This window comes from Microbispora sp. H10885, from assembly GCF_014161415.1.
Lineage (GTDB): Bacteria > Actinomycetota > Actinomycetes > Streptosporangiales > Streptosporangiaceae > Microbispora > Microbispora triticiradicis.
The window spans coordinates 1-115343 of sequence record NZ_JABBWY010000006.1; the positions used below are offsets into that span (position 1 = coordinate 1).

The following is a 115343-nucleotide window of genomic DNA, read 5'->3' on the forward strand; positions in this document are numbered from 1 at the left end:
CTCCTACCGCACCCGCCAACGCCGCGAGCTGCTGGCCAAGGAGAACCGCGCCAACCGCGACTGAGCCAACCCCGGGGGGTTAAAGTTCCCGGAACCGCTGGGGGTCACTATCGGGAGTCCGTTGACAACGCAGGGCATCTGGAGCGTCACCGACTCGCTCCATGAGGGGCTCGACGGCATTCTTGGCGGTGCTTTCCTGGTCGACACGACGAAAGGCGCATTCGGAGGGCCGATCCTGAGCGAGGCGATCGTGTACGCCTCCGACTCCACCCTGCGCCACCTGTCCGCCGGTCCGCCTGCGGGATGCCACACCCTGCGACTCAGTGACGGACGAACCACATGGACCGCGCGATATCAGCGCACCGCGTTGTCCCATCCGCCGAGTGAACAGGCCGTGGCCTACCGCCTGGTGGACGAGTCAGGGTCCAATCCGACTACGTGGGTCGCCCTTGCTCGTCACAGTGCTTACCTCATCGAGGTCCGCCTCGTCGTGCTCCCACTGTCTGACGATCTGGCCAACCAGCAGGTTGTGCTTGAGCACGCCATTCGTCAGGCCCACGCTCTGGCCGTAAAGACACTTTGATGGGTACAGCAGGTGCGCCCAGGTCTGTCCAGTGCACGGGTTCTGTCCCGTGATGGCGCTAAGTGATCACCTGCCAGTCCAAGGCGTGCCGAAGATCAACTATCTGTGGATGTAATGTTTCCGGGCCGCGAGCGAAGGGCCCGGTCAGTGGTACGGCGGCGCCGACATGCGACAACCGCACGGTGATCCCAGCTCGAGCCCCGGGGCGCCGACGGACGAACGGGGTCGCCTACAACAGCTGCGCGACCATCTCGGCGAACTCCTCGGGGGAAGCGATCCGCACACCGAGGGACTCGGCCTTCGCCCGCTTGGACCCCGCGTTGTCTCCTGCGACGACCAGCGAGGTCTTCGCCGAGACGCTGGAGGACGCCCGGCCTCCAGCCCGCTCGACGAGCTCGTTCATCTGGTTGCGAGACAGCGCCGCCAGCTGTCCGCTCATCGCGCCCGTGACCACGACCGTCATCCCGGTCAGTGGCAGAGCGCCCGGCTCGTCCTCACCCGACGCCGGGGTGGTCATGCCGCCCTGGTCACCGGCGGGCGCCGCCGCATCGGGCTCGGCCATGTTCACCCCGGCCCGGACGAGCTTGTCGATGAGGTCGGACAGCTCGGCCAGGTCGGCGACGATCACGGACGCCTTCTCCGGGCCGATGCCGTCCACCTTCTGCAACCCCTCGGCGTCGGCCGCACGAACGGCCTCCATCGTGCCGAAGTGCCGGGCGATGCGACGGCTCATCGAGCGCCCCGTCCCCCGGACGCCGAGCGCGCAGAACACCCGGCTCAGCGGTCTGGTCCTGGCCCTGCCGATGGCGGCCAGGAGGTTGTCGGTGGACACCTCCCCCATCCGCTCCAGGCCCAGCAGCTGCTCACGGGTGAGGAAGAACAGGTCGCCGAAGTCGGCGATCAGCCCGGCGTCCAGCATCTGCTGGACGCGGTTGTCGGCCAGCCCTTCCACGTCCAGCTGGTCGCGGCCGACCGCGTACCGGATCGAGGCGATCGCGCGGCAGTTCCGGCCTCGCACGCACCTCCACCGCTCCTGGGAGGTGTCGATCTCACCGTCGCAGGTCGGGCACACCTCCGGGAACACGATGGGCCGCTCGTCGCCGGTGCGCAGGTGCACCACCGGTGACTCCACCCTCGGGATCACGTCGCCGGCCTTGTAGACGACGACGCTGTCCCCCAGCATCAGCCCGCGGCGCGTGATGTCGGAGGGATTGTGCAGCGTGGCGAACGTCACCACGGAGCCGTCCAGCTCGACCGGCTCCAGAACCGCCCGCGGGGCGATCACCCCGGTCCGGCCGGTGTTCCACTCCACCGTGAGCAGCTTCGTGATCTTCTGCACGGCGGGCAGCTTGTAGGCGATCGCCCACCGCGGTGCCCGGGAGCCGAATCCGGCCTGCGCCTGATCCGCCGCGTCATCCGCCTTGATCACGATGCCGTCGATCCCGAACGGCAGCTCCGGCCGCGCGGCCGCGATCTCCTCGACCCGCCGCTGCACCTGCTCCACAGTCGTCGCGACGATCCCGGCGACCGCAGTGCCGGCCGTGGTCTGCACACCCTGCCCGGCGACCCAGTCCATCACCTGGCTGTGCGGCCACTCCCGGAGCCGCGTGGCGAGCCCGGAGGTGTCGTCGGGCAGCGGCAGCGCGCCGTACCCGAAGAACGTCAGCTCGCACACGTACGGCCGGTCCTGCGCCCTCAGCGTGCCCGCGGCGGCGCTGCGCGGGTTCGCGAACGTGGTCCCGTCATGCGCCTGCCGTTTCGCACACGCCTCCTCGAACTGCCGGGCGGTCATCATCACCTCGCCACGCAGCTCCACGGTGACCGGGTCGGCGAGCCGCCCGGGGAGGCCGACGATCGTGCCGATCGCGTGTGAGACGTCCTCGCCCGCGCTCCCGTCGCCGCGGGTGACCAACTGGACGAGACGGCCGTGACGGTAGCGGGCGGCGACCGCCAGCCCGTCCAACTTCGGCTCCACGGACCACGCGGTCACCGGGCGGCCGAGCCGGCGCTCCAGCGAGGCGGCCCAGCCGGCCAGCTCCTCGGGCCCGAACACGTTGTCCAGGCTGAGCATGGGCACGGTGTGCGGGACATCACCCACGACTCCGGCGACCTTGCCCGTCGGCGAGTCCTCCAGCACCTGGCCGGGGTGGGCCTTCTCATAGGCGGCGATGCCCCGGACGAGCCGGTCGTAGGCGTCGTCGTCCAGCGGGGAGGTGCCGTCACCGTAGTAGGCCGCGGCCGCGTCGGCCGCCAGCTGGACCGCCTCGGCATAGGCGGTCTCGTCGGGGATCGCGTCGATCGGGGGTGCTTCAGTCATGCGGCCATCGTGCCGAAAGGGTCCGACAAGAACGTTAGACGCCGCCGCCTCGCATCCCACGACCCGTCCACGCGACGCCTGCTACGGCTCCCCCGCATTCGCCGCCTTGGAGGCCGACGAAGCCGCGCTGCACGACGTGCTGATATCTCGCCCAAACTGATATGACGAGGAAGCTGTTAGGACCTGTTTCGAAGTCCGCTATCTGGCGACGTGCCGTGCCCGGACAAGCAGTGAGGGCTCCGGTAGAGGGTTCATCGACCAAGAAGAACCTGGACACCGGAGACCTCGTTGGCCACCTTAGCGGTGACGAGGCGGTTTGACCTGACCGATGCGCAGTGGGCGCGGCTGCAGCCGCTGCTGCGTGCGCCGAGAAGACCAGGGCAGCCTCGAAGTGGACCAAGCGGCAACTGTAGGGCGTCTCCAGTACGAGGGGGCTGACGTCGTAGAAGCCGCCGTAGTACTGGTAGGAGTCAACGTCGACATCGGCCCGGTAATCGTCGGCGTCCATGAGGCACACCCGGGCAGTCGAGCCACACCAGTCCACCTCAAAGCAGGCACCGCCCACATAGGACCCGAGGTCGCAGCAGAGATCAACCAACATGTGCCTGTACCCCTCCACGACCAACGTCCCAACTGGTGTCTACGTTTCAGGCTGTAACGTCGCCAACGACTACAGCAAGCACTCGTCGATGTCCGCTGACCACCTTTCAGAGACCACTCGCACTGCTCCCCGGGCGGCCCGACGCGGACCCGCGCGGAGGGCCTCAAGGGGCTCGGGCCGTACGGCTCGGGCCCTTTCACATGCTCGCATCGACCTGATGGAGGGCCCCAAGACCGGCCGACGCCGATCCGTCCGAGGCCGACCTGTACGCCGCCGCGCTGCGTGATGCCGGGCCGGCCGACGCCACCCGGGCCTGCCGCCTGTCGGCCGCGTCCTCCTGGTAGGGCTCCCAATAGCAATGAAGAAATTTCCCACGAAGTAGCCTGTGACCTGTATTGATACGGATCTCATGGCCAGGGCTCGATTCGCTTACGGTGTTGACCATAAGCGACGACAAGCCGGAGTTCGGGTACGGCGCGGGCGGTCGCCCGTTGTGGACGGCGCGGGACCTGGACACCGAGGTCATCCGGACGGTGCTGCGCGAGGCGGGGCGTCGGGAGTTCAGCGAGCGCCACGGCGGATTCGTCGTTGAGGGCGGCGGTGATGGAGGGCCCTTCCAGGTCGCGTGCGCCGATGACACCGCGGCGTCCGCGCGGGAGGAGCTCGCCCGGCACTCCGACGACCTGCGCAAGGCCGGGTACCGGGTCGAGCCTGACGCTGACGATGATCAGGTGCTGCTGGTGCGGGAGTCCTCCTGATCTCGCTCGCTCCAGCGCGTGGGAAGGTCAGCGGGGACGGCGGCGCTGGGCGGGGTCGGCTTCGGCGGTGATGCGCGCGGAGGTCTCCTCGCCCAGGCGAACGTACCGGCCGAGGCTGGCCAGGTGCTGGTGGCGGCTCTTGGCCTGCAACTCCGGGGCGGTCCGCCCGGCCTGCGCGAAGATGCTGCAACGCGCTGTGCCGGAGCTGGTGCAACGTCCCGCCCAGTGCACGTACTCGATGGCGCCGCCCTTGGAGACGACCCGGGCACGGCGGAACTCCAGGTCGAGGTCCTCGACGTTGATTTCCTCGGCGCGGGCGGCCGTGTCGTACAGGAGCCGCCACAGCACCCGTTCGCGCAGGGCGTGCGCGGGGTCGGTGAACAGCTTGTTCAGCCGCGCGGCCGGGAGGGCGCGGTCACCGCGCCGGGCGCTCTTGCGCCGCTCCAGCCGCCGGGCCGGGTTGGTGGCCGGCAGGTCCTGGCGCTGGGCCCAGGTGGTGAAGGAGACCAGCGCGGACAGGTGCCGGCCCCAGGTGGCGGCGGCCGCGACGGATGCCGAGCTGGGCGAACGCTGCCCGATGGCAGTCCATGTGACGGATAATGCAAGTTTGTGTTACCTGCTTCCGGATGACCAGCGTCCATGCACCAAGAATGCTCCGCGAGCGTGCCGGAGACGGATAACCGTCACCGGAAGGGAGGTCACGGGTGAGGCGCACCATCACGGGTATCGTCTCGGCTGTCTGTGTGATCGTCCTGCTACCTGTGGCGACCAACTACGCGACCGCGGGCATCCCGGGTTTCCTCGCCGGCCGGCCCTGGCTGGCTTGGGTGGCGATCGCAGTGTTCGGGACGGTGGCCGTTTCGGCGGCGGTCAACGTGCCCGTGCGGCTGGCGGCGCGCCGGATCGCGTCACGCCCAGGCGATCGCGACCGGCTGGTCGCTGGGGTCAGGGCCCATGTCGATCGGCGGCTGGGGCAGTCGCTGGGGGTGATGGGCCGGGCCGAGCTGGAGCTCGACAGGCGCGGCACTGCCGTCGTTGCGCCGCTCGCGGCTTACGCGGGCGACCCGGACGGCTGGGACCTCGCACCGGGAGCGACCATCGTGGAGGCGTTCGCGCTGGCTGATGAGTCGCTGCTGATCCTCGGCGAACCCGGCGCGGGCAAGTCGACGCTCCTGCTCGACCTCGCCTCAGCCCTACTCGACGGCGATGGCCCTGTCCCGGTGATCATCGAGCTGAACTCTTGGCCGGAGCCCGCCCGTGACGCCGACACCGCGTTCACCCGCTGGATCACCGAGCGGATCGAGGTCGACTATCACTTCGGCCGCGACCTGGGTCGCGCCTGCCTCGAAGACGACCGCCTCGTACTGCTGTTCGACGGCCTCGACGAGTTGCCCACCGCCCGGCGCGCGGCCTGCGTCGCCCGCCTCAACGCCCTCCAAAAGCTCTACCCCCGTCTGCGGACGGCCGTCACCTGCCGCACCAAGGACTACGCCGCCCTCCCGCTCCTCCACCTACGCGGCGCCGTCGAGATCCGCCCGCTCACCGACGACCAGATCGATCGCTACCTCGCAGACCCCACCTCCGCCGCTTTACGCGTTGCCGTCACCGACGACCCGACGCTCCGTGAGTTGATGACCGCCCCGCTCTGGCTCAACCTCATGACGCTCGCCTTCCAGACCCGGGGCCGCGCGCTCGTCGGGACGACGACCCAGCGCCGTACGAGTCTTTTCGACCACTATGTCGCCCGGATGCTGGCGCGTCCTTTACGCGGCGGCCCCGCCCGCCACGACGACACGACGACCGTCCGGGTGCTCGCTGCCGTCGCCGCCGTCTCAAACCAGGCGGGTGTGCTCCCGTTGCGGCGCACCCCGCTGCGGGTCCGAGTGGACGTGGGCCAGGGCTGGAGCCACCTGTTCGGCTCGGTCGACCGCTTCTACTGCCAGAACACCGTCCAACCGTGGATCGGCGGAGCCGTCGGCGTGCTGTTTGCGACGGTGCTCGGCATCCGGTTGGGGATCTCGGGCCTGGCCATCGGCGGCGTCATCATGTCGCTGTCGCTCAGCAGCCGCAGCTCGAGCGTCCCCAGAGCCCCGCGCCCGCCCCTCGCCGTCCGGCTGCGCTGGTGGGCGGCGCACCTGCTCGCACTGCTGCTCGTAGCGGCGCTGTGCGGTGCCGTGCTCGTCATCTCCCGATCCCTGGACTCCCTGCCGGATGGGGTCTACCTCGCTGTCGCCGCAACCATCCTGGCAGGGGCGACCGCCTGGATCCTCCTGGCAGGGACCAGCGAGGGCGACGTCCCGTTCCTCCTGGGCGCGATCTGGTCCATCGCGGCAGTCTACGCGCTACTCCTGTGGTGGGCGTCACCGCCGCACGGCGCGGGCGTCACCGCCATCGTCCTCGGAGCCATGATCCAGCCGCTCTGCGTGATCGCCCTGCCCTTCGGCACCCGCCTCCACGCCACCCGCGGCGACACCGACCTCGTGCACTCCGCCCCGTGGATCCCCGCCCTCCTCACCCTCGCGATTGCCGGCCTGACCCTCGGCCTCACCGGGCACCTCGGCGCCTCAGCAGGCCCGCCCGAGCTGATCCTGCTGGTGGCCACGGCCGGTGTGACCTACTACATGCACATGATTGCCATCGGCCTGCAGGGCGAGAGCTCAGGCCGCCGCGACTTCACGGCCCTCGCCCTCTCCCACGTTCTACCCTGGCGGCTCCGCCGCCTCCTGGACGAGGCCACCCGCCGCGGCCTCCTCCTCAAGGACTCAGCCTCCTACCGCTTCCCCCATTCCCTCATCCGTGATCACTTCGCCCGCCTCGACCCAACGACCGCCGAACCCCCACGCCCCTGAGCAACCAACGACCACCCGCCAACACGCTCGAACACTCCAGGGGCCGGGTGCTTCAGTCGCCAGCTCGGTGCTGATCGCGGTGTGCTCGATCGTGGCGACCGCGTGGCTGGCGGCGCGCAGCACGTCCGGCGAGATCCGGCGCCCTGATCGCGGACTCGGCGACCGGCCGGCCGGCGCTGCCTGCGCGCGCCTCGGCCGTGGTCGACCCGCTCGCCGTCGACGTCTCGCTGGTGCCCGGGGCGGCCACCGACCGGATCGACGCGCGCGCGGTCGGGCCGTTCCTTCTGCCGGGGCCCGAACGGGCACGACTGCGCGCGGAGGTCGACGCGCAGGCGGCGTGCCTGCGCCACGAGGGCTGGCGCGCCACCGTCGCCATCGGGCCCGGCGGCCGTCCCTACCTCCGCCGCGAGGGCGGTCCTGCCACCTCGGCACCGGACACCGAACACCCGGGTCCGCCCGTCAGCGTGCCGTCCGCGGCGTTACAGCCGGGTTCGCCGTCGTGCTCGCCGAACGCGCCCGGACCGACCACCACCGAGAAGCGCGCGCTCATCCAGCTCGCCGCCCTGGTCCGCAAGTGCCACGGAAGCCGGGTCGAGGTGTGGCTGGACGAGACCGGCAAGCCGTCCGCCGCGGCATCGGCCGCCGAGTGCCTGGCCACCGCGCGTCGCGCCCAGTTGAGGCCGCACGTCGCACCGGCCGCGCTGATCTACATCGGCTCGCTGGAGGACCGTACGCTGCCCCTACGACATCGTGGGAGTCACCGCGGTGATCCTCGTCCTGGCGGTTGGGGTCAGCGTGCTCGTCGCCACCCGGCCGACGCGGCCGATGCGGGCGGTGACCGCCGCGGCCCGGCGGATGCGGGCGGGCGACGGCTCGGCGCGGGTCATGGTCCGCGCCAAGGGCGAGGTCGGCGAGCTGGGCGCCGCGTTCAACGAGATGTCCGAGCACCTGGACCGCATGGAGCAGCAGCGCAAGGCGATGGTCAGCGACGTCTCGCACGAGCTGCGCACGCCGCTGAGCAACATCCGCGGCTGGCTGGAGGCCACCCAGGACGGCGTGGCCAAGCTGGACCCGGCGCTCACCGCCTCGCTGGTCGAGGAGGCCATGGTGCTGCAACACATCGTCGACGACCTGCACAGCTCGCGCTAGCCGACGCAGGCAAGCTGCGGCTGCACCCCGAGCCAGTCGACGTGGCCGGCCTGCTCGAGCAGATCGCGACCGTCTACCGCGCCGCGGGCCGCCGGGCCGGTGCTGACCGTCGAGGTGACCGGCCGCCCCTACATGGACGCCGATCCGGTACGGCTGCGGCAGGCGGTCGGCAACCTGCTCACCAACGCGCTCCGCCACACGCCGGCCGGCGGGCGGGTGAGCCTGCGCGCGTACGCCGACGGCGACGGCGACATGCTGATCGAGGTGGCCGACACCGGGCCGGGCATCGCGCCCGAGCACCTGCCGTACGTCTTCGACCGGTTCTGGCGGGCCGAGAAATCGCGCGGCCGCCAGACCGGCGGCAGCGGACTGGGGCTGGCCCTCGTGCGGCAGCTCGCCAAGGCACACGGCGGGTCCGCGGCGGTGCGCAGCGAGCCTGACCGGGGCGCAGCGTTCGTCCTGCGTCTGCCCCGGAGTTCGCTGAGGACGTTCCCCGCTCGGCGCACCTCCAAATGCCTGATCCGAGCCCGCCGTGTGTCCGCGGTGACGAAGCGGATGTACTCCCCCATGCCGGCCGCGATCCGGTCGTCCAGCGTGCGGGGTCTCCTCGATGGCCTCGGTCATCGACGCGAGGGTCTCCTCGACACACCTTGTGTAGACCGTCCGCAGCAGTTCCTCCCGGCTAGAAAACATTAATTGATCGGAGTTGTCGTATCTGGACCGCGTCGTTCGTAGCCAGGGTGAACGGTCGTCCACGAGGGCGCTGTCACGATCAGCTGTCACGATCAGCTGTCACGACCAAAGGAGATGCCGACCGATGCAGCAGCACCCACAGGCCAAGATCCACCGCATGTTCGAGCTCGTCGAGCCGATCGCCACCTCCACCTTCTCCGAGGTGGCGAACGAGGCGTTCCTGGCCCTGGGCATGCGCAACTACTGGGACGGATACTTCGCGGGCCGGGCCGCACCGCTGGGGCCGGCACCGGCTGCGGTGGTACACGCGGTCTTCTACAACTTCGCCGAGGGCGAGGTGGCACGCCACATCCCCTGGGTGTGGGGAAAGATCACCCCGCAGGAGGCAATCACCGTGCGTGAACGGGGCAGCACCGCCGCCCTGCGGCAAATGATCGGAGAGCTCGCCGACTCGCCCAGTCTGGTGCGGGCCGCCGACCTCGCCGCCCGAGCAGCGGTCAGCGCGCCGACCGAGGGCCGACCACTGTACGCCGGGCTGCGGGCGCTCGACGTGCCCGAGGAGCCGGTGGCCAGGCTCTGGCACGCGGCGACGCTGCTGCGGGAGCACCGCGGGGACGGCCACAACGCCGCCCTTCTCGCCCACGGCATCGGCGGCACCGAGGCCCACGTCCTCATGGCTGTTTCCCTCGGAATGAGGGCGGAGGAGTTCGGCCGGATCCACCACCTGCCCAAGGCACGGCTGACCGCCGTGGTCGACGGGCTGCGCGGCCGCGGCCTCGTGGACGCCGCCGGCGGGTTCACCGACGCCGGCCGGGAGATCAGGCAGCGGATCGAGGCCCTCACCGACGAGCTGGCAGCCCCGGCGTACGACGTGCTCAGTGCGGACGAGCTCGACGAACTGGCCGCAGGGCTCGAGCCGATCGCCGCCGCGGTATGGGCCTTCGACAACTGAGCGGGCGCATCAAGTTGCTGTGACGGCCACGACCCCAGCCCGGCCACCGAGATGAGCAGGTCGTTGCGCGGGATCACCCGCCTGGCGTAACCGAAGGCGCCGCCACCAAGGGGCGCGAGACCGCCGACGCCTGGCTGCCCGGCAAGAAGAAGACCGGCCGGCTGCGGGCTGGCAGAGGGGGCAGACGGCAACACCCATGATCGCGTGCGCCAGGCCCACCGCGAGTACCCGTACTCCGCCTGAGGCTCCGCCTCTGGTCACCACCGACGATCCGGCCCATCCTTGGGGGCGGGAGGTGCCGGCATGCTCTACCGGATCCTGGCGGACACGATCACGAGCTGGGTGGACGCGGACATCCCCCGCGACGGCGGCGAACGGCCCTCGGGCACGCGGCTGCGCGGGGCGTGGGCGTCGGGCGGTCCGTGCTCCTCGCTGGACGGGCTGCGCCTGCCGCCGCTGAACAACCACCGGGTCCGGTTCTGGTACACCGAGGAGGGCTGGCGCGTGTACGGCCGGGCCCACTGGGCCGAGCTGCGCGAGGCGGGTCACACCGTACGGGTGATCCGCGTCAAGAACGCCCCCGACTCCCGGGTGGCCTACCGCGACCGCTACCAGGTCGCCCTTCTCCCTCCGTCGCCGGGAAGGCGCTGACGACCGCCGCCGGCCCCCGCCAGGCGATCCCGCACCCGGTTCGGGGGGCGAGACCCCCGCGGGACCAGGGGCGAAGACCCGCCCGAGCGCGCTGCCATGCGCGCGATTCGTGCGCACGTACGAGGCAATGCACCCGAGCGCAACTAACCGCAGCATTGCCGTGTCACGGCGTTTCACCGGTGCCAGCAGGTTTCACGGCCGAGGGCGATATGGTCTTATGTGATTTGCACCCCACTGAATATCTAGGCCCCGTCTGGGGCTGACGAGATCGGGGGTGTTCGCAGACTCGAGCGCGGTCTCCCTGTCGGTAGCTTGTGAGCAACGCGATCTTGTATGTGTACCGGACCGGGATCGCCTGGGAGTACCCGCCGCATAACTTCCCGCCGTACAAGACGGTCTATGACTTTCTTGATTCGACGAACTTTGAATTCCGATAATGTATCTTATCGGAAATCAGTTTCGAGGATCTTGAGGTAGTTGCGGACATGCGCGGCGATGTGGACCCAGACCCGGCGATCGAGGGACGTATCGTCCCGCGTCCGTTGGACCTCGCCGTTGTGGAGGAGGTCCTCAGCGACGAGGCAGCGGAACTGCTGCGGCAGGCTCGCGCGGAGAACACGCACCGGGCCTACGCCGGCGACTGGGCCAGGTTCTCCGACTGGTGTGCCGCCAATGGAGCGTCTCCGCTGCCGGCCACCACGGCGACGGTCGTCAACTACATCGCCTACCTGACCACTTTGGGCCGGGCTCCGGCCACGGTCGACCGGGCCGTCTCGGCGATCCTGTCCATTCACACCGACACCGGCGCCGAACGGCCGAACACCCGGCCGATCCGGGAGGCCTTGCGTTCTTACCGCAAGCTGCGGGCGAAGGCCGGATTCCGGCCGCGGCGCTCGCTGCCCATCACCATCGAGATCCTGCGGGCGATGATCGAGGCCCAGCCGGAGGATGGTCCTACGGGACAGCGCAATCGGGCCATCCTGACTGTCGGGTACGCGGCGATGACGCGCCGGATCGAGCTGCACCACCTGAACATCGAGGACCTGACCTTCCTGCGGGAAGGCCTGGAGCTCTTCATTCCGATGTCGAAGACCGACCGCGACGCCCGCGGCGTCAGCGTGCCGCTGCCGTATGGCTCCCATCCGGGAACCTGCCCGGTGCGGGTCGAGTCGGCGTGGCTGGAGATCCTCGCCGAGCACGGCATCACCAGCGGGCCGGTGTTCCGCGCCATCGACAAGAACGGCCGCATCGCGGGCGCGATCGGCGACGACGGCGTGCCCGTACGGCGGGCCGGGCGCGGGGATGGCATCCGCATGACCCCCGAGGCGATCAACCTAGTCGTCAAAAATGCCGCCCGAGCCGCCGCCCTCCCGCACGCCGACCGCTACTCCGCTCACGGCCTGCGCGCCGGCGGAGCCACAGACGCCGCCGACGCCGGCGCGACCATGTCCGGAATCTGCCAGCACGGCCGCTGGTCGGAAAAGTCCCCCGTGGTCATGCAGTACATCCGCCACCGAGACAAGTGGAAGAACAACCCGATGCTGCGCGTGGGCCTATGACCGGGGCGGCGTCGTGTCGAGTGACCGGCCGCGACGATCCGGTCCACGCTCTTCACCTCCCTCAGCACGACTAGTTGACTCGAGATGTCGCTGACCTGCCCAGGTTCGTTCATGCACACCGACATCCGGCGACAACCTGATGCGGCCGGTTGGCCTATGGCCGCCGCTGAACAATTCCGGGAACTAGTCTTCTGTGAAGTAATGCGATGGGCTGGGTAGCCAACCCTTCCGTGCGTATACAGCACGCACGCTACATGCCACTCGAGCAATCGATCACTAACGGCTACCCCGAGGCTTTAAGCACTGAAGGAAGAGGGACTAAGGAACCGCAACCATTCGTCTTCCTGTAGGTCCGCCGATGGTTGCATAATTAGGTAGTATTGAGCGGGGTCATTGCCGACGCCCCAAACAATCTCGTGAGTAAGTTCAGCATGTGCTAACCGCTCCAGCAGGCGCACCCCAGACTCTCGCCAGTCACCGTCAAAGGATAGGTCGGCGAGATATGGATCCAGGCTGTCGGTGGCCCATCCGACGCGCTCCTCCTGATCTATCACGGGATCGAAAGCCACTGCTAACCGACCTTGTTGCACGTGAGCGATCAGATTACGCCGATCACCCCAGCCGTAATGTATGCCCCGGCCGTGCCAACATACTGTTAATGTCAAGTATCCAGCTTTGGCGATTCTGGTGAGGATATGCGGCTGCGCACCTGCACTGCCGCTGTTTGATTCGGCGACGAGGACACCATCTCCCCACTCGTTGATCGTGGCGAGCCGAGGGTCTTCCGACCAGTCGCCGACAGTCAGACCATCCGATAGCGGCGCATACGTACTTTCGATCAGAGGTTGGGCGCTGAAGAGGCCAAGCACAGCAGATATGTTTGCGTTGTCGACATAGGTTAGGCATACCTGGTCGACGAACTCGACGTCCAGACGCATAAGATTCTTCCCTTCCAAAGCATGAGGGTGCCGGGGGATCCACTCCCCGGCACCCTCATGATACTACGCTTGCGGCTACCTATTCATCATTGAATGAGCACCCAGAACGGATCATCCGGCAGGACACGGTAGCGCCAGTAGAACCAATCCAGAGACGTACCTGCCGAACTATTGTCTGGCTGAGGTACCCGTCGTACCGAGTAGTTGTCGTTGAAGAGGCCAGTCTTCCACTGTCGACCGCCACCTTCGTAACTGGAGTTGAAGGGGAACTCGTCGCATTGCGAATTAGCTAGATTTGCCAACGTGCGGCAAACTCTATTCACCCGGGTAGTCGTTGCGTTGGTGATGGCGGTATCACGTGTGCGATGGATCGGCCTGTTCTGAATGCTGCCGAGGGTTGCAGACCAGTTGCCTGGAACCATCTTTCCTTGCAGCTTCGGATCCGTATTTGCTACGTTGTAGAACGCGTCCCAGATATGCCTCGCGACCGCTCCGTGGGATGCACTATTTCTGTTGTAACTCAGAACTCGATTGGCGTCTTTGAAAATACAGCCACCCAGGTGCTGACTGTTGTACCATGCGGTGTCGCAGCGAACCGAAGGCGTGATCTTGAATAGTTTGTATGTTACATCGTCAACTTGATTGTCTACGATTACGGTCGGCTCGATCTTACATGTGGCTTCGTAAAGGCCGACATTACTTCCGTAATTCGGATCAGCGAAGTATTCGTGGCTCCATTCTGGATAGAGGGCCCAGTCGTACACGCTTTTGGTCTTTTCCGTATCATTCTTTTTCTCGCACGCGTTGTCGGTCGGATAACCCTTCCGCCACGTTTTTAAGGTAATCGTCACCGCCTCGGGTACCGCATCGACGTAGCCAACTTGGGTGATGCGATATTTTACGTTTATTTCGCGACTATTCTGGGCCGTATCATCCCGGAATGGGATCGTACTGTTTCTGCTCCCCATGCGCGTATGTATGACGACCGATGCCCGAAAATGGACCGCACCATAGGGTGCCTTCGTCTTCTTATCGTAGATAATCGTTATGTACCTACGGGTATAGCACCAGTTATAGGTGCGGACGAAATGAGCGAGGCCTCGGCCTTGCGAGGAGCACTCTGTCGCCGTGGTTCTTTGGTAACTGAAGGGCTCACCAGGCACCTCGGTTGCCTGCACCTTCGGCACCGCCTGTGCGCTTCGCGTTACAGGCGAGGCACTGTTTATGTTTCCGCCGGTGGTCTTGATGTCCAGGTCATGCCATGCGGACCAGCTGCCGTAGACCGTGCCCTCGACTGGGCGGGCGCGCCATAGCAACTTTGACCGGTTTTTCAGCTTTTCTGCTGGGACCTGTGCAATTCTTTGCGAGCCGAGAATCTGATCAGTGTTCCCTGACCAGATCAGGTTGCGCCCCTTGGAGCCTTTACTGGGCTTCTGAATGATCTCGACTTCGGCGGTGGTCTTTTCGTCGCCAGATCCTGATATCCACACCGACAACTTAGGTGTCTCAATTTCAGAGTTCCTACCAGCATCGGCTATTTTGCCACTCGATGCTGTGAGCTTTGCGACGGCAGGAATGGTGCTCTCTGAGAGTAACCTCGATGCGGCTGCCGGCCCTGTAGAACCGAAGGCAGCCCCGATAGGTGTGTTCATGTCGGTCTGGATTTCAGCCGCGGTTTGGGCGCGGTTGTAGATGCGAACCTCGTCGATTATGCCTTGGAAGTATTCGCCCCATACGCTGTTGCCGCCGATGCGGAGCGGGCCACCATCGTCGTAGAGGTCGCCGGTCAGTGCGGCGGTGGCTGTCTGGCTGCCGTTGACGAACAGGCGGGCGGTCGTGCCGTCGTAGCTGACGGCGATGTGGCTCCATGCGTTGGTCGGCAGTGGTGTTGAGGCGCCGAACTCCTGCCAGTTGTCTTCCGAGACGAGGTATGCGGCTGGTCCCTGCCCATTGGATCCGTAGAGCGCGTAGGAGGCACCATCCAGTGAACTTAACTCCTTCATGATCACGCTGCGCCAGTTCGTCACAGTGCTGGGTTTCACCCAGGCCGACAGGGTCATGCCGGTGTACAGGCGAAGCGACGACGCGTTGTTGATCGTGACCCAACTCGAGGAGCCGTTGAACGACAGGGCCTTGCCGTACTTCCCCTGAGTGGCCCAGGTGGTGTCCCTGGCCGTGCCGGTGTTGTTCTTCCCGGAGGAGTCGGCGACCACCGTGCCTGCGCCCTGCTCCATGCCGTAGGCCGCCACCAGCCCCTGAACTGAAACCGGCGGAGTCGGCGAGGGCGTCGGGCTGGGGGTCGGACTGGGGGTCGGACTGGGATTCGGCCCTGATCTGGTGGAGTCGACGGCGGTGTTCATATCGGTCTGAATCTCAGCCGCGCTCTGGGCGCGGTTGTAGATGCGCACCTCGTCGATCAAGCCGCTGAAGAACTCGCCCCAGACATCGTTGCCACCGATCCGCAGCGGGCTGCCGTCATCGTAGAGGCTTCCGCTCGCAGCTTTCAGGGCGACCTGCTGGCCGTTGACGAACAACCGCAGGGCGGCTCCGTCGTAGGTCAGCGCCAGATGGCTCCAGGCGTTCACCGGCAACGGGGAACTCCCACTGAGCGTCGAGAAGTCTTCAGGGGCGGTTTGCACCCAGCCGGCTGGACCTGTGCCATTGGAGGCGTACAGGCTGTAGGAGACGCCCTCAGTGCTCAGTTCCTTGGCGAGCAGGCTTCTCCAGTTGGTCACCGTGGTCGGGTTGACCCAGGCAGAAAGCGTCATCCCGGTCGTAAAGCGCAGCGACGCGGCGTCCTGAACCGTGACCCAGCTCGAGGAGCCGTTGAACGACAGCGCCTTACCGTACTTGCCATTCGCCCAGCCGGTGTTACTCGCTGTGCCCGTGTTGTTGTGGCCAGAAGCGTCCCCAACCGTCGTTCCCGAGGACTCCTCCATGCCGTAGGCCGCGACCAACCCCTCAGCAGTTGCGGTTGGAGATGGAGTTGGGGAGGGAGACGGGGTTGGCGTGGAACTTGCATCGCCTGTAGTAAACGTCCATGTATACGTCCCTGTCATCGCGTTGCCAAAGGCATCTACTGCACCACTGACCTCGGCCGTGTAGGAGCTTGCCTGCATTAGGGGTGCAGTCGGAGTGACGACTATGGTCGTATTGTCCGCTGTCACCGTACCGGGTACAGGGTTTCCGTCCGAATCCTTCAGAACAAGCTGAGCATCGCTAACCGATTCGTTAAAGGATGCTTCTACCGCGGTGCCGAGTGGAACATCTGTTGCGTTCGCTGTGGGCGCAGTCCCTATAACAGCCGGAGGTGTGGTGTCAGGGTCTGGAGGGCTTTGCGGTAACTCATCGGCAATCGCAACGGTGGCATCATCCTGCTTGGCCTCCATGCCCTCCCGAAACTGGTCAGGCGTTATCGGGTCTGGTTCCTGTCCATCATAACGAGAACCGTCCGTAGCCTGCCGAGCGAGGGCTTCTTCATAGGTAGGTAGTTCCGTGGGATCTGGACCCTCAAACGAGTAACCAACGACCTCGTATTGCGGTTCGGCAGGTTCAAAGTCGACGAAGAGAAGGGGCTGGTGAGGGCGCTTCTCGCATGACGTGCCGTCGTAGCACATCTCGTACTCGGTCGTACGGTAGCGCCGCCAGTTAGTGGAGTCAGACTCGTCACCGGCAGTCAGCTGGAAGCCGTAATTTGGCTCGCCATCAGACCACTTTTGAACGATACCATTGACACGGTAAACGAGGTCCCATTGCTTGGCCGCCCACTGGTACGACGTGCAGTCTGGACTGTAGGCGCCGTATTCCGTATAGGCACCCGTGGGGGTGACTGACGGCTGATTGTTCCAGGTCATGCTGTAGGGTGACCAGTCGCTCGTGATCCGGCGCACAGTGATCCCCGATCCGACGGAATCCCCGCAGTCGTTTGACAGGTGATTCCACAACACCAGGTCGGCGTTCTGTACCTTCCCACCGCGCAGAGGGGAATCCTGGGGGATGTCTTCGAAGCGGAGGTAGCTTCGCCAGCGAACCGTGCCGGAGTTGGACTTACCCACCAAAATTCTGTCCAGGAACTGGTTGTCGATGCTAGTGGTATACGCGGCATTGTTCACGAAGGTGTCGACTGTGTAGTCCTCCTCCGGCTCCCACCAGTCCGACTCGGTCGCGGCCAGCGTAACCGGATAGACCACTGCAGGGTCGGCCAAAAACTTGGCGTCCGGCACGAGCACCAGTGCCGTACCACTGGCAGTGGTCTCAACTCTTGTCGTAGCCCTTCCTACATGGCCCGCATCGGGTGCGCTGTCAGCGTTCGCAGCCACCGCGTCCAGCATCAGCCTGGTCGAGATGTCGGCGATCTTCTTCTTGCCCTTGCCAGTGTCACGCAAGATGACAGTCTTACCAGCGCTGGTCGTAGCGATGGAGAACCCGGCGGGCGGGTCAAGAGGAATGCGAAACGTCGTTGGCGTGGCTGGCCGCTGTCGTATCACAATTCCCTGGCGGAAACCCGTTGCAGTCGCGGTCACGACCAAATCGGCGCCTGGGCCATAAGCGGAGGCGTATTCCGCTCGATCGCCTGATAACTTGGGGGTGGGTAATGCCTTGAGCGCCGAGACCCTTGCTTCGCTCGTCTTTTCGCCAGCCCTCGCCGGCCTCCGGGTGTCGGTCAGAAGTGCGGTGTTGCCGCCGTTGGACAGAACGAGGTTCGACTTCGTCGCGCGCGGCCTGACCTCACCATTTTCCACGGTCAAGCCGGTATCAATCGGCTGCCATGCCCCGTCGCGCTTGACGCGGATGGGGGCGCTGTGCATCTCCATTCGTAGCGTTCTGCCGTCAGGGTTGGCGTAGGTCGTTGAGGTCTCCGTACGCAATCGTCCGATCTCGACTCTCTTACCCTGCCGCTTGGCCTCCTGTTTTACGGCTGCCAGTGGATCATGGGTAGAGCCGCCGGAGGACGCCGGAGATGCGGTGGGCTGGAGGTCGGCTGATGCGGTACCGCCGGGAAGGGTGGATAGCAGGGATGTGGTCATCGTTAGAGCGGTCAGTACAGAGATCGCCCGTCTCCGTTGAGTTCGAGCGGATGTGGAGGAGGGGCTTGATCGCCTAGCCATGGGTACCCTTCTATTTGTAGCGATCTTTATTGGATCTTTATCCCGATCGCGCCTTGCGGCGAGATTGTCTCGGATTGGCATAGTTCACACCGGCACTGTGCGCGCTTGTAGCGTGACGGTCGGTGCCGAGTGCCTGAACGGATGCCTGATATGAAGATCGTGTTTGAGGATTAGTTACGGCTGCCTCTCGCCGCGCGACCGGAATGAAATGTGCACACAATCGGGCGCCCCGCGAACGCCGCTACCCAACAATGCCGAATGGGCGCTGATCCATCCGCTGTTTCTGCTCGATAATCGTTGTCGCATCGCGACCAATGGCTGCTCTGGCCACGCCTAGTGCTCCAGCCGTAGTTCCTGACGTGAACAGCTTGCTGCCGGTAATGGCTGGATTGGGCGCGGGCTCGGTAGCGTCGTCACCAGCGCGACCCAGCGGAACAGGTGGGTCATGCTGTGGACGGGCTGGATGAGTAGCCGGACGTGTAGGCGCCCGGATCTCGCCGAGCGTCAGTATCGCCAGTTCAGGTTCGGTTGGCTGGTCGGCTCGTCCGCGGGCGGTACCTGCCCCCAGGAAGGCGTGGACGAGCACGACCAGGGGGTCCACCGGTATGAGGACGTCCGCCGGCCAGACTTGATGCTCATCCAGGCCAGTCGCCCCCTTGCCGGCCTGGAAGGGCCCCTCGAACAACTCCGGAGACGAACAACGGGAGGACGACCGTCGCGCTCCAGAGCGTCTATGTAGGGCGACGCCGCGCCGGAAGCTGTGACGTTCCACGAACGCACGCGAAATCAGCACAGCGCACTCCTCTGCACGCAAAGGAAGGGCACGGCAGTACTGCCGACCGCCCCTATAAAAGCGAAATAAATAGGCCAAAGAGGATCATGCGTGCCCAACAACCGCAAGTCAATGCCTATCCCACATCTAGATAATCACTCACTGTTATCTAGACGACAACTCTCATAGTCACCCATAACGAGCTTCACCAGGCACGTTCCAATCCGGAGGGCGGACGGCAACGTAGGCCTCCTGCGATTTACATCACATCACTCAATAGCCCCTTGACGAGACGAGCGCACGTGATAAGAGCGGCCAGCACCAACGACGCGCCAGTGACTCAGCTCAGACTGCCCCATCCCTCCTGACATGAGAGCGAACACAGGGAGCCTTTTTCATCCTGCGTAACGCTACGCTTCGACCGCTTGCCGGGATCCGCTGGAACCAGCATGCAAGCGAACGGACATGAGTGTCTTGTCTTTCTCTGCACACTTCATGTCGTTTCGTGCACTGTGTCGGTGAGCTGGGGCGTGGTCGCGGGGCGAGAGCGGGGGTGGGGGCGGTTGACGTCCTTTTGCCCGCGCGACAGCCGCGGGCGGTGCCGGTGGCTTTTGAACGGGGTGCGGATCGTGCCTCCCGCGCCTTGGTAGCCCTTGTCGGCGAAGGTCATGACGCCGTTGGCGGTCAGGGCGTCGATCAGGCCCACCATGCGGCTGCGGTCAGGTGGTGCACTGCCCCGGGGAGAGCCGGAGAGGCCCACACCAGGCGGCCGGCGGGGTCGGCGAGGACCTGGACGTTCACTCCGTGGCGCTTGTCCTTGCCCGAGTAGTAGGGCTTCTGGTCGGCGACGCGGTCGATCGGGATGAGCGTGCCGTCGACGATGGCGTAGGCCAGCCGGGCGGCCCGGAGCGCGGCAGCCTGGACGTCGTCGGCCAGGGCGGCGAGCAGGTCGACCGCCTCGCGCACGTACCTCCAGGCGGTGGTGGTCCCGATGGCGAAGCCAGCCGCCAGGGGGCGTAGGTGTCCCCGTTCCGCAGGTCAGCCAGTACCAGCAACGCTTGCTGTCCTGGCTTGAGGCGCCCCCACCGGCGGCGGCGTTCGGCGCGGCGGGCGCGGATGAGTTCGGCCAGACGGGCAAGGGTGCGGTTCGACAGGGGAATCGCGGCAGGGTAAGACAGCATCGAGGCTTCCGGTTGAGGCATCGGATCTTGGTCGACTGCTGTCTTACCGGGAGCCTCGCCTCACCCCCAACTTGTTCGGACCCCCCGCCTCCTGCGCCCATCCTTAACAGCGTGATCAGGATGAAAATGGCTCAGGAAAGCGAAACTCGAAGGCGTGTTTTCCCTGCGACTCCTGCATGCTCCCGGGTCGAGGTGCGAGCAAGCCAACATCAACCTGGTCATCAACCGGCACCTGAGATGGCCCAGGGTGCCCTCAACCAACTCGACTGAGGGCCCCAACGGGCATGCTGCTGCCTGATACCAGCTCAGGCGGAGCGGCGGGCGGTGAGTCGACGGTAGAGGGCTGTGGTTTCGGGGTGGGGGTCGCCGTCGGCGCTGACTTCGGCGACGGCCTTGAGGCAGGCTTTCCATGCCTCGTGGACGTGGCTGATGTTCCCGGCTTCGTACTCGGCGCGCATCAGTGCGCGCCAGAGCTGTTCGGCGTACGGGTCGGAGGCGAGTCCCTGCCGTGCGGCGCGGGCGGAGCGGTCGGGGCGGCCGGCGTCGAGTTCGAGTTCGGCAAGCAAATCGGCGGCGTCGACGATCTCGGCGCGGATGTTTTCGATGAGCGGGGTTTCCAGCCACCAGTGGTAGCAGCCGTCCAACACCGGCCCCCGGACCAGGGCGAGCGCGTCCCACAGGTCCTCGGTGCGGTTGCGTTTGGCGCCGCGGTCGGCGAGTTCCTGGAAGCGGGTCCAGTCCAGGGTGACGGCGTGGGTGCGGTAGACGTAGGCGGAGTCGCAGTGGATGCGGGTCTGCCCATCGGGGGCCTTGCCGAGTTTGCCGCGGGTTCGGGTGATGAGCTGGCGGAGCTGGTCGGAGGGTTTGGGAGTGTCGGGGTCGGGGCCCATCATCGCGGCGAGCTGGACGTTGCGTAGCCCGGTCGGCCCGGCCAGGGTCAGGGCGAGTACGAGTTCGGCCATTTTCGGTTGGAGGTCGGCGGCGGTGCCGGTGATCTCCAGGGGGCCGAGGATGGAGACTTGCACGGTGTCCAGCGCCGTCTCGCGCCGGGTTTCCGGCTCTGCGTCTTCCTCCGCTCGCTGTCCGGGGTCGTCCCGGGCCTCCTCGTGCGGGCTGTTGCCCGGTTCCGCTGGTGCTGGCGCGCTGCTGGCCAGTGGCAGGAGGTTCTCACCGGCATGCGTGTCGTACGGCGGGGCATCGGCGGCGACGTCGCCAATGCCGGCGGCAACGCTGAACAGGTCGCCGAGCCGTTGGTAGGTCTCCATGGACATCAGGTGCGGCCGCACTGCGAGGCCGGGCGGGGTGACGTTCAGCAGCGGGCCCTGGTCGTCTTCCGACAGCTCGAACCGTGCGGGTGCGCCTGCCTCATCCCCGGGTACGAGGGCGGCCAGGCCGCCGGGCAGTGCGGTGACGGTGTCGGTCAGCCGGGTCAGCTGCTCGGGTGACGGGGTTTGCCTGCTGATCAGGACGGTGAGGGTCCAGTCGCCGTCGGGGTCGCGCAGGCGCCGGTCGGCGACGTCGGCTGGCCCGTCGGTGGTGGCCAACCGTCCGCGCAGGTCGCGGGCCCGGTCGGCGAGCAGGCCGAGTGCTTCGGTCAGGTCGGTGCAGGCGCGCACGCGGGATCCGGCCGCATGTAGTTCAGGGAAGCCCACGGCGAGTACGTCGAACCAGGGTCCGTCGCCGGTGAGGAGTTCGGCGGCCGCGGTGACGAGGAAACGGTCGACCAGGTCGGCGGGACCGGATGCGGTGGCGGCTTGCAGGCGTTCGAGGTTCACCAGGAGCGCGTGTCCGTCGTCGAGGTACCCGGTGGTGAGCAGCCCGGGCAGCACCTCCCGCAGCTTGTCCGCCTGCGCCGCGCCCTGGAGGTCGGTGCGCCAGGTCGCCTTGGTGCGGCCCTGGCTGAACGGGGCCGGTGGTGTGCCGGCGGGCTGGGCCAGCAGCAGCTCGACGGTGCCCTCGCTGACGCGGACGCCGAGCACGGGCGGCAGCTCGCGGCCGGCGGCGGCGATGACATCGCCAAGCTGGGTAAGGGCTCGGCGGGCGAGGGCGTCGAGTGCGGCCAGGCGGTGCAGTTCCTGCTCGGTACGCAGGGTGGCGGGGTCAGTGGGCAGCGGGATGCGGCGGCCGCGACGGCGGGCTTGGCGTTGGGCGTGGCGGAGGCGGGCGAGGGTGATCAGGGAGCCGACGGCCACTCCCCCGGCGAACGCCGCCACCGGAGCGCCAGGTCCTTTGTCCTGTGCGGTTCCGGCGTCGGTCAGCAGGATCGTGGTCGATTCCGGCGCCGATGCACGCGCCTGGCTGCGCGGCTCGGCGAGTGCGGGTGGAGCAGCGTCTGGTGCGGCTGCCGACCGATCCCCCTCCTTGGAGAACTCCTGGCTGGCCGGGGGCTGGGGTGAGGAGGGGGCGCCGTCGTGTGGGCGAGAGAAGTCTGGGGCGTCGCTCGGGTGGCCGGCGTGGCGATCCGAAATGGGTGGTTGTGACCGGTCGAGGTCGGTCGCGGCGGCGGGCATGCGCAGCACCCAGCCGGGGCGGATCACATCGGGGTGGGTGAAGTGTGCCCCGTCGGTCATGACGCGGCCGATGTTGAGGTCGGCGATTTCGGTGTAGCGGTCGCCGTCGCCGAGGTGGCGTTCGGCGATGGTCCACAGGCAGTCGCCGCGGCGCACCTGGTAGGTGGCGTGGGTGAGCCGTACCAGCCGGGATGGGATGTGGCCGGTCGCGGTGGGGGCGCCCCCGGCGGGAGAGTGCGCGGTGGCCGGGTGTGCGGCGGGGTGCGGGACTGTGCCGGTGAGCCGGGTGGCCTCGCGGGTGGTGTCCGCCGCGGCGGCCGGGGTGGTGTCGGCCAGTGCGGCGGAGGCGGTGGCGACCACGGCGGCGGGCGGGACCGCGGCCATGACGAACGCGGCCGGTGACCCGGCGGCGAGCGCGATCGAGGAGATGAGCTGGGCGGCAAGCCATTGGGCGGCGCCGAGTCCGGGCAGGTGCGGGGCGGCGCGGCCGCCGACCCGGGAGGTGAGTTCGACCAGGGTGCTCACCACGAAGCCGGCCCATGCCGCCCAGCTGAGGTCCTTGACCACGGTGAGGAAGAGGGTGCCGTCGTCGCGGTGGGTCAGCGTGTGGGCGAGTTTGCCCAGGTCGGGCAGGTGGGCGGGCAGGGGGGATCCGGCCAGCGCATGCAGCGCCAGGGGAACGCCGGCGATGAGCGCGGTGAGGACGGCGGCGGCCAGCAGCGCGCGCAGCCCGTCCAGGAGGCGGGACCTCGTCATCGCAGTTCTCCTTCCACGCCGGGGACGAGGCGGGCGGTGGCCGTCCCGGTCACGGTGATGGCGTCGATGCCGATCAGGGCCAGGAACAGGGTGGGTTTGACGACCCGTACGCGGACCTGGATGGACTGGGCACCGACGGGTGTGGCGCTGCCGGTGTGGCCGGTGGCGGTGAGGTAGGTGCGGGCGGCGCGCAGGGCGGCGGCCTGGTCGACGATGTAGCGGCCGCCGGTGTAGGCGGCGCGCCGGTCGACCTGTCCGGCGCCGGCGCGGGCCGCCTCCTCGGCCACGTTGTAGGCCTCCCGCCCGGCGCGGAGCTTGGCGGTGCCGTCCCACAGGAAGGCGGCGAGCAGCAGCATCAGCGGGAAGATAGCCGTGGCGGTGAACAGGGTGACCGACCCGCGGTCGCGTGCCCGGGTCATGCCACCGCCGCCAGCGCAATGCGGCCGTCGGGAACCGTCTGGTCAGCGTCAGCGCTGGTGGGCGAGGGCAAGGTCGCCGGGTCGGCGTCGGCGTCCACGCCGGGGCCCGGCGCGCCGCAGCCGATGACCGTTTCCGCCTCGTCGCAGCGGACGTGTTCCGGGTCGCTCGTGTCCGGCATCCTGGGGTCGTGACGCGCTGGTTTCGGGCCTATTGGGATGAGGAGGACACCTGGTTCTACGTCGAGGTCGGCGACGACGGCTGGGTGGTCCGGCAGATCGAACTGCGCGGCCCGGACGACACGCCCCTCACCGCGGCGTCGTGGCCGGAATGGCAGGAGGCCGAGATCGCTGGGCGTCTGTGGCAGTATGAGGCGGCCTTTGGGGCGACCGCCGAGATCCCCTTGCGGGAGTGGGACGGCTACGAGCCGCAGCCTCTGACCTCGGCCGAGTTCGAAAGCTCCTGGCGTCGGGCCCGCTACGTTCTCGGAGGCGGTGGCCGGCCTGTCGGCGGCCGGCTCCGCCCTCGTCCCGGTGCGCCACCGTGATGCCTCACCCACGGCGAGTACCCGCCCCGGCGCTCCGAGGCACCGTCGGCGAGGCTCCGGAGGTCATGAGCCCGAGGGTTCGTCCCCGGTAGGGGTCGATGGGCGAGACGAAGGACGCGCGGACCGTTGTGTGGCCGGGCAGTCCCGGCAGTAGGTCGCCGAGCCGGAGCGTGCAGGTCACGCGGGCGGTGACCTGCGCGGGGGCGCCGACTTGGCGGGAGAAGCCGGAGGTGTCCAGCGCGATGGACGGGCCGCAGCGCAGGTGCTCGTCGCGGAGCGTGGCGGTCGCGCTGGTGGTTGCGGCGTGCCTCGCTTGGGCGGGGTCGCGGGCGATGGAGGCCTGCCGGGCGGCGTCGCGGGCGGCTGATTCGACCGCGGCGTAGGCGGTGGCGATGCGCCCGGTCAAGACGACAAGGGAGATGAGCGCGAGCAGCGCGGGGGCGAGGACCACCAGTTCCAGCGTGGCACTCCCCCGCTCACGATCCCGCCGCGTACGTCGTCTCATGGGCGGCTCGCGGGGACGAAGCGTTCGACCGGTGCCCGGGCCGCCTCAGCGACAGTCCAGTCGCCCGCGGGCAGGAACGACGGCACCCGGCCGGTGACGACGACCTCGACGGTGGCGGCGTCGCCGCTGGCCCGGGCGGCGGGATGGGTGAGGAAGGCGCCGCCGACGCGGGTCGCGAAGCGCACCGCGGCGGCTGCTCCGGCGGAGCGGCTCGCGCCGTGGGCGCGGGCCGCCCGCACGCCTTCTTGGGCGGCCGCCTGGGCGGTGGAGCGGGCCTGGTAGACGAACAGGCCTGGACGGCGGCGGCCACGACCAGGAGCAGCAGCGGGAACAGGACGGCCGTCTCCAGGGTGGCCGCGCCCCGCTCCCGGGCCGCCCGGCGTGGCGGGTGGTCGGCGGCGGGTGCGGTCACGGGATCTTCGCGAGCCATTCGGTGACCTTGTCCTTCATCACCGCCGCAGCGGCGATGGCAACCGCGATGATCAACGTGGTGATGACGACCCATTCCAGGGTGCTGCTGCCGCGTTCCTCGCGCAGGCGCGGCAGGGCGAGCCGTGCCCGCACGAGCAGGCGGTCGATCGGCGGGGGTGGGAGCTTCACGGGGCGCATCGGTCTCCTCATCGGGGAGTCAGCCGGCGATGGCCAGCCGGTAGATCTGGGGGAAGGTCAGCATCAGCAGGAAGGCCGCGCCGAGCAGCGCGACGGGGATGACCATGGCGGTGGTGCGGCCGTTGGCCTCGGCTTTGGCGGCGGCCAGGGCCTGGCCGTGCATGGAGGCGGCCTTGCTGATGAGGGTGTCCAGGACGCGGGCGCCTTCCTGCCCGGCGAGCGCGGCGATGTCGGCCAGGTCGGTGAGTTCGGTGACGCCGACCTGTTCCCCGAGCCGGGCCAGGCCCTCCCAGGTGGGGCGCTGGTTGCGGCGGGCCTGCTGCAGGACGGCGGCGATGCGGGCGAAGGCCCATCCGTCGCTGACCGAGGCGGCCTTTTCCAGGGCGTCGGCGGGTCCGGCGCCGGCGCTGCGTTCCAGGGCCACCAGGTCGAGGTAGCCGGTGACGGCGTGCCGGAAGTCGGCCCGCCTGCGGGCGGCCTCGGACCGCACGGCCAGATCGGGGGCGAAGAACAGCACCACCCCGGCGAGCAGGGACGCCCCGGCGGGCAGCGCGATGCCGGGGTCGCCGCCGCCTGCCGCCAGCAGCACCGACAGCGCGGCGGGCAACAGCAGGCCGGGCACGGCCAGGCCGAGCTTGGCGGCGAGGAAACGCTCGACCGGCCGGCCGAGCAGCGCCAGGTCGCGGTGCGGGCACGGCAGCGACCCTAGATGGGTGGCCATGAGGCGGCCGATCCGCTGGGCCAGGTCGCCGGAGGTGTCGGGCGGGACGTAGCCGGCGCGCAGGCGGGCGACGGCCTCCTCCAGCCGGGGCGGCGACGGCCGCAGCTCACGCACCAGCAGGAACAGCCCGAACCCGGCCAGGGCGCCGGCGAACAGGAACAGGTTCATCGGCCGCCCCCGGTGAGGAAGCGGCCGGGTGGGCGGGCGGTGCCGAGCCGGTGCAGCCACCACAGGCCGGCGGCGTAGCAGGCGGCGACGACCGCGAGGGCGGCCTGCCCGGCGGTGGTGCCGAACGGGGCCACGTAGTCCCGGTTGAGGGCGGCGAAGCCGCTGTAGCCGAGGAGGAAGACCATGATCCAGCGGACGGTGGCGCGGTGGCGGGCGCGTTCGGCTTCGACCTCCCGCCGGGCGGCGACGTTGGCCGCGACCATGGCCGCGAGGTTGGTCAGGACGTTCCGCACGCCGGCGCCGCGCCGGGAGGCGGCGCGGATGAGCGCGGCGGCGATCAGGTCGGCCACGGGGTCGTCGAGCGCGTCGGCGAAGACGCGCAGCGCCTGCTCGGTGTCGGCACGCATCGCGAATTTGCGCCGAGGTCGCGTACTTCGGCGGCGATCGCCTCGGGCGGGTGCTCGACGCTGCGGGTGAGGGCGTCTTCCAGGCCGGAGGCGGCGCTGAGCAGGTCGGCAAGCCGCCGGGTCCACTGTTCCAGCCCTTCCAGGCGGGCGATGCGTGAGCGGGCGCCGCGCCCTGCGGCCAGGCGGGGCACGGCGAAGCACGCGCCGGAGGCGGCGATGCCGGCGACGGGCCAGCCGGTCAGCAGCAGCACCGCGGGGCCGAGCAGCACCGCCGCGCCGGCCTGACATCGCAGCGCCGGGTCCGCGGCCGCGCGCGCCAGCGTGGCCACCCGCCCGCCGGGGCGGGGCGGCGCCGGGGCCCGCCCCCGCACGGCCGGCACGAGGCAGGCGAGCCCGGCTGCGATGAGCCCGCCGGCCAGCGGCGCGAGCAGGGTGCCGGTCATGACGCCTTCCACAGCGCGGCGGGGTCGAACCCGGCGGCGACCAGGTCGTCGAGGCATTGGGGCGAGGTCGCCGGGACGGCGCGGCCGTCGGGGCCGGGCCGGTAGATGTGGTTGCGCGCCGGCATCGCGGTGTCGGCGGGCGGCAGCACCTCCAGCACCTCGCTGACGTACCGCCGATTGGTCCGCACGTCGCGCCGCAGGTGGACGACGAAGTCCACGGCCATGCCGACCAGCGCATAGACGTCTTCGGAGTCCAGCGCGAGCCCGCCGGAGCGGCACAGCATGAGCAGGCGGGGGAAGACCTCCTCGGCGGAGTTGGCGTGGATGGTGCACAGCGAGCCTTCCTGGCCCGAGTTCATCGCCTGCAGCATCGACCACGCCTCGTCGGCGCGGACCTCCCCGACGATAATCCGCACCGGGTTCAGGCGCAGCGAGTGCCGGATCTCCGCGTCCAGGGTGATCTCGCCGTGGCCCTCGCTGTTGGCCTGCCGCGACTCGATCGCGACCACGTCGCGGTGCCGGTGCGGCAGCGGGTCGAGGTAGAGCTCGTACTCGCTTTCCAGCGTGGCGATCCGCTCGTCGGGGTCGATCTCGGCGGCCAGGGCCCGCAGCATGGTGGTCTTGTCGGCGTTCACCCCTCCGGTGACCAGGACGTCCTTGCGTGCCCGCACGGCCGAGGCGAGGAACGCGGCGAGCCCTGCCTCCAGGGTGCCGAGCTCCACCAGGTCGGCGAGCGCGACGTCGACGTGCCGGTGACAGCGGATCGACACGTGCGGGTGCGGCGTGACCGCCATGACCGCCGACAGCCGCACCCGCTCCTTCAGCGCGGCGTTCAGCATTGGGGTGACGGTGGAGAACTCCCGGGCGGTTTGCCCGCCGTGCACGCCCCACATCCGGATCCGCTGAACGAGTTCTTCGTCGCTGCCGGCGACCGCCGGCCCGCGCACCTTGCGCCCGTCGGCGTAGGTGACCCAGACCTCGCGGCATCCGTTGACGTCGATGTTCTGCACGGACGGGTCGGCGATCAGCGGTTGCAGCGCGCCGAGGCCGTAGCGTTCGTCCTCCACGGCCCGCACCAGGCGAGCGTGCGTCCCCGGGGAGACGACGACGCCCTCGGCGAGCTGCTCGCGGGCCCAGGCGGCGGTCGCGGCATGGATGAGCCGGCCGGCCTCCTGCCGGGTGGCCGCGCCTTCCAGCGCGTCGGCCACCCGGGCGCTGATGTCGCCGACCGCCGCCCGGAACGCGACGTCGTCTATCCGGCTGTCGGCCGGAGCGGGAAAGACGGGAATCGGCGGTGTGTCTGCCGGCCCGTAGGGCGGGGCGGCAGGGCGGGAGTTGTCCTCGATCAGCCACAGCGGATGCTCACTCATGGACGTCCTCCGCCCGCGTCGGCGCCGGCCCCAAGGTCGGCGGCAAAGCCGTAACCGAGTTCGGGGCCGGGCTCGGGGCGCGGGCCGGGGCGGGCGCCGAAGGACGGCGGCGGCGAGACCCCGCCCGCGGCCGCGCCGGGGGCGGCCGGTCCGGGCAGGGGCGCGGCGGGGAGCCTGCCCAGCAGGTCGGCCGTGATGCTCCCCACGGCCCGCAGCAGGGAGGTCATCTGCAGCCGGCTGGTCCATCTCATGCCTACCGGCGCCCCGTCGGACAGGACCCGCGCGGCCTTCGGCAGCAGCGGCACCGTCCCCAGGACGGGGGTGCCGCCGAGCGCCCGGCTGACCTCCCTGGGCGGGTAGGGTCCCTCACCGACAAAGAGCAGGAAGCGGTGGGTTCCGGCCAGCGCGCCCCGGCTGAGCGCGTCGATCCGCGGCCCGGCCATCGACACGAACCGCACCGTGGGCCGCAGCACGAGCACCACGGCGTCGGCCGCGGCCAGGATCCCGTACGGCACGCTTTCCACGCCGAGCGCGCCCACGTCGGCGATGACGTCCCGCCCAGGCTCTGCAGATCAAGGGGTCCTGGCCGCAGATCGCCCAGGTGCTGACGACGACTGCTGACCTGGCTGGAGGACCTCGGGCCGGCGCTCGCCGGGGCCTTCGCCGAACGCCCCGCGGACGAGCACCCGTGGCGGTCGCTGCGCCGGGCGTTCGACGTGCTCACCCGGATCAACGCCGACGCGCCCGAGCACTCCCTGGCGTTCCTGCGGATGATCGAGGCCAACCCGACCATGGCGGCCCGCCACCGGGGAAAGCAGCAGGCCTGGGAGGAGTTGCTCGTCCCGCTGGTCGCCGCCCGCCTGCCGGGTGACCTGCCCGCCGCTCAGGACCCCGCGCCCCGGGCCCTCGTCGCCTCCGCCGTGGCCTGCCTGAACGCCGCCATGCGGGCATGGGCGGCAGGCGACGGCGTCGGCTCCCGGGACGCGTTGCTCAACCGTGCGATGAACGCCCCGCTCGGCTGACCGGCGTTACCGGACGAAACGGATCTCGGGATAGCGCGGGTCCGCGCCGCACATCAGCCGGCTGCGCCGGCCCCGCAGGTGCTGGTCGAAGAAGGCCCGGAGGTGGTCGCGCTGGATGGTGACGGAACGCTGCGGGCGGAGCGTGCCGACCAGTCCGGCGAGCTGCTCGGGGGTGAGGCCGATCTCCGGGGCGGCCTGCGGGTACAACACCTGGCCGTCGTTGAACGAGCCGTGGACCGAGCCGGTCAGGCTCAGCTCACGTTTCCAGCCCCGCTGGCTCCTCCAGAACGCGTCCCAGGTCGGGTCCTCCGGGTCGGTGCCGTGGTCGCTGCTCAGCAGCAGGAACGGCCGGTCGGAGCCCGCGACGGCGCCCGCGCCGACGAATGTGCCGTCCAGGTTGACCCCGGCCTTGATCCGCCGGTCGTGGTGCATCGTGGCGGCGGCGGTGCTGCCACCGAGTGAGTGGCCGAACATGCCGATCCGGTTCAGGTCGAATGCGCCCCGCAGTCCGATGGGCAGCCGGCGGTTCCCCGCGTCGGGGTTGCCACCGGCGTTGACGACGGCCAGCTGGTCGAGGACGAACCGGGTGTCGGCCTCACGAACCGCGACGGCCCGGGCGATGATCTGCTCGTCGATGTCGGGCGGGATGGCCGCCACCTCGACCCGCCCGTCCGGGAACTCGACCTCGCTGGCGTCGTGGGTGTGGTCGATGGTGACGACGATGTAGCCGTGGCTCACCAGTTCCTCGGCGAGGACGGTGCTGGTGCCGCGGTCGCCGCCCAGACCGGGCGAGTAGAGCACGACCGGATGGCCGCCGTGCACCGGTGCGCCGGCCCGGCCGTGCGTGGCCGTCGCACGGACTCTCTCGGCGGGCAGGCCGAACACCTCGGAGAAGTGGGGCACCGCGCCCGGCGACAGCCACGGCGCCGCCGGGTGGCCGTGGATGTGCCGGGCCGGGTACCAGATCTGGATCATGATTTCGCGAACCGGCAGGCCGGGTACCCAGGGATCGGTACGGGTGCGGTCGACGAGGTGGAGCGCGATGGTGCCGAGCTGCTCGGGACCGGTCGGCATGGGCAGCGTGTACCCCTCGGCGGCCGATCGTGGCCGGGCGGCGGCCGGCGCGCGTGTGATGACGCCGAGGCCGGCGGTCAGGACAGCGGCCGACAGCAGCGACCGGCGGGTGAGGGCCGGGGCGGGTCCGGGCATGGTGCGACTCCTCAGGAGACGGGGTGAACGGTGATCACCCTGCCGGGATCCGGGCGCGCTGTCGGTGGGGCGGGCAGCCGGTTCGGGGTGGGGTTACCCGCACCCCCGCGGGTGGGGTGGCACCATGGCCCGCGCCGGCGGGCCGGTCTAGGTTGATCCCGTGACCTCGGTGGAAAAGGCTGTACCCCGGCGCGGCGGTGCGCTCCCCACGGTGCTGAGTGCCCTCTGGCCGGCGCGCACCTGGCGTGCCACCCTCCACGCGCTGGCCGGGCTGCCGCTCGGCGTGGCCGCCTTCGCGCTGACGTGCGGGTTGCCGGTCGGCGTCGGCTACAGCGCGATCTGGAGCCTGCTGTACGCCTCCGGCGACGACCTCGCGCTGACCATCCTGTTCGTCGTGCTCACCGTCCCCGCCACGCTGTCGCTGCCACGGGTGGTGCGGGGCCTGTCCGCGGTGCAGCGCCGACGGTTCCGGGCGCTGCTCGACGTCGAGATCACACCGTCGCACGGGTGGTGGCGACAGTTCGGCTACCACGTGCTCAGCCTGTTCATCGGGGTGTCCGGCGCTGCCGCGGTGGCGGTCTGCTGGTCGGCGACTCTCCTGGCCTGGGCCGAGCCCGCCTACCTGGTCCTCGCGGCACCGGCGCTCGTCGCCGCACCGTGGGTGGCCCGCGTCGTGGCGCGCGCCGACACGGCGGCGGCCCGGGCGCTGCTCGGGCCGAGCCGCAACGAGGAGCTGTCCGAGCGGGTGGAGACGCTGTCGCGCAGCCGCGCCGAGGTCGTCGCAGCCACCGACGCCGAGCGCCGCCGGATCGAGCGCGACCTGCACGACGGCGCCCAGCAGCGGCTGGTCTCCCTGGCGATGAATCTCGGCATGGCCCGGGCCAACCTCACCGACCTGCCCGCACCGGCCCGGCAGGCCATCGTGGAGGCCCACGACGAGGCCACACAGGCCCTCGCCGAGTTGCGGGAGTTCGTCCGCGGCCTGCACCCGGCGGTGCTCGACGACCGTGGCCTCGACGCGGCGCTGTCCGGCATCGCAGCCCGCGCACCTGTCCCGGTGCGGGTGGCCGTCAGCGTGCCGGGTCGCTGCTCGCCGGTCGTCGAGGCGGTCGCCTACTTCGTCGTCTCGGAGGCTCTCACCAACATCGCCAGGCACGCCCACGCGAGCCGTGCCGAGGTCACCGTGGACCGCGTCGCCGACCGGCTCCGCGTCGTCGTCACCGACGACGGCCGAGGCGGCGCCACGCTCGGCGGCGGCACGGGGCTGCGCGGGCTCGCTCAGCGCGCCGCGTCGGTCGACGGGACGTTCGCGTTGCACAGCCCGGCCGGCGGGCCGACGACGGTCACCGTGGAGCTGCCGTGCGGATCGTGATCGCCGAGGACTCGGTGCTGCTCCGCGCGGGTCTGACCAAACTGCTCGCCGACGGCGGGTTCGAAGTCGTCGACGCGGTGGCGGATGCCGAGCAGTTGCTGCGCGCGGTCGCCGAACACCGTCCCGACCTGGCTCTGATCGACGTGCGGATGCCGCCCACCCACACCGACGAGGGCATCCGCGCCGCCCTCGTCATCCGGCACCAGTTTCCCGCGGTCGCCGTCCTCGTGCTGTCGCAGTACGTCGAGGAGCGTTACGCCACCGACCTGCTGTCCGTGCGAACCAGCGGCGTCGGATATCTGCTCAAGGACCGGGTCGCCCACGTGTCCGACTTCCTCGCGGCCCTGCGCCGGGTGGCCGCCGGTGGCACCGCCCTGGACCCCGAGGTGGTCGCGCAGCTGCTGGTCCGCCACCACCAGGACCCGATGGACCGGCTCACACCCCGCGAGCTGGAGGTGCTGCGGCTGATGGCGGAGGGCCGCTCCAACCACGGCATCGTCGACACCCTGAAGGTCAGTCACAGCGCCGTCGAGAAATACATCACCAGCATCCTCAGCAAGCTCGACCTGCCCCCGACCGACGCCGACCACCGCCGCGTCCTCGCCGTGTTGCGGTTCCTGCGCATCTGACCGCCGGGCCGGTTGCCCAACCCCCCGCGCTCGCCGCGGCGGCCGGCGGTCGGCGGTCGGCCGACCGGCTCCGTCGGCGGATCGGTGCTCGCTGCCGGTTCGTGCAGCTGCCGGCGATCGTGTTCATGACGGCCTGCGACGACGGTGCGGTGGACGCGTTCGACCTCCGAGTAGCTAGCGTCGGGTCCGTGATCGTATGGCTCAACGGAACCCACGGCGTCGGCAAGACCACGACCAGCGCACTCGTGCAGCAACTGATCCCGAACTCACGGGTGTTCGACGCCGAGAAGGTCGGCGAGACACTCATGGACATCACGCCGGGACTGCCCGAGACGGACAACTTCCAACACTGGCCGCCGTGGCGGCCGCTCGTTGTCGAGACCGCTCGCCGCGTACTCGACTACACCGGCGGCACTCTGGTAATGCCTATGACTGTCCTGGTCGAGCAGTATTGGCGCGAGATCAGCGCGGGCCTCGCCCACTACGCCATCCCGGTAAGGCACTTCGTCCTCCATGCCGACCAAGACACCCTCCGCCGGCGTATCCAAGGGCAACACGCCATCCCGTCCCCGTTTCGCCTCCAATACCTTCGGCCCTACGCCGAGGCGGCCCACACCTGGCTACACGCCGAGGCCGAGGTCGTCGACACCACGCACCTCACGCCTGCCCAGGCCGCCCTCCAGATCGCGGAGGCCCTCACCCAGAGCGCTACGCCCACATAACGGCCGTGGTCACCGCGAGGATGGTGCGAGCGACCAGCGGTGATCATGCTTGTCGCTATCACCGTCGGCCGCGACTGCCCTGCCCGTTAGCTGGCGTATCCGCTCCACAAAACCCGGCGCGGTTCAGGGCCCCTGCCGTGGGACGCGATCGCCTCCCTGCCTCTGGCCGGCGAAGACCGCACCGGATACAAGCGCAGCTCGTTCAAGCACTGGATCGACGCCGACCACGACGGATGCAGCACCCGGGCCGAAGTCCTCCTCGCCGAGGCCGTCACGCCTCCGCAGGTCGGGCCAGGCTGCACCCTCACCGGCGGGCAGCGGTACTCCTACTACGACGACACCACCGTCGATCAAGCCTCCGGCCTGGACGTCGACCACCTTGTGCCGCTCGCCGAAGCGTGGGACTCGGGCGCCTACGCCTGGACGCCGGCGCAGCGCGAGGCGTACGCCAGCGACCTCGCCCAGCCGTACCACCTGGATGCGGTGACCGCCCGCGCCAACCGATCCAAGGCCGACAAGGACCCGGCCGAGTGGCTGCCCCCGTCCGAGAGTGCCTGGTGCAGGTACATCGCGGAGTGGACCGCCGTCAAAATCAACTGGAACCTGACCATCGGCGCCGCGGAGAAGACCACCTTGACCACCACCGCACAGGAATGCCCCAACACTCCCCTGCCCGACCTGGCCGATCCGTCCTGATCGGCTCTCTCCCAGCCTGTGCCGCTGCCGACCCGCCGTGTCCAATCGTCTGCTAGCCGAGCAGCGACGAACTGCTCAAGGGGCGGCGGTTCCTGCGGGGGCGGCGGTCACAGGGTGCGCGGGACCTGGACAGCGGGTCGGAGGCGGGACATCAGCCCGGCCAGCTCGCTCACGGTCATGCCCGGCGCCTCCAGTTCCGCCCCGGACCACCGGTCGAAGAAAATACACACCGCCCCCGGCTTGTCGATGTAGGTCTTCGGCTCTATGAACCGGGTTGGGTAGCAGGCGGCCGCTCCACCGAGCGGGGTGGTCGGCATCGCCACGATTCCGTCGGGGCACTCGTCGACGACTTTGGTGCGGGACCTTGTCGTGACCGTCCTACTGCCGGACCGCCGCAGTTTCTCGTTGAGCGAGGCGCCCGGATCTGGGTGTTCTGCGTAGAGCGGCCACACCTGGACCCTTTTCCCGCCTGGCGTCTTGTAGACCGCGACAATGACGGGCTCCTTGCCCGGGTTGGGGGTGGCACGGCGCATCTCCGCCGCTGTACGCGGCAAATCGACGTAGGTGTAGGTGCGGGCGGCGGGCGGCGGCCAGGTGCCCTCGGGCGGCGACACACACGGCAGGGACGCCTTCACTGCGGCCACCAGGAGCATGCCCGCCACCAGGCAGACCGGCAGCAGGCCGGCCAGCAAAGCCAGCGCGATCTGCCGCCGGGTCTGTTTGCCGGGCTTGGCGTCGCTGGATCCTTCGGAGCCGTCGCGTCTGCTGTTCATGTCCGCAGGGTGAGTTCCGCCTCTTGGAGATCACTTGCGCTTGGACGCACTCCCTGATCGGCAGGCGCTCGACATCCAACACTTGTTGTGACCTAATGATTACACACAGTGTTGCCGTTGTTTCGGGAAGAGGATCCATGCGCCTGCGCTCTGCCGTGGCCGCCGCCAGCGGCGCCCTCATGCTGGTTCTGGCGGTTCCCGGCTCCGCATCGGCCGCCACAGGCCAGTTCCGTTACTCCTACAAGACCGCCGACGGGTACGAGGCCGTTGGCTTCTTCAACAACCCCGAGAGCGGGAGATGTATCGACATCCAGGGGGCCGGCTCTGACGGCACGTCGGCCGCCTACGCGCCGAAGAACCTGACCGACTCAACGGCCACGGTCTTCCTCGAGGCCGGCTGCATGGGAGATGTCTTCTACAGCCTGCGCCCCGGCGCAGGTGCTTCAGAGCGCCTGCTGGTGCGCTCCGTCGTCTTCTCCTGAAGCGCGGATTCGGGCGCCCTGGCGATTACGACCCCCGCGGAGCGGCTGGTGTGGCCGTTCCGGTCCGCACCGACAGGCGGTCAGCCCTCGACCGACGCCGCGGTGGCGTCGTGCTCGCGGAGCATGCGCAGACGGTGGCCGGGGACGGGTGCCGGCCCTTCTTCTTGCCCTTGGTGATGACAAGCCGGCTGGCGATGTCACGCAGGCTGAGGTTCTGCTCGCGCAGGTGAAGGGCCATGGAGAGCATGGCGTCGTCGGTGACGGCGGCGCCGCCGATGGTCTTGCCGCCGCTGCGCGCGGACTCGTGGCCCTCCAGGGTGCGGTCACGGATGTACTCGCGTTCCCCCGAACACCGAGGTCAGGCACACGTTTCCGTTCTTCCACACCCCGAAGGCCGGCTCAGAAGGCGTCTCCCACGCACCGTGAAAGGAACAGCAGTGAGCGCTACCGTCCCGCAGCATCCCCGCAGCGTTCCCGCCGTCCCCCGCCGCCCCCGCCACGTGCGCCGTGCCAGGCGTGCCGGTCGGGTTCTGGCAATCCTGGCGCTGACCGCCATGGCCCTGGCCGTTCCCGCACCCGCCCAGGCCCAGGCAGCCGAGCAGGTGGCGGTGTCCTTGGGGGACAGCTTCATCTCCGGCGAGGCAGGCCGGTGGTGGGGCAACAGTACGGTGTCCGCCGCTGCGGGCTGCACCCGCGGCGGAACCGACCGGGCCGCTTATCGCAAGCTGTTGATCTGTTACTACGACCCCCAGCGGGTGTATGACGGCACGGCCGTGCACGGAGAGGGCACCGGATGTCACCGCTCCGACGTGGCCGAGATCACCGGGCTGGGCCAGGCCGGGCTCACCCCGGTCAACCTGGCTTGTTCAGGGGCGGAGACCCGGCACGTCATCAACGAGGCGTTCAAGGAGAACACCGCCTCCCAAGCCGAACTGCTTGCGCAGGTTGCCGCCACCCAGCAGGTCAAGGTGGTCGTGCTGTCGATCGGCGGCAACGACCTGAACTTGTCCGGGATGCTGCGCCGCTGCGCCGCGATGTACATGGCGGGCGACAGGCGCTCCTGCGCCTCAACGGGCGAGGGCGATCGGTTTCTCGCTGCGCTACCGGCGGTGGAGCAGCAGGTGACCCTGGCGGTTCAGAAGATCCGCCGAGTGATGAGCCAGGCGTCGGCCCGTTCCGCCGGATACCGGCTGATCCTGCAGTCCTATCCCTCTCCGGTGCCCTCCTCGGCCCGGGTTCGCTACGGCGAGGGCGGCGGCGGCAAGGCCACCAAGCGTACGCTCGTGGGCGGCTGCCCGCTGTGGGACGCCGACTTCGACCTGATGCACGACACCCTGGCACCCGCGATCGACGCCATGCTGCGACGGGTCGCCACCGCGACCGGTACGGAGTTCCTGAGCATGCTAAGCGCCGTAGAGGGCCACGCGTTGTGCGAGCAGGGCACAAGCCAAGCCGGCCCGCTGGACGACGCCGCCGAACTCGGCGACACGATGGAATGGGTACGGTACGGCACCGCCGGCGCGAAGATCAGCCAGGGACACCAGCAGGAGGCAATGCACCCCAACGCGTTCGGCCAGCAGGCGCTCGGCCGCTGCCTGCTGGCCCTCTACCGCGATCCCGGCACCCAGCCCTGCAACGCGGGCACGCCCAGGAGTCAGCCCTGATCCATTGCACAGCCCGCACATAGTCCTCGGCGGCACCTTCATCGAACTCACCCGGCGCCCAGCGCTGCACGCGCCTCCATCCCAGGGGCCGTGCGCCTTACCGGGGGCGGTCGCGTCACCGGCCTCGAGCGGGCCCAACGCGTGGGCGGACTCTTCAGGAGCTGCTGTTGGCAGCGGACCGAACGGCTCATCTGCGAGCTGCGCCTCAGCCATCGGCTCGGACCCGCCCGAATCGCCGCCCGCTTGGGCCTGACCCCCTCCACCGCGTACTGCTCCGGTACGGCATGCCGCCACTGAATCACCTGGGCCGGGCCACCGGTGCGCCCGTCCGCTGCTACGAGCGTGACCGTCCGGGGGAACTGGTCCACATCGATGTCAAGAAGCTGGGCGATAATCCCCGACGGTGGCGGCCACCGCGTCCTGGACCTCGCCGCCGGCCGGCGCAACCGCCAGGTCACCCCACCGCCTCACGTAACGCCCACGGCAACCCCCGCCTGGGCTTCGCGGTGCAGCTGACCACGGTCCGGGGGTCTTTCTCGACGACCCGCTTCGGGTTCGAGCATCAGGGCGTTGAGACGCCGGCGCGGTCTCGGCACACGATGCGCGCCGTGGTGCCAGTACGCGAGCTGAGTACAGGGTCACGACGCGAAGGTCGAGCCTTCGTGCCCGAACTCCGTGCGGTGGCGGTGCCGTCTCCTGGTAAGGGCATGGTGGCGGATCGGTCGTTGCCCGGAGGAGGACAAGTGAATACGATGAGTTACGAGTTGATTACCCAGCGTAGGGATTGCTGGGGGATCCGTAGCCGGCCCCGCCCGGGGAAGGACAGACGATTTCGGTCTGCCTTGTCTTTGCGCGAGGTCCGGTCAAAGGCATCTCGTCTCAGGAGAGGAGCATTCGATGACCCGTTGGGTTCACCTGGCCGCCGTAGCGGTGCTGGGAGCCGGGCTTGCGGCGGTTCCCGGCGCCGCACAAGCCGCGCCGGCCCACGACCCGATGGCACAACAGCGGAGCGCGGCGCGCAGCGTCGCCGTCACGTTCAACAACACCACCAAGTGTGTGCTGACGCTGCGCGACAAGGAGCTCGACCACGGAATCTGGGTCACACACCCCGCGCAGACGATTCAGCCCGGCGCCAGCGACTACTTCGAGACCGAGTCCGACGGATTCATGACCGGAACCGAGGCCGCGGTGAGCTACCTGGCCAGCAACTGCACCCAGTCAGGCAAGCGGGTCCGCTTCCACTGGGACAACCCCTACACGGGACGCAACAGCTACGACTGGGACCAGACCGACCAGGTCTTCGACATCGACTACACCGGTGGTAACGGCGACAACGCCTCCGTGACCGCAACGGTCTCGGCACCCGACTGATCCGCCGGCCTACCGGCTCTCACCCAGACAGATCACCGACCTGGTCCCGCAGCGGCGATCCCCCGCGGCCTGTTCTGGAGCCTCCTACCGGCCAGGTCAGGCCGCCGGGGACGGACCGCGCCCTCACAGGGGCCGGTCCGGGTCGCGGCAAGGCCGGCCTCCCTGTGATCCTTCATCCCCAAGGAGCGCGCTGTGACGACAGCCGACGAGACCTACGACGCCTCACAAACCTCCGGCGCCACGCTCAAGCCGGGCGGCATCTATCTGATCAAGCAGGCCGACGGGAACAACGTGCGGGTGTACCGGCCCGAGCTGCCCAAGTGCCTACTCGACCTGGCCGCCAAGCCCGAGGCCGCCAACTTCTTCCACCTGATGCCGATCAACAGCGCACGCACCACCTACTGGATCGTCAACGCCAACCGGGGCGAGCTGGTGATGCCTGAGAACCTCAGCAGCGCCGCGGACACGAACCTTGTGATCGAAACCTCCGGCCAGCAGCGAGCCTGGGCGGCCAACAGTCTCACCCACTGGGGCATCGTCGGCAATGGCGCCGACTACGAGATCACCAACGCCAGCACCAGCCTGTACGTCCGCCGCAAGAAGGCAGGCGACCCGCCGCTGCTCGTCGGGGACGACGATGAAACCCTGGCCCGGTTCACCCTTCAAAGGGTCAATCACCTGCCCAAGGTCGAGAACTTGGCGCACATCGACACCGACCCGTCCCGGATCGGTGACGTGGACCGGCTCAAGGGCTTCCAGCAGCCCAAGATGCGTACCGACGAGGTGCTCATCGGCCAGGCCGCCATCCCCTACCTGGCGATCAACGAGCCCGGCAAGGACACCACCTGGCAGGCCAGGCACAGCCCGTACTACATCGTGCGGCGCTACGGCTACTGGCAGCAGGTGCTCTACTACGAGCACGCCGGCAACAGCAACTACACCAAGACCGAAGAGGCCTATATCGGGCTGACCACTCGCAACGAGCAGGTGGTCGAGGAGACCACCAATATCCGCGTCGGCCTCGACCTCTCGTTCTCCTACAAGGGATTCTCCGCCGCGGTCAGCTCCTCCTACGAGCACGAGCTGAAGGTCACCACCACCTCCCAAGAAATCAAGGAGCAGTGGAAGAAGGTAACCGTCAGCCGGGACTTCAAAAATGACGGGAAGCGCGTCGCCCTGTGCGTCTGGTACCGCGGAGATCACTACACCGTCCACCGGATCGATTCGGCCGAAACCTTGATCGCCGACTGGCGCACCCTCATCGAGACTGGCCATATCGACGACGGATGGCCAAAGAACTGACCCATCCCGGCCTCGATGTCGACACGCCGTTCTCGCCTGCGGCAAGGTCGTCATCAAGACCTGCGACGGCTCGGCTGCCCAGGACCGGTCCCGTCGACTGGAGGAGACCAGGTCCAGCCACGTCACCGGCTGGGCCGGGTCTTGTCGCGGCGGCCGCCGCCGAGCTCGGCGCAATGAAAGCCTCGGCACAGCCGGTGCGGGAGTCCACGGTGAGGGCACCCACCTCGCCAGCGACGACAGCTTCGGGCTTGACCAACGCCGGGAGATGTCGGCGACGGGCCGGCCGGTCAGTAGTAGCACCGCGGAACCGAGCAGCATCGCCGCGCCGGCCTGCCGGCGCACCGCCGGGTCCGCGGCCGCGCGGGCCGGCGCGGCCGCCGCCGGATAACGGCGGCGGCGAGGCATCGCCCGCAGCCGTGGCGGGGGTGACCCGGAGCGGCGACGCGTCTCCTATATGTACGTAGTAGTGCGTCCTTAGCACCCTCAGGCGCTGAGCAGCGCGTCAAGGCCGATCGGGTCCTCGTGGGTGCCCGGCACCGTGCACGCGTGCGCACCCGCCACGGCGCCCAGTCGTACGCACTCATCCAGGGGCCGGCCGTCTAGGCGGCCGTATAGAAAGCCCGAGACGAACGCGTCGCCGGCGCCGTTGGTGTCGGCCACCGGCGCGGGGAGCGGCAGGGCCGGGAAGTGCCGCAGGCCGCTCGCGGACAGCACGTGGCAGCCCGCCGCGCCGTCGGTGCAGACGACCAGCGACGCGCGGCCCCGCTCCGCGATCGACCGGATGACCGTCTCGCGCCGGTCGCCGAGCCTGGCGGCGGACAGGAAGACGATGTCGGAGGAGAGGGCGAAGTCGCGGTGGTGCTCGGCCTCCCCGTCCCAGTCGTGCAGGTCGGTCGAGGTCGTCGTGCCTGCGGGGACGTCGGCGTACACGTGCCGGGAGAAGTCCGTGATGGACAGGTGGACGTGCCGCGCCGCGCGGAGCGCGGGCAGGTAGAGGTCCTGGGGCAGCCGCTCCCCAAGCACCGCCCGGGGGTCGAACAGCGAGGTGCGCCGCCCGTCGGGGCCGACGAGCAGCACGCTGCGCCGGGTGCCCGCCGCCGTGACCGCATGGCGGAAGTCCACGCCCCGGGCGGCGAGGTGGGCGCGGATCAGCGCGCCCTGCGGGTCGTCGCCGATCAGGTCGACGAGCGTCACCCGCAGGCCGAGCGCGCGGCAGCCGAGCGCCACCCCGGCGCCGGTGTTCCCGATCCGGTCCACGACGGGCGGCACGGTGTAGGTGTCGGCGTACGGCAGGGGCAGCTCGGGCACGTAGACGGTGGTGTCGACGCCGGCGCCGCCGACGACGAGGACGTCGGGCGGGCGATCGGCGACGACGCGGTCGTCGGCATCATCACGGGTCACGTCGGCTCCGGACGGTCGCGGCGCGGAATCAAGGCGGTACGACGCTGCCAGATCACCGAGGCCGACGAAAGACTGCCGCGCCCGGCGCCGAAAATCTGTGTTCGCCGCAGTAGACATTTGAGCCCGCCGGGGCTAGTGTTTCTCGCATCGTAAGGAACGGTTGGACCGGGCAGCGGAAGTATCTGCATCACGACGAACTGCCCGGAGCACGACGAAGTCGACGGCAGAAGGCCGGGTGTGACGGGCCGGTGCAGTGGTTGAGAGCCCTGATCGTCGGCGCGCTGCCGCAGGTGAAGCCGGACGATGGTCCGGGAAGAAGAGATGAAGGGAGTGCTGACGCCATCAGGATCGCCCGTTGCCGGCTGAGTCTCGCCGCTCGGGTACCGCAGTTCCACAGGAAGCAGGTGGTCTACGGTCACGCATCCGCGATCCCCGCAACGCCGCCGCTCAGTACGGCGGACGCGGAAAACAGTTGGCCGGCCGGATATGGCCGGTAGATGGTGTTGAACTCTTCGGGGCCCCGGCACGACAGGTGCCGGGGCCCCCTGACGCGTGATGAAAGGAACGTATGGTTCCACCTCATTCGGCTGCCGAGGGTGCCACACACGCTCACGGCGGCATTGCGGACTCGGCCGGGTCCGAGGCCGGACCCGGGGCCGAAGACCGGTTCGAGGATCGGTTCGACGATGAGGACTACCCCGCCTACAGCATGGGGGCGGCCGCGGAGATGCTCGGTGTCAGCCCCGCGTTCCTGCGGGCTCTGGGCGCCGCGAAACTGATCGAGCCGAAACGCTCCAGCGGCGGCCATCGCCGCTACTCCCGCTACCAGCTGCGGCTGGCCGCGCGCGCCCGGGAACTCGTCGATCAGGGCACTCCCGTGGAAGCCGCCTGCCGGATCATCAGCTTGGAAGACCAGCTCGCCGAAGCGCTGCGCGTCAACGACGCGCGCGGCCGCCCAGCCGGAGAAGCCGCGCGGCCGTGATCGGCGTTCCGCGCCGCGGACTCACGTGCGGCGGCCGGAGACGAGTGAGGGCTCGCACCCGTGAAGGTGCGAGCCCCGATACGTGACGCTGTTTCGTCAGGCGGCGACGATGTTCTCGGCCTGAGGGCCCTTCTGGCCCTGGGTGACATCAAAGGCCACCTTCTGGCCCTCGCGCAGCTCGCGGTAGCCGCCCTGAGAGACGATGTTGGAGTAGTGCGCGAAGACGTCGGCGCCGCCGCCGTCCTGCTCGATGAAGCCGAAGCCCTTTTCCGCGTTGAACCACTTGACGGTACCGGTAGCCATGTCGATCTCCTCTTGACAGGTGTGGCCGGAATCCGCGTCGTCACGAATTCCGCGTTGCCGCGATAGGCCCACACCCGGAGTAGACCGGGCAAACAAAAATGCACCTGAGGCTACATACCGTCAGGTGCACACAAGTTCATCATGGGTACCACAACTGCAACTACGTCTAACTTAGCACACGTGCGGCGCGATACGCATACCGCGCCGCCGCCCGCCCGGACAGATCGCGTTCCGCGCCGCGCCCCGCACCCCCTCGCCTTCGGAAAGACGCCCCGGGGGGCGGGAGCACGGCGTCAGCGGTTGACGAGGGGGCCGGAGCTGGTGGAGCCGCGGACGACGAGCTCCGGCTGGTAGACGAGCTCGACGTGCTTGGCCGGGGTGCCGCCGATCTCCTCCAGGAGCGTCTGCACCGCGGCCGCGGCCATGGCGCCGATCGGCTTGCGCACGGTCGTCAGCGGCGGGTCGGTGAACGCCATCAGCGGCGAGTCGTCGAACCCGACGACCGACACGTCCCCCGGCACCGACAGCCCGCGCTCGCGGGCGGCGCGGATCGCGCCGAGGGCCATCAGGTCGCTGGCGCAGAAGATGCCGGTGCAGCCCCGCTCGATCAGCGCGCCCGCCGCGGCCTGCCCGCCCTCGACCGAGAACAGCGAGTGCTGCACGAGGTTCTCGACGTCGCTCAGGCCGAGCAGCTGGGCCATCGCCTGGCGGAAGCCCTCGATCTTGCGGATCACCGGGACGAAGCGCCGCTGCCCCAGCGCGAGCCCGATCCGCTCGTGGCCGAGGTCCACCAGGTGCTGTACGGCGAGCCGGGCGGCGAGCCGGTCGTCCGGCGAGATGAACGGCGCCGGGATGGCGTCGCTGTACCCGTCGACCAGCACGATCGGCAGCCCGCGGTCGGTGAGCCGGGTGTAGCGGTCCATCCGGGCGGTCGTGTCGGCGTGCAGGCCGGAGACGAAGACGATGCCGGAGACGCCCCGGTCGAGGAGCATCTCGGTGAACTCGTCCTCGGGCGCGCCGCCGGGCTCCTGCGTGCACAGGATCGGCGTGTAGCCGTGCTGGATCAGCGACTTCTCCATCGCCTGGGCGAAGGCCGGGAAGATCGGGTTGCCGAGCTCGGGGATCACCAGGCCGACCAGGCCGTTGCTGCGCTGGCGCAGCCGCTGGGGCCGCTCGTAGCCCATGAGGTCGAGGGCGGTGAGCACGGCCTGGCGGGTGGCCGGGGCGACCCCCGCCTTGCCGTTGAGCACGCGGCTCACCGTCGCCTCGCTGACTCCGGCTTGAGCAGCGATGTCAGCGAGACGCGTGTTGTGCATGGCCACCACTTTAGACATCGTCCCTGGTCCACCAGGTGGCGGAGTCGGGGGCCAGCCGGACCACGCCGCCGGAGGACTCCGGCCCGCTGCTGGCCAGCAGCGGCTCTCCGTACTCCGCGGCGCGGTCGGGCGGGATCTCCACCCATCCGGACGTCATGTTCAGGACGCAGGCGAACGTGTCGCCGCGCCGGAACGCGAGGGTGCCGGGCGGGCTGTCGAGCCAGGTCAGCGTGCCGTCGCCCAGCTCCGGGCGCTCCCGCCTGAGGGCGAGGGCGGCCCGGTAGAGGCTGAGCATCGACGCGCCATCCCTGACCTGGGCCTCCACCGACAGGTCGCGCCAGCCGGCCGGCACCGGCAGCCAGCTCTCCGTGATGCCCGGAGGGCTGAACCCGTACGGCGGCTCGGCCGCGTCGGTCCACGGCAGCGGGACCCGGCAGCCGTCCCGGCCGCTGTCGGGGTCGCGCAGCCGCTGGGGGTCCTGGAGGTACCGCTCCGGCAGGTCGAGCACCTCGGGCAGTCCCAGTTCCTCCCCCTGGTAGACGTAGGCGGAGCCGGGCAGCGCGAGCATGAGCAGCGCCGCCGCGCGCGCCCTGCGCAGGCCCCGCTCGCCGCCGCCGTACCGGGTGACGTGCCGCTTGACGTCGTGGTTGGACAGCACCCAGGTCGGCGGCGCGCCCACCAGCGCCGACGTGCGCACCGACTCGTCGATGACCTCGCGGAAGCGCACGGCGTCCCACGGCGCCTTGAGGAAGTGGAAGTTGAACGCCTGGTGCAGTTCGTCCGGGCGGACGTAGTTGGCCAGCCGCTCGGGCGAGGGCGCCCACGCCTCCGCGACGCCGATCCGCTCTCCTTCATAGGAGTCGAGGATGCGGCGCCAGGCCCGGTGGATCTCGTGGACGCCGTCCTGGTCGAAGAACGGCACGACCTGGGCGCCGATCATCTCGGCCTGCCCGGCGGCGCCCACGTCGGGCAGGCCGGGGGCCTTGACCATCCCGTGCGCCACGTCGATCCGGAAGCCGTCCACCCCGAGGTCGAGCCAGAAGCGCAGCACGTCGGCGAACTCCTCGTGCACCTCCGGGTGCTCCCAGTTGAGGTCGGGCTGTTCGGGGGCGAACAAGTGGAGGTACCACTGCCCGTCCCCGACCCGGGTCCAGGCGGGCCCGCCGAAGATCGACTCCCAGTCGTTGGGCGGCAGTTCGCCGGCGACGCCCTTGCCCTCGCGGAAGATGTAGCGGGCCCGCTCGGGGCTGCCGGGCGCGGCCCGCAGCGCCGCCTCGAACCAGGGGTGCCGGTCGGAGGTGTGGTTGGGCACCACGTCCACGATGATCCGCAGGCCGAGCCCGTGGGCGTCCTCGATCAGCGCCCGCGCGTCGGCGAGCGAGCCGAAGATCGGGTCGACGTCCCGGTAGTCGGCCACGTCGTAGCCGAAGTCGGCCATCGGCGAGGGATAGAACGGCGTCAGCCAGATCGCGTCCACGCCGAGATCGGACAGATAGCCCAGGCGGCTGCGTACGCCGAGCAGGTCGCCGACGCCGTCGCCGTTGCCGTCCGCGAAGCTGCGGACGTACACCTGGTAGATCACCGCGTCGCGCCACCACCGGGTGGTGACCACCGGCGGCGGGACGGCGAGTTCTGTCATGGGGGTCCCCCGATTCTCATGTTGGGTCACGCCTTCGTCGCGCCGGCCGTCAGGCCGGTGACGAGGTGACGCTGGACGAGCAGGAAGACGGCGGCCGCCGGGATCGCGATCAGCACCGACGCGGCCGTGAGCAGGCCCCACTCCGCCTTGTGCTGGCCGACGAACTGGCTCAGCCCGACCGCGAGCGTGTACTTGTCGTCGCCCGTCATGAACGCGGTCGCGTACGCGACCTCCGCCCACGCGGTGAGGAACGAGTAGAACGCGGCCACCGCCAGGCCGGGCTTGGCCAGCGGCAGGATCAGCCGCCAGAACGTGCCGAAGGGGGTCAGGCCGTCCACCCGGCCCGCTTCGTCGATCGACACGGGGACCGTGTCGAAGTAGCCCTTCATCATCCACGCGCAGAACGGCACGGTGGAGGTGAGGTACGCGACGACCAGCGACGGGAACTGGTTGATCAGCCCGAGCCCGGCCATCAGGTTGTAGATCGGCACGATGAGGATCGCCACCGGGAACATCTGCGTGATGAGCAGCATCCACATCACCGACCGGAACCCGGGGAAGCGGAACCGGCTGACGGCGTAGCCGGTGGTGGCCGACAGCAGCACGCCGAGCGCGGCCGTGACGAGCGACACGATCACGGAGTTGGCGGCCCAGGTCAGGAACCTGGTCTCCCCCAGGACCTGGGCGTAGTTGGCGAGGGTGGGGTGGTCGACCGGCGCGACCGAGGCCGTCTCGATGACGCTCCTCGGCTTGAGCGAGGTCAGCACCAGCCACGCGACCGGGAACACCGACACGATGCTCGCCGCGATCAGCGTGAGGTGCAGGGCGGCCGACCGGACCGGGGTGCGCCGGTCGCGGCTCCACGCCCCGGCGGGAGCGGGAGCCGGCGCGGGAGCCGGGGCGAGTGCCGGGGCGGCGGAAGCGGAGCCGGGCACAGGGCTCGGGCCCGGGCCCGGCGCAGAGCTCGGCTCAGGGGCGGGTGCGGGGGCGGCAGGGCTCACCACGCCTCCCCCTGCCGCCGCAGCGCGCGCTTGTAAACGGTGGCCAGGACGACGAGCAGCGCGAGGATCACCAGGCCCCAGGCGGCGGAGCCGGAGTAGTTCCTGATGCCCTCGAACGCCTGGCGGTAGGCGTACGTCACGAGGATCTCCGTGGATCCGCCCGGTCCTCCGCGGGTCAGCAGGAAGATGACCGGGAACTGGTTGAACGTCCAGATCGTGCCGAGCAGCACGACCGTGCTCGACACCGGGCGCAGGCCCGGCAGCGTGATGTGCCGGAACCGCTGCCACGGGCTGGCTCCGTCGACCTCGGCCGCCTCGTACAGTTCGCGCGGGATGGCCTGAAGACCACCGAGCAGCGCGAGCATCATGAAGGGCACGCCGAGCCAGACGTTGCAGGCGATCACCGAGACCTTCGCCCAGAACGGGTCGTCGAGCCAGGCGATCCCGGCGAACCCGGCGGCCCGCAGCATGGCGTTGACCACCCCGAACTCGCCGTTCAGCAGGTAGCGCCAGATGAACGCGGACACGAAGGCCGGCACCGCCCAGGGCAGCACGAGCAGCATCCGGTAGAGCGACCGCAGCCGCAGCGGGCGGTTGAGCAGCAGCGCGAGACCGAGGCCGATGCCCACGTGCAGGGCGACGCACACGACCGTCCACACGATCGTCCAGGCGAGCCGGCCGAGGAACTCGGGCGAGGTGAGGATGGCGGCGTAGTTCTTCAGGCCCACGAACTCGTACGTGGACGGGATGACGTTCATCCCGATCGTGCGGCCCATGTTGGCCTCGGTCGCGTCGGTCAGCGACAGGTAGACGCCACGGGCGAGGGGATAGCCGACCAGCACCAGCGTCACGATGACGACCGGAGCCGTCATCGCCCAGGCGTACCAGTGACGCGACAGGAGGCGCCGCGCCCCGTTGCGGGGCGCGGCCCTTCTCGTCGCGACGACGTCAGCCGTCATCGCCTACAGGCTCCAGCCCTTGAGGATGCCCTGGTATGCGGTGGCGACGTCCTTGAGCATGGGCTCGGTGGTCGTCTGGCCGCCCGCGAGCTTCTGGTAGCCCTCGACCAGCGGCTGGAACAGCGAGGCGGCCTCGGGGATCCAGGGGCGCTCGACGGCCGACTCCATCGGCTTCTGCCACTGGGCGATCTTCGGGTTGGCCGTCGCCTCGGAGGCGCTGTAGGCGGGCTGGCGGGTCGGCAGCAGGCCGAGCTTGCCGGCGATCTTCGCCTGGCTCTCCGCGCTGTCCATGAACTGGACGAACAGGTAGGACGCGTCGAGGTTCTTCGAACCCGCGTAGACGGTGTAGTCGTGGCCGCCGAGCGGCGCGCCCGCCTTCGCCGAGCCGGCCGGGACCGGAGCGACGCCGAAGTTGTCCGGGTCGTCCTTGAACACCTTGCCACCGAGGTTGTCGGCGTTCGACCACGGGCCGTTGAAGATCATCGCGACCTTGCCGTCCTTGAACGCGGTCTCCGCGTTCGTGTAGCTGTCCTGCAGCGCGGGCTTGACGGCGGCGCCGGACGTGATCAGGTCCTCGACGATCTTCACTCCCGCCACGCTCTGCGGGGACGAGATCGTGATCTTCTTGTTCGGTACGTCGACGAAGTTGCCGCCCTCGCCGTAGATGAACGGGAGGAGGAAGTAGGCGTCCACGTTCAGGGCGAGCCCGCCCGCTCCGGTCTTCGACTTGACGTCGAGCGCCGCCTTCTTGAGGTCGGCCATCGTGGCCGGAGGCTCGTCGTAGCCCGCCTTCTTCAGCAGTTCCTTGTTGTACAGCAGGCCGAGGGTGTCGGTCACCTGCGGCACGCCGTACGTCTTGCCGTTGTACTTGCCGCTCGCGGCCGGGACCGGCAGGAACTCCTCGGGCTTGTCGACGGCCGCGGTGCCGTCGAGCGGCGCGAGGTAGCCGAGGGAGGCGAACTCCGCGACCCAGCCGACGTCGGTCCGCAGGACGTCGGGGGCGCCCGACCCCGACTGCGCGGCGGTCTTGAACTTGTCCCGCGCGTCCGCGAACGGCACGTTGACGTACTCGACCTTGATCTTCGGGTACTTGGCCTCGAAGTCCTTGATGAGCTCCTGGAAGACCGGACCCTCGGTCGTGGCGTCCGAGGTGTCCCACCAGGTGACCGTGCCGGACACCTCGGCGGGAGCGGCGCTCCCGGCGGGCGCCGATCCGGCGCCGCCCGAGTCGCCGCCCGAGTCGCCGCCACAGGCCGTGACCGCCAAAGCCAGCGCCGCGGCGACCACCGCGGACGTGAGGGCTCGCCTCATCTGTGTCGCACTCCTTGGTCGGGGGATTTGACCGGAAGGTAACAGGGGGCCACCGGCGATGAAAGGCCTTACAGAAAGTTTCAGCAATTTCGTTACCTTTGACCCCTCCCGGGGTGCGTCAGGGAGGTCACGGCATAACCCTGACACGCGGCTTTAGCAAGGGGAAAGTTTGGAGTAACGGCAAGTTGCAGGCAGATGCCGGATCTTTCACGACACGTATGGACATGAGTGCCCGCGACGCGATGTACTACCTCATCATTTACATCGGCGGCTGGGGATCCGGGCTCTCCTGCCCGGGAGGAACGAGCTTGCAATGAGCACCGTCGTCCTCGACAACGTGACGAAGATCTACCCGGGGGGGTACCTCGCGGTCGACCGCATGAACCTGCGTGCGGACGAGGGCGAGCTTCTTGTCCTGCTCGGCCCGTCGGGCTGCGGCAAGTCCACGCTGCTGCGCATGATCGCGGGACTGGAGGAGATCACCTCCGGCGACCTGTGGCTGGGCGGGCAGCTCGCGAACCACCTCGCCCCCCGGGACCGGGACGTGGCGATGGTGTTCCAGAACGGCGCCCTCTATCCGCACCGGACGGTGCGCGGCAACCTGTCGTTCCCGTTGGAGATCGCCAAAGCCGACCCCGCCGCGGCCAAACAGCGGGTCGTCGAGCTGTCGCGGGCGCTGCACATCGACGAGACGCTGGACCGGCGTCCGGGCACGCTCTCCGGCGGACAGCGCCAGCGCGTCGCCATGGGCCGCGCGATCGTGCGCCAGCCCTCCCTCTTCCTCATGGACGAGCCGCTGTCCAACCTCGACGCCGGCATGCGCACCGAGTTGCGCATGGAGATCTCGTCACTGGTGCGAGCGCTCGGGGTCACCACCATCTACGTGACGCACGACCAGGTCGAGGCGCTGACCCTGGCCGACCGTATCGCGATCATGAACAGGGGCGTGCTGCAGGACCTCGGCACCCCTGCCCAGGTCTACAACGACCCGGCGACCGCCTTCACCGCCGCGTTCCTCAACTCCCAGCAGCTCAACCTGCTGGCGGCGACCGTGCGCACCCCGCAGAACAAGTTCATCATGCTCGACTTCGGCCCCCATCAGATCACCATGCCATGGACCGATCCACGCGCGTACGCGGTCTCGCAGCACACCGGCATGCAGATCATCGTGGGCATCCGGCCGGACGGGCTCGTCCCGGTGCCGGAGAAGACCGAGGGCCCGACCTTCTTCGGCCGGGTCAGGACGCTGGAGTACCACGGCCACGAGTGGCTGGCCTACCTGGAGGCCGGGATCCCCGCCGTCACCGCGCCGGAGCCGCCGGACCGCCGCCAGATGAACGGCACCAACGGCGGCGGCAGGGCGCGGTCGATGATGCGCCGCCTGCTGAACGGATCGCCGGCGCCGGAGGAGGAGGAACCGCCGCCGATCTCGACGTCGTCGGGCACGCACCGGCGCGCCGACCTGATCGTCCGGCTGGGCAACCGGCCGGTGTGGCGCGCGGGCGAGCATGGCCGGGTCGCCGTCGACGTCTCCCGCCTCATGCTCTTCACCATGGACGGCAACCGCATCGACCCGCCCCGCCGCTGACACCGCCCGCCGTCCCGGCCTGCGGGCCGGGGCTCACACCGTACGGCTGACGCCGCCGGCCAGCACCGAGACGATCCCCACCAGCCGGACGATCTTGTCGACCTCCGCCCGGTGGAAGGCCGGGCCCTGGGATCTGGCCACCACCAGGTGGACGGTGCCCATCGGCACGCTGACCAGGTGCAGGTCGCCCTCCTCGAACGCCGTGGCGCGCAGCGGGGTCAACTCGGCCGCCGGCACCGACTCGGGCGCCTGCCAGCTTCCGTGGACGACCGCGCCGCCGGTCGAGTCGACGGTCACCGCCCACTCCGCGCTGACCAGGTCGGCCACCGCGTCCACGAGGGTGACGTACGCGCGGTCGGGGTCGCCGGCGACGTGGCCGAGGAGGTCGTAGTCGAGACTCGCGCCGGGCACCTCCCGGGTCGGCCACACGCCCTCCACCCGCGTGCCGGGCACCACTCCGATGCGGTCGCGCAGCTCGGCGGGCTCGAACACCCCCGACCAGGAGACGGTGAAGTCGTCCACGGCCCGGCCCGCCTCCCGTTCCAGCACGGTGACCTGCAGGATGTCGGCGCCCATCACCCCGAACGCCCGCGCCACCTGGCCGAGCACCCCCGGCCGGTCGGGGAGCGAGACCCTCAGCCGCAGCAACATCCCCACCACCTCCTCCTCCATCCGCGCCGGGCGACGCGACACCAACAGTGTCGGACACAGGTTTCACGCCTGTTACGGCGGCGGGTCACGAGGCGACTGGAATGTTTCTGGAAATTTCAGCAAATGCTTGCACCAACGTGGTCAGGACAGTAGCTTCCGGGCCATGGTGACCCCCCAGCACCGGCGCGGGCGCGCGCCCCTCGCGGCACTCTCGGCCACGGCACTGGCCGCCGCGCTCCTCGCCGCCCCTCCCGCCACCGCCTCCGCCACCACGTCCCTCACCACGTCCCCCACCGCCGCGCCGCCGGACGCCGAGCTCGCCCGGGACGCGCTCCGCGTGGACCTGTCCCGGGAGCGCCTCTACTTCGTGATGACCGACCGGTTCGCCAACGGCGACGCCTCCAACGACCGCGGCGGGCTGACCGGCGACCGGCTGACGACCGGGTTCGATCCCGCCGACAAGGGCTTCTACCAGGGCGGCGACCTCGCCGGGCTGATCTCCAGGCTCGACTACGTCAAGGGCCTCGGCAGCACGGCCATCTGGCTCACGCCGTCGTTCAAGAACCGTCCCGTGCAGGGCACCGGGGCAGAGGCCAGCGCCGGCTACCACGGCTACTGGATCACCGACTTCACCGCGATCGACCCGCACCTCGGCACCAACGCGCAGATGAAGAGCCTCGTCAAGGAGGCGCACAAGCGCGGCATGAAGGTGTTCTTCGACATCATCACCAACCACACCGCCGACCTCGTCGACTACGCCGAGAAGACGTACGGCTATCGCGGCAAGGCCGCCTATCCCTACGTGGACGCCTCCGGCCGCGTCTTCGACGACCGCGACTACGCCCTGCGCGACGACTTCCCGAAGGTCACCGCGAAGTCCTTCCCGTACACGCCGGTGGTGCGGGCGAGGTCGAAGGTGCCGTCCTGGCTGAACGACCCGACGATGTACCACAACCGGGGCGACTCGACCTTCTCCGGCGAGAGCTCCGAGTACGGCGACTTCTCCGGCCTCGACGACCTGTGGACCGAGCGTCCCGAGGTCGTCAAGGGCATGACGGACATCTACCGGACGTGGGTGAAGGAGACCGGGATCGACGGTTTCCGCATCGACACCGCAAAGCAGGTGAACCTGGAGTTCTGGCAGCGCTTCGCGCCCGCGCTGCACACGTACGCGGCCAGGCTCGGCAACGACAGGTTCTTCATGTTCGGTGAGGTCTACACGTCCGATCCGGCCGTGGAGAGCCGATACTCGACCACGGGCACGCTCGACGCCACGCTCGACTTCGGCTTCCAGGAGGCGGCCCGCTCCTACGCGGCCGGCGGCGACGCCGCGGGCCTGAGCAGGCTGTACGCGGCCGACGACTACTTCACCGACGCCGACTCCAACGCCGCGTCGCTGCCGACGTTCCTCGGCAACCACGACATGGGCCGCATCGGCTACTTCCTGAAGCAGGCCGCCCCGTCGGCCGGTGACGCCGCCCTGCTCGCCCGCGACCGCCTCGCCCACCAGCTCATGTATCTCACCCGCGGCCAGCCGGTGGTCTACTACGGCGACGAGCAGGGCTTCACCGGCGACGGCGGCGACAAGGACGCCCGGCAGACCATGTTCGCCTCGAAGACCGCCGACTACCTCGACGACGACCTCATCGGCACCACCGCCACCCACGCCGCGGACAACTACGTCACCACCCACCCGCTCTACACCTCGATCGCCGAACTGGCCCGGCTCCGCGACCGCTATCCCGCGCTGGCGGACGGCGCGCAGATCGAACGGCTGGCCGACGGCGGTGTGTACGCGTTCTCCCGGCTCGGCGCCAGGGAGCGGGTCGAGTTCGTGGTGGCGCTCAACAGCGGCACGGCCGCCAGAGCCGTCCAGATCCCCACGTACTCGGCCGGAGCCTCCTTCACCCAGGTGTACGGGGGCACGCAGGCGATCACCAGCGCGGCGGACGGAAGGCTGGCCGTGACCGTGCCGCCGCTGACGGCCGTCGTCTTCCGCGCGGACAGGGCCCTCGCCGCTCCGGCGGCGGCTCCGCGGATCTCCCTCACGCTGCCGGGGACGGCACTGCGCGGAACCGCCGGCGACGGCCGCGTGCCGATCTCGGCGGAGGTGCCCGACGGCGGCTTCGCCCAGGTCACGTTCGCCGTCAAGGCGGGCGACGCGCCGTGGCGGGTGCTCGGCACCGACGACGCGCCCAACGGCCGCGTCTACCGGGTGTTCCACGACCTGACCGGCGTGCCGGAGGGCACCCCTCTCACGTACAGGGCCGTGGTGAAGGACGCGGCGGGCCGGTACGCGGGCGCCACGGCGGCCGCGACCGCCGGACCGGAGCCGGCCGGGGAGGAGCCGGGCGCGGTGAAGCGCGACCACCTGGTGGTCCACTACCGGCGCGACGGCGGCGACTACGACGGCTGGGGCCTGCACGCCTGGGGCGACATCGACCAGACGGTCGAGTGGGGCTCGCCGGTCGCCTTCGAGGGCGAGGACGCCTTCGGCCGCTTCGCCTGGCTCAAGCTGAAGCCGGGGGCCACCGAGGTCGGCCTGATCACCCACAAGGGCGACACCAAGGACCAGGGCGACCGGATGGTCAATCCGGCCCGTACGGGCGAGGTGTGGCTCACCGAGGGGAAGCCCGGGGTTTACGCCTCCCGGGCCGCCGCCCAGGGCTACGCCACGATCCGCTACCACCGCCCCGACGGCGCGTACGACGGCTGGGGCCTGCACCTGTGGGGCGACGCGCTCGCCGACGGCGCGGGCACCGAGTGGGCCTCGCCGCGCCCGCCGGACGGCACGGACGCCTTCGGGGCCTTCTGGCGGGTGCCGCTGAAGGACGCGGACGCGCCGCTGAACTACATCGTGCACAAGGGCGACACGAAGGACCCCGGGCCGGACCAGTCGTTCGTCCCCGCCCGGCAGCCCGAGGCGTACGTCAACGCGGGCGAGAACGCGGTCCACGCGAGCGCGGCGGCGGCCCGGCACGTCGCGGTGCTGCACTATCACCGGGCCGACGGCGACTACGACGGCTGGGGCCTGCACTTCTGGGGCGACGCGGCCGGGTCGGTCGAGTGGGGCGACCCGCTGAAACCGGCCGGGAAGGACCTCTTCGGGGTGTACTTCGAGGTGCCGCTCAAGGAGGGCGCGCGGTCGCTCGGCTGGATCGTCCACAAGGGCGACGTCAAGGACCAGCAGGCCGACCAGTCGCTCGACCTCGCGATAACCGGCAACGAGGCGTGGAAACTGTCAGGTGTGGACGGATACCTGCTGCCGCAACCGCCGGCCTCCGGAGCGGACGCCGACCTGTCGAAGGCCACGGCCCAGTGGATCGACCGCGACACGGTGGCCTGGAAGGGCGAGGTCGCGGCGGCGAACCACTACGCGCTGGCCTACTCCCCCAAGGGCGACATCGCGTACGAGAAGGGTGATCTCACCGGCGACGTCCACCTGATCCGGCTGGCCCCCGGGCAGTTCAGCGACGCGCAGAAGGCCGCCTGGCCGCACCTGGCGGCGTACGGCGCGCTGAAGGTGGACCCGCGCGACGCCGGTCTCGTGCGCGACGCGCTGCGCGGTCAGGTCGTGGCGGTCGAGCGCGGGCCCTCGGGCGCGCTGCTGACCGCCACCGGCGCGCAGATCCCCGGCGTGCTCGACGACCTGTACGCCGCGGCCGCCAGGGCCCCTCTGGGGCCGACCGGCGGCGGCGCGCTGTCGGTGTGGGCGCCGACGGCCCGCACCGTCGAACTGGCCCTCTACGACGGCCCGTCGGCCGGCCGCCGGACGGTTCACCCGATGCGCAGGGACGACGCCACCGGCGTGTGGTCCGTCGCCGGCCCGCCGTCCTGGCGGGGCAGGTACTACACTTACCTCGTCACCGTCTACGCCCCGGCCGCCGGGAAGATCGTGACGAACGAGGTGACCGACCCCTACAGCCTGTCGGTGTCGGCCGGGTCGGGGCGCAGCCAGATCGTGGACCTGGACGACCGGGCGCTGCGGCCGGACGGCTGGACGGCGCTGCGCAAGCCCCCGGCGGTGCGGCAGGACCGGGCGTCGATCTACGAACTGCACGTGCGCGACTTCTCCGCCTCCGACGCCACCGTGCCGGCCGCCGAGCGCGGCACGTACAAGGCGTTCACCGAGACGGGCAGCGCGGGGATGACCGAGTTGCGGAGCCTGGCGAAGGACGGGCTGACCCACGTCCACCTGCTGCCGGTCTTCGACTTCGCGACCGTGCCCGACCTGGCGGCGGATCGCGCCGAGCCGGGCTGCGACCTCGCCGCGCTGCCGCCGGACTCCGACCGCCAGCAGGCGTGCGTCGCGGAGACGGCCGCCAAGGACTCCTTCAACTGGGGGTACGACCCCCTGCACTACACGGTGCCGGAGGGGTCGTACGCGACCCACCCGGACCGGCGGATCAGGGAGTTCCGCGAGATGGTCGCGGGGTTGAACGGCGCGGGGCTGCGGGTGGTCATGGACGTGGTCTACAACCACACGCACGCCGCCGGGCAGGACCCGGGCAGCGTGCTCGACCGCGTCGTACCCGGCTACTACCAGCGGCTCATGGACGACGGCACGGTGGCCACCTCCACCTGCTGCGCGAACACCGCCCCGGAGCACGCGATGATGGGCCGCCTCGTGGTCGACTCGATCGTCACCTGGGCGCGGCAGTACAAGGTCGACGGGTTCCGGTTCGACCTGATGGGTCATCACCCCAAGGCGAACATCCTCGCCGTGCGGAAGGCGCTCGACGCGCTGACGCCGGACAGGGACGGCGTGGACGGCAGGTCGATCATCCTGTACGGCGAGGGCTGGGACTTCGGCGAGGTCGCGGGTGGCGCCAGGTTCGAGCAGGCCACGCAGGCCGCCATGGCCGGGACCGGGATCGGCACCTTCAACGACCGGCTGCGCGACGCGGTGCGCGGCGGTTCGCCGTTCGACGCCGACCCGGGCGTCCAGGGCTTCGGCTCCGGCCTCGCGGACCGGCCCGGCGACCGGCTCGCGCACTACGAGGACCTGATCAGGCTCGGGCTCGCGGGCAACCTGCGCGACTTCACGTTCACCGGGTCGTCGGGCACGCCGGTGAAGGGCTCGCAGATCGACTACAACGGCGGCCCCGCGGGATACGCCGCCACGCCGGGCGACGCGGTGACGTACGTGGACGCGCACGACAACGAGACGCTGTTCGACGCTCTGGCGTACAAGCTGCCGCGGGACACCCCGATGGCCGACCGGGTCAGGATGCAGACGCTGTCGCTGGCGACGGCCCTGCTCGGCCAGGGCACGGCGTTCGTCCACGCCGGAAGCGAGCGGCTGCGGTCCAAGTCGCTCGACCGCAACTCCTACGACTCGGGCGACTGGTTCAACCGGCTGCTGTGGGACTGCGAGCGGGGCAACGGCTTCGGGGCCGGCCTGCCGCCCGCGAAGGACAACGAGGCGCGCTGGCCGTACGCGCGGCCGCTGCTGGCCGATCCCGCGCTGCGGCCGGACTGCGCGGCGATCGGGGCGGCCCGGGCCGGGTTCGGCGAGCTGCTGCGGATCAGGTACTCCTCCCCCGCGTTCTCGCTGGGCTCGGCGGCGGCGATCGCCCGGCGGGTGACGTTCCCGCCCTCGGGGACGCCCGGAGTGATCGTCATGCGGATCGACGCCGCCGGCGCCGACCCCGCGGTCAAGGCGCTCTACGTGGTGTTCAACGCCACCGCGCAGGCCGCCGCTCCGGCCGTGCCCGGCGTCAGGGGCGCCCAGGTCGCGCTGCACCCGGTGCAGGCGGCGTCGGCCGACCCGGTGGTGCGCCAGGCGGCGGCCGACCCGGCGAGCGGCGTCCTGCGCGTGCCCGCCCGCACGGTCGCGGTCTTCACCGAGGCGTCCGGTAATGCACCATAAATCCGTCTTTGGATAAGTTTGGTGTTCTATTGCCGCTCTTGCGAGTTTTTCGCGTAATGACCATGGATAGCCTCGGGTGATGCTCGTTCCCAAGCACCCCCGGTCACTCCGAGCCCGGCTGACGCTGATCGCGGCCGGGCTCGCGGCGTGCCTGCTGATCCCGATCGCGGTCGTGCTCAACGTGCTCGTGCGGCACGCGGTCGCCGAAGGGATCTGGAACGAGAGCCTGGACACCGCGAGCCGCGTCGCGGCCTCGGTCCGCGACGGCAGCCTGACCAATCCGGTGGCGACCGGCGGCAACGGCATCGACCTGGTGGAGGTGGTCAGCTCCGACGGCCGGGTGATCGCCAGCAGCGCGGGAGCCGACGGCGTCCACCGGCTGAGCCCGTTACACCCCGCCGCCGACGGCGACGTGACCCAGACGACCTCCTGCGCCCCCCACGGCCGCGACTGCCTGTACGTGACGGTGGTTCGCGTCTTCCCCGGCCCCGGCTCCGACTTCGTCTACGCGGGCCGCGCCGCCCCGGCGGTCCTCACCAGCCCCCTGGGCCTGCCGTCGCTGCTCCTGCTGGCCCTGATGCTCGCCGCGCTCTCGGGATGGGCCGCCTGGAAGACGGCCGGCCGCGTGCTGCGCCCGGTCGAGGCCATCCGGTCGGAGCTCGCGGGGATCAGCGGGAAGAACCCCGGCTCGCGGGTGCCCGAGCCGCCCGGCGACGACGAGATCGCCCGCCTCGCCAGGACCGCCAACGACGCGCTGGCCCGGCTCGACACCTCGATCCAGCGGCAGCGGCAGTTCGCCGCCGACGCCTCGCACGAACTGCTCACCCCCATCTGCGGGATCCGCGCCCAGCTGGAGAGCGCGCGGCTGCATCCCGAGGACACCCCCGAGGCGGTCCTCGCGGCGCTGCGCGACACCGAGCGCCTGGAGGCGATCGTCTCCGACCTGCTCCTGCTCGCCCGCATCCCCACGGTCCCCGAGACCGCGAGGGAGGAGGTCGACCTGTCGCATCTGGTCGTCGCCGAGGTCGACCGGCGGCCGGGCCGGTTGCCGACCCAGCTGCACGAGACGCCGGGGGTGATCATCTGGGGCATGCGCCGGCACCTCGCCCGGGTGGTGGCCAACCTGCTCGACAACGCCGAGCGGCACGCGCTGACCGGGGTGTCCGTGTGCGTCGAGCGGGCGGGTGACGAGGCGGTCCTGTGCGTGCGCAACGACGGCGGGTGCATCCCGGAGGCGGACCAGGAACGGATCTTCGAACGGTTCTACCGGACCGACGCGGCGCGCAGCCGCAGCCGGGGCGGCACCGGCCTCGGCCTGGCCATCGCCCGCGAGGTCGTGGAGGCCCACGGAGGGTCGATCCGGGTGGAGAACGTCGAGGACGGCGTGCGGTTCGTGCTGCGGCTGCCGCTGGCGCCCGACCAGCCGGACGGGCCGCCGGGACCCGGCGGCCAGGACGCGCGGCCGGACGGCGAGGACGCGCGGCCGGACGGCGAGGACGCGCGGCCGGACGGCCGGGACCGGCGGCCCGGAGGCGAGGACACCCAAAGTTAAGACCGGCGCCCCTGCGCGTTCAGCCGGGCAACCCCCAACGGGACAACCTGCTGGCTAGTTTTCTCGACACCCCGCCCCCCAGGACCCCCGGGGTTCCCGATGTCGCAGGTGAAGGAGTCACTCGTGCGAGTGCTGGCAGTCGTCCCCGCCAGAGGTGGTTCGGTGGGCGTCCCGCTGAAGAACCTGGAGAAGGTGGGCGGCATTCCGCTCGTGGCCCGCGCGGTCGACGCCTGCCTGCGCGCCGAGCTCGTGGACGAGGTGGTCGTCAGCACCGACCACGACCTGATCGCCCGGGCGGCCGAGGACGCCGGGGCCCGCGTGGTGCGCCGCCCCGCCGACCTCAGCGGCCCGACCGCCTCCAGCGAGTCGGCCGTGCTGCACGCCCTGTCCGAGACGCCGGGCGAGGACCCGGAGATCGTCGTCCTCGTCCAGTGCACCAGCGCGTTCATCGACCCCCGCGACCTCGACGCGGCCGTGGGCAGGGTGCTCGGCGGCGAGGCCGACTCGGTCTTCTCCGGCGTCGAGACCTACGAGTTCGTCTGGACCGGCGCCGGGCACGGGGTGAACCACGACCCGGCCGTGCGCCCGCGCCGCCAGGACCGCGAGCCCCACTTCCGGGAGACCGGCGCGTTCTACGTGATGCGTACGGCGGGCCTGCGCGAGCGCGGCCACCGGTTCTTCGGCACCGTCGCGGTCCAGCCGGTGCCGAGCCGGCACGCGGTCGAGATCGACGTCCCGGAGGATCTGGAGATCGCCCGGGCGCTCGCCCCGTTCGTGGACGAGCCGCTGCCCATCGACGTGGACGCGGTCGTCACCGACTTCGACGGCGTGCACACCGACGACCGCGCGTTCGTCGACTCCGAGGGCCGGGAGATGGTCGCCGTCAGCCGCTCCGACGGCATGGGGATCGCGCTGCTGCGCCGCGCCGGGGTGAAGACGCTCGTGCTGTCCACCGAGCGCAACCCGGTCGTCGCCGCCCGCGCCGCCAAGCTCGGTGTGCCGGTGGTGCAGGGCCTCGGCGCCAAGGACGCCGCGCTGCGCGCGTGGCTCGCCGCCGAGGGGCTGGACCCCGAGCGGGTCGCCTACGTCGGCAACGACGTCAACGACCTGTCCTGCATGGCGATGGTCGGCTGGCCGGTCGCGGTGCCCGACGCCCACCCCCGGGTGCGCGCCGCCGCCCGCGTCGTGCTGTCGGCCCCCGGCGGAGCTGGAGCGGTGCGCGAACTGTCCGACCGGGTGCTCGCCGCCCGCCCGGCCGCCGCCCTCGAACCCGCCCCCGAGACGGTCCCCGCCCCCGTTCTCCCGGCGTACGGCGCGGCCCCGCTCGCGGAGCCCCGGCCGGTGCGGATCGGCAGGTCGCTGGTCGGGCCCGGGCAGCCGGTCTACGTGATCGGCGAGATCGGCATCAACCACAACGGCGACGTGGAGATCGCGCGCAGGCTGATCGACGTGGCCGCCGACGCCGGCTGCCAGGCGGTCAAGTTCCAGAAGCGGACGCCGGAGATCTGCGTGCCGCTGGAGCAGCGCGACCAGATCCGGCAGACGCCGTGGGGCGAGATGACCTACATGGAGTACAAGCTCCGCACCGAGTTCGGCGCCGACGAGTACGCCCACATCGCCAAGTACTGCGAGGAGCGCGGCGTCGACTGGTTCGCCTCGCCCTGGGACGTGCCGTCGGTGGAGTTCCTGGAGAACATGGACGTCGTCGCGCACAAGGTGGCCTCGGCCTCGGTGACCGACCACGAACTGCTCCGGGCGCTGGCGGCCACCCGCAAGCCGGTCATCCTGTCCACCGGCATGTCGACGATCGAGGAGATCGACGCCGCGGTGGAGATCCTCGGCACCGAGCGCCTGGTGATGATGCACGCCACCTCCACCTACCCGCTGCCTCCGGAGGAGGCCAATCTCCGCATGATCACCACGCTGCGGCAGCGGTACGGCGTGCCGGTCGGCTACTCGGGGCACGAGCGCGGGCTGCAGATCTCGCTGGCGGCCGTGACGCTGGGCGCGGTCACCGTCGAGCGGCACATCACGCTCGACCGCACGATGTGGGGTTCCGACCACGCCGCCTCGCTGGAGCCGAGCGGCCTGGAGCACCTCGTCCGCGACATCCGGATCATCGAGGAGTCCCTCGGGGACGGCGTCAAGCGGGTCTACCCCGGTGAGGAGGCCCCGCGGGCCCGCCTGCGCCGGGTCACGGCGTGATCACCCTTTCCGTGATCGTGCCCGTCAGGGACGGCGAGGCGTACCTCGGTGACGCCTTGGCGTCCCTGGCGCGCAACCGGACGCGCGAGTTCGAGACCGAGGTCGTCGTCGTCGACGACGGCTCGGCCGACGCGACGGCGGACGTCGCCGAGGACTTCCGGCGCGACCTGCCGGGGCTCTCGCTCGTCCGCAACGCGGTGCCGCTGGGGCTCGCCGACGCGCGCAACACCGGGCTGAAGCTGGCCTCCGGCCGGTACGTCACCTTCCTCGACGGCGACGACTGGCTCGCGCCGGGCTACCTGCCCCGGCTGGTCGCGGCGATCGAGGGGCTGGGCTGCGACTTCGTCCGGGTGGACCACGTGCAGGCCGAGGGCCGCAAACGGGAGACGCACCGGGCGCCGCAGCCGCGCCGCGGGGTGGTGCTCGACCCGCGCGAGAGCATCCTGCCGGCCGGGCTCAAGACCATGGTCGACTACCCCTACGCCTGGGCCGGGATCTACCGGCGCGAGCTGGGCGACCTGCTGGCGTTCCCCTCGGGCCTGCACACCGCCGAGGACCGCCCGTGGATCTGGCGGCTGCACCGGCTGGCCCGGTCGTACGCCGTGGTGTCCCTCGCCGGGCTGTTCTACCGGCGGGGGCTCCCGGCCTCGCTCACCCAGATCGGCGACGAGCGGCAGCTGCACTTCTTCGACGCCTACGACATCGTGCTGGACGAGGCCGAGCCGCGCTACCTGCCCAAGGCGGCCCGCAACCTCTGCGCGCTGCTCGCCCACCACGCCGAGCTGGCCGAACGGTTCACCCCGGCCGTACGGGCCCGGTTCGACGAGCGGGCGCGGGCGGCGCTCGCCCGGCTGCCGCGCGAGACGCTGACCGAGGCGCTCGGCGGCCTGGAGCCCGAGCGGGCCGCCCTGCTCGGCCCCTACCTTCCCGGAGGCCCGAGTGCCTGACCCGACGCTGTTCTACGCCTCCACGCTGTTCGGCGCGATGACGCTCGCCGCGGCGATCGACGAGGGACGGTTCGGCGGCGGGCCCAGGGTCCTGCTGGTGTCGAACAACGCGGCGATCCCGGAGGTGACCCCGGCGCCGGACGAGGCGCCGGGGTTCGCCGCGTTGCGCGGGGCGTTCGACCGCGTGCTGTCCTGGAACGAGATCATCGCGCCGCTGCACCCGTCGGACTGGAAGCCCCGCTCGATCGAGACTCCCATGCTCGGCCGCCTGCTGCGCGACCTGCTGGGGGAACCCGGCGAGCTGGTCCTGGAGTCGATCGCGGTGCCGCCGGCGCGGACGCTCGCGGGCCTGGTGAAGGACTGCCCGATCACCGTCTACTCCGACGGGCTGATGAGCTACGGGCCCACCCGCGACCCGCTGCCGCAGGAGATCGCCGGCCGGATCGGCCGGCTGCTCCACCTCGATCTCGTCCCGGGTTTGGCCCCCCTGCTGCTGGCCGAGCACGGCGTGCCGGCCGAGGCGCTGGCGGACGCGTCGTTCACGCGGGTGACGGGCCGGGTCGCGGAGGCGGCGGAGGCGGCCCCCCGCGCCGAGGCGATGATCCTCGGGCAGTACCTGTCCTCGCTGGGCCTGCTCACCGCCGCCGAGGAGGCCGGGCTGCACGAGCGGATGCTGCGCGGCCTGGCGGCGCGCGGCCACCGCACCGTGCTGTTCAAGCCGCACCCCGCGGCCGGGCGGCGGCACGCCCGCGAGCTGCGGCCGGTCGCCGCGGAGCTGGGCGTCGAGCTCCGGGTGGCGCCGGAGACGACGCCCGCCGAGGCGTGCTTCGCCGCGCACCGCCCCGACCTGGTCGCCGGGTGCTTCTCCACCGCGCTGGTGACCGCGCGGCGGCTGTTCGGACTGCCGGTCGCGGCCGCCGGAACCGGCCTCGTGCTCGAACGGCTCACGCCGTACGAGAACAGCAACCGGATCCCGGCGACGATCGTGGACGCGACGCTGCCCCGGCTGGAGGCCGACGGCACGATCGCCGAGCCGCCCGCCCTGGACCTGCCCGCCCTGGTCGGGGCGGTCGGCTACTGCATGCAGAGCGCGGCGCACCCCGGGCTGCGGGAGGCCGCGGCGGTCTACGTGCGCGACCACGGCCCGGCACGCTACTTCAAGAAGCGCAGGCTGGAGGCGCTGGGCCTGATCGAGCCCCCGCCTCCCCCGCCCGCGCAGCCGGCCTCACGCCTGCGCCGCCTGCTCACCCGCTGAGCGCCGGCGGGTCGTGGGGGGTGCGGATGAGGAGGATCGCGTGCGCCTCCTCGCCGCCGAGGGCCGCGTAGACATGGGGGACGTCCGCGGCCCACGAGATGTGCTCCCCCGCGGCGGCGGTCAGCGGCGTGGCGGCGGGGCCCGTCCTGATCGTCCCCTGGACGACCGAGAGGTGCTCGGTGACGCCGGGCGGGTGCGCGGGCGAGGTCTGCTCGACCCCGGCGAGTATCCGCAGCCGGAGCATCTCGTAGGTCGCGCCCGGCTCCCGGAACACCTCCAGCAGGGTGGAGACGACGGCCGCGCCCCGCACCGGCGAGGCCGCGCCGGCCGGAGCGCCGGGGTCCAGCGTCAGCGCGCTCATCGGGACCGACAACGCGCCCGCGATCGCGTACATCGTCTCCAGCGTGGGGTTGCGGGTCCCGTGCTCGAGCCCGGACACGGTGGCCTTGCCGACGCCTGCCCGGCGGGCGAGCTCCGACAGCGACAGCCCGCGTGCCTCCCGCAGCCCGCGCAGCCGCCGCCCGATGGCCGGGTCGAACCGGCTTGTCCCGTCTGCACCCACCTGGCTATGGTGACACCTGAAATCGTTCCGTAAACGGAACGCTCGTGGTTGTGGCCGGATTCCAGGGAGGAACGGTGCGGATCCTGCAGCCGGTGCTCGCCGGACTGGTCAGCGCCGTCGTCGGTTACGCCAGCTCGTTCTCCGTCGTCCTCGCCGGCCTTCAGGCCGTCGGGGCCGACCCGCGGCAGGCGGCCTCCGGCCTGCTCGCGCTGTGCGCGGGCATCGCCGTCGCCGCCGCGGTCCTCTCCGTCCGGCACCGGATGCCCATCGCGATCGCGTGGTCCACTCCGGGCGCCGCGCTGCTCGTCGCGACCGGGCAGGTCTCCGGCGGCTACCCGGCGGCGATCGGGGCCTTCGCCGTGTGCGGTGTCCTGACGGTGCTCGCCGGGCTGGTCCCGTGGCTGGCCCGCGGCGTCGCCGCGATCCCGGGCCCCATGGCGGCGGCCATGCTCGCCGGCGTCCTGCTCCCGCTGTGCACCGCCCCGCTCCGCGCGATGGTGGACGTCCCGCTGCTGGCGGGACCGGTCACCCTGACCTGGGCGGTGCTCATGCGGTACGCCCGGCGGTGGGCGGTCGCCGGGGCGCTAGTCGCGGCCGTGGCCGGCCTCGCGATCGGCGGCGCCGCGTTCCCGGCCGCCTCCCTGCGCCCCGAACCGGTGTTCACGATGCCCGCCGTGACCCTGCCGGCCCTCGTCGGCATCGCACTGCCGCTGTTCCTGGTGACCATGGCGGGACAGAACGTGCCCGGGGCGGCCGTTCTGTCGACCTACGGCTATCCGGTGCCGCTGCGCGGCGCACTGGTGACGACGGGACTCGTCAGCACGGCCGCCGCGCCGTTCGGCGGGCACGCCGTCAACCTCGCCGCCATCACCGCCGCCCTGACCGCCGGACCCGACGCCCACCCCGACCCGGCCCGCCGCTGGACCGCCACCCTGGCCCTCGGGGCCGGGCAGCTCACCCTCGGGCTGGGCGCCGCCTTCGCCACCGCGCTCGTCGTGGCCTCACCGCCGGTCCTGGTCACCGCCGTGGCCGGGCTCGCGCTCCTCCCGGCCCTCGCCTCCTCTCTCGCCACCGCCTTCACCGGGACGGAGCGGCGGGAGGCGGCCGCGGTCACCTTCGTCGTCACCGCCTCGACGACCTCCTTCGCGGGCATCGGATCGGCCTTCTGGGGACTGGTCGCCGGATCGCTCGCGCTCCTGCTCACCCGGCGCCGTACGGCACCACGGCCGCCCGAGCAGCCGATGCCGGCCGAGCCCGCGCCGCACGCGGAGACCGGGGCGGCACGCCCGGCTTAGATGACGGGCGTCAAGGGGATCGGGAATCGCCGGCGTGCGGCGCGCCGAGCCGGGCTCTCCGGCGCCACGCCCGCCGGGCGCGGCCGCGAAGTCGTCATCGGCTCCGGGCAGGGGCCATCGGGGCGAAGCCGAGGCCGGCGAGCACGGCCTCGCCGCGCTCGGCATGGGGGCCGCCGGCGAGCACCATGGTCCGTGCGGACTGGTAGCGGCAGCCGGCGGCGTCGAACGCGTCCGCCGTGGCCAGCAGCGCCTCCCGGTCGCCGTCGAGCAGGGCTCCGGCCCGCTCCACGATGGCGCCGGCGACCGGGTTGCCGGCCACGACGGTGCGGGCCTCGGCCAGACGGTGGCGGGCGCCGGGGCTCCCGGCGAGCACGGCGGCCTCGGTGCGGAGCGCGACGTACCAGTGGTGCCAGATCCAGGTGACCCACTTCCACACCTGCCCGGCCTCGGGCGCCATCCGTTCCAGCGCCTCCGGCGCCCGCCCGCGGTGCAGCAGGAGCAACGCGTCGAAGACGGCCCCATAGCCGTAGGTGCCCTCCGGAGGGGTGCCGAGCCGCTCCAGGACCTCCTGCCACTCGCGCCGGGCCCTCCGGTCGTCGCGCAGGCCGTGGATCATCGCCACACCGGCCGCCGCCGGGCGGAGGATCGACAGGGCGGGGCCGCCTGCCCGCCGCCACGCGTCGAGGAACCGGACGCTGCCGGCGAGCACCTCGGCGACGTTGCCCGCCAGCGCGTCGACCATCAGCAGCCGGCAGGTGGCGCGGTGACCGACCTCCGCCAGCGATGGGTGGCCCGCCAGCCGGCGTGCCCATCGGCGGGCGCCCGGCACGTCCCCCGCGCCGAGTCCCGCCTCGGTGACCATGGCGAGCGCGTCGACCAGCTCGTGGGTGCCGGCCGGCGAGATCGGCAGGGACGACAGGAGCGCGATCCGGCGCCGGGCCGTGCCGGCGGCGGCGAACGTGTCCCCGGCCCAGCTCTGCGCGCCGATGAGCGCGTCGAGCGCGGCCGACTCGGCGAGCGGGTCGCCGGTCCGGCGGGCGAGGTCGACCGCGTGCTCGGCGCGCGCGATCGTCTCCGGCACCTCGTTCTCCGACGGTCCCTGGGCGGCGCCGAACGCGTCGGTGAGCACCCCCGCCTCGGCCAGCGCCACCGCGGCCCGCGCGGCCGGATCGTCGCCGGCGCGCTCCCTCGCCTCACGGACCAGCGCGAGCGCCTCCTCCCGGGACGGGAGCCGCACGAAGGTGGTCGAGAACCGGAACGCGACGGTGGCGGCGGTCGCCAGATCGGCGGCGGCGCCGGCACTGTCGCCCGAGCCGCGGGCGGTGTCCGCGGCCGCGCGACGCAGGCGGTACATGTCATCACCGATCGTCCGGCAGCCGGCCGCGGCCGCGGCCTGCCGGAGCATCGACGCCCTGCCGGCGGGGTCGCCCGCGAGTTCGGCCGCCTGCTCGTAGCGCCGCTGGGACTCGCCGGTCAGGTGCCGGGTGAAGGTCAGCTCCGCCAGACGCCGGGCGAGCTCGTACGCGTCCGCGCGGCGCTCCGGCCGGTCGGCCGCCCACGCCAGGGCCGCGCGGAGGTCGTCGGCCGCCAGGTCGAACCGGGCCCGCCAGTCCGCTTGTACGACCGTCAGGCCGGCGGCCTGGGCCAGGCACCAGCGCAGGTGCCGGGACCGGGCGTCGACCAGCTCACCGGCCTCGGCGAGCCGCTCCGTCCCGTACTGGCGGATGGTCTCCAACGCCCGGTATCCGGTCCCGGCCGGGGACGCGGTCACCACCAGCAGGCTCTGCTCGGCGAGCCGGGCCAGGCCGTCGGCGACGATTCCCTCATCGGCCGGACCCTCGTCGACTGTGTCCTCGTCGACTGTGTCCTCGTTGACTATGCCCGTGCCGACCGGGCCTGGCCCGAACCTGACCACCTCCGCGGCCGCCACGGCGGTGAACGGCGCCGTGAACACCGACACCTGCCGGAGCAGCGCCCGGTCGGCCGGCTCCAGCAGGGCGTGGCTCCAGTCCAGCGCCGCCCGCACCGAGCGGTGCCGCTCATCGGCGCGGGAGCCGCCGGTGAGCATCCGCAGCGGGTGGGACAGGGCCGCGGTGATGCCGTCGAGCCCGAGCGTGGGATACCGGGCGGCGGCCAGCTCGATCGCCAGCGCCATTCCGTCCAGCCGCGCGCAGATCGCGGCGATCTGGTCGCGCAGCGGAGGATCCAGCGGCCAGCCGACCGCCGCCGCCCGCTCCATGAACAACGCGACCGCGTCCGACTCGCCGTCGACGGCCAGTGACAGCGGCGGAACCGGATACACCCGCTCGAACGGCACCATCAGCCGGGCCCGGCTGGTCGCCAGCACCGTCACCCGAGGGCACGTCGCCAGCAGCCGCTCCAGAAACAGCGCAGCCCCGTCCGCCACGTGCTCGCAGTTGTCCAGCACCAGCAGCGCGTGACGGTCGGCCAGCGCGGCGACCACGGACTCGGTCATGTCACGGCCGGGCTGCTCACCGAGACCGGCCGCCCCGGCGACCGCGGTCGCGATCATGCCCGGATCGGTGACCGGGACGAGGTCGACGAACCACGCCCCGTCGGAGTACTCGCCGACGGCCTCCCCGGCCACCGCCAGCGCGAGCCGGGTCTTGCCCACTCCCCCAGGGCCGACGGCGGTGACCTGCCGGTGCGCCCTGATCATCTCGGTCAGCTCGGCCCGCTCGCTCGCCCGGCCGACGAACGAGGTCAGCGGGGCCGGCAGGACCGGCGCCGGATGCGAGGGAGCGGCGCCGGCCGCCTCGGGCGCACGCCGGGCGAGCGCCCGCCGATCCGGCACCCGCAGCTTGCGGAGCAGCGAGGAGACATGACTCTCCACGGTCCGCACCGAGAGGCACAGCCGTGCCGCGATCTCGGCGTTGCTGAGATGGGCGCCGACCAGCTCCAGCACCTCGGCTTCCCGAGGCGAGATCTCCGCTTCTGTACCCATTGGCCTCATTTTGGCGTATCCGCGCCGCGTTCCCATCCCCACCGTCCGCGATCCGTGCCGCCGATCCGTGGCCGGTTCCGTGGCCGGTTCCGTGGTCACCACGGATGTGGGCCCACCGGGCTGGAAGAAAGGCTGTGACCACGCACCCAGCGGGTCGACGCGACCCACCACCGAAGGAGTGACCATGACCGACGCCTCCCCCAACGTGATCAGGACCGTGCTGCACCCCGTGTCCGACCTGACCAAGGCCAAGGCGGTGTACGCGGCCCTGCTCGGCATCCCGCCGCAGACCGATTCGCCCTACTACGTCGGCTTCGACGTGGGGGGCCAGCACATCGGACTGGTGCCGGACGGCGGACCGCAGGGCATGACCTCGCCGGTGGCCTACTGGCACGTCCCGGACATCGAGGCGAAGCTGGCCGAGGTGGCCGCCGCGGGGGCCACCGTGAAGGAGGCCGCGCACGACGTGGGGGGCGGCCGCCTGGTGGCCACCGTCACCGACCCCGACGGCAACGTCCTCGGGCTCCTGCAGGACCGGTGAGCACCGGCCTTCCCCTGTCCCATCCGCGGCCCGTCCGCCGCCACGACGCCGAACCCCCCTCGCCCGAAGGACCCGTCATGACCTCTTTCACGTCCGTCACCCTCGAAGTTCCCGACCCCACGGCCGCCGGCGCCTTCTACGACGCCCTCGGTCTGGGCCCGTACGTGAACGTACGCGCCTCGGACGCGCCGGCGGACGGCTTCCGCGGGTTCGCGCTGTCGCTCGTGGCGTCCCAGCCGGGCGACGTCGACGCTCTCGTCGGCGCCGCCCTCGACGCCGGCGCCATGACGCTGAAGCCCGCCGCGAAGGGGTTCTGGGGCTACGGCGGCGTCGTACGCGCCCCGGACGGGACGATCTGCAAGATCGCGACCTCGAACAAGAAGGACACCCGCCCCACCGCCCGGCACGTCGACCAGGTCGCGCTCCTGCTGGGGGTGGCGGACGTCAAGGCCAGCAGGCGCTTCTACGCCGACCGCGGCCTGGCCGTGGCCAAGAGCTTCGGCGGCAGGTACGTCGAGTTCGACACCCCGGCGTCGGCGGTCACGCTGGCGCTCTACCCGCGCCGCGCCCTCGCCAAGGACACCGGCGTCTCCCAGGAAGGCACGGGATCACACCGGATCGTGATCGGCGGCGACGCCGGGCCCTTCACCGACCCGGACGGGTTCGTCTGGGAGGCCGCCTCCGCCTGAGGCGGGCGGCGGGCCCGGACAGCGCCCTTCTGAACGGCGGGAGAGCGGCAGACTTCCGGCCTGCTGCCGCCAGATGTCCGTATCACATACGGCCATATCTAGGCGTTATCTGGCTGGACGGCGTTTCAGCCGCGTTAGGCCGGGAGTCATTCCGACTGTCAAACATCCCCAGTGGACGTTCGCCTCGACGCCACCACTGGGGAACATCATGGATCCCGCCCTCAGCCGCCGCGCTTTCCTCCTCGCCTCCGGAGCGACCGCCTCGGGCCTCGCGCTGGAGATCGCACTTCCCGCCGGCCCCGCCGCCGCCTCGGCCGTGACGCCCTCGGTCACGACCCCCATGACGACGGTCCGCACCGTCGCCAGACCACACGGCACCAGCGGTTACCGCAGGCTGTCCGACGGCCCGGGCTGGCGGCGGGTGACCCGCACCGAACTGGCCGACGCCAAGAAGGACAGAGCCGAACGCCGTACGGTGCTGGCCTGCTTCGTCCAGTTCACCGACCTGCACATCACCGACGCGCAGAACCCGCAGCGCTACGAGTTCCTGCGCGCCGGAGACCTGGGCTCCTGGCGCCCGCAGGAGGCGCTGACCGCCGTCGGCGCCGTCTCACTGATCGAGCAGATCAACGCCCTGGGGCACGGCCCGGCCACCCGGGCGCCGATCGGCTTCGTCATGACCACCGGTGACAACACCGACAACAACTCCCGGATCGAGATGGAGTGGTTCCTCACCGCCATGACCGGCGGCCGCTTCACTCCCAACACCGGCGACCCCGGCGCGTACGAGGGCGTGCAGAACTCCGGCCTGGGCCTCTACTGGCAGCCCGACTCGGGCCTGCGCGACGTCGACAAGCGGGTGGGGTTCCCTCATCTTGACGGCTTCCTGAAGGCGGCCATCCGCGAGGTGAGCAGCCCGGGCCTGGCCGTACCGTGGTACTCCACCATCGGCAACCACGACCAGCTCTTCGGCGGCGCCTATTCCTCGGCCGGCGGTTTCTTCGCCGACCTGGCCACCGGCTCGCGCAAGCTGTTCTCCCTGCCCGCCTCCGAGGCCGGCGCCGTCTACCAGGCGCTGCGCCGGGGCGACCCCACGGGGGCCCGCTTCCGCGCGGCGTGGAAGCGCTACCGGGGCAAGACCCGCACGGTCACCGCCGACGAGCGCCGCGCCCCGCTGAGCCCGCACGCCTACATCGCCGCCCACCTCGACCCGGCGTACACCGGCTCGGGACCCGCCGGCCACGGCTACACCCGCGACAACCTCGACAGCGGCCGGCTGGACTACTCCTTCCGGATCGCCGACGGTGTCGTCGGCATCAGCCTGGACACCACCGACCGCGGCGGCGACTACCGCGGATCGGTCGGCACCCGGCAGCTCGCCTGGCTGGAGCGGACCCTGAAGACCCACGCCGACGACATCGCGCTGATCTTCAGTCACCACCCGAGCTGGGCCATGACGAACCTCACCCCCAACCCGGCCAGGCCCGGCGAGAAGCGCCACAGCGGGCAGGAGCTGCTGGCGGTGCTGAGGAAGCACGGCAACGTGGCCGCCTGGATCAACGGTCACTCCCACCTCAACAAGATCGTTCCGCATGGCGGCCTCTGGGAGATCTCCACCGCCTCCCACGTCGACTACCCCCAACTGGCGAGGGTCGTCGAACTGGCCGACAACCACGACGGGACGCTGTCGCTGTTCACCACGCTGGTGGAGTCGGCCGCGCCGCACCGCACCGACTTCACCGACCTGTCCCAGAGCGGCCTCGCCGCGCTCTATCGGGAGCTCTCGTTCAACTCCCCCGGCATCCGGAGCGGGCTGGCAGGCCTGCCCGGCGACCGCAACACCGAGCTTCTGCTGAAGAAGCGCTGACCGCGCGCGGGCGTACACTGGACGGGCCTACGTGCGCCCCGCACCGCTCACGGCCTCAGCTTGAGCCTCTTCCTCGACGAGCCCGGGAACACGACGACCAGGTGCTCCTCTCCCAGACCGCGGACCCGCACGTGGACACGGACCCGGTAGCGGCCCTTCCCCGCGATCGCCAGGTTCGGCATCGGGGCGCCCGCTCCCACCTCTCCGCCCTCGCCCATCTCCGGCACGGTGAGCCGGCCGCTGCGGCTGACGACCGGCACCTCGTCGACCTGATCCCACCCGGCCGTCCGCCGTGGCGGCGGGGTGCGGAAGGCCTTCACCGTGAGGCACAGGTCGGCGACGTCCTCGACGTGCCCGACGAGCACCGCGCTGCCGGCCACCCCGATGAGGGCGCTGTCGTCGAAGGACTTGTCCGTCGCCCGCTCCGCCGCCTCGCCGGCCGCTTCGTCCTGCGGGTCGTAGACCAGGTAGCCGGGATCGCCGTCGGCGAACAGGAAGTAGTTGGCGGTCGCCTGGACGACGCCCTTCGTCCGGGGCCACGGGTCGCGGCACTCGGCGTTCCGATCGGCGACGTAGGCGTCGTTCGCCGCCTTCGTCTCGGCGGTCGACCGCAGCAGCTCGGGATGGGTCGCGCCGACGATCTCCGGGCAGACGTAGACGAGGTCCCATGGGTCAGCGCCCCAGGCGGGCCGCGCGCTCCCGGCCCGGGTCAGGATCGCCTCCTGTTCCTCGCGGTCCTTCGTTCGGCACAGCGCCCGCCCGTACGCGAGGACCTGTTGGTCGGACATGCTGTCCGGGAACATGGGCGGGACTCCGCCGTCCGTGCTCCGCGCCCGGCACAGGAACGCGGCGTCGCGTTCCGCGGGTTTCAGGTCCCCGAAGCTGGGGCGGTCATAGCAGTTCGCCGACCAGCCGGTGTAGGCGAAGTGCGGGGTCTGCTCCGGGTGGATCATCGCGATGACCGGCAGCAGGGCCACGGCCGCCGCCGCGACGCGGATCATGCGCCGCCGCGCGGGCGGCAGGTCCGCCGGGCGGCCCTCGGTGGGCAGTTCACGGGCGGTCGCCGCGATCCACACGGTGCTGACGAGCCCCAGCGCGTCCATCATGACCGGTATCGCCAGATCGCCGCCGCTGGGAATCATCGCGAAGCGGACGTTGAGCGGGATCACCAGCACGCAGACGCCCACCGACACCCACCCGGCGGCCTGGGTGCCGCGGCTCCACCGGCCGTCGCGCCGCTGCCCGACGAGCGTGACGACGGTCGCCGCCACTCCGCCCAGCATCAGGCCCAGTTCGACGACGCCGCCCGAGCCGAGCTCCGGGAGGTCGAGTTCGTCGAGCAGGTCGTCGGCCATCCCGGCCAGCTCGACCGCGAAGATCGCTCCGGCCGCCGCGCGCAGCACGCGGGACCGCCAGCGGATGACGAGCAGGTAGAGGACGTCGATCGCGGCCCACAGCGCGAGCTGGAATGCCGCGTCGACCGCGTCGGGGAGCAGCGCGATCGGAAACCACAGCACGAGGGCGTACGCCACCGCCAGGTACAGCAGCAGGCGCAGCGCCCTCGCCCGGCGGTCAAGGAGTCCCGGCGCGGGGGCACGCAGGATCAGCCACAGCAGCGCGGCCTTCACCAGGGCGGCCACGAGCAGGGCCGCAGTCGTGGAGGTGCCGAACCCGCCGCGCGCGTAGAACCCCGCGAAGGCCGGCGGCGACCATTCGACGGCCACCCAGAGCCAGGCGTCGCCCAGCACCAGGCCCACGGCCGCCGCCGCGAGGACCAGGCCTGCCGATCCGATCCTGAGGATCCGCCAGAGACTGTCCGGAAGCACGGGACGCGATCTTAGTGCGGCACCGCCGTCCCTGCGGACACAGCGGAACCGGCGGTCCCGCGCCGCCGATCAGACTCCAGGATCTTCGTGCGCCGGGGCGGGACGGCTCAGCCCAGGACGATCGTCGTCAGGGCGCGCGGCGCGATCGTCACGCCCTTGCCCCGCAGGGGGATGGGGGCCACCGCGTTGTCCTGGTCGGTCAGGTAGGCCCGGGCCCGGCCGTGGCCCTTGATCTTGTCCCAGGTGACGGGGTCCGTACCCGTGTTGAGGATCTCGACGACGCGGGAACCGTCGGCGTTGCGGAACGCGGAGACCTTCAGGCCGGGGTCGGAGGCCGTCGCCCCGAGCCGCACCGCGCCGGGCCTGATGAACCTGCTGTAGGCGGCCATCGCCCACAGCCGCCGGGACACCTGGTAGGTCTGCGTCGCCGTGTCAATGCGGATGAACGCCCTGGTGGCCCCGCTCGAAGCGCCCAGCCAGTACACGTAGGCGGAGGCGCCGCCGAGCGTCAGCGCGTCGTTCACGGCCTGCGCGACCGTCATGCCGTCCTGGCCGCTGCCGTCGTCCCACTGCTCGTCCCACGTGCTGCCGCCGGGGCCCCACTCCGACATCCACGTGTGGCGGTCCGTCGGCAACGGGGAGGTCGGAGGACTGGCGTAGGAGTGGCCGGTGTGCACCCGCACCCAGCGGGCGGCCTCGGGGTCGGCCTCGATCGCCTCCGTGTATGCCTTGGCCTGGTCCCAGCCGAAGGAGTCGCAGCACGCCACCTTCACGCCCGCGGCCCCGGCCACCGGGCCGAGCACCTTGACGAACCCGGCGGCCTCCTCGGGGGTGAAGCGCATGGACTCGTAGCCGGCCGTCCAGTCGGGCTCGTTCGTGAAGCCCAGGTCGGTGATCCTGACGCCTTCCCGCGCGTAGAACTTCGTGTACTGCACGAGGTAGTTCGCGTAGGCCTGCTGCCACTCCGGCAGCAGCTTGCCGCCGTTCCTCGCGTCGCCGTTGTCCTTCATGTAGCCGGGCGCGCTCCAGGCGTCGGCGAAGAAGCGCCGCACGCCGTACCTCTGGGCGGCCTTGGCCATCCAGACCTGGCTGTTGTCGTCGCCGTCCCAGACGTACCTGGGCGGCGCCGTCGGGCCGCCCGGGTCCTCCGGCTGGATCGAGACCATCTGGTCGTACGGGCTGCCCGCCGGCCGCGCTCCGATGCCGAGCCGGAGAATGCTGAGCCCGGCCCCCTTCTGGCGGCTGAACCACAGATCGAGGATCTCCTGCTGCTTGTCCTCCGGCAGGGCCTTGATCAGCTCGTTGCGCCGGAACGCGGTGGAGACCCCGAACCCGTCGATCTTCTGGTACTTCACGCTGTCGTCGATGTCGATGTCGATGGTGACCGGCGACGCGGCCGCCGGCTGCGCCTGCCCGATCAGCGGAACGGCGAGCAGTGCGGCCGCGAGGACGTGTTTACGCATGGCTACTCCGGTGTCGAGGGGGTTTCCGCGCCTGCACAGGCACCTCGGAATCTGGGCAGGGCCGACGTCATGCGGCCGCGGCGCGGTTGCGGAACGGTCGGTGGGGGCTCGTGCCGAGGGCGACTCCGACGTGTGCGGGACGAACTCCTCTATGGCCGGACAGTCCCGGAACACTCACAGAAATAGCACGCCGAAACGTGTGACTCAATATGCCAGGCCGGATTTCCGAAAATTTCGGCGTAATTCGCCACGGAAAGGGGCGCCCGCCATCCTCCGGCCATTGCCGGCAGGGGGACGGCAGGGACGGTGCGGGTGTTCGGCTCGCCGTCCGAGCCTCCCCCACCGACCCGGGACGGGCGGGACGCACGCGTCGGGGAAATCGGCCTTCTGGGTCAACACCCCTGCTCACCGGCCTGATTGCGGTGTCGCGGGGGCGCGCCTCAGGGTGGCGCCGTGCCGACCACGGTACTCATGATGCTTGACACGTATCTGTAACCTGTCTACACTTCTGAACAGAAACTATCGAATTGGGTTCGAAACTTTTCGACGAGATTGGCCGGATGCGAATTTCCGGAAACCGTGTGACGAATGGTCACGCGGCCTTTTCGCCCTGACGCGGAATATCACCCGGCGTCTTACTACGGCAGTCGCAAATTCCTGGCTGACCGAGACATTTGCTCGGTCGAGGCGGGCACGGCGATGGAACCCGTGGGCACGTGCCGGGCGGCGGCGTCGCCAGCACAGCCGGCGTGTGGCATGACCGGGCGGATGTACGGGTTGCAGGACAGCGGTGAGCAGGCGCCCGATCTCCGGGACGGTCAGCGGGATCAACCTGCGCAGACCAGTGCAGCCGCCGTACACCTCATCGCCGCAGAGGAGACCGTCCGCGTTGCTTACGCGATGCTCGCGTGGTTGGAGTAGCCAACAGCACGATCACCTACCGTCGAGAAAGGCGGTGGTCGCCCGCGTGACGCGCGGGTCGAAGAGAGTTGTCATGTGCCCTCGGCCACGGAGCAGGAGGAGCCGAGCGTTCGGGATGCCGCGTGCGGTCGCTTCGACGAGCGCGGGTGGGACGATGGGATCCCGGGCGCCACCCACGACGAGCGTGGGTGCGGTGATCTCGCCCAGCCGTGCCGTCACATCCCACTCCTGAATGGCTTCGATGAGGGCGACCTCACCGGGGGCTCGCTGTCGGCCGGCGCCGAGCGCGTACATGGCCGCGACGACCACGCGCAGAAGTCCGTGTGCGACCAGGCCGCTGCTGATCCAGGCGGCGGATTTCCCCCGGCGTTCCATCTCGACGCTCCATAGCAGGTCATGTCGTCCGCGGTCGCTGACGCGGCTCGCGGCGACGGAGATGACCAGGCGGTGTACGACTTCGGGGTGGTCCATCGCGAGTTGGAGCGCGGTGACGCCTCCACCGGAGCTACCCATGACGTCGACCGGTTTGCCGAACCGCTCCCGCAGTGCGATGGCGTGCCATCCGGCCAATCGGGCTATGGTCGTGCCGGAAGGCATGTCGATGGGACGGTTGATCAGGTGGACCGTGCGGCCAGATCCGAGCGCGACGGCGCGGGCCGACCGGGCCATGGTTCGCGGGACCCCTTGGGACAGGTCGGCACCTGGACCGAGGCCGGCCAGGAAGACCAGGGGTGCGCCGTTCCCGGTAGCCGCCACGGACAGTCCGTCGTTCAGGCGTTCGCCCTGCATCCGGCCTCCGCCCGTGCGCAGTCGCGTTGTCGCAGACCGAGATCCTAGCCAGTAACGCCGCCACCAGGCACGTTCCCGCTAGTTTCCACCGCCGTACCCGCCTCGACCGAGCTGCAGCCGGAAGAATTCGGCAACTCGGAGGCCGGCGGATGTCGAGAACGCTCCGGCGGCTCCGTCCCCGGCTCGGATCACGACGACGACCCTGGAGGGACCGCTGTGCGAGCGAACGAGATCGCCGAGATTCTGGACCGGCCGATCAGCCGAGAGCTGCTGGCACGCGACGTGACCCGGCTGGCGTACGTGGCCAAGGACGGCACGCCCCGGAACGTCCCGATCGCGTTCACCTGGAACGGTTCGGAGATCGTCATGTGCACCACGAAGAACGCCCCGAAGCTCCCGGCCCTGCGCGAGAACCCGATGGTCGCCCTGACGATCGACACCGAGGTGCATCCGCCCAGGATCCTGCTGATCCGCGGCCGGGCCGAGCTGGACGTCGTCGACGGCATCCCGGACGAGTACCTCCAGATGAACGGCTCGTACGAGATGACGCCCGAGCAGCGCGCCGAGTGGGAGGCCGAGGTCCGCTCGCTCTACGACGGCATGGTCCGGATCGTGCTGACCCCGACCTGGGCCAAGCTGATCGACTTCGAGACGACCCTGCCGAGCGCGATCGAGGAGCTGGTCCGGCAGCGGGCCGAACGTGAGCGCGCCTGACCACGGTCTTCGACGACGCCACGGACGCCGTCAGCGGTGGTGGCCTGTTTCGAGAGGACTGAGCCGAACGTACGAGTGCTCGTAGGCTGCTCGCGCACGTGACGGACAGGAGGCTGAGGTGGCCGGAACGACCCCGACCGAGACGACGCTGCCCGAGGTGATGACCGAGCTGGCCGAGCTCGAGGACCCGAGGGCGCGCGAGGTGAACGAGAGACACGGCGACGATCACGGTGTGAACCTCGGCAAGCTGCGCGCGCTCGCGAAGCGGCTGAAGACGCAGCAGGAACTCGCGTGCCGGCTCTGGGAGACGGATGACACCGCGGCGCGGTTGCTGGCGATCCTGATCTGCCGTCCGAAGGCGTTCGAGCGTGACCAGCTGGATGGCATGCTGCGCGAGGCGCGTGCCCCCAAGGTGCACGACTGGCTCGTGAACTACGTGGTGAAGAAGAACCCGCACGCCGAAGAGCTGCGCCTGGCCTGGTCCGCCGATCCGGATCCCGTGGTCGCGAGTGCCGGCTGGGCGCTGACCACCGAACGCGTGACGAAGAGGCCCGAGGGCCTCGACCTCGCAGGGCTGCTCGACGTCATCGAAGCGGAGATGAAGAACGCCCCTGATCGCCTGCAGTGGGCGATGAACCACTGTCTGGCGCAGATCGGGATCGAGCACGCCGAGCATCGTGCCCGGGCGATCGACATCGGCGAGCGCCTGGAGGTGCTCAAGGACTACCCGACTCCCCCGGGCTGCACCTCTCCGTACGCGCCGATCTGGATCACCGAACTCGTACGCCGGCAGCACTAGAAATAGGAAGGTCCCACTCACACCCGCGCCGCCTGATACTCCAGCCGTCGATGACGATCTCGCGCGTGGGCTGGTGGCGGAGATGCCCGATAAACAGGTCCGCCGTGGCTGAAGTCACCGGTTCTGGTTGCCGCGGGTCACGCGATCGACCCCGAGGTGCATCCGCCCAGGATCCTGCTGATCCGCGGCCGGGCCGAGCTGGACGTCGTCGACGGCATCCCGGACGAGTACCTCCAGATGAACGGCTCGTACGAGATGACACCCGAGCAGCGCGCCGAGTGGGAGGCCGAGGTCCGCTCGCTCTACGACGGCATGGTCCGGATCGTGCTGACCCCGACCTGGGCCAAGCTGATCGACTTCGAGACGACCCTGCCGAGCGCGGTCGAGGAGCTGGTCCGGCAGCGGGCCGAACGTGAGCGCGCCTGACCACGGTCCCGACGTTCCCCATTGACAATCGATCCCGCGCGGGCGCATCTTGTCAGTGACAAGTTCAGTTCATCGAGGTGAGTAGGAAGGGCCCGGCCACCCCTTGCCGGTCTGAGCCTCATTCGGACGGTCCCGGCGAACAACGCCTGTCTCCGAACGCGCGGCGATTTCCGATGTCGGCCTTTCATTCGTGACACACCGTCGCCTGTCAACCGGGAAGCTCACATGACCCGAATCGCCGCCGTCCGCGGTGCCCTTCCCCAACACCGTTACCCGCAGTCGGAGATCACCGACGCGTTCGCGCAGGTGTGCCTTCCGCGGGGAGGCAGCCGCCGGCTGCTCGACCGGCTGCACGCCTCCGCCCGGGTCGAGCACCGCAGCCTCGTGCTGCCGCTGGAGCGGTACGTCAAGCTCGACGGCTTCGGGGCGGCCAACGACAGGTTCATCGAGGCGGCCGTCGACCTCGGGGCCGAAGTGCTGAGCGATGCGCTCGACGCCGCCGGGCTGACACCGGGCGACGTCGACATGATCATGTTCACGACGGCGACCGGGATCGCCCTGCCCTCGGTCGAAGCGAGGGTGGCGAACCGGCTCGGGATGCGTCCCGACGCCAAGCGGATTCCGATGTTCGGCCTCGCCTGCCTCGGCGGCGTTTCGGGTATCGCACGCCTGCACGACTACCTGCGCGGATGGCCGGACCACGTCGCCGTGCTCCTCTCAGTGGAACTGTGCTCCCTCACCGTGCAGCGGGAGGACCCCTCCCCGGCCAACCTCGTCGCCAGCGGCCTCTTCGGGGACGGCGCCGCCGCGGTCGTGGCCTGCGGGCCCGGCAGAACGGACACGGACGCGCGGCGCGCCCCCGGTCCGACCGTCGTCGCCAGCCGCAGCCGCCTCTACCCGGACTCCGAGCAGGTGATGGCATGGAACGTCTCCGACAGCGGCTTCCGCATCGTGCTCGACCCCGGCATTCCCGGCATCGTCCGCGCCCACCTCAGGGAGGACGTGCACCGCTTCCTGAGCGACCACGGCCTGTCGGCGCGGGACGTGACCGCCTGGGTGTGCCACGCGGGCGGCCCGAAGATCCTCCAGGCGGTCGCGGAGACTCTCGGCCTTCCCGACGGCGCCCTCGACCTCACCTGGCGGTCCCTGGCGGAGGCGGGAAACCTCTCGTCCTCATCCGTGCTCCACGTCCTGAGAGACACCCTGGCCCTGCGGCCCCCGGAGCCGGGCACGCCGGGGTTGCTCATCGCGCTGGGTCCCGGCTTCTCGTCCGAACTCGTCCTCGTGCGCTGGTAGCGCGCGGCTGCCTCCACGTCGGCGTTCTCATCGCACCGGTAGGTATGAGTGGTCACCACGGTCATGTACGCGATCCCGGCATTCCTCCTGCTCGTAGTGGCCGAGGCGGTGTCGTACCGGTTCCTGCCCGGCGACGACGAGCGCGGCTACGACATCCGCGACACGGCGACGAGCATGTTCATGGGACTGGTCAACCAGCTGATCGACTTTCCCTGGCACATCCTGGCCGTCCTCGCCTACGCGGGCCTGTACGAGGTGGCGCCCCGGCACCTCTCCGCCGCTTCGGGGTGGACATGGGTGCTGCTGTTCTTCGCCGAGGACCTGACCTACTACTGGTTCCACCGGTCGCACCACCGGATCCGCCTCCTGTGGGCCAGCCACGTGGTCCACCACTCCAGCCGGTACTTCAACCTGTCGACCGCGCTGCGGCAGAGCTGGACGACGCCGATGACCTCCCTGCCTTTCTGGCTCCCCCTGGCGCTGCTGGGCGTCCCGCCCTGGATGATCTTCCTGCAGAAGTCGGTGAGCCTGCTCTACCAGTTCTTCCTGCACACCGAGCGGGTGGACAGGCTGTGGGCGCCCGTCGAAGCGGTCTTCAACACGCCCTCCCACCACCGCGTGCACCACGGCTCGAACGACGTCTATCTGGACCGTAACTACGGCGGGATCCTCATCGTGTGGGACCGCCTCTTCGGCACCTTCAGATCCGAGGACCGGCGAGTCGTCTACGGGCTCACCGAGGACGTCGAAAGTCACAACCCCATTCGGGTGGCCTTCGGGGAGTTCGCGCGTCTGTGGCGGGACGTCCGTACGGCGGACCACTGGCGCGACCGTCTCGGGCACCTCTTCGGCCCGCCCGGCTGGATTCCGGAGAAGCGGGGCTGACATGCACCTCCTCGGATCGAATGGGAAGAAGGCGGCGAGTTGAGCGAGGAGCGGCCACGTGTCGTCGTCACCGGGCTCGGCGCGGTGACGCCGCTCGGCGCGGACGTGGCGTCGACCTGGTCGGCACTTCTCGAGGGGCGGTCGGGCATCCGTGCGCTCACCGAGGACTGGGCCGGCTCCATCCCGGTGAGGATCGCCGGTGTGGCGGCCGTCGATCCCGCCGGGCTGCTCTCCGCGTCCGAGGCCAGAAGAATGGACCGGGGCGAGCAGCTCGCCCTGGTCGCCGCCCGCGAGGCCTGGCGGGACGCGGGCGCCCCGGAGGTCGACCCGGCGCGGCTCGGCGTCGTCGTCGGCAGCGGCGTGGGCGGCATCACCACGATCCTGTCGGCGTACGAGACGGTCAGGGAGCGGGGATGGCGGACGCTGTCGCCCTTCACCGTGCCCATGCTCATGCCGAACGGCGCGGCCGGGTGGATCGGGATCGAACTCGGCGCCCAGGCCGGCGTGCACGCCACGGTCAGCGCCTGTTCCTCCGGCGCGGAGTCCGTGGGCTACGCGATCGCGATGATCAGGGAGGGCCGCGCCGACGTGGTCGTCGCAGGCGGCACCGAGGCGGCCATCCATCCGATGAGCCTGAGCGCGTTCGCCGCCATGCGGGCCGTGTCGACCCGCAATCACGAACCGCAGCGGGCGTCCCGGCCGTTCGACAGGGGCCGTGACGGGTTCGTCCTCGGCGAGGGCGCGGGCATCGTGGTGCTGGAGTCGGAGAAGCACGCGCGGGCCCGCGGCGCGAGAACCTACGCCGTGGCCGCCGGAGCGGGCTACTCCGCCGACGCCCACCACATCGCGCAGCCCGAGCCCACCGGTGCGGGTGTCCGGCTCGCCCTGCGGCGCGCGCTGGAGGGCGCCGGCCTGACCGGCGCCGACGTGCGGCACATCAACGCCCACGCCACCTCGACCCCGGCCGGCGACGTCGTCGAGACCGTCGCGATCAAGGAGACGATCGGGACGCATCCACTGGTGACCGCGACCAAGTCGATGACCGGTCATCTGCTGGGCGGCGCGGGCGCCGTCGAGTCCATCTTCACGGTGCTGGCGCTGCACGAACGCGTCGTCCCTGCGACCATCAACCTGGACGAACCGGACGACGGCGTGGAGGTGGACGTCGTCCGCGGGCGGCCGCGCCCCCTGCCCGGCGGGCAGATCGCCGGGCTCAACCACTCCTTCGGGTTCGGCGGTCACAACGTCGCCGTGGTGTTCACGACCCTATGAGCGGCCCGGCCGCCGTGTTCCCGGCGGCCGGGCCTCGTCAGGAACGGGCCAGGCTGAAGCGCCCGCTCCCGCTCTTCTGTATCACGATCACGGCATGGGCGCCGGTCACGCCCGGCGTGACGGTGAGGCGTTCGGCCGCGCTCGGTCCCTTGGTGTAGGCGCCTTTCGCGTCGGCTCTCGGCCTCGCCCACCTGGTGGCGCTGGGCGCCATCACGAAGACGTCAAGGTCCTGACCGTCCAGCGGGGTGACGGTGAACGTCACCGGGACGCCGGCCGTGAGGTCCGCCGTGCGGATCTCGACGACGTCGGCCGACTCCATGGACAGCTCGGTGGAACTTCCCGGCGCGAGCGACCCCTCCGACTCGGCGAACTCGACGAGGTAGGAATCCCCGGCGGAGAGCGTCGACACGCGGGGCAGGTGGGTCCTCGGACCGGACGTGGCGTCGACCGCGATGAAGTCCGGCTGATCGCTGCGGGGCATCCAGCTCGAGACCACGTCCCCGCCGGTCGCACTGGCGGCCTTGTACAGGGAAAGGCTGGTGTCGTTGGCCGGGTCGCCCACGTGGAGCGCGGCCACCACAGACCAAGTGGGCCGTGTTGTGGTGAAGGAGAAGTCGCCGCCCCAGAAACTCGGACGGTTGAGCTCGACCCTGTCCAGCAGGGGTTCGTAGAACACGTCGTCTACGGTGTTCTGGAAGAGGGCGGCCAGCACGTTGGACTTCCCTCCCGCCGTCGGCACCGCGGGCAGCAGGGCGTTCTTGAACTCGCCCACGGTGTTCGGCTTGCTCGCCCGGACAACCGAGACGATCTTCTCCGGTCCCTCGGAGGACAGGTCCCAGTAGATCTCGTTCCTCGGGTCGCCGTCGGCGAGGTCCATCAACGCGCCGGCCACCCGGCCCTCGATGTCGGGCCCGATCGACCCCTCCCAGCCGGGGCTGCCCCACGTGGGGCTCTCCAGCTCGATCGACCCGTCCAGCGGTCCCCAGCGGTAGTGGGTCTCCCCGTACGTCTGGACCGCCAGCCAGTCGGCCCACCCTTCCGTCCAGGCGCACCCCTCTGAACTCGCGCTCAGGATGAAGTGCGAGTTGCACGAGGGAGTCGGCGGATACGCATCCGAGTAGACGTAATCCATGATGAAGTGGCCGAGTTCATGGGACACCGTCATCTTTTCGAGCTGCTCGGTCGCGCTCAGGTGGATGGTGTCGTCCGGGAGCGTGTAGTGAGCGTCCGCGATCGTGACGTCGGGGGCCCACAGAATCACCGCCTGGCGGCAGGGTGCCGCGCCGGCGACCCAGCAGCCGCCGGGGTTCCCGGCCCAGCCCGTGTACGCCTTCCAGGTGGCGTGCGCGGCCGTGAAGATCCGGAACGCGCCCTCGTCCGTGCTGCCGGGCGGGGAGAGGTAGTTGACGATTTCTCTTCCGCCCTGCTCGACATCCGCGACGACCGGCGTCTGGAACGTGTAGAGGCCCCTGGTCCTCGGATCCTCGACCGACCAGTAGTCGCTGAAGGACAGCCCCTTCACGTAGACGTCCTGACCACCGCTCTCGTCGCCGTCGCTCCCGTCGAAGCACAGCTCGTAGTCGCCCTGGTCGTCGGTCTCGCCTCTGGCGAGCAGGTCGTCGCCGCCCTCGGCGTCCCGGTCGAACGCCTGCAGCCTGAGCCGGGGCACGCCCTGGAAGGGGCCCTCCGCCGTCACGTGGCTGACCCTGCCCTGCACACAGGTGTCGGCCTCCGCCGCGTCCACCGCCGCGTCCTCTGTCGTGGGCGGAGGGGTGGCGGTCGCGGGCCGCGCCATGCCGAAGAAGGACCTCTCCTCGCCGACGGTGACGTAGGCCAGCGCTTCGTTGCCCGGCCCTGGCCGCCCGTCGGAGACGTGGACGTTGACCGCGGCCGGGCCGGGCTCGGTGGCCGTCACCGTGCCGACGTACGTCACCCGCTCGTTCCTCCGCATCGGGCCGGTACGGCTCGCGCGGTCCAGCCTGCTGCGCCCGATCGTCGCGGGGCCACGGCTCGTTCCGTCGGGCGGGCGCACCCAGCGCAGGTTCCCGGGCAGGTCCGTCACGACCCGTACGTCCGCCGCCTTCTCCCTGGATGAGACCGTGACGGTCAGCGTGGCGGTCTCCCCCACGGCGGGGGCCCGGTCGAGGGCCGCGGTGACGGCGAAGCAGGTGCCGGGCACGCACCGCTCCGCCGCGGCGCCTCCGGGCCCGGTCTCCGCCCGGGCCGCCACCGCTCCGATGGAAAGGCCGGTGACCAGCAGTACCACCGCCGGCAGACGACGTGTCATCGACGAGTTCCCTTCTCAGCCCGGACAGGCCACGGGCGAGTCGACATGTTCTTGATCCCCGGTGCGGTTGGGGATCAGGTGCGGGTCAGGGTGAGGTCTCCGTCGCCGCTCTTCTTGACCACGATGACCGCGTAGTCGCCGGGCACCTTCGGGTCCGCGATGGTGATCCGTTCGGCCTTCCCCGGCCCTCCGGTCGAGGAGCGGCGGGCTGCGGAGCGCGCGAGCCCCCACGCCGTGGAGTTCGGAGCCATCACATAGAGGTCGATGTCCTGCCCGTTCTGGGGCGTGACAGTGAACGTCACAAACGCGCCCAGATCAATCGGAGTCGTACGGATCTCCACCAACTGGTCGGCGGGCATCGTGAACGTCTGAGGGGTTCCCCTCTCCAGGTCGCCCGGGGGCGCCACTGCACTTTGCAGCACGTACTCCCGGAGATCGACACCGGAGCTCACCCGACTCGCGAAGATCTGGTCGATGAGGGTGGGCTGCACGGCGACAAAATCCGGATCCGGGCCGAGCCCCTGCGAACTCCTGACCGTCGAACCCCCTTCCAAGGGGTTCACCTCAAGGGTGACGTCTCCGCTGCCCGCCCCGGAGGTGGCCGCGGCCACCACCGACCATCTGCCCGTGGTGGAGGAGAAGACCGACTGCAGCGGAACGTTGGCGAGCCGGCGCACGGTCGTGCGGTCGTCGAGGTCCTCCGTCCGGCTGCCGCGGATCGTGTTCTGGAACGCCACGGACTCCGCGAGGGCCTGGTCCTCCGGCTTCAGCCCGGCGAGGAACTGGGCGAAGGTGTCCGCGGGCGCCTTCCTGAAGGCCGCCACGACCCCGTGGGTTCCTATACTCCCGGTGTCCCAGATCTCCTCATGATTGTCGGCCAGGTCGAGGAGAGCGGCGGTCACCCGGCCCTCGACGTCGGGTCCGTCGTCCCAGCCCGCGCTGAACCACGTCGGGCTCTCGACGTCGACCGTGCCGTCGGTGGGCTTCCACCGTATGTGCGTGCCTCCGTACGTCTGGACGGAGATCCAGTGGGCCCATCCCTCGACCCACGCGCAGGACTCGGTCGACCGGCCGGTTACGTAGTGCACGAAGCAGGCAGGATCTCTCGGTGGCAGGTGACCGTAGGTGTAGTCCATGATGAAATGACCCAGCTCATGGGCGACCGTCATCTTCTCCAGGCCGACCGACGCGTCCAGATCGATCTGGAAACGGCAGGGGTCGAAATAGCAGTAGCTCGACGTGACGACCCTGGTAGGCGCCCATCTGAAGGTCACCGTCCGGCAGACCGCCTCGCCGGGTTTCCAGCAGTCGTTATCCGGCTGCTGGAGTTGCCTGATGTAGAAGTCCCACGTGTCGTGGGCGGCCGCCATGATCCGTAGCAGGTCCTCCACGGGAGTTCCGGGCGGGGCCGTGACGTCGACGGTCCTGTCATCGCCCGGGGGAATGTCCTTGTGTACCGAACCATTGGCCCAATAGACGTTGTCGTTGTCCGTCGGATCCACGATCCGCCAGTAGCGCCCCTCTGTGAGCACTTGGACGTCGACGTCCTGCCCAGTCCCGTTCTCTTCGGTACCGGTGAAGCAGATTCTGTAGTTACCGGCGTCGTCGGTCAGGGTCACCCCGAGTTTGTCGTATTCGGCGCCGCCGGCGTCGACATCCCACGCCTCCACGAGTATCGAGGGTGTCCCCCTGACAACACCGTCCAGGGTGACGTGCGTGACGTGCCCGTGCACGCAGGTGTCGCCGGCCAGGGACGCCGTCTGCACCAAGGGTTGCGCCCGCGTGTGCGGCTTGGCCGAGCCCGGGGGCATCCCGAATATCGACGACTCGGCGCCGATGGTGAGGTAGGCGAGTCCTTCGCTGCCCGGACCGGGCCGTCCGTCCCCGGCCTGCACGCGGATCGAGGCGGGACCGGGCGCGACCGCCGTGACCACCCCCTCGTACCGCACCCGCGCACCCTTCCGGGCCCGTTCCGTACGGCTCGCGCGGTCCACCCGGCTGCGGCCGATCGTCGCCGCCCTGCGGTCGAGCCCGGCGGGCGGGCGCACCCAGCGCAGCGTCTCGGGCAACTCGATGGTCGTCGTGGCGTCCGGCAGGTCCTCCTTCGCGGTGACCTCCACCGTGAGCGTCGCGGTCTGCCCCACGGCAGGGGCGCGGTCCAGCCTGACGCTGACCGTGAAGCAGTCCCCGGGATCACACGAGGGTGTCCTCGCGGGGGCCGCGTGGGCCGGGGCCGCGACGAGTCCCGCCGCGACCAGGGCGGTGGCGGCCAGGGCGGCCGCCGTCAGTCGGCGTGACATCCAAATCTCCTGATCAGCTCGCGCAGGCGACGGGCGAGTCGAAGTGCCCCGGTGAGGTGGGATAGGGGGAGCCGTTGTCGTTGGCGGGGATCGCCAGCTCCCGCGCGCCGGACGCGTCGCCCGCGCTCCGGCCCGCGCCCGCGCCCCAGGCCACCTTGGCCAGGAAGTCGCGCATCGCGGGCGAGTGCTGGCGGACGATGTTGTGCCCGCCGTTGGCCGGTCCGCAGTGGGTGTACAGGTTGAACGAGCCGTTCCAGTCGATCATCTTGTCGCCCGGGTTGGGCCCGTTCGCGGTCCGGTCGCCCTGCAGCACGTCCCGGTCCGCGCCGCCGTACTGCCAGTCGACGCCTTGGTGGTGCTGGTCGTCGGCCGGCGAGGCGTTGTCCTTGCCGGTCATCCGGAACCACAGGCACGGGTCGACGACGGTGGTCAGTTCGCCGTCGGGCATGCGGCCGGGGGCGCACTCGTCCGGATAGGAGCCGCGCGGGTTGTAGTCGAGCAGGTCGGCCCCCGCGCCGCCGAACACGTGGTCGACGAAGCGGTCGCCGGTGCCCCGGGCGGCCGGGTCGAAGGCGCCGCCGCCGAGGCAGTCGGCGGTCGCCGCGTCCAGGACGGGGTCGCAGCCCTTGCCGCCCCAGACGACGTCCGCACCGTCGTCGCCGAAGACCTCGTCGCCGCCGCTGTCGCCGTTGATAAGGTCGTCGCCCGCGCCGCCGTGCATGCTGTCACGGCCCGGCCCGCCGCGCATGCGGTCGTCGCCGCCCTTGGCGAATCCGTCGTACGGCATGGCCGCGCTCACCCAGGCGTCGCCGTCCGCGTCGTGCAGCAGGTCGGTACGGCGGTCGTAGGAGCCGGCCGGGAAGCCGTGGTAGGTCTCCTTCGGCGGCGCGTTGAGGCTGACGGTGAAGCCGAGCCGCTGCGCGTCCCCGGCGTCGATGCGCTCGTCGACCACGCCGCCGCGGTCGCCGAGCATGGCGTCCTCGCCCTCGCCGCCGTCCATCTCGTCGTCGCCGAGCTCGCCGAACAGGTCGTCGTCGCCCGCGCCGCCGTCCAGCCGGTCGTCACCGTCCTGCCCCCACAGCCCGTCGTCGTCCGCGTCGCCGTACAGGCGGTCGGCGCCGAAGGAGCCTTCCGGCTCGCACGCCGGCTGGGCCTGCGTGCAGAACCGGGTGGACCCGCCGGGCAGCGCGGGGTCGTGGGTGCGGCTGCGGGTGGCGTCGGCGGGCGCCTGGCCCGCCGCGTAGCGCTCGGTGTAGACGCGCTCGGTGTTCCCGGTCAGGGTGCGGACGAGGGAGCCGTTGTCGCCGAGCAGGACGTCGGCGCCGCCGCCGCCCTCGATCGCGTCGCCCTTGTCGGCCGCGCCCGGCTTGGCCGAGCCGCCGATGAGGTCGTCCTGGCCGGGAGCGGCGTCGTCGCCCTCCAGTTCGGCGGTCCCGCTCGCGACCCCCTTCCAGCCGGGGTCGGCGAGTGGCTCGCCGGCTGTCCGGGTCGACTCCGCCGACAGCGGGAGATCGCCGCGGATCCGGTCGGCGCCACCGCCGCCCTCGATATAGTCGCCCTGGCCGCCGCCGGAGATCTGGTCGTCGCCGTCCTGCCCCCACAGCACGTCCACGCCCGAGCCGCCGGAGACGCGGTCGTCCCCCGAGCCCTCGGCCAGGAGCTTCACCGCCCGCGGGGTCATCGGCGCACCGGCCGAGCCGAGGCGGACCGTCGCCTGTGTGGGAGTGCCCGCCAGTGTCACCGCCGCGTTGTCGCCCGTGACCACGTCGTCGCCGGGGCCGCCGAACAACGCGTCGGCGGCGTCGTCCGCCGCCGCGTGCGAGCCGCCCACGATGTCGTCGTCGCCCTGGTCGCCCTCGGCCCAGTCGACGCCGGCGCCGCCCTCCGCGTAGTCGTCGCCCTCCTGGCCGCGCAGCCGGTCGGGGCCGCCCTGGCCGAAGATCGCGTCGTTGCCCGCGCCGCCGTCGGCGACGTCCGCGCCGGAGCCGCCCGCCAGCGGCTCCACCCGGTGAGTGCGCAGCTGGCCGGGTCGTACGGCGACGGAGGTGGCCGCGCCGGACGTGCTCAGGACGGCGTTGTCACCGGCGATCACGTCCGGTCCGTCACCGCCGAGCAGGGTGTCGCCCGCGTCGGGGTGCGGCCCGGAGCCGCCGCCGACGAGTTCGTCCTCACCGGCTTCGCCGAGCACCTGGTCGGCCCCGTTGCCGCCCTCCAGGTGGTCGTCGCCGGCGTCGCCGTGCACCTCGTCGGCCCCGATCCCGCCGAAGGCGGTGTCGGCGTCGGCGCCACCGTGGATCACGTCGGGCCCACCGGCCTCCTCCGGTGTGCCGTCCAGGTCGGACGGGCCGCCGGCGTCGCCGTTGTCGCCGACCAGCCGGTCGGCTCCGGCGTCGCCGTAGAGCGTGTCACCCGCGTCGGCCCGGCCGGCCGTGCGGCTGCCGCCGACGACCAGGTCGTCGCCGAGGCCGCCGAACGCGGTGTCCTCGCCGGCCTCGCCCGCGACCACGTCGTCCTGCGCTCCGCCGTACAGGGTGTCGTCGCCGGCGCCGCCGGTCACCTCGTCGGCTCCGTCGTCGCCGTAGGCGATGTCGTCGCCCGGGCCGCCGCCGACGTCGTCGTCGCCCGCTCCGCCGTACAGGGTGTCGTCGCCCTTCTCACCGCACACGCGGTCCCGGCCGCCACCGGCCTCGACCCGGTCGGCTCCCCCGCCGGCCGAGACGGTCTCCGTGCCGGCGCCGCCGAGGACGAGGTCGCGGCCGTCGCCGTCCGCCTCGGCGTCGGTGCAGGGCTCGTCACGGGCCCTGTCGCCGAAGATCGTGGCGCCGCCGTCGCCGCCCACGATGTGGTCGTCGCCGTCGCCGCCGGCCAGCAGCTTGACCGAGGGCTCCACGCCCGCGGGCAGCGGCAGGTGCCGTACCTGCCGCGCGGGGCCGTACTCGTCGCGGCCCTGCGCCTCGCTCACGTCGGACGGCTCGGCGATCAACCAGTCGTCGCCGGGGCCCCCGAAGATCTCGTCCTTGCCGTGACCGCCCGCGAGGACGTCCTCGCCGCCGCCGCCCAGGATCCGTACGGTCTCGCCGGGACGGGAACGCCCGGCGACCAGGTCGACGGCCCCGCCGCCGTACACCCTGTCGGCGCCCGCGCCGGTGTCGACGTAGTTCGGCCCCGAGTCCGCGGGTCCCGGCGCGTCGGGCCCGAACTCCTCCCGCGGTCCGGTGTAGATCTCGTCGGCGGCGGAACCACCGGTGAGGGTGTCGCCGCCGGGCCCTCCGACCAGCAGGCTCGGCTGGGCGCGGAAGCGCGGCGACGGGTCGGAGGCGGCCAGCGGGCTGTCGGAGGCGACCCCGACGGTGTCGTCTCCTCCGTTGCCGTACAGCCGGTTCTCACCGAGTCCGGCGGCGATCCGGTCGTCGCCGTCACCCGGGGCGTCGGCCGGCGCGCCGGGCGGGCCGTCGGCGTTCCAGTCGGCGACCTCCGCGTTCCCGACCTTCCGGACGGCGGGGGTCAGGCGCCCGTCACCGGCCACCCAGCCGCCCGCGCCGCCCACCGTCAGGTAGTCGTCGCCGGGACCGCCGGCGACGACGACCACCGTCTTGCCCTGCTCGTCGTACCGGTCGCCGCTGGTGATCTGGTCGTCGCCCTTGCCGCCGTCCGCCACGGTGCTGCCGGACCCGGCGAGGATCATGTCGTCGCCGTCGCCGCCGAAGGCGACGATCTTCCGGTCGAACGGGTACGGCGCTCCGGACGCGTCGGCGTACCCCTGGAAGACCAGTTTGAGGTTTCCCGTGGCGCCGCGGCCGTCGGCCAGCACCCGGTCGAGGCCCGCCGTGTGGTGCTCCTCGCGGACGCCGAGCGCGCTCACCACGAAGCCCTCGTCGCCGGGGAGCTGGCTGACGGTCCACTGCTCGGCGTCGTCGCCCGGCTTGGCGGTGCTGCCTCCCCTGGCGCCGCGCATCGGGCCGATGTGCAGCACCAGCGCTTCGCCGCTGACGGTGGCGAGCTTGGGCGGGGCCTCGTCGCATTTCGGCTTCGCCGAGAAGTCGAGCAGCGTGGCCTCGACGATCGTCCAGTCGAAGCGCTTTTTGAAGATCGAGATGCCGATCTCCACCCACGCCTTCAGGTACACCTTCAGCTTGCCGTCCATGGTGAACAGGCAGAGCGGGTTGCGCAGCAGGATCCCGGAGAACTCGTAGAACCTGAACTTGCCGTCGTTGGTCGGGTCGGCCCAGTTCATCGAGATGCCGAGGGAGATCCCTCCGCTCACTCCGGCCTTGACGAGCAGCACGTCGACCGCCGCCCCGGCCTCGAGGCGGCCGGACAAGGTGATCGCCGGCAGGGGGCGGCCCCGCTCGTCGGCGGTCCTCAGGTACAGGCTGTCGAGGACCTGGAGGTCGGCCTTGCCCTGCTCGATCGCCTTGCGGACGCCGTAGGTGTCGAAGCCCGCCCTGATCCGCGCCTCCACCCCGGCGGTGCCGGAGATGACGACCATGACGGGCGGCGGCGCGTAGACCGGGCCGAAGGACTGGCTGTAGGTGAAGCCCAGACGCAGCGGCCCGGAGTCGTACTCGACCAGTTCGACGTCCCTGCCCATGATCAGGCTGAAGATCGACCGGCCCGCGTTGTCCAGGACCGGGAAGGAGAAGCCGGCCTTCGAGGACTGCCCCATCGGCCCCTGCTCGGCGCCGGCCGTGGCCGTGGCCTTGTCACAGGTTCGTGCGCCCTGGTCGAGCGCCGCCAGGAGGTCCTGCGCCTCGGGGGTCGTGTCCCCGATCAGCGAGTCCGCCACGTCCGGCGAGTTCTGCGTGACGAGCGCCCTGTCGCCGGCCACCGTGAAACCGCCCAGGGGGATGTGCAGCTCGCCCCGGCAGTCGGGCAGGGAGGTGACCAGCTTGGTGATCTCGACCATGCGCTCGACGAACTGCGTCGAGCTGTTCCCGCCCAGGGTGTTGAACTTCTTGGCGATCGTCATCAGGTTCACGTCGCCGCCGCCCGCCGCCCGGCTCAGGTCCGACAGCACCGGGATGGGCGCGTACAGCTGGTCGATCACCGGCCTGACCGGGTCGGTGACCCGCTTCACCTGGGTCACCACCGGGCCGAGGACGCTGCGGAAGAAGTCGCCGGCCTCCAGGTTCACGTTTGTGAAGGCGATGTGCAGGTCGGCAGGGTCGGGGCCGCCGGCCTTGGTGAGGTCCCAGTCGAGGGTGAAGTCGCCGAACAGCCCGGGGAGCATCGGCGAACCGGGCGTCACGGTGAAGCGCCAGTCGACGGCGGTCTTGGCCTTCAGCGAGGTCTCGACCAGGTCCCCGGCGTCGGCCAGCTGCCCGAGGCCGATCTTGCCGACCGGCTTGAGCCCGACGGTGAAGGTGCCGGCGAACAGGTCCGCAGACCGCGGCGTGCGGTTCTTCAGGGTGACGTCGAGGATGGCCAGCTTGGCGTTGATCTCCTCGGGCAGCGCGATGTTCACGCCGATGCCCGCCTGCGGCCGATTGTCCTGGCCGGCGTCGATGTAGAAGCCGTTGGTCCGGTCCAGCCCGATCGTGGCCTTCACGTGCCAGCCGAGCCTGGCCTGCACGCCCTTGCCCGGGCCCTGGCGCAGCGCGAGACCGGGGATGCCGATGTTCAGCCGCCGTTCCAGGCTCGCGCAGCCCTCGACACAGCCCTGCTGGGGGTCCACGGTGCCCTTGCCGATGTCGACCGTGAATGTGACCCCGGTCAGCTCGGAGCCCTTCGCCGCGTCGCACGCCGTCGGCTCCGGCGCCTGCACACAGGTGATCAGCGGCTGCACGCCGGGGCCGACCTTGGGGGCCAGCTCGGCGTTGTACCACTCACGCAGGTCCTTGCCGGTCGGCACCCGGCCGCCGTTCGGCAGCTTGGCGATCGCCGCCTTGATCTCCTCACGCTTGGCGCCGACGAAGTCCGCGCCCTGCTGCAGGTCGGCGCCGACCAGAGGCAGCCTGCCGCCGTAGGAAGCCGTGCGCATGCCGGACTCCAGCGCGGTGAGGTACCGGTCGAGGCCGTCGCCCAGGTTGGTCCAGTCCAGTTCCAGCCCGGCGGGCAGCGTGGAGAAGTCGAAGCTGGGGATCTCCAGCCGGTCGATGTCGCCAGGCAGCTTCGCGGTGAGGTCGAACATCTCGGCCAGCGGGGCGACCCTGGGCAGCCGCAGGATGAAGGCGTGCCTGCCGTCCGCGGTGATCGGGCTGCCGTTGAGGTAGGCGGGCAGCACCGCGCACAGCGCCAAGTCGGTCTCGTCGCGCCGGGGGTCGCGGTCGCAGGTGACCGACTCGGTCGTCTCGTTGAGCGACAGGCCGAGCCCGGCGAAGAAGTCGGCCGGCGGCACCGCCTCCTGCGGGTCGCCGTCGTACCGGAGGCTCACGCCGTACGCGAGCCTGGCCTGCAGCGGGTCGTCGCCGGCCTTGCCGACGGAGACGGGCAGCGGGCCGATGTCCGCCTTGACCGTGCCGTCCAGCCGCGCGCTCGCCTCCAGGTCGAGGCCGGAGTCGGTGTCGACGAGCAGGTCCTGGGCGAGGTCGAAGTCGCGCTTGAGCGCGACACGCAGGCCCAGCCGCACCTGCCCGGTGACGGAGGCGTCGAGCGTGCCGGAACCGGAGGCCGCGACCAGGCTGCGCTCCCCGAAGGAGAAGCGCAGCGCCTCGTTCATCGCCGCCTTCTTGTCGTACGCCAGCGACAGCCGCAGCGCGCCGTCGTCGTAGGAGACGCGGACCTGGCCGCCGAGTGCCCTGTTCAGCTCGGCCACCAGCGCCTGCACGGTGTCCGGCGGGGCCGCGGTCAGCCGGTCGATCGCGTCCCTGAGCGGAGAGCGCAGCGCGTACGCGCTCCCCGGCGCGGGAGCGGCCTCGCCGAACTTCGCGGTGAAGGCCAGGGTGTGCTCGGCGCACACCGCCTCGACGGTCATCACGCGGGTGCCGATGACCACGCCGCGCCCGATGTGCGCCTGGGTGAACGTACGCGAGGGATCGGTCACGAAGCCGTGCTCGGTGCCGCAGGCGCCGTCGCCGTACCCGACGCCGGGACCCGAGCCCATCTCCTCGGCGGCGACCAGGTCGGAGATCGACCGGCCGAGGAGCGGCACCCTGGTCGTCATCGCCTTGCCGACCGGGCCGTCGCCCTGGACGTGGTCGAGGTAGCCGGCCAGCGCGCCCAGCGACTTGATCAGCGTGCCGAACAGCGCCTGGGGGTTGTCGGGGTCGAAGGCGAAGCCCTTGACCTTGCCGATCTGGTCGAAGCCGCGGAAGTTCAGCGTGTCCGGCCTGCGGACGTCCGGCATCTCCACGTCGCCGGTCACCCTGCCGCCGAAGAAGTCCGCCATGCCGGGGACGCCCAGGGTCAGCCTGGCCCGGGCGGCGGCGTCCACCTGAGAGGTCAGGACCTCGCCGGGGTTGCCCGCCAGCCGCTCGAACAGCCGTGTCAGCGGCACGTCGCCGATGTCCTTGAGCGCGACCTTCACCACGTCGCCGCCGCTCGCGCCCATCATGGTGAGGTCTCCGGTGACCTGCACGGCCAGGTAGCCGACGACGGCGTTGACGTTGACGGCGCTCCTGACCGACACCTGCGCGCCGAACAGGTCGCGGCCGGTACGCAGCATGACGCGGTCGGCGGACCGGGGAAGCTCGGTCACCACGGTGGAGCTGCCGTCCGGGTTGACGTGCCGGTAGGGGCAGGCCTTCCGCTGCCCGTCCGGCCGGGAGGCGCACGCCTGACCGGTGACCGGGTCACTCAGATCGAGCACGACCGTGGCGGCGGCGTGGTAACCGCGCATGACGCCCGCGACGGCGACGTCCGCGTTGGCCTGGGCGAGGCCCGCGCGGGCCTTGAAGGTGTCGCCGAGGGTGACCTGGCCGATCATGGGATCGGCGGCGGCGATCCGGTAGGCGGTCCCGGCCGCGGGCACCCCGCCGCGCCACCCGTCCCCGGCGAGGGTGACCGTGTCGGCGGTGTTGTCCGCCACCATGCCGCTCGCCGTGCCCGCGGTGACCGTACGGCCGGCGAGCTCACCGGGCGTCCACTTCTGGCCGGTGTGCTTGAGCGTCTTCGCGGTGTAGGCGACGCCGGCGCCCGAGCCGGTGGTGGCCTGTCCGGCCGGGTTGAGCGTCTCGGGTGTGGGGTTGACCGGGCGGTCGACGACGAGCGTGAACGCGATCTTCTTGCCGGCGTCATCGTAGCCCGCGTCGGCGACCTTGATGATCGCTCCGCCGGGCAGGTTCCGCGCCCTGCCGAGCGCGGCGAACATGTCCTGGATCGAGGTGAAGGTGGGCCGGCCGGTGTTCCGGTCGACGTTGCCGGTGACGAACGCGTCGATGGCCTCGGAGACGCGCACCGCGTCGGCCAGGGAGCCGCGCATGAACGGCAGGTCCACATCGCCCTGGTCGCCCCAGCGGGCCCGCTGCACGGCGGTGATAGCGCCGGACAGGTGCGTCAGCCCGTCGAGCAGGTCCTTCGGCGTGAGTGTCTGGAAGCGGCCCAGCCGGTCCAGGTCGGGCCGGCTCACGCTCACCTGCGGCCCGCCCGTCGCGAGGTCGGGCCAGCTCACGCCGACGGTCGCGGTCGCGCCCTCGACCTGGGCGCCGGCGAACGGCTTCGCGGTGACGTGCAGCGCGGCGGTCGCCGAGCCCTTCCTGGTGAAGGCGAAAAGCCCGGACGCCGCTCCGTCCGCTCCCAGCTCGTCCTGGCTCAGCCTGCCGTCGCCGTCGGGGTCCGCGGCGGAGGAGGCGAACGCCGAGGTGAAGGAGAGCGAGGAGGCGGTGGACAGGTCGACGCCGAGGATGCCGAAGGCGGCCGAGGGCGTGGCCCCGGCCGCGAGCCGCCCGTCGGCCTGCACCGTCACCGCGACGTCCCTGCCCAGCCAGGCGGCCTTGGTGGCGGGATCGTAGGCGAAGGGCAGCTTCGCCAACAGCTTCAGGGTGACGTCCACTCCCCCGGAGGTCGTCAGCGAGACCTTGGGCTGGGCGCTGCTGACGGAGATCGGCCTGTCGGCGACCGTCCTGGTCACCTCCAGGGTCAGGTCGAGGCGCCTGACCCCGCCCTGGGTGCTCGCCTTGGCCAGCAGCCGCCCGGCGCGCGGGCCGGAGAGCGGGTACTCGTCCTCCAGATCCTCCAGGCTCGTGAGCCCCTTGAGCTGGTCGTACACCGCCACGTCGAACAGGTCGCCCAGGCCGAGGCCGTCCTCCGCTCCGGGGACGAGCCCGACGAGGGGCAACTGCTCGTTCATCGGGCCCACCGCGCCCAGGCCCCTGCCGAGGGCGGCGAAGCGCTCGACGACCGACAGCAGGGCCGAGGTCTCCGCGTCGGGCTGCGCGGCCGCGGTGGCGGCCTGCGGCACGGCTGTGACCAAGCCCGCCAGCACTCCCAGCGCACACAGGATGCCGACCAATCGCCGCCGTACCACGGGGACCCCCAGGACTTACAGGTGATGTTCCGGGGCTCTGTCTAGCGATGAGGTCTAAAGAACCGGTTGTGGACTCTTGCGGGATCCACCGGGCCGGGCGCCGTGGCTTCGCCGCGCCTTAAGGAAGCCACAAGACAGTCTTGTCATCGTCAAGATTGATCGCCCCGAGCGACCCCCCGCCGGGGCGGACCCTCCGACCCCACAAGGAGTCACGATGTCTCTCCACCACGACGAGACCGTCCTCGAACCCGGCCTCTCCACCAACCACAACGAGACCGTCCTCGAACCCGGCCTCTCCACCAACCACAACGAGACGGTGCTGGCCTGACAACGCCCGACCGGGTCCGGCGAGTAGCCGGGAGCGGTAGCGGGCCTGCCCGTCGAGCGTCCGCCAGGGCACTCGTGACTGCGGAAGGACGAACAGGTGGAGCGGATGCGGTCGCAGGGATTGCTTCCACGTCTGCCCGGTCATGTATGGCTCATCCTCTGCGGCGACGCCGTGTCCGCGGTCGGAGCCGGCCTCACTCTCCCCTTTCTCCTCGTCTACCTGCATGACGTGCGGGGCGTCGAGCTCGGCCCGGCCGGGCTCGTCCTCTCGGCGATCGCGATCGCCGGACTGGTCGGAACCCCTGTAGGCGGGCTGCTCGCGGATCTTCTCGGTCCGCGGCGGCCCGCCGCGGCGGGCCTCGTCCTCGCCGCGGCCGGAACCGCCGGGATGATCGGCGTACGGAGCGCATGGGAGGGCGCGCTGTGGGCCGCGCTCTACGGGTTCGGTGTCGCGATCGCCGAGCCGTGTTTCCAGTCGCTGCTGAGCACCTCGGTTCGCCCGGCCCGCCGCTCGCAGGTGTTCGCGGTGCGGCATGCCCTGCTGAACGTCGGGCTCAGCGCCGGCAGCCTGCTCGCCGCCTTCCTGGTGGACCTCTCCTCGGCGCGGACCTTCGTCACGATATACGTGGCCGACGCGGGCACCTTCCTCACGTTCGCCGTGCTGATCGCCGGAACACCGGGCCGTGGTCGCGCCGCCCCCGGACACGGCGCTCGCCGGGACCGGGGAGCCCGCGCGCGCGATTCCCCGACGGGCGGCGCTCGCGGCGGATACCGGACGATACTCGCCGACCGGCTGCTGCTGCGGATCTGCCTGCTGGTCGCCGTGGTCTTCGTCTGCGGCTACGGCCAGTACTACAGCGCCTACCCGGTCTTCGCCATCCGAAGCGGCGGCCTCGACGCCGCCGCGCTGCAGCTCACCTTCCTGGCCAACACCTGCACGGTCGTTCTCACCCAGCTGTTCGTCCTGCGCCTCGTGACCGGCCGTCGCCGTACCCGCGCGTTCGCCCTGTCGGCCGCGCTCATGGCCCTCGCCTGGCTCACCGTGGTGGGCGCCGCGCATCTCGGCGGCGGCCCGGCCGCCGTCGCGGTGTTCACGGCCGCGATGGTCCTGTTCGCCGCCGGTGAGACGCTCATGGCCCCGAGCGTCCCGGCGATCGTGAACGACCTGGCGTCCGACGACAACCGTGGCAGGTACAACGGGGCCTACAGCTTCGCGCAGACGCTGGGCTACATCGTCGGGCCGGCGGTGGCCGGCGCGATGGTCGGCTCCGGGCGCGGATCCCTGCTCTTCCTGGCCCTGGCCCTGGCGCTCGGCCTCGTGGCCCTGCAGGCGACCAGGCTCGACCGCCTCCTCGCCCCCGCGGCGAACGTCATCGGCGCCGGCCAGGCCGACGCCGCCGACACCGACGCCGAACACGCGGGCCATGGCGCCTGATCCCCGGGGACACAGTGCCATCCCGGGCGCCACCCCGTTCGACACCGGCGGCGACACCGGCGGCGACACCGCGCCGGAGGCCCTGCTGTCGGCGGCCGGGCGGTACCGCCGGCTCGGACGGCTGGACGAAGCCGAACGCACCCTGGAACGGGCCGTTGAGATCACCCGAGACAGCGAACCGTCCCAGGACGCCCATCTGCGTGCACTCGACGCCCTCGCCGAGCTGCTCCGCTTTCGGGGAAGGTACCGGCGATCGGACGAGATCCTGCGGAGCGCGCTCAGCCTCGCCGAGGAGACGCCGGGAGCGGGCTCTCTCGCGGTCGCGCGGATCTGCAACAGCCTGGGCGTGCTCCACAAGTACACGGGGCGGTTCGAGGAGTCCGAGTCCTTCTATTCACGGGCTCTCGCGATACTCGAAGCAGACCTTGGCGATGAGCACCCGTTCACGGCCACCCTTCACCACAATCTCGGCGGGCTGAACCATGCCCGCGGGACCCACGCTCAGGGGGAGCCGTTCGCCCGCCGCTCCGTGGAGATCCGGCGGCGCACTCACGGTCCCGCGGACCCGGAACTGGCCGCCGACAAGGCCGCGCTGGCGGCGATCGTCCACGCGCTCGGCGACCTCGACGAGGCCGAGCGCCTGCTGGTGGAGGCACTCGCCGTGTTCGAGACGCGGCTGGGCCAGGACGACTACGAAGTGGCCTCCTGCCTGAACAACCTCGCCTCGATCCACTATTCGCGAGGCGGGTTCGAGGCGGCCGAGGCCGGCTTCCGCAAGGTCCTCGCGATCAAGGAAGGGTGCCTGGGCCCGGCCCATCCGGAGCTCGCGGTCGCGCTCAACAATCTCGCGATGACCCTCTGGAAACGCGGTCGGCCAGAGGCCGCCGTACCGGTGTTCGAGCGTGCGATCGTCTTGCTGAACACCGAGGTCGACCGGGACCAGCCGGTCAGGCTGGCCTGCCTCCGCAATCTCCAGACGTGCCGGAGCTCCATGTGAGAGCCGCGTCGACGACGTCCGCCTTCGCAGGGTGCCGCACGCCTTCTCGACCCAGGCCTTCTTGATGCGGAGCACCTCGACGCGGCCGCACGAGCCGGTGGCGGTCGCCGTTCACAGCACCAGATACACGCTCCGCGCCTGCGCATCGGTGGTCACCAGGACCCGGAGCGGTTCATCGAAGATGTCTTCCGGAAGGTCGTACAGGGCCAGTTTCGAGCCGGGGTCGCGCGGGTCCTCGATCTCGGCGACGAGGGGTATCCCCACCTCCGCGATGTAGCGCTCCCAGCCGAAGGACTCGATCGCGCATCGGCGTATTTCCGGGTCGTCCTCTGCCCTGATCGCCTCCGGCGTCGGATCCGTGATGACCCACTCGGGCACCGGGGTGCCGTGCCACGCGTGGAGCGCGTACCCGTCCGGCCAGGACAGGGCGGGACCGGTCGCGGAGTGAAGCCGCTCCAGCTCGTCCCGGAGGAGGACCCCGGGCCGGTCGGACAGGATGACGCCGTCCCTCGACGGGATCCACCAGCCGACGCGGCGGGTGACGTCGGAGAGCGCCTCAAGCCCTTCGTCCGGTCGCCCCCGCGCGATCCGGAAGGCACAGGTGTAGAGCGCCATCCGGTACGCGTCCCGCCAGACGTCCTGCACCCCGCCGAGTTGACCGCCCAGCAGGGACGGAAGCTGATCGCTGAGCCGGCTCAGGACATGACCGCGCAGCCGCACCCCGAACCGGTCCCACAGGGGTTCCCTGATCCGGGACCCGATCTGCGACCTGAGCTCGTCCCACAGCTCGGGCCCGAGCGCGTCGTGAAGCCGGCTCACCAGCCGGTCCTCCAGTTCTCTCCACGGGTTGCTCTCATACCGGCGCCGCAGTTCACGGCCGAGTCTGGACACGAGCTCGGGTGAGAACGCGTCCGTAGACCCTGACCGTTCGGAAGTACCGTCTTCGAGGCAGGCCCGCAGGCACCCGACCGGGGAGTCGGCCCACACGACACTGCGCGGCGGCTCCAGCCGCATGGCGGTGTACGCCTCCCGCACGGCCCGCTCCGCCGCGCTCCGGTCGGCCGGTCGCGTGGAAAGGGCGCTCTCCGCCCACTCGTCGCGGACGTCGGCGACAAGGGCCTCGTGTTCCACGGTGAAGACGCCTGTGAACGGTGACACCTGAGCATCCATCCGATCTCCAATGAGGGCGCGATCCAGCGCTCCACGTCCGTGCCGCGCAGCTGCGGAAACCCCGCCAACGCTCGGACCCACGGTCGCCCGGGACTCTGATGAGACACTCGGCCGCCCCTGCCCCGGCCCTTGAGGAAACCCGATCCGGGCACGGGCGTACGGCACCGGCTCCGCCCGGCCGGGGCCTCGTCCGGGAACTCTCCGGCCTACGCCGGGACCGGCCGCCTGTCGCTCACGCGGGCCAGGGAGACGACATCGGGTGGCGACGATATCCGTAGCATATGGGGGGTGAGTGCCCCGGCCGGCAAGCAGCCATATCATCACGGCGACCTGCGTCGTGTGCTGATGGACGTCACCCTCGAGGCGATCGCCGAGGACGGGCTGGGCGAGCTCAGTCTCCGCGAGCTGGCTCGACGGGCGAACGTCTCCCACGCCGCTCCCTCCCACCACTTCCGGAGCCGGGCCGGGCTGCTGACCGCGATCGCCGCCGAGGGCTACAACCTGCTGGCCGACCAGCTTGAGCGTGTGCGAGGCGACGACCTGACCGAGCGGGCCGTCGCCTACCTGAGGTTCGCGACCACGCACCCCGCGCACTTCGCGGTGATGCGGGCGCCCGAACTGTGCATCGATCGGGACCCCGAGCTCCTCGTGGCCCGGGAACGGGCCGGGGAGCAACTGCTCCGGCCGGCTGACCGCACGGCCGCGCTCGCCGCCTGGGCGCTGGCACACGGTCTCGCCAACCTCCTGCTGGAGGGAAACGTGCACCCGGACCCGGGAGGCGACGTCGAGTCCCTCGCCCGCACCCTGCTCCACCATCTCACCTGACGCGGGCGACGCGTGAACGGCAGGCGCCCGGCCGGGTCAGCGGACGGCCCGCAGGGCGTTCACGATGCCGTAGCCGTAGAAGCCGTTGCGGAACCGGTTCCCCTCACAGAGGTGTGTGTCGGTGACGGTTGTGCCGTTGGGCAGGTGCCGCGTGTAGGTGTAGGCGGCGGGGGTGGGGCAGTCCTTCCTGGTGGCGGTCGTCTTCAGCATCGCCTCCACGACGTCGGGGTTGAGCGTCTTGCCGCCGTGCTTCCGGTCCTGGTGACCGTGCTCGCTGACGATCAGCGCCGCCACGCCGGCGGCGCGCGGCGACGCCATCGAGGTGCCCTGGTCGTACTGGTAGTAGGCGCAGACGGCGCCGTCGCAGTCACGGACGACGCGGGCGACGTTGGGCGTGCCGTCCGGGTTCAGCTCGCCACGTGCCACCGCGAGCGCCTTCGGGTAGGCCGCCAGCGTCGCCCGGGTCGTGTCACGTGTGTTGTCCGGCGTGTCGTAGGTGTCCCCGCCGGGGGCGGCCAGGTCGGTGGAGCCGTCGCCGTAGTTGGAGCCGAACGACTTGCGCTCGCTGACGCCGGTCGCGGACACCCTGATCACGTGGTTGCCCTCGACCGGCATGATGTCGCAGTCCGGCGTGATCGTACGCGAGTGAGGCTTCTCGCCCGGCACTCTGACGAAGTTGGGGCTCGATCTGTCGACGTAGTCCTTGGTGAGGTCGACGGCCTGGTTGCCGATGGCCGTGATCAGAGTCACGCCCCTGGCGTGGGCGTAGTCGAGCGCCCGCTGCATGGCCCTGCGGATCGTGGTCTGCTCCAGACGCTCCTCCGGGGAGTCGGACGGGTTGCCGGTGCAGTTGGACAGCCAGGGGTCGGTGTAGAAGCTCATGTTGGCGACATCGACCCCGATGTCAGCCGCATAGGTCAGCGCGTCGACGCTCGGCTGGAGGAAGAAGTAGCCGACGTCCGAGCCGACCCTCAGGTTCACGATCGAGACCTTGGGCGCCACGCCCGCGATGCCGAGCCCGTTGATCGGTGCGGCCAGCGCGGACGCCACGTGCGTCCCGTGGCCGTCCTCGTCCACGTCCGCCGGGTCGTCGCACGAACGGTCCGGCTCCTCCTCACAAGGGCCGTCGACCTCCTCGCCGTCGGCGTCGACCGGGATGTCCACGGTGAAATTGCGGCTCAGCTCCCGGTTGAAGTTCGGCGCGATGTCGGGATGGGAGCCGTCCACGCCGGTGTCGAGGATGGCGACCAGCACCTCGGGGTCTCCCTGCTCGTACTTGTACGAGCCGTCGACGGTGGCACCGATCTGCTTCATGTCCCATTGCAGTTCCGACAGCGGCTCGGCTTGAGGAGCCGGCTTGCGCCGCCTGGCGGCGGAGGGCGCGCCGCGCTCCCCCCTCCCCGGCTCCTCGAACGCCTCGGCCCCGAGGGCCTTGCGCACCGCCCCGTCACTCATGGGCGCGTTGTCTGGCACGCTGCCGACGGACCGGTTGCGGGCGACACCTTCGATCAGGGCACTGCCCCGCAACAGGCTCGTGAAGCCGGGGTCGGTCGTGCTGACGGTGGCCAGCCCGACGGTGCCGTTCTCCTTCAGGATCCTGCCGCCCGCGGCCTGGACGGCGCCCCTGGCGTCAGCGGCGTTCACCCCCTCCTTGTAGAGAACCACGTATTCGGTTTCCCGGCCGGCTTCCGCGACCGGCTGCCCGGCCTTCGCGGCGGCCGCCGACGTCGCCGTGACCAGGAAGGTGAACGCGATCACGACAGCGCGCTTCACATATACCTCCGTTCAAGGAGGAACCGGCCGACCTCGGCCGGCACCTCCAGGTAGAAAATCCCGCTTCGGCCGATCGTCAGTGCAGGAGGAGGGCGCCGAAGTAGGAGGGATTGCCGACACCGACCGTGCCGGGGTGGACGACCTGGGCATTGGTGGTGGAGATGCCGGTGGGTGAGCCGCGCAGGACGGCCAGCATGCCGGTGTTGGCGTTCTTGCCGGGAGCGCCGACGACGACCTCACCCATGCCGTCGCCGGTGACGTCCGTGATCGAGACGGCGTCGCCGAAGTTGTCCTTGGGCTGAGACCGCTCACTGATCGGATCGGCGACCGGGGAGGCCGGATTCGGGACGGAGCCGAGGCTGTCCTGGGTGACGAACTGCGCGCGGGCCGGTACGGGGCCGCCGGTGGAACCGGGTATCACCACCACCATGCCGGCACCCGCCTTGCCGGAGACGGTGGTGTTCGCGGCACCGACGGCGATCTCCGCGGAGCCGTCGCCGTTGACGTCGCCGACGGCCAGACTGGTGCTCGCCGCCTGGTTCGCCAGCCAGGTCAGCTGGTCGGTGGAGAAGCCCGGGGTGGCGGACAGGCCCGAGGACGAGCCGTACCAGACCTGCAGTGAGTTGCGGCTGGCGGTGACCATGACCAGGTCGTCGTGGCCGTCACCGTTGACGTCGCCCATGTGGACCATGGAGTCGTACCTGGGGCAGACGACTCCGCACGTCGCCGACGAGCCCAGGAGGACGCGTTGCGGCGGAGAGGTGTGAGGGGGGTACATGATGCTCAGTTCGACCACGTTTTCGCTGCTGACGTACGCCAGTTCCGTCTTTCCGTCGCCGTTGACGTCGCCGGAGGCGGTCGAGGAGACAGCCGTGGCGGTCCCGTCCTGGGCGCGAGGAAGATACTGGTAGGTGCCCTGCTCGGCCCCGTTGTACCACCCGGCCAGCACGTCGCTGGAGAAGTAGTACGTGCGCATCGGCTTGACGATGTCGGCTCCGGGCCGGTCGTCGAACTCCCCGGCCCGCATCACCTGGACCGCGTCCCAGCCGTTGTAGGGCGTGTAACCGAGATAGTGCTTGCTCTGGGCGATCCCCGTGGACGTCCACGAACTGACGATCGTGTAGAACCGGCCGCCGGCGATGAGGTCGGTCCTGCCGTCGTTGTCGACGTCGGCGGCCGCCAGCTGGGCACCGAACGAGTTGCAGGAGTAGGCCGAGGTCGAGCAGTCCCCAGGGGGACGGAGGAGCACTTGGCCCTTCAGCCCGCCGGGCCCACCGTACAGGACGGGCACCGCCCCGGTGCCGCCGTTGGCCGGTTGGGCGACGACGACGTCGCCGTAGCCGTCACCGTTGAAGTCGAACTTGTTCAGGACCGGCGCGGCCGCCTGGGCGGAGGCGGGGGTGGCGGCCAGGCCCGCTGCGAGAGCGAGCGAGACCGCCGTACACATGATCTTTTGTTTCACCTCTGTCCTTTCCTTAAGGTGATGCCCGTGGCCGCCGCGACCCTTGACGGGGACTTGCGGCGGCCTATCGGTATTGCGCGGGGAAGTAGGGCAGGAAGCCGGTCTGGTCGTGGCAGTTGAGGTACTCCATGCGGCCGCCCTCGGGCGCCACGTAGACCTCGTGGCCGAGCGTCACGTGAATGTCGGGGGCGAAGCGGGCGATCAGTTCGCCGGCGCTCTTGAAGATCGCGAGGTGCGTGGCATGGCTGTGTGCCCAGCGCTCAAGGTGCGACAGGCTCAGGAACCATGCGAGCGTGGCCGTCTGCACCCGGTCGTCGTTGGAGACGATCAGGTCGGCGAGCCGGGCGGACAGGCACCCGGTCTCCTGCGGGTTGGCGTTCGGCACCGCGGGAAACTGCGACGCCAGGCCCCACGTCGGGGAATCGTACGAGTACGACGTCTCGAAGTGGCCGGCAGGTGCCCGAAGGACCTCCGTCCACAGGCCGATCGGCCCACCCTTCGCGGTCAGTTCCGGCGCGGCCCACGAACCGAGCGGATGCTCTTCGGACCAGGACTTCTCGGCATCGCCGTCCAGCCAGTACGCCAGGATGACGTCGTTGGTGTAGCCGAGCCGGTCGACGTGGGCGGCATGCTCGTACGCCACGGGAGCGTGGGCACCGTGAAGGCTCCCGACGACGCCCGCCAGCACGCCGGCCGCCTCGTCGCCGGCGCGATGCTGAACGGCGAGTTGCCGCATGGTGACGCCGGCCAGCCGCTCGGGCAGATCAAGGCTGTAGGCGGGGTAGGGGTTGCGAAATCCGGCAGGCCGCAGTTTCGGCATGACGCGCTCTCCTGTGTCGGTTCGGTTTTCCCTCGGCATGCCGTCTCCGCCGCCGCCCGGCGGATGGAGGGGAACGGGCGGTACGGCCCGGTCACTGGTCGAAAGCCAGCGGAAGGAACGCCGGACCACGCACGATCAGGTTCGGTTTATACACGATGTCGGCACGAGGTACGGCCAGTGACATGTGAGGGAATCGTTCCAGCGTCATCGTGAGGAGCGTCCTGGCGTTCCGGCGGGCCAGCTGTGCGCCCAGGCAGCGATGGATCCCATGCCCGAAGGCCAGATGGCGCTTGTCTTTCCGGAGGATGTCGAAGTCGTCGGGGTCGGGATAGCGGGCGGGATCACGATGTGCGGATCCGACGAGAAGCAGGACCGTCTCGTGCGCCGCGATCCGGACTCCCGCCATCTCCATGTCCGTGGTGGGGAAGCGCCAGAAGGACGACGCCTGAGGGCCGTCATAGCGAAGCACCTCTTCGATCGCCGCGTCGGCGAGCGATATGTCCTTGCGAAGCAGTGCATGCTGTTCCGGATGGTCGAGCAGAGCCAGGAAGAGGTCTCCGACCAGAGCGATGGTCGACTCGTACCCCGCCACGATGAGTCCGACCATCGTGGCGAGAAGCTCGTCTTCGCTGAGCATGCCGGGAGTGCGGCTCGCCCTTATCAGGTCCGACATCAGGTCCGTGCCCAGATGCCTCTTCTTCTCGGCGATGAGATCGCTCGTGTACGCGACCAACGACTCCACCGCTTCGAACGCCAGGTGACGCAGGTTCGGGTCGGCGGTGAATATCAGGTCCCCCCATTCCCGTAACTGCGCGCTGTCACCGGGTGGAGCGCCCAGGACGGTGCAGATCACCTCCACTGAGAGCGGCGCGGCGATTCTTTCCAAGACGTCCACGGGCTCCTTCCCGGGCAGGGAGCCGAGGAGGGTTTCCGCCGCCGCCCGCATCGCCGTCTGCCATTGGGCGATCCGCCGATCGGTGAAGATCGAGGCGGCCAGCCTCCGTAATCTCGTGTGGTCGGGCGGATCCAGATTGAGCATGGTGCGTGAGCCGACCGTGCCCGATCCGAACGCCAGCGAGGCCGCGTGGAAAGCAGGTGACGCGTTCGCGTAGTCACTGCTGAGCCGCGCGTCCGCCAGCCCCTCCTTGACGTCGTCGTATCGGCTCACCAGCCATACGTCGACGTCGGTGAAGGGAATGGTCGTCCGGCACACGGGATGGTTCTCCCGCAGAAACCTGTAGGTCGGATAGGGGTCCTGGAAGAATTCGGAAGTGAAGACGGGTATCGCGGTCATCTTGTGACTTCTCGTGTGTGTGCGACCTATGGCGTCCACTGATCTCACAGCGGAATTCTGGCCACCTCGGCGCGGGGCAGGTCGTCGAGACCTCGCCGCAGCTTCGACGTGACGGCTTCGAATTCGTACGCCCCCTCGGACACGCGATGCGCGAGCACACGCACGGTGTCCTGGTAATGCGTGGAGTATCTGTCGGTGCCCGGGCAGGGGTGGAAGCCCAGGCGGCCGAACAGCACATCCTGCCGATGACCGGTGCCGGAGGTGCAGACGACGAGCGAGGCGCCGAGGGCGCGGGCGGTGGCCACCATGGCGGCGACCATCCGTCCCCCCAGTCCCCGGCCCTGCATCCCGGAGGCGACGACGAGCCGGCCGGCCTCGAAGACCGGCGCGTTCGCGGCGCCCAGCTCGGCGAGCAACTCCGCGTACGCCTGTCCGCCGAGATGGCGTCGCGCCTGGAATCCGGCGGCCAGGCCGGGTGGCGCCAAGCGGACACAGGCGACGATCTCGTCAGTGGTGTCCAGATGCGCGGTGAGATGGAAGGCGCCCAGGTCGAGGTCCTGCGGATCCGCGTACTCGCCCTGTGCGGCGCGGAAGCCCGGCCGGCGGCCCTGGTCGTAGAAGACCTCGGCGCGGAACCGGCGGATGTCCTGGAGCCATTCGGCGGGGCTGCCCCCGGCCGGGTGCCTGCGAATCCACACCTCGAAGCCGCGAGCCTCGATCTGCTCGTCCGCCGTCCCGGGACCGCGATCGTTGGGAATCGGATAACGCAGCTCGGTGCCGGAATGCCGAGGCGAGTTCACGGGCTTACCCGCTCGCTTTCCAGATCGCCCCTGGCCAGATCAAGGCACTCGGCCATGAAAGCGGCGTAGGACGCCAGCGCCGCCTTACCCGTTTCGATCATCGTGCTCAGCGCGCCGGGAGAAGCGGCGAGAACGCCGCCGAGCTGCCGCTGGTTGAAGGCGGTGTGGCCCGCGTCGAGTTCGACGTGTTCCGCCAGGAAGCTGTAGCACGAGGCATCCGGGTGGAAGACGCGCTCGCAGGTGGCCAGCAGAACGGGGCCGATGGTGACCGAGAGTCGTTCGATCTCGTATTCGATGGCGAGCTGGGCGAACGGCGTGGGACCGGCGATGACCTGCTCATGGAACCTGGCGTAGAAGGCGGCGGTCGCCAGCGGCGGCCGGGCGAGGAGGCCGTCGGCGTCGACAGGCTCTCCGTAGCGCTCAAGCCACCAGTTCGCGATGGCGTGCGTGTCGTCGACCATCATCCGGTCGTGGCCCGCCTCCGCCCGGGAATGCGCCTTGAGGGCCTTTTCGAGTTGATCCATGCCCAGCTCGCCACACCGCTCGCCCGCGCTCGAGATCCAGCGTTCGACGTCGTGGGTCATGTGGATGCCGTGCGCGTTGTACCGCAGCATCCACCGGGCGAAGAGCCGGTCCTCGCACTCGGGGGAGAACAGCGGGGAAATGGCCGGATCATCCATGAATCGCTGACGGCTGTCCTTCAGCTCTGCTTCGTACTCGTCCATCTTCGCGCTCAACGAGAGCCTCCTCGTGTTTGCCGTGCGCGCGCTCGTTCCTGCGCGCACCTTCGCCGGTGTTCTGAGTCGCGGTCCTGAATCCGTCCCCCATGAGAGGCCGTCCCCGGCGGCATCCCGTTACAGCTCGCGAGATTCCTTTGAGTAGTGCCGTCGCTTGTCACGTGCCCCGCGAGATCTCCTCGTACGAACGGTTCTGCTCGCGTCACGAACCGAGCGATTCGGCAGCAGAATCCCTGCAGCGGCTTATCGCGGGCTTAAATGTCCCCCGCCCACGGCCGGGCACCGGGCGTAAGGGGCGGACAAGAGAGATTTAAGAGCGGCGTGTTCGGAGCATGGCATTACCGGCGAATGGGCAGGCCGTCGTCTCCCCCGTCGTGCGCGTTCTCTCACGACAGAGCCCGCCCGGCGGCAGGGCGTCCCGCTTCCGGCGGATAGCGGATCACTCTTGCGAGGGACGAGCCGGAGCGAAGCGCGGGTCAAGATGGAGCGATCTCGTGACCCTCTCTTCGGAGGAGGCAGCCGGTGTGGAGCGGTGCAGGGGGCTCGGTAGGGAACGCCGAGGAGGCACCCAAGGAGCGATCGGTCACGTGAGCAACGTCGAATTCCGGGTTTTGGGGTCGTTCGAGGTGCACGGCGCAGAGGGAGTCATCGGCATCGGAGGTCCGCGGCAGCGGGCGCTACTCGCCCGATTGGTGGCCGCGGCGGGCACAGTGGTGTCCACGGATACGTTGATCGAGGATCTGTACCACGGCAGGCCGCCGGTGACCGCGCTGGGCTCGATCCACGTCTACGTGTCGAACCTGCGCCGGGCGATCGAGCCGAAACGCGCGCCTCGCACTCCCCCGCAGCTCTTGATCGCACGGCGGCCCGGCTACCTGCTCACCACGACGGACGTCGACGCGCTGCGGTTCAGCGATCTGGTGAAGGACACGGAACAACGTCCGCCCGCGGAGGCTCTGCCCCGCCTGGAGGAGGCGCTGAGACTCTGGCGCGGCTCTCCGTACGGGGAGTTCGCCGGCGAGCTGTGGGCGATCCCCGAGTCGACCCGCCTGCGCGAGCTGCGCCTGACCGCGATCGAGCGCCGCGCCCAGGCACTGCTGGATCTCGGCCGTCCCCAGGCGGCGATCCACGAGCTGGAGTCCGAGACAGAGGAACACCCCCTGCGAGAGCGCCTGTGGTGGTTCCTGGCCCTGGCTCTCTACCGGGCCGGGCGACAGGCCGACGCGCTGGCCGCGCTGCGCAGGGCGCGGAAGCTCGTCGCCGATCAGCTCGGCCTCGATCCCGGTCCGGAGCTGCAGGCACTGGAGAGGGACATCCTCCAGCAGGCTCAGTCGCTCGTACCACCGCCCGAGCCCGTCTCCGTGCTGCACCATCCTCTGCCCTCCGCCCCCTCCGAGGTCCCTCCGGTGCACGGCCGGGATTGGCGCCACGGGGAGACGCCGGCACCGCCTGGCGGCGGAGCGACGACCGATGCCGTACGCGAAGGGGCCCGTGGCGGAGAGGCCCGGCAGGCGGAGGCCGTCCCTCCCCGGGGCGCGTTCCGGGAACCTCTTATCGGCCGGGAGCAGCAGCTCGCGGAGTTGAACGGGCTCACCGCCCTGGCGGACCGGAACGGCATGGTGGTCGCCGCGGTCAGCGGCGAGCCCGGCATCGGCAAGACCCGGCTGTTACAAGCGTTCCGGGACGGCTGCGAGGAGCTCGGCCATCTGGTGCTGTGGGGCCGCTGCCATGAGGGGGAGGGAGTGCCGCCGCTGTGGCCGTGGCTGCAGGTCCTGCGCGCGCTGGCCGAGACCGTGCCGCCGCCGGAGCGTCAGGCGCTGGGCGGGCTGCTGGACGACGAGTGGCCCAGCGGCCTCCCTGAGCCGGCGTTGCGCCGCCGGAACCAGGTCATCGCGCACTGGCTCGTCGAGACCGCGCGGCTGCGGCCCCTGGTGATCGTCCTGGACGACCTGCACTGGGCCGACTCCGCCACGCTCGAGCTGCTCAGAGATGTCGCGGTGCTGTCGGAGGCCCCGCCGAGGAATTCCGCACTGATCCTGGTCGCCGCGTTCCGCGATTCGGCGCACCTCGGTGCCGTCCTCCCGGGCGACGCCCTGAATCCATGCCTGGATGAGCAGTTGCACCGGCTTGGCCGTTACGATCTGGTTCGCATCCGGCTGACCGGCCTCAACGGCACGGAGATCGGGGCCCTCGCCGCACAGATGGGCGTCACGGTCGACGACTCCACGGCGGAGCGGCTGGCCGAGCGGACCGGCGGCAACCCGTTCCTGGTACGCGAAAGCGTGCGGCTGCTGGCGCAGGGCCAGGGCCTGGAGGTCGTGCCCGACGCGGCGGCCGATCTGCTCCGCCAGCGACTGGCCGCGCTCGGACCGCAGGCGACCAAGATACTCAATACTGCCGCGGTCATCGGCCGCACCTTCGATCCTGGCCTGGTCGCCGATATGTGGGTGTGCGAGGCATCGCAATGGAGATCGGGGCAGATCTACAGCATGCTGGACCAAGCCGCCCAGGCCGGGCTGATCACCAGCGGCGACGGGTTCATGACGTTCGTCCACGACCTGGTGAGAGAGACTTTGATCGGCGGCATCCCGCCGCTGCGTAAGGCGCTGATCCACCGGGAGGTGATGGCCGTCCTGTCCGCCAAGCCCAGCACCGACGTGACGGTCATCGCCCACCACGCGGTCGAGGCCGGTCCGGTGGCGCACCGGGAGACGGTGCGCTGGGCCCGCGCGGCGGCCGAGCAGGCGAGTCTGTGCCGCGCCTATGAGGAGGCCGCCGTCTGGTGGGGCCGGGCCGTCACCGCTCACGGCGCCTGCGACGGCGACCCCGCCGAGCATGTGGAGCTCATGCTGCACCAGATACGCGCCCTGCTGGACGCCGGAGACGCCATAGGCGCGCGTCAGGTCCGCGTGCAGGCCGTACGTGTCGCCGACCGCGCCGGAGCTGACCCGGGGCTGGCCGCCCGAGCCCTCACCGCGCTGGACGCCCCGGCCGTGTGGATGCTGCGCAACCCGTACGAACCGGTGGAGGTCCGCCTGGTGGAGCAGTTCGAAGCCACGCTGCGCGCGCTGCCCGAAGACGACACGCCGGAGCGGGCGCTGCTGCTGGGCGGCCTGGCCCAGGAACTGCACGACGGGACCGGCGATCCCCGCTGCCCGTCCCTGTCCGCCGAAGCCGTCGCCATGGCGCGCCGGATCGGCGATCCGCACCTGCTCATGCGGGCGCTCAACGCGCGCTGGCTGTCCCTGCCGCAGGTGACGCACCTGTCCGAGGTCGGAGAGATCGCCGAGGAGATGCACGTCCTCGCGGCGCGAGCCGGAACTCCGGAGTTCGAGTTGCTGGCCCACATGATGGACACCCATTACAAGCTGGAGAAGGCCGACCTGGGCGGCGCGGACCGGGCCGCCGCCCGCTGCGACGTCCTGCTCGACCATCTGCAGTTACCGTGGCCGCGTTTCCAGCACACCCTGTGGCGGGCTGCCCGGCTCGCCCTCGACGGCCGGTTCGACGACGCCGACGCCCTCTACGACGACGCCGAACGACAGGCCCAGCGAATCGGCATGTGGTACGTGAGCGCGGTCGTGAACAGCGGTCGTCTCATGCTGTGTTATCAACGCGGCACGATGGCCGACGCCGGACCGCTGATCGATCTGGTCGGCGGCATCCACCCCAGCGCGGACCACGACGCCCGGGTGCTGGAACGGTGCGCCCAGGGCCGCCTGGACGAGGCTCTGCGGCTCGCCGCGGAAGGGTGGCCGGCCCCGCCGCTGGACTGGGCGTGGCTGACCACCACGTGTCTGCAGGGCGCGGCCCAGGCGGCCGTCGGTGACCTGCCCGCCTGCCGGGCGACCCACGAGAGGCTGTTGCCCTACGCCGGGCGGATCTCCCTCATGGGACCCGTCGACCACTTCCTTTCCCTGCTCGCCTCCACTCCCGACGATCTCGGCTCGAAACGGCGCTGACGACGCCGTCGCGCATCCCGTCGTTGTTCCAGTGGCCGACCAGGTCGGCGTACAGGGGCGACCGGTCGATCAGCTCCGCATGGGTGCCGGTAAGCGCCGAGGTTCCGTCCATCAGGAGGACCCGGCGGGCTCTGATGGCCGAGCTGATGCGGTGGGCGATCACGATCAGGGTGCCCGGCCGGGCCGCCAGGGCCGTCTCCGCACGCAGTTCGGCCGCCGGATCGAGGTGGCACGTGGCCTCGTCCAGGATCACGACGCCGGCGGGGGAGGCGTGGACGCGGGCCAGGGCGATGAGCTGCCGCTCTCCCGCGGAGAGCGCCGACGGCTCCTCGATCGTGCCGTCGATCCCGCCCAGCCGTTCGACGAGCGCTCCGGCGCCGACGGCATCCACGGCCGTGCGCAACCACTCGTCGCCGGTCGTCTCCGGGCACAGGTACGCCAGGTTCTCGCGCACCGTCCCGGCGAAGACGTACGCCTCCTGCGGCACCAGCGCGACAGAGCTCCGCAGCCGCGCTTCCGGGACCGAGACGAGCGGCGCTCCGCCGAGCCGCATCCGGCCGCCGGTGGGCCGCCGCAACCCGGTCATCAGCATGGCCAGCGTGGACTTGCCGACGCCGCTGGGGCCGACCACCGCGAGATGCTCGCCTTCGCCGATCGTCAGGTCCAGATCCCGTACGACGGGGGTCGCCTGCGGCGAGTAGGAAAAGGTCAGGTGCTCCGCCCGCAGTTCGTGGCCGGTAGGAACGCCGTCGCGCGCCGCATCCTGCGATGGAGCGGGCAGGGCGGGGAGTGTGATGGCCCCGGCGATCCTCCGCGCGGTCACCGTTAGGGTGACTCCCCAGGATCCGACGCTGTCGAGAATCGCGCGCAGGGCCGGTTCGAGGCCGGTGAACAGGTACGTCGCCGCTCCCACCACCTCGCCGGCGGTCAGGTGACCGTGCCGGATGAGGAGCGGGGCGGCGAGGAGCAGACCGATCAGCGGGACGTGGGCCCCGAGCATGACGACCAGCCGCCTGCTCGTGCCCGCCCACGCGAGCGCGCGGCTCGCTCTCGCCTGGGCGTCGACGAGGGTCCGCAGTGCGGCTTTCGCCGGGTCCTGTGCCCCGCAGGCGGCGATGTCACGTAGTCCCGCCACGATGTGCGCGGTCTGCGCCGTCAGCGTCTCCTCCGAGAGGACGAGCTCACGCTGGCGGGCTACGAGCACCCGCAGCAGTCTGGCGAAAACGGCCAGCGCCGCGACGAGAGGCCCCGCGACGAGGGCGGCGGCCACCGGCGACAGAACCAGGAGTCCCACCAGCGCGGCGATCACCGAGATCCCGAGTTCACGGCTGTTGCGCAGCATCGCGGACAGCAGACTGCGGAGCGTCTCGATCTGCCTGGTGAGCCGGTTGACCGCGGCGGCGTCCGGTGTCTCGCCGCCGTCGGCGGCGCGGACCACGGTCGCCTTCACCACGGCGCGGACCAGGTCGTCGCGCACGGGCTCGACCACCGCGGCGAGATGGGGGAACATCAGCCGGGTCGCGACGGCTTTGACGAGCATCGTGGCGCCCATGAGGCCCAGCCAGGCCATCCCGGCGCCGGGCCGGCCGGCCAGGAAACCCTGATCGACCGCCGCGGCGACGAGCAGGCCCGACAGCAGTGCCGGGGCCGCCTCGACGAGGGACCACGTCATGGCCAGCGCGAGCGGGCGCCGCCGGGGACGCAGCAGATCCGCCAGGAGGCGCCAGGGGCCGGGGGCGTGCCCGCGGTCCGGGATCGGTGGAGACAATGTGGTGCCGGATCCCTGTCCGGCCTCGGTCACTGCGCGGACGTGCATGCTTCCTCCTCGTCCGCCACCGCGTGGCCGGTTCCCTCCGCAGCGGCGGCGGCCGTGTCGTCGCCGGTATCGATGGCGCCCGGATCGTCGCCGGAGGCGAAGAGGGCGCGGTACGCCGGGTCGCGCCACAGCTCCCGATGGGCGCCGCGACCCCGCACCCGGCCGCTGTCGAGCCAGATGACCAGGTCGGCCCGGGCGGCCGTGGCCGGGCGATGGGCGATGACGAGACGGGTCCGCCCTCGCATGGCGTCGACCAGCGCGTTGGTCACCTGAGCCTCGGTCGCCGTGTCCAGGCTGGAGGTCGCGTCGTCCAGGATGGTCAGACGGCCCCGCCTGAAGAAGGCGCGGGCCAGTCCGAGCCGCTGCACCTCACCACCGGACAGCGGTGCGTCCGCCGCCGGGGTGGCGTACCCCAGGGGAAGTCGACGGACGACGTCGTCCACGCCCGCCGCCCTCGCCGCCGCGCTGACAGCCTCGGGGGTGCTGACGGAAGCGCCGTAGGCGATGGCCGAGGCGATGTCGCCGCCGAGGAGCACCGGGCGTTCGAACGCGTAGGCGACCGCGCTCCTCAGCAGGCCGGGATCGACGTCGCCGAGGGGTGTGCCGTCGAGGAGCACCTGTCCGCGATCAGGGTCCGTCAACCGTCCGGCCAGCGAAGCGAGGGTGGTCTTGCCCGCGCCCGAGTGGCCGACGACGGCGGTCAGCGCCCCTGCGGGAATCTCCAGGTCGATGTGGTCGAGGACGGGAGTCTGCCCGCGCATCACGGTCACGCCGCGGAACGAGAGCGCTCCGGGGCCTTCGGCCAGGGGCGCGCCACCGGAGGCCAGGGCGGGAAGGGCGAGCACGTCGTGCACGCGAACCGCCGCGGAGCGACCGTAGGCCAGGCTCAGCAGCGGATCGATCTGCTTGACGAAAGCCAGGGCCAGTGCGGTGTAGCCGGCCGTCTCCAGGAGCACGCCCGGTTGCAGCCGGCCCTGCGCGATGCCGAGACCCGCCACGGCCAGCACGAGGAGTTCCATGAGCGGCAGTAGCAGCGTGAGGTGCCACACGCTGTGCGCCTGCGCCTTCCAGAGGGCGCGCCCGGCGGCGCTGAGTTCGGGCAGCGGTTCGAGCACGCGGGTGATCTCACGGGAGGCGGTGCCCGCGGCCCGTACCGTGCGGACTCCGGCCAGGGTCTCGGTGAGGCGTGCGGCCAGCCGGCCCTGGGCTCTCTGATAGGTGCCGTACAGGCTGGAGATCCGGGCGACGAGCACGCGCGTCACCACGACCGCGACCGGGACGCCGGCCAGGAAGGTGAGCCCTACCCGCCAGTCGATGGCGAAGAGCGCGACGGCTCCGCCAAGAGAGGTGACGGCTCCGGCGGCCGCGCTCACCACCGTCACGGGGACATAGCCGACGGTCGACGTGTTGCCGACGAGGCGATTGGTGAGCTCCCCGGCTGGAAGAGCCGCCGCGCCGCCCACGTCCGAGTGGAGAAGGCGGTCGATCACGCGCAGGCGAAGGAGGCTGGTCGCGGACGTGACGGAGGTGATGCCGGCGACGTGCGTGGTGATCTCGACGAACGCCTCGGCCACGAGGAGGGCTGCGAGGGAGGCGCACGCGATCGGCGAGGCCTGGCCGGCGAGGACAGAGTTCACGGCGGCGGCCAGCGCCGCGGGCAGAGCGAGAGAGACGCCGATCGACGCCGCCGCGGACACCCCGGCCACCGCCAGCGGCGCCCACGTCCCGCGGACCAGCGAGGCGATGAGGCGGTCGCCGTGTCTCTGCTTCACCTGCTCTTCGGCTTGTTCCGGCACGGGCATCTGACATCCTCCTTCTTCCGGTACTGGCCCGGCGGGGGCGATGCCGGCCCGGCAGGGCCGGCATCGCCGGGTAAGGGGCCCTGACCGAAGGTCAGGAGCCAGGGGTCAGAGGGTGGTGCCGCAGGTGCCGTACTCGTCGTTGCAGGTGCTGAAGGTGACGTTGCACCGCTGGAGCGCGGACTCCTGGGGAGCGGGCAGCATGTCCAGCGCGGTGATGTCGAGTTCCATCGGTGTTCTCCTTTTCTCGGACAGCCCACTTCGATGTGGGCTCTTTCTGGTTCCACCGGCGGCACCGGGTTGGCGGTGCCGCCGGCGGGTTCGTGGTGCCGCTGGAAGCGGCATGTGGCGAGGATGCCGGTCCCCCGTCGTCCCTCCGCCGCGAGCCGGCCTAGCCATTCGACGAGGCGGAGGGTGGCGCGGCGTGGAGGAAGGCGACGAGACGTTCGAGGACGAGGTGACGATCCGGTCCGGTCAACGGGTCGTGCCCCGCACCCGGCACCTCCAGGTACGTCAGCCGGGCACCTTGGTGAGGTGCCCTGGCCATCCGGTCGCGGAGCCGCCGCGAGTGGCCGACGGGGATGATCGGATCCCGCTCGCCGTGGATGACCAGGAGCGGCAGCCGGAGGCGGTCGGCCAGCCGGAGCAGGTCACGGGGACCGAGCGCGTCGCCGGTGATCTCCTCACGGCCGCCGAGGCGGTCGAGCAGGTTGCGCACCATCGCCGGCCCGTCGGCGTACAGTTCCCGTCCGGACAGGAACGGCGCGACGACGGCGGCGCGGGACCACAGGTCCGGTTCGGCGGCGGCCGCCAGCAGCGCGAGGTAGGCGCCGTAGCTCGGGCCGTACAGGATCGGCCGGGAGCCGCCGGGCGCGCGCTCGGCCGCCAGGGTCCGCCCCACATGGAGGACGTCGGCGAGGTCGGGCCCGCCCCAGGCGCCGCGGATGGCGTCGCGGTGGGCGGCTCCGTATCCGGTGCTGCCGCGCTGGTTGGGGGCGACCACGGCGATGCCCTCCGCGGCCAGGCGCTGGAGCAGGG

At 70.7% G+C, this 115343-nt stretch carries 85 protein-coding genes and 2 pseudogenes (1 of these 87 running past the window's edge); 41 read left to right on the forward strand and 46 right to left on the reverse strand.

Annotation, left to right across the window (positions count from 1 at the left end):
- Positions 1 to 121: 121 nt before the first annotated feature.
- A complete protein-coding gene (locus HHX37_RS16815) occupies positions 122 to 583 on the forward strand; it encodes a hypothetical protein (protein WP_182886003.1) in 462 nt (153 codons plus the stop codon).
- Positions 584 to 812: 229 nt separating this feature from the next.
- On the opposite strand, the gene ligA is transcribed toward HHX37_RS16815, so the two are convergent.
- A complete protein-coding gene (gene ligA / locus HHX37_RS16820) occupies positions 813 to 2900 on the reverse strand; it encodes an NAD-dependent DNA ligase LigA (protein ID WP_182886004.1) in 2088 nt (695 codons plus the stop codon).
- 1038 nt (positions 2901 to 3938) lie between these two features.
- Between ligA and HHX37_RS16830 the strand changes: the two genes are divergently transcribed.
- Positions 3939 to 4259 (forward strand): hypothetical protein, encoded by a 321-nt coding sequence (locus HHX37_RS16830; protein ID WP_182886005.1) that lies wholly within the window; start codon positions 3939 to 3941, stop codon positions 4257 to 4259.
- Positions 4260 to 4286: 27 nt separating this feature from the next.
- Here the strand turns inward: HHX37_RS16830 and HHX37_RS16835 are convergent, their stop codons facing one another.
- Positions 4287 to 4607 carry a hypothetical protein gene (locus HHX37_RS16835; protein WP_182886006.1) on the reverse strand — a complete coding sequence of 107 codons (321 nt, stop codon included), beginning with the start codon at positions 4605 to 4607 and terminating at the stop codon, positions 4287 to 4289.
- 395 nt (positions 4608 to 5002) lie between these two features.
- Between HHX37_RS16835 and HHX37_RS16840 the strand changes: the two genes are divergently transcribed.
- From HHX37_RS16840 to HHX37_RS16865, 7 genes are all read left to right on the forward strand, one after another.
- Positions 5003 to 7108, forward strand: coding sequence for an NACHT domain-containing protein (locus tag HHX37_RS16840; protein WP_182886007.1), 2106 nt, complete (start codon positions 5003 to 5005; stop codon positions 7106 to 7108).
- Positions 7109 to 7873: 765 nt separating this feature from the next.
- On the forward strand, positions 7874 to 8257 hold the full coding sequence (locus HHX37_RS37735) for a histidine kinase dimerization/phospho-acceptor domain-containing protein (protein ID WP_310740404.1): 384 nt from the start codon (positions 7874 to 7876) through the stop codon (positions 8255 to 8257).
- Between the two features lie 99 nt (positions 8258 to 8356).
- Positions 8357 to 8953, forward strand: a complete 597-nt coding sequence (locus HHX37_RS37740; protein ID WP_310740405.1) for an ATP-binding protein — start codon at positions 8357 to 8359, stop codon at positions 8951 to 8953.
- A gap of 121 nt (positions 8954 to 9074) precedes the next feature.
- Positions 9075 to 9902 (forward strand): MarR family winged helix-turn-helix transcriptional regulator, encoded by an 828-nt coding sequence (locus HHX37_RS16850; protein ID WP_220502936.1) that lies wholly within the window; start codon positions 9075 to 9077, stop codon positions 9900 to 9902.
- 303 nt (positions 9903 to 10205) lie between these two features.
- Positions 10206 to 10553: a hypothetical protein gene (locus HHX37_RS16855; protein WP_182886008.1), complete on the forward strand. Its 348-nt coding sequence runs from the start codon at positions 10206 to 10208 to the stop codon at positions 10551 to 10553.
- A 314-nt stretch (positions 10554 to 10867) separates the two neighbouring features.
- On the forward strand, positions 10868 to 10990 hold the full coding sequence (locus HHX37_RS38230) for a transposase (protein ID WP_220499012.1): 123 nt from the start codon (positions 10868 to 10870) through the stop codon (positions 10988 to 10990).
- Between the two features lie 105 nt (positions 10991 to 11095).
- Positions 11096 to 12112 (forward strand): integrase, encoded by a 1017-nt coding sequence (locus HHX37_RS16865; RefSeq protein ID WP_182886009.1) that lies wholly within the window; start codon positions 11096 to 11098, stop codon positions 12110 to 12112.
- 296 nt (positions 12113 to 12408) lie between these two features.
- Here HHX37_RS16865 and HHX37_RS16870 read toward each other — a convergent pair whose 3' ends face one another.
- From HHX37_RS16870 to HHX37_RS16895, 6 genes and pseudogenes are all read right to left on the reverse strand, one after another.
- The gene (locus tag HHX37_RS16870) at positions 12409 to 13050 is read right to left on the reverse strand and encodes a hypothetical protein (RefSeq protein ID WP_182886010.1); all 642 of its coding nucleotides are present in this window, start codon (positions 13048 to 13050) and stop codon (positions 12409 to 12411) included.
- Between the two features lie 86 nt (positions 13051 to 13136).
- Entirely contained in the window at positions 13137 to 18077 is a 4941-nt protein-coding gene (locus HHX37_RS37745) for a LamG-like jellyroll fold domain-containing protein (protein ID WP_182886011.1), read from the reverse strand.
- A 1394-nt stretch (positions 18078 to 19471) separates the two neighbouring features.
- Positions 19472 to 20111, reverse strand: a pseudogene (locus HHX37_RS16880) (transposase family protein); the annotation flags it as partial.
- A 305-nt stretch (positions 20112 to 20416) separates the two neighbouring features.
- Positions 20417 to 23377, reverse strand: a complete 2961-nt coding sequence (locus HHX37_RS16885; RefSeq protein ID WP_182886012.1) for a BTAD domain-containing putative transcriptional regulator — start codon at positions 23375 to 23377, stop codon at positions 20417 to 20419.
- The gene (locus HHX37_RS16890; RefSeq protein ID WP_182886013.1) at positions 23374 to 23796 is read right to left on the reverse strand and encodes a pilus assembly protein TadG-related protein; all 423 of its coding nucleotides are present in this window, start codon (positions 23794 to 23796) and stop codon (positions 23374 to 23376) included. Before HHX37_RS16890 ends, HHX37_RS16885 begins: the two co-directional genes overlap by 4 nt.
- Positions 23793 to 23975, reverse strand: coding sequence for a hypothetical protein (locus HHX37_RS16895; RefSeq protein ID WP_182886014.1), 183 nt, complete (start codon positions 23973 to 23975; stop codon positions 23793 to 23795). The genes HHX37_RS16890 and HHX37_RS16895 overlap by 4 nt, the downstream gene beginning before the upstream one ends.
- 9 nt (positions 23976 to 23984) lie before the next feature.
- On the opposite strand from HHX37_RS16895, the gene HHX37_RS16900 reads away from it, so the two are divergent.
- Complete coding sequence (locus HHX37_RS16900) at positions 23985 to 24341, forward strand: hypothetical protein (protein ID WP_220502937.1); 357 nt, start codon at positions 23985 to 23987, stop codon at positions 24339 to 24341.
- A 4-nt stretch (positions 24342 to 24345) separates the two neighbouring features.
- Here the strand turns inward: HHX37_RS16900 and HHX37_RS16905 are convergent, their stop codons facing one another.
- The 8 genes from HHX37_RS16905 to HHX37_RS16940 form a co-directional block, all read right to left on the reverse strand.
- Positions 24346 to 24846, reverse strand: coding sequence for a TadE family protein (locus HHX37_RS16905; protein ID WP_182886015.1), 501 nt, complete (start codon positions 24844 to 24846; stop codon positions 24346 to 24348).
- Positions 24843 to 25085 carry a hypothetical protein gene (locus HHX37_RS16910; RefSeq protein WP_182886016.1) on the reverse strand — a complete coding sequence of 81 codons (243 nt, stop codon included), beginning with the start codon at positions 25083 to 25085 and terminating at the stop codon, positions 24843 to 24845. The genes HHX37_RS16905 and HHX37_RS16910 overlap by 4 nt, the downstream gene beginning before the upstream one ends.
- A 169-nt stretch (positions 25086 to 25254) precedes the next feature.
- A complete protein-coding gene (locus HHX37_RS16915) occupies positions 25255 to 25455 on the reverse strand; it encodes a hypothetical protein (protein ID WP_182886017.1) in 201 nt (66 codons plus the stop codon).
- A 19-nt stretch (positions 25456 to 25474) separates the two neighbouring features.
- Positions 25475 to 26344 (reverse strand): type II secretion system F family protein, encoded by an 870-nt coding sequence (locus tag HHX37_RS16920; protein ID WP_182886018.1) that lies wholly within the window; start codon positions 26342 to 26344, stop codon positions 25475 to 25477.
- A complete protein-coding gene (locus HHX37_RS16925; RefSeq protein ID WP_182886019.1) occupies positions 26341 to 26751 on the reverse strand; it encodes a type II secretion system F family protein in 411 nt (136 codons plus the stop codon). The genes HHX37_RS16920 and HHX37_RS16925 overlap by 4 nt, the downstream gene beginning before the upstream one ends.
- Positions 26682 to 27194, reverse strand: a complete 513-nt coding sequence (locus HHX37_RS16930) for a hypothetical protein (RefSeq protein ID WP_182886020.1) — start codon at positions 27192 to 27194, stop codon at positions 26682 to 26684. Before HHX37_RS16930 ends, HHX37_RS16925 begins: the two co-directional genes overlap by 70 nt.
- Positions 27191 to 28564, reverse strand: coding sequence for a CpaF family protein (locus HHX37_RS16935; RefSeq protein WP_182886021.1), 1374 nt, complete (start codon positions 28562 to 28564; stop codon positions 27191 to 27193). Before HHX37_RS16935 ends, HHX37_RS16930 begins: the two co-directional genes overlap by 4 nt.
- Complete coding sequence (locus HHX37_RS16940; protein WP_182886022.1) at positions 28561 to 29103, reverse strand: hypothetical protein; 543 nt, start codon at positions 29101 to 29103, stop codon at positions 28561 to 28563. The genes HHX37_RS16935 and HHX37_RS16940 overlap by 4 nt, the downstream gene beginning before the upstream one ends.
- A gap of 87 nt (positions 29104 to 29190) precedes the next feature.
- Between HHX37_RS16940 and HHX37_RS16945 the strand changes: the two genes are divergently transcribed.
- Entirely contained in the window at positions 29191 to 29586 is a 396-nt protein-coding gene (locus HHX37_RS16945) for a hypothetical protein (RefSeq protein WP_259406544.1), read from the forward strand.
- Positions 29587 to 29592: 6 nt separating this feature from the next.
- On the opposite strand, the gene HHX37_RS16950 is transcribed toward HHX37_RS16945, so the two are convergent.
- Positions 29593 to 30795 (reverse strand): alpha/beta hydrolase family protein, encoded by a 1203-nt coding sequence (locus tag HHX37_RS16950; protein WP_182886023.1) that lies wholly within the window; start codon positions 30793 to 30795, stop codon positions 29593 to 29595.
- Positions 30796 to 31006: 211 nt separating this feature from the next.
- On the opposite strand from HHX37_RS16950, the gene HHX37_RS36770 reads away from it, so the two are divergent.
- The 4 genes from HHX37_RS36770 (at position 31007) to HHX37_RS35765 (ending at position 34214) form a co-directional block, all read left to right on the forward strand.
- Positions 31007 to 32167 carry a sensor histidine kinase gene (locus tag HHX37_RS36770; protein WP_310740406.1) on the forward strand — a complete coding sequence of 387 codons (1161 nt, stop codon included), beginning with the start codon at positions 31007 to 31009 and terminating at the stop codon, positions 32165 to 32167.
- Positions 32155 to 32796: a response regulator gene (locus HHX37_RS16960; RefSeq protein WP_182886025.1), complete on the forward strand. Its 642-nt coding sequence runs from the start codon at positions 32155 to 32157 to the stop codon at positions 32794 to 32796. Before HHX37_RS36770 ends, HHX37_RS16960 begins: the two co-directional genes overlap by 13 nt.
- 188 nt (positions 32797 to 32984) lie before the next feature.
- Positions 32985 to 33518: an AAA family ATPase gene (locus tag HHX37_RS16965; RefSeq protein WP_182886026.1), complete on the forward strand. Its 534-nt coding sequence runs from the start codon at positions 32985 to 32987 to the stop codon at positions 33516 to 33518.
- Positions 33519 to 33731: 213 nt separating this feature from the next.
- Positions 33732 to 34214: a GmrSD restriction endonuclease domain-containing protein gene (locus HHX37_RS35765; RefSeq protein ID WP_396776072.1), complete on the forward strand. Its 483-nt coding sequence runs from the start codon at positions 33732 to 33734 to the stop codon at positions 34212 to 34214.
- Positions 34215 to 34321: 107 nt separating this feature from the next.
- Here HHX37_RS35765 and HHX37_RS16975 read toward each other — a convergent pair whose 3' ends face one another.
- Positions 34322 to 34987, reverse strand: a complete 666-nt coding sequence (locus HHX37_RS16975; protein ID WP_182886027.1) for a hypothetical protein — start codon at positions 34985 to 34987, stop codon at positions 34322 to 34324.
- A gap of 137 nt (positions 34988 to 35124) precedes the next feature.
- Between HHX37_RS16975 and HHX37_RS16980 the strand changes: the two genes are divergently transcribed.
- The 5 genes and pseudogenes from HHX37_RS16980 (at position 35125) to HHX37_RS37750 (ending at position 39806) form a co-directional block, all read left to right on the forward strand.
- Complete coding sequence (locus HHX37_RS16980) at positions 35125 to 35469, forward strand: hypothetical protein (RefSeq protein ID WP_138461016.1); 345 nt, start codon at positions 35125 to 35127, stop codon at positions 35467 to 35469.
- A 437-nt stretch (positions 35470 to 35906) separates the two neighbouring features.
- On the forward strand, positions 35907 to 37133 hold the full coding sequence (locus HHX37_RS16985) for a GDSL-type esterase/lipase family protein (RefSeq protein ID WP_182886028.1): 1227 nt from the start codon (positions 35907 to 35909) through the stop codon (positions 37131 to 37133).
- A 198-nt stretch (positions 37134 to 37331) separates the two neighbouring features.
- A pseudogene (locus HHX37_RS36775) lies at positions 37332 to 37583 on the forward strand (IS481 family transposase); the annotation flags it as partial.
- 447 nt (positions 37584 to 38030) lie between these two features.
- The gene (locus HHX37_RS16990; protein ID WP_182886029.1) at positions 38031 to 38504 is read left to right on the forward strand and encodes an aegerolysin family protein; all 474 of its coding nucleotides are present in this window, start codon (positions 38031 to 38033) and stop codon (positions 38502 to 38504) included.
- A gap of 192 nt (positions 38505 to 38696) precedes the next feature.
- A complete protein-coding gene (locus tag HHX37_RS37750) occupies positions 38697 to 39806 on the forward strand; it encodes a hypothetical protein (protein WP_182886030.1) in 1110 nt (369 codons plus the stop codon).
- Positions 39807 to 40289: 483 nt separating this feature from the next.
- On the opposite strand, the gene HHX37_RS17000 is transcribed toward HHX37_RS37750, so the two are convergent.
- Together HHX37_RS17000 and HHX37_RS37755 are read right to left on the reverse strand one after the other, a co-directional pair.
- Positions 40290 to 41207 (reverse strand): carbohydrate kinase family protein, encoded by a 918-nt coding sequence (locus tag HHX37_RS17000; protein WP_310740407.1) that lies wholly within the window; start codon positions 41205 to 41207, stop codon positions 40290 to 40292.
- Positions 41204 to 41626 carry a hypothetical protein gene (locus HHX37_RS37755; protein ID WP_310738042.1) on the reverse strand — a complete coding sequence of 141 codons (423 nt, stop codon included), beginning with the start codon at positions 41624 to 41626 and terminating at the stop codon, positions 41204 to 41206. Before HHX37_RS37755 ends, HHX37_RS17000 begins: the two co-directional genes overlap by 4 nt.
- Before the next feature lie 149 nt (positions 41627 to 41775).
- On the opposite strand from HHX37_RS37755, the gene HHX37_RS17005 reads away from it, so the two are divergent.
- Positions 41776 to 42189 carry a MerR family transcriptional regulator gene (locus tag HHX37_RS17005; protein ID WP_182886032.1) on the forward strand — a complete coding sequence of 138 codons (414 nt, stop codon included), beginning with the start codon at positions 41776 to 41778 and terminating at the stop codon, positions 42187 to 42189.
- A gap of 96 nt (positions 42190 to 42285) precedes the next feature.
- Here the strand turns inward: HHX37_RS17005 and HHX37_RS17010 are convergent, their stop codons facing one another.
- The 6 genes from HHX37_RS17010 to HHX37_RS17035 form a co-directional block, all read right to left on the reverse strand.
- Positions 42286 to 42492 (reverse strand): cold-shock protein, encoded by a 207-nt coding sequence (locus HHX37_RS17010; protein ID WP_114034115.1) that lies wholly within the window; start codon positions 42490 to 42492, stop codon positions 42286 to 42288.
- A 293-nt stretch (positions 42493 to 42785) separates the two neighbouring features.
- Positions 42786 to 43808: a LacI family DNA-binding transcriptional regulator gene (locus tag HHX37_RS17015; protein WP_182880537.1), complete on the reverse strand. Its 1023-nt coding sequence runs from the start codon at positions 43806 to 43808 to the stop codon at positions 42786 to 42788.
- A 10-nt stretch (positions 43809 to 43818) separates the two neighbouring features.
- Positions 43819 to 45447 carry a glycoside hydrolase family 13 protein gene (locus HHX37_RS17020; RefSeq protein ID WP_182886033.1) on the reverse strand — a complete coding sequence of 543 codons (1629 nt, stop codon included), beginning with the start codon at positions 45445 to 45447 and terminating at the stop codon, positions 43819 to 43821.
- Positions 45448 to 45473: 26 nt separating this feature from the next.
- Positions 45474 to 46448 carry a sugar ABC transporter permease gene (locus tag HHX37_RS17025; protein WP_310740408.1) on the reverse strand — a complete coding sequence of 325 codons (975 nt, stop codon included), beginning with the start codon at positions 46446 to 46448 and terminating at the stop codon, positions 45474 to 45476.
- Positions 46445 to 47407 carry a carbohydrate ABC transporter permease gene (locus HHX37_RS17030; RefSeq protein ID WP_182875231.1) on the reverse strand — a complete coding sequence of 321 codons (963 nt, stop codon included), beginning with the start codon at positions 47405 to 47407 and terminating at the stop codon, positions 46445 to 46447. Before HHX37_RS17030 ends, HHX37_RS17025 begins: the two co-directional genes overlap by 4 nt.
- A gap of 3 nt (positions 47408 to 47410) precedes the next feature.
- Positions 47411 to 48718 (reverse strand): extracellular solute-binding protein, encoded by a 1308-nt coding sequence (locus tag HHX37_RS17035; RefSeq protein ID WP_182880539.1) that lies wholly within the window; start codon positions 48716 to 48718, stop codon positions 47411 to 47413.
- Between the two features lie 313 nt (positions 48719 to 49031).
- Here HHX37_RS17035 and HHX37_RS17040 point away from each other — a divergent pair, with 313 nt between their 5' ends.
- Positions 49032 to 50306: an ABC transporter ATP-binding protein gene (locus HHX37_RS17040; RefSeq protein ID WP_182886034.1), complete on the forward strand. Its 1275-nt coding sequence runs from the start codon at positions 49032 to 49034 to the stop codon at positions 50304 to 50306.
- 33 nt (positions 50307 to 50339) lie between these two features.
- Here HHX37_RS17040 and HHX37_RS17045 read toward each other — a convergent pair whose 3' ends face one another.
- The gene (locus HHX37_RS17045; RefSeq protein ID WP_182880541.1) at positions 50340 to 50957 is read right to left on the reverse strand and encodes an amino acid-binding protein; all 618 of its coding nucleotides are present in this window, start codon (positions 50955 to 50957) and stop codon (positions 50340 to 50342) included.
- 163 nt (positions 50958 to 51120) lie between these two features.
- Between HHX37_RS17045 and pulA the strand changes: the two genes are divergently transcribed.
- The 5 genes from pulA to HHX37_RS17070 all read left to right on the forward strand — a co-directional run bounded on the left by pulA (position 51121) and on the right by HHX37_RS17070 (position 62788).
- Positions 51121 to 56829 carry a pullulanase-type alpha-1,6-glucosidase gene (pulA, locus tag HHX37_RS17050; protein ID WP_259406530.1) on the forward strand — a complete coding sequence of 1903 codons (5709 nt, stop codon included), beginning with the start codon at positions 51121 to 51123 and terminating at the stop codon, positions 56827 to 56829.
- Positions 56830 to 57406: 577 nt separating this feature from the next.
- Positions 57407 to 58381, forward strand: a complete 975-nt coding sequence (locus tag HHX37_RS17055; protein WP_396776075.1) for a sensor histidine kinase — start codon at positions 57407 to 57409, stop codon at positions 58379 to 58381.
- A 123-nt stretch (positions 58382 to 58504) separates the two neighbouring features.
- Positions 58505 to 60586: an N-acetylneuraminate synthase family protein gene (locus tag HHX37_RS17060; protein WP_310740409.1), complete on the forward strand. Its 2082-nt coding sequence runs from the start codon at positions 58505 to 58507 to the stop codon at positions 60584 to 60586.
- Positions 60583 to 61533, forward strand: a complete 951-nt coding sequence (locus HHX37_RS17065) for a glycosyltransferase family 2 protein (RefSeq protein WP_182886037.1) — start codon at positions 60583 to 60585, stop codon at positions 61531 to 61533. Before HHX37_RS17060 ends, HHX37_RS17065 begins: the two co-directional genes overlap by 4 nt.
- Entirely contained in the window at positions 61526 to 62788 is a 1263-nt protein-coding gene (locus tag HHX37_RS17070; protein WP_310740410.1) for a polysialyltransferase family glycosyltransferase, read from the forward strand. The genes HHX37_RS17065 and HHX37_RS17070 overlap by 8 nt, the downstream gene beginning before the upstream one ends.
- On the opposite strand, the gene HHX37_RS17075 is transcribed toward HHX37_RS17070, so the two are convergent.
- Positions 62778 to 63350: an XRE family transcriptional regulator gene (locus HHX37_RS17075; protein ID WP_310738046.1), complete on the reverse strand. Its 573-nt coding sequence runs from the start codon at positions 63348 to 63350 to the stop codon at positions 62778 to 62780. The two genes, HHX37_RS17070 and HHX37_RS17075, sit on opposite strands and share 11 nt — an antisense overlap.
- Before the next feature lie 74 nt (positions 63351 to 63424).
- On the opposite strand from HHX37_RS17075, the gene HHX37_RS17080 reads away from it, so the two are divergent.
- A complete protein-coding gene (locus HHX37_RS17080) occupies positions 63425 to 64645 on the forward strand; it encodes a benzoate/H(+) symporter BenE family transporter (RefSeq protein WP_310740411.1) in 1221 nt (406 codons plus the stop codon).
- A gap of 94 nt (positions 64646 to 64739) precedes the next feature.
- Here HHX37_RS17080 and HHX37_RS17085 read toward each other — a convergent pair whose 3' ends face one another.
- Complete coding sequence (locus HHX37_RS17085; RefSeq protein WP_182886038.1) at positions 64740 to 67610, reverse strand: ATP-binding protein; 2871 nt, start codon at positions 67608 to 67610, stop codon at positions 64740 to 64742.
- 184 nt (positions 67611 to 67794) lie between these two features.
- Between HHX37_RS17085 and HHX37_RS17090 the strand changes: the two genes are divergently transcribed.
- The 3 genes from HHX37_RS17090 (at position 67795) to HHX37_RS17100 (ending at position 70707) form a co-directional block, all read left to right on the forward strand.
- Complete coding sequence (locus tag HHX37_RS17090) at positions 67795 to 68151, forward strand: VOC family protein (RefSeq protein ID WP_182886039.1); 357 nt, start codon at positions 67795 to 67797, stop codon at positions 68149 to 68151.
- A gap of 77 nt (positions 68152 to 68228) precedes the next feature.
- Positions 68229 to 68840, forward strand: coding sequence for a glyoxalase (locus HHX37_RS17095; protein WP_182886040.1), 612 nt, complete (start codon positions 68229 to 68231; stop codon positions 68838 to 68840).
- A 208-nt stretch (positions 68841 to 69048) separates the two neighbouring features.
- Positions 69049 to 70707: a TIGR03767 family metallophosphoesterase gene (locus tag HHX37_RS17100; protein ID WP_182886041.1), complete on the forward strand. Its 1659-nt coding sequence runs from the start codon at positions 69049 to 69051 to the stop codon at positions 70705 to 70707.
- 47 nt (positions 70708 to 70754) lie between these two features.
- Here the strand turns inward: HHX37_RS17100 and HHX37_RS17105 are convergent, their stop codons facing one another.
- From HHX37_RS17105 to HHX37_RS17115, 3 genes are all read right to left on the reverse strand, one after another.
- Complete coding sequence (locus HHX37_RS17105) at positions 70755 to 72533, reverse strand: hypothetical protein (protein WP_182886042.1); 1779 nt, start codon at positions 72531 to 72533, stop codon at positions 70755 to 70757.
- A gap of 107 nt (positions 72534 to 72640) precedes the next feature.
- Positions 72641 to 73996: a glycoside hydrolase family 30 protein gene (locus tag HHX37_RS17110; protein ID WP_182886043.1), complete on the reverse strand. Its 1356-nt coding sequence runs from the start codon at positions 73994 to 73996 to the stop codon at positions 72641 to 72643.
- A 933-nt stretch (positions 73997 to 74929) separates the two neighbouring features.
- Positions 74930 to 75586: an alpha/beta fold hydrolase gene (locus HHX37_RS17115; RefSeq protein ID WP_220502940.1), complete on the reverse strand. Its 657-nt coding sequence runs from the start codon at positions 75584 to 75586 to the stop codon at positions 74930 to 74932.
- A gap of 336 nt (positions 75587 to 75922) precedes the next feature.
- Between HHX37_RS17115 and HHX37_RS17120 the strand changes: the two genes are divergently transcribed.
- The 6 genes from HHX37_RS17120 (at position 75923) to HHX37_RS17145 (ending at position 81098) form a co-directional block, all read left to right on the forward strand.
- Positions 75923 to 76420: a pyridoxamine 5'-phosphate oxidase family protein gene (locus tag HHX37_RS17120; RefSeq protein WP_182886045.1), complete on the forward strand. Its 498-nt coding sequence runs from the start codon at positions 75923 to 75925 to the stop codon at positions 76418 to 76420.
- Positions 76421 to 76580: 160 nt separating this feature from the next.
- A complete protein-coding gene (locus tag HHX37_RS17125; RefSeq protein WP_220502953.1) occupies positions 76581 to 77219 on the forward strand; it encodes a DNA alkylation repair protein in 639 nt (212 codons plus the stop codon).
- Positions 77220 to 77375: 156 nt separating this feature from the next.
- Complete coding sequence (locus HHX37_RS17130; protein ID WP_259406531.1) at positions 77376 to 77645, forward strand: hypothetical protein; 270 nt, start codon at positions 77376 to 77378, stop codon at positions 77643 to 77645.
- A 225-nt stretch (positions 77646 to 77870) separates the two neighbouring features.
- Positions 77871 to 78941, forward strand: coding sequence for a type III polyketide synthase (locus HHX37_RS17135; protein ID WP_182886047.1), 1071 nt, complete (start codon positions 77871 to 77873; stop codon positions 78939 to 78941).
- A gap of 48 nt (positions 78942 to 78989) precedes the next feature.
- Positions 78990 to 79826 carry a sterol desaturase family protein gene (locus HHX37_RS17140; protein ID WP_182886048.1) on the forward strand — a complete coding sequence of 279 codons (837 nt, stop codon included), beginning with the start codon at positions 78990 to 78992 and terminating at the stop codon, positions 79824 to 79826.
- 39 nt (positions 79827 to 79865) lie between these two features.
- A complete protein-coding gene (locus HHX37_RS17145; RefSeq protein ID WP_182886049.1) occupies positions 79866 to 81098 on the forward strand; it encodes a beta-ketoacyl-[acyl-carrier-protein] synthase family protein in 1233 nt (410 codons plus the stop codon).
- A 37-nt stretch (positions 81099 to 81135) separates the two neighbouring features.
- On the opposite strand, the gene HHX37_RS17150 is transcribed toward HHX37_RS17145, so the two are convergent.
- The 3 genes from HHX37_RS17150 to HHX37_RS17160 form a co-directional block, all read right to left on the reverse strand.
- Complete coding sequence (locus tag HHX37_RS17150; protein ID WP_182886050.1) at positions 81136 to 83385, reverse strand: hypothetical protein; 2250 nt, start codon at positions 83383 to 83385, stop codon at positions 81136 to 81138.
- A 74-nt stretch (positions 83386 to 83459) separates the two neighbouring features.
- Positions 83460 to 85685: a hypothetical protein gene (locus HHX37_RS17155; RefSeq protein WP_182886051.1), complete on the reverse strand. Its 2226-nt coding sequence runs from the start codon at positions 85683 to 85685 to the stop codon at positions 83460 to 83462.
- Positions 85686 to 85698: 13 nt separating this feature from the next.
- Positions 85699 to 95034: a calcium-binding protein gene (locus HHX37_RS17160; RefSeq protein ID WP_182886052.1), complete on the reverse strand. Its 9336-nt coding sequence runs from the start codon at positions 95032 to 95034 to the stop codon at positions 85699 to 85701.
- A gap of 553 nt (positions 95035 to 95587) precedes the next feature.
- On the opposite strand from HHX37_RS17160, the gene HHX37_RS17165 reads away from it, so the two are divergent.
- Together HHX37_RS17165 and HHX37_RS17170 are read left to right on the forward strand one after the other, a co-directional pair.
- Positions 95588 to 96850, forward strand: a complete 1263-nt coding sequence (locus tag HHX37_RS17165; protein WP_182886053.1) for an MFS transporter — start codon at positions 95588 to 95590, stop codon at positions 96848 to 96850.
- Positions 96840 to 97847 (forward strand): tetratricopeptide repeat protein, encoded by a 1008-nt coding sequence (locus tag HHX37_RS17170; protein WP_182886054.1) that lies wholly within the window; start codon positions 96840 to 96842, stop codon positions 97845 to 97847. The genes HHX37_RS17165 and HHX37_RS17170 overlap by 11 nt, the downstream gene beginning before the upstream one ends.
- A 111-nt stretch (positions 97848 to 97958) precedes the next feature.
- Here HHX37_RS17170 and HHX37_RS17175 read toward each other — a convergent pair whose 3' ends face one another.
- Positions 97959 to 99005, reverse strand: coding sequence for a DUF6745 domain-containing protein (locus HHX37_RS17175; protein ID WP_182886055.1), 1047 nt, complete (start codon positions 99003 to 99005; stop codon positions 97959 to 97961).
- Between the two features lie 300 nt (positions 99006 to 99305).
- Between HHX37_RS17175 and HHX37_RS17180 the strand changes: the two genes are divergently transcribed.
- Positions 99306 to 99842: a helix-turn-helix domain-containing protein gene (locus HHX37_RS17180; protein WP_310740412.1), complete on the forward strand. Its 537-nt coding sequence runs from the start codon at positions 99306 to 99308 to the stop codon at positions 99840 to 99842.
- 36 nt (positions 99843 to 99878) lie between these two features.
- Here the strand turns inward: HHX37_RS17180 and HHX37_RS17185 are convergent, their stop codons facing one another.
- The 6 genes from HHX37_RS17185 to HHX37_RS17210 form a co-directional block, all read right to left on the reverse strand.
- Complete coding sequence (locus HHX37_RS17185) at positions 99879 to 101615, reverse strand: S8 family serine peptidase (protein WP_182886056.1); 1737 nt, start codon at positions 101613 to 101615, stop codon at positions 99879 to 99881.
- A gap of 76 nt (positions 101616 to 101691) precedes the next feature.
- Positions 101692 to 103077 (reverse strand): FG-GAP and VCBS repeat-containing protein, encoded by a 1386-nt coding sequence (locus HHX37_RS17190; protein WP_182886057.1) that lies wholly within the window; start codon positions 103075 to 103077, stop codon positions 101692 to 101694.
- A gap of 64 nt (positions 103078 to 103141) precedes the next feature.
- On the reverse strand, positions 103142 to 103897 hold the full coding sequence (locus HHX37_RS17195) for a phenylacetaldoxime dehydratase family protein (RefSeq protein WP_182886058.1): 756 nt from the start codon (positions 103895 to 103897) through the stop codon (positions 103142 to 103144).
- A gap of 91 nt (positions 103898 to 103988) precedes the next feature.
- Positions 103989 to 105110, reverse strand: a complete 1122-nt coding sequence (locus HHX37_RS17200; RefSeq protein ID WP_182886059.1) for a cytochrome P450 family protein — start codon at positions 105108 to 105110, stop codon at positions 103989 to 103991.
- Between the two features lie 125 nt (positions 105111 to 105235).
- The gene (locus HHX37_RS17205; protein WP_182886060.1) at positions 105236 to 105991 is read right to left on the reverse strand and encodes a GNAT family N-acetyltransferase; all 756 of its coding nucleotides are present in this window, start codon (positions 105989 to 105991) and stop codon (positions 105236 to 105238) included.
- Positions 105988 to 106728, reverse strand: coding sequence for an iron-containing redox enzyme family protein (locus HHX37_RS17210; protein ID WP_182886061.1), 741 nt, complete (start codon positions 106726 to 106728; stop codon positions 105988 to 105990). Before HHX37_RS17210 ends, HHX37_RS17205 begins: the two co-directional genes overlap by 4 nt.
- A gap of 587 nt (positions 106729 to 107315) precedes the next feature.
- On the opposite strand from HHX37_RS17210, the gene HHX37_RS17215 reads away from it, so the two are divergent.
- Entirely contained in the window at positions 107316 to 110690 is a 3375-nt protein-coding gene (locus HHX37_RS17215) for a BTAD domain-containing putative transcriptional regulator (protein ID WP_182886062.1), read from the forward strand.
- Here the strand turns inward: HHX37_RS17215 and HHX37_RS17220 are convergent.
- The 4 genes from HHX37_RS17220 to HHX37_RS17230 all read right to left on the reverse strand — a co-directional run.
- A complete protein-coding gene (locus tag HHX37_RS17220) occupies positions 110617 to 112506 on the reverse strand; it encodes an ABC transporter ATP-binding protein (protein ID WP_182886063.1) in 1890 nt (629 codons plus the stop codon). The two genes, HHX37_RS17215 and HHX37_RS17220, sit on opposite strands and share 74 nt — an antisense overlap.
- Entirely contained in the window at positions 112488 to 114308 is a 1821-nt protein-coding gene (locus tag HHX37_RS17225; protein ID WP_182886064.1) for an ABC transporter ATP-binding protein, read from the reverse strand. Before HHX37_RS17225 ends, HHX37_RS17220 begins: the two co-directional genes overlap by 19 nt.
- A gap of 105 nt (positions 114309 to 114413) precedes the next feature.
- Positions 114414 to 114536: an ALQxL family class IV lanthipeptide gene (locus HHX37_RS35770; protein ID WP_208759005.1), complete on the reverse strand. Its 123-nt coding sequence runs from the start codon at positions 114534 to 114536 to the stop codon at positions 114414 to 114416.
- 160 nt (positions 114537 to 114696) lie between these two features.
- Positions 114697 to 115343, reverse strand: the end of a protein-coding gene (locus HHX37_RS17230) for an alpha/beta hydrolase family protein (protein ID WP_182886065.1). 1183 nt of this gene lie beyond the right edge of the window; the window shows 647 of its 1830 coding nt (coding positions 1184-1830); its start codon lies beyond the right edge, outside the window; it ends in the stop codon at positions 114697 to 114699.

What these genes read in the sequence shown, in the direction of transcription:
- HHX37_RS16990 (WP_182886029.1), top strand. Translation starts at nt 38,031, where the DNA reads ATGACCCGTTGGGTTCACCTGGCCGCCGTAGCGGTGCTGGGAGCCGGG.
- HHX37_RS17225 (WP_182886064.1), bottom strand. Translation starts at nt 114,308, where the DNA reads ATGCCCGTGCCGGAACAAGCCGAAGAGCAGGTGAAGCAGAGACACGGC.
- HHX37_RS16975 (WP_182886027.1), bottom strand. Translation starts at nt 34,987, where the DNA reads ATGAACAGCAGACGCGACGGCTCCGAAGGATCCAGCGACGCCAAGCCC.
- HHX37_RS17110 (WP_182886043.1), bottom strand. Translation starts at nt 73,996, where the DNA reads ATGCGTAAACACGTCCTCGCGGCCGCACTGCTCGCCGTTCCGCTGATC.
- HHX37_RS16885 (WP_182886012.1), bottom strand. Translation starts at nt 23,377, where the DNA reads ATGACGAGGTCCCGCCTCCTGGACGGGCTGCGCGCGCTGCTGGCCGCC.
- HHX37_RS17170 (WP_182886054.1), top strand. Translation starts at nt 96,840, where the DNA reads ATGGCGCCTGATCCCCGGGGACACAGTGCCATCCCGGGCGCCACCCCG.
- HHX37_RS17115 (WP_220502940.1), bottom strand. Translation starts at nt 75,586, where the DNA reads ATGGCCCGGTCGGCCCGCGCCGTCGCGCTCGGATCTGGCCGCACGGTC.
- HHX37_RS17030 (WP_182875231.1), bottom strand. Translation starts at nt 47,407, where the DNA reads ATGACGGCTGACGTCGTCGCGACGAGAAGGGCCGCGCCCCGCAACGGG.
- HHX37_RS16895 (WP_182886014.1), bottom strand. Translation starts at nt 23,975, where the DNA reads ATGCCGGACACGAGCGACCCGGAACACGTCCGCTGCGACGAGGCGGAA.
- HHX37_RS16925 (WP_182886019.1), bottom strand. Translation starts at nt 26,751, where the DNA reads ATGCGTGCCGACACCGAGCAGGCGCTGCGCGTCTTCGCCGACGCGCTC.
- HHX37_RS17045 (WP_182880541.1), bottom strand. Translation starts at nt 50,957, where the DNA reads ATGTTGCTGCGGCTGAGGGTCTCGCTCCCCGACCGGCCGGGGGTGCTC.
- HHX37_RS17195 (WP_182886058.1), bottom strand. Translation starts at nt 103,897, where the DNA reads ATGCCGAAACTGCGGCCTGCCGGATTTCGCAACCCCTACCCCGCCTAC.
- HHX37_RS16855 (WP_182886008.1), top strand. Translation starts at nt 10,206, where the DNA reads ATGCTCTACCGGATCCTGGCGGACACGATCACGAGCTGGGTGGACGCG.
- HHX37_RS17155 (WP_182886051.1), bottom strand. Translation starts at nt 85,685, where the DNA reads ATGTCACGCCGACTGACGGCGGCCGCCCTGGCCGCCACCGCCCTGGTC.
- HHX37_RS16905 (WP_182886015.1), bottom strand. Translation starts at nt 24,846, where the DNA reads ATGAGACGACGTACGCGGCGGGATCGTGAGCGGGGGAGTGCCACGCTG.
- HHX37_RS17020 (WP_182886033.1), bottom strand. Translation starts at nt 45,447, where the DNA reads ATGACAGAACTCGCCGTCCCGCCGCCGGTGGTCACCACCCGGTGGTGG.
- HHX37_RS16915 (WP_182886017.1), bottom strand. Translation starts at nt 25,455, where the DNA reads ATGCGCCCCGTGAAGCTCCCACCCCCGCCGATCGACCGCCTGCTCGTG.
- HHX37_RS17005 (WP_182886032.1), top strand. Translation starts at nt 41,776, where the DNA reads ATGGTTCCACCTCATTCGGCTGCCGAGGGTGCCACACACGCTCACGGC.
- HHX37_RS16920 (WP_182886018.1), bottom strand. Translation starts at nt 26,344, where the DNA reads ATGAACCTGTTCCTGTTCGCCGGCGCCCTGGCCGGGTTCGGGCTGTTC.
- HHX37_RS16870 (WP_182886010.1), bottom strand. Translation starts at nt 13,050, where the DNA reads ATGCGTCTGGACGTCGAGTTCGTCGACCAGGTATGCCTAACCTATGTC.
- HHX37_RS16930 (WP_182886020.1), bottom strand. Translation starts at nt 27,194, where the DNA reads ATGACCGGCACCCTGCTCGCGCCGCTGGCCGGCGGGCTCATCGCAGCC.
- HHX37_RS17125 (WP_220502953.1), top strand. Translation starts at nt 76,581, where the DNA reads ATGACCGAGCTGGCCGAGCTCGAGGACCCGAGGGCGCGCGAGGTGAAC.
- HHX37_RS17220 (WP_182886063.1), bottom strand. Translation starts at nt 112,506, where the DNA reads ATGCACGTCCGCGCAGTGACCGAGGCCGGACAGGGATCCGGCACCACA.
- HHX37_RS17010 (WP_114034115.1), bottom strand. Translation starts at nt 42,492, where the DNA reads ATGGCTACCGGTACCGTCAAGTGGTTCAACGCGGAAAAGGGCTTCGGC.
- pulA (WP_259406530.1), top strand. Translation starts at nt 51,121, where the DNA reads ATGGTGACCCCCCAGCACCGGCGCGGGCGCGCGCCCCTCGCGGCACTC.
- HHX37_RS17055 (WP_396776075.1), top strand. Translation starts at nt 57,407, where the DNA reads ATGCTCGCCGCGCTCTCGGGATGGGCCGCCTGGAAGACGGCCGGCCGC.
- HHX37_RS16950 (WP_182886023.1), bottom strand. Translation starts at nt 30,795, where the DNA reads ATGCCCGGACCCGCCCCGGCCCTCACCCGCCGGTCGCTGCTGTCGGCC.
- HHX37_RS17095 (WP_182886040.1), top strand. Translation starts at nt 68,229, where the DNA reads ATGACCTCTTTCACGTCCGTCACCCTCGAAGTTCCCGACCCCACGGCC.
- HHX37_RS16935 (WP_182886021.1), bottom strand. Translation starts at nt 28,564, where the DNA reads ATGAGTGAGCATCCGCTGTGGCTGATCGAGGACAACTCCCGCCCTGCC.
- HHX37_RS17085 (WP_182886038.1), bottom strand. Translation starts at nt 67,610, where the DNA reads ATGGGTACAGAAGCGGAGATCTCGCCTCGGGAAGCCGAGGTGCTGGAG.
- ligA (WP_182886004.1), bottom strand. Translation starts at nt 2,900, where the DNA reads ATGACTGAAGCACCCCCGATCGACGCGATCCCCGACGAGACCGCCTAT.
- HHX37_RS16890 (WP_182886013.1), bottom strand. Translation starts at nt 23,796, where the DNA reads ATGACCCGGGCACGCGACCGCGGGTCGGTCACCCTGTTCACCGCCACG.
- HHX37_RS37745 (WP_182886011.1), bottom strand. Translation starts at nt 18,077, where the DNA reads ATGACCACATCCCTGCTATCCACCCTTCCCGGCGGTACCGCATCAGCC.
- HHX37_RS17090 (WP_182886039.1), top strand. Translation starts at nt 67,795, where the DNA reads ATGACCGACGCCTCCCCCAACGTGATCAGGACCGTGCTGCACCCCGTG.
- HHX37_RS17100 (WP_182886041.1), top strand. Translation starts at nt 69,049, where the DNA reads ATGGATCCCGCCCTCAGCCGCCGCGCTTTCCTCCTCGCCTCCGGAGCG.
- HHX37_RS16850 (WP_220502936.1), top strand. Translation starts at nt 9,075, where the DNA reads ATGCAGCAGCACCCACAGGCCAAGATCCACCGCATGTTCGAGCTCGTC.
- HHX37_RS17015 (WP_182880537.1), bottom strand. Translation starts at nt 43,808, where the DNA reads ATGCACAACACGCGTCTCGCTGACATCGCTGCTCAAGCCGGAGTCAGC.
- HHX37_RS17040 (WP_182886034.1), top strand. Translation starts at nt 49,032, where the DNA reads ATGAGCACCGTCGTCCTCGACAACGTGACGAAGATCTACCCGGGGGGG.
- HHX37_RS17150 (WP_182886050.1), bottom strand. Translation starts at nt 83,385, where the DNA reads ATGACACGTCGTCTGCCGGCGGTGGTACTGCTGGTCACCGGCCTTTCC.
- HHX37_RS17135 (WP_182886047.1), top strand. Translation starts at nt 77,871, where the DNA reads ATGACCCGAATCGCCGCCGTCCGCGGTGCCCTTCCCCAACACCGTTAC.
- HHX37_RS17035 (WP_182880539.1), bottom strand. Translation starts at nt 48,718, where the DNA reads ATGAGGCGAGCCCTCACGTCCGCGGTGGTCGCCGCGGCGCTGGCTTTG.
- HHX37_RS35770 (WP_208759005.1), bottom strand. Translation starts at nt 114,536, where the DNA reads ATGGAACTCGACATCACCGCGCTGGACATGCTGCCCGCTCCCCAGGAG.
- HHX37_RS16980 (WP_138461016.1), top strand. Translation starts at nt 35,125, where the DNA reads ATGCGCCTGCGCTCTGCCGTGGCCGCCGCCAGCGGCGCCCTCATGCTG.